Source organism: Paenibacillus sp. FSL W8-0919, assembly GCF_038003785.1.
Lineage (GTDB): Bacteria > Bacillota > Bacilli > Paenibacillales > Paenibacillaceae > Paenibacillus_AQ > Paenibacillus_AQ lactis.
In genome coordinates this window covers 6,022,794-6,138,136 of sequence record NZ_JBBOPV010000001.1, presented here as the reverse complement: position 1 = coordinate 6,138,136, position 115,343 = coordinate 6,022,794, and the positions used below count along the sequence as shown (strand labels likewise).

Sequence of the window (115,343 nt, the reverse complement as noted above, 5' to 3'; positions counted from 1 at the left end):
AAATGACAGCTTCGGCCGATGTGCTGCCTGAATTTTTGAAGGGCCAGACGAGCGAAATTCAGACCATTTATGCATTGTCCGCTCAGGTGAGCGACGTGCTGAAGCATATACCCTGCTATTGCGGGTGCGGGGAAAGTGCCGGGCATCAAAGCAATCTAAACTGCTTCATTGATGAAATTCGCGAAGACGGGAGCGTCGTATGGGATGATCACGGCACCCGTTGCGGTGTATGCCTTGACATTGCGGTGGAATCGGCAAAAATGAGCAGTGAGGGCAAGAGCTTAACGCATATTCGCCAGACGATCGACGATAAATATGGTACCGGCTATGCAAAACCGACCCCTACGCCGATGCCGCCAGCGGAGAGCTGATTGGCTGTCTGGTGTGCACCGTGCAAACTGAGATTTGTGTGTGTTCTAATGGTTTGTATAAGGAGATGCTGGGCTGATTGACGACTATAACCCTTGAAGCGCTGTTTCACGATCATACAGGATCGGAAGAGGCGCTTTTTTTATGCATGATTACGGGTCCCGTTCAGCTTGACAGATCCCTTAATGGATTGATGGAACGGTCCTTCTCGAAGGAAGGATACCCTGCATTGTTAACCGATCTTTCAACGTTCCGTGATCGAAGTCACAGCTTAATACTATATGTAGATTATAAATTAATATTCGTGCACTATATATAGTATTCAAAGTGATAGATGAATAAGGAGCTGAGACGTCACATGAAGGTGATCAAGCGTGATGGAAGCGGGGCGCCATTTGAGGCAGGCAGGATCGTGAATGCGGTGGACAAAGCTCTTGCAGCCGTTGAAGGCAACGCGCGGAAGGAGGCCTCCGTTCGGATCGCAGGATTCGTAGCCGAAGCGCTGCGGGGGAAGGAACGGATTACGGTTGAGGAGATTCAGGATCTGGTCATTCGGCATTTGCAGCAGGAGGGATTTCGGGAAGTGGCTGCGGCTTACCAGAAGTACCGGGAGTCCCGGGACTTGGAGCGGATTAGGCGGGGCGAGCTGTACAAAATCAGCAGCGACGTGCTCTTGTCGGCCAATCCCGATCTGCTGAGGGAGAATGCGAATTTGAACGGCGAATCGTTCAGTGGAAAAATGAGTCGGATCGGCTCGGAATACAGCAAGTGGATGGCAAGCCGCTTTGTGCTTCCCCCAGAGCTTGCGAATGCCGTACGGGAAGGATCCATTTACGTCCATGACCTGGATCAGTACGCGCTCGGCACGACCAACTGCATCTTCATCCCCTTTGACCGTCTGCTCGCCGGAGGCTTTAATACGGGTAACGGTTCGGTACGGCCGCCGAAAAGCATCATGACGGCGATGGCGCTCGTGGCGATCATTTTCCAATCCCAGCAGAACAGCCAGTACGGCGGCGTCTCCGCGAACAAAATCGATTGGGACCTCGCACCGTACGTTGGCCAAACGTTCCGGCGGCATTTCCGCAAGGGTGCGGCTTATCTCGGAGATGCCGAATCTTCACCAGGGACGGCCGATTGGAATGACGATGAGCTGTACATCGACAACCAGCAACTGAAGGAGAACGCTCGCCGAATTTACCGGTATGCCTATGAAGAAACGCTGAATGAGGTGAGGCAGGCCGCCGAATCGCTAATCCACAATTTGAACACGATGAGCAGCCGGGCCGGGGGGCAAATCCCGTTCACGTCGCTCAATTACGGCATGTGCACATCGACGGAAGGCCGCATGGTATCCCATGCGCTCCTGGATGCCACGATGAACGGACTCGGGCGGGGGGAGACGCCGATTTTTCCGCAGCATATTTTCCAGTGTAAGCGGGGAGTGAACCAGGCGGAGAGCGAGCCCAACTACGACCTGTTCCTGAAGGCGGTCGAATGCTCTAGCCGCAGGCTGTACCCGAATTTCGTCAATGTGGACGCTTCATTCAACCTGCCGTATTACAAGCCGGACGACCCGGATACCATCATTGCCACGATGGGATGCCGAACCCGGACGATCTCCGACCGCTTCGGGCGAAACCGATTGAGCGGCAAAGGCAATCTGTCCTTCAACACCGTCAATTTGGTCAAGTTGGGGATCGAGCATGGCATCGTCCTGCAGCAGCGGGGGAAGCCGGATCTCGAGGGCTTTTTGTCCAGGCTCGATGATTGCATAAGGATCGCTGTAGCCGGACTGGTTCACCGCTTCGGGATCCAAGCCGAACAGCCGGCGAAGGCGTCCGATTTCATGATGAGGGAGGGCGTATGGGAAGGCGGAGAGAAGCTCGCGCCGGAGGATAGCGTAAGGGAACTCATCAAGCACGGCACCTTGGCGGTGGGCTTCATCGGGCTGGCCGAATGCCTGAAGGCGCTGACCGGATGCCATCACGGCGAGGATGATGCGGCCTTTCAGCTCGGCCTCGAGATTGTCCGCCATATGCGGCGGCGATGCGATGAAGCCAGCGAAACCCATAACCTGAACATCACCTTGTTTGCCACGCCGGCTGAAGGCTTGTCCGGGAAATTTACAAGGCTGGACCGTAAGCAGTACGGCGTAATTGAGGGTGTTACCGACCGGGAGTATTACACGAATTCTTTTCACATTCCCGTCTATTACAGCATGCCCGCTTATCGAAAAATTCGCTTGGAGGCTCCGTTTCATGGGCTGTGCAACGCCGGAGCGATCTCGTACGTGGAGCTGGACGGCAGCGCAAGGCTGAACACGAAGGCATTCCAAGACATCGTCCGCTTTGCCTTGGAGGCCGATATCGGCTATTTCTCCGTGAACCATCCGATCGACCGCTGTCTAAGCTGCGGGCATGAGGGGGTAATCGGCAGCATTTGCCCGCAGTGCGGGATCTCCGAAGGGGAGGGGCGCTTCCAGCGGCTGCGGAGGGTGACGGGATATTTAACCGGCAGCTATACCGAGCGTTTCAACTCCGCGAAGCAGGCGGAAGTGAGAGACCGGGTGAAGCATCTGTGAACCTGATCGGCTATGTTCCGGAAAGCATTAGCGAAGGGGAGGGACTCCGGGCAGTGCTCTTCATCAGCGGCTGCCGGCATGCCTGTCCGGGCTGCTTCAATCCGGCGTCTTGGGATTTTGAGGCAGGGGTTCCTTTCACGGAGGAAGTGTCCGCGCGGATCCTTCGGGATATCGCCTCCAATCCTCTGATCGATGGATTGACTTTATGCGGAGGCGACCCGTTCTTTTCGCCGGAGGAGTGCACTGCCTTTGTCGAGAGTTTCCGTTCACACTGTCAGGACAAAACCGTATGGGCTTATACAGGCTTTACATTCGAGGCACTCATGCGGCACCCGAAGCGGCGCGAGCTGGCGCTGCTGTGCGATGTCATTATCGACGGACGGTTCGTGCTTGAGCTGAAGGATGTGTCGCTGCCTTTTCGCGGCAGCTCTAACCAGCGGCTCATCGATGTGGCGGAGACCGTGTGCAGAGGGGTAATCACGGAGTATGCGTTGTGAGCATGTTCATTGAAGTGGCTTTACAAGTCCCGGTGCGCAATCACTCCGCATGTGGATCATGCAACAAATGGGGATGAGTATCTTCACAAGTCCGGTTGTGTGGGATCACTCCGCGTGCGGATTATGCCTCCAAATGAGGCATGAATCGGCCTCACAAAGTCCCGGTGCGCAATCATCACTCCGCATGCGGATCATGCCTCCAAATGAGGCATGAAATGGCCTCACAAAGTCCCGGTGCGCAATCATCACTCCGCATGCGGATCATGCCTCCAATCTCTGTTGTCCACTAATTTTCTTGGAATTGTCTCCAATGTCGTAAAAATTAGCGGACAAAGGAGAGCGCTGACGCTTTTCCGGCATGATTCCGCCTGCTCCGTTGAAGTCTTTGTTCGTGGGTGTTGGAGCATGCCCTTTGGGTTTCATTGCAGCTTGGATACGCTGCTGTAGGCCGTCGAACAAGCCCCTTTTAGGGACTTGTTCGCTCCCAAGGGGCCCGAACCAGCGGAACAAGACCCTTTTAGGGACTTGTTCGCTCCCAAGGGGCTCAAACCGTCGTCACAAGCCCCTTTTAGGGACTTGTTCGCTCCCAAGGGGCCCGAACCTTCGTCACAAGACCCTTTTAGGGACTTGTTTGCTCCCAAGGGGCTCAAACCATCGTCACAAGACCCTTTTAGGGACTTGCTCGCTCCCAAGGGGCCCGAACCAGCGGAACAAGACCCTTTTAGGGACTTGTTCGCTCCCAAGGGGCCCGAACCAGCGGAACAAGACCCTTTTAGGGACTTGTTCGCTCCCAAGGGGCTCAAACCGTCGTCACAAGACCCTTTTAGGGACTTGTTCGCTCCCAAGTGGCTCAAACCGTCGTCACAAGACCCTTTTAGGGACTTGTTCGCTCCCAGGGGGCTCAAACCGTCGTCATAAGACCCTTTTAGGGACTTGTTTGCTCCCAAGGGGCTCAAACCGGCGTCACAAGACCCTTTCGGGGACTTGTTCGCTCCTGAGGGGCCCGAACCGTCGTCACAAGACCCTTTTGGGGACTTGTTCGCTCCTGAGGGGCCGGAACCGTCGTCACAAGCCCCTTTTAGGGACTTGCTTATCCCGGCGCCCCCCAAGTCGGTTGGGGCGGTGGTATATCCAACGACATTGTTTTTGGGGTTTACGGACGTCCGTCGGCGGATCCCTACATCACCTGCTAGGTTTCAACGTACGCACATTCTCCCCTCGATGCACTGCTTCCCGTACGAACATGGTTCCTCTAAGTACATACTCTTTATAAAGCACATACTCTCTGTAAGCACATGCTTCCCGTAAGCACATTTCTCTTGTGCACGGTTCGGGTCCGGGGATGTTTGATATGGCTACCGCACATAGAAATATGGTCGCAGGCCCTTAGAAATTTAGCTGCCGACTAAAGAAACGTGGCTGCCGCCCAAAGAATTACTTACTAAAGAACATGCCATAGAATCATCCTGCCCACATAGAAAAATGCCTGCCTACCATAGAATCTTCCTACTCACCTTAGAGACAGCTGGGCATTTCAGTCTCGTTCCGGCAGAAAAAATGCACCTCCGTTGTCACCACACCACTTTCCAGTGAGGTATGACAGAGGTGCATTTTTATGTTGCATTGAGGTCGAATTAGCCGACAATCAAATGCTTCCTAATTTAGCCTCCAGATTAATACGGGATTTTATCCGCGGATTCGATCGTTCCGCCGCCAAGGCACTCTTCGCCTTGATAGAACACGACGGCTTGTCCCGGCGTAATGGCTTTTTGCGGCTTTGCAAACGCCACATGCACCGTGCCGTCTTCACGCGGCGTAAGCGTCACTTCCTGGTCTGGCTGACGGTAACGGAATTTGGCGGTGCAGGTGAAGGCGGCTTTGGGCATAGCGTCCTCGCCTGCAATCCAGTTGACTCCCGAGGCGATCAATCCTGTTGAATACAAGCTTGGATGATCTCCTTGCACAACGTACAGAATATTGTTGTTCAGATCTTTGTCAGCCACGAACCAAGGTTCGCCCGAGCCGGATCCGCCAATGCCGAGACCTTGGCGCTGGCCGAGCGTATAGTACATGAGACCGTCATGACGGCCTTTCACCTCTCCGGTGACGATATCCACCATGTCGCCGGATTGGGCCGGCAAGTACTGGCTCAGGAATTCCTTGAAATTCCGTTCGCCGATAAAGCAAACGCCGGTGCTGTCTTTTTTCTTCGCGGTGTACAGACCGGCTTCCTCCGCGAGGCGGCGCACTTCCGGTTTAGGCAAATGCCCGATCGGGAACAGGGCTTTAGACAGCTGCTCCTGGTTGAGTGCATTCAGGAAATAGGTTTGGTCCTTGTTGCCATCGACACCACGGAGAAGATGGAATTGCCCGTTCTCCTCGGTGACGCGCGCGTAATGGCCGGTTGCCACATAATCGGCTCCGAGATCGAGGGCTTTGTTCAGGAACTCGCCGAATTTGATTTCACGGTTGCACATGACATCAGGGTTCGGCGTTCTTCCGGCTTTATATTCATCAAGAAAATAGGAGAATACTTTATCGAAGTACTCCTTCTCGAAATTGACGGTGTAGTAGGGAATGTCCAGCTGTTCGCATACCCGGCGCACGTCTTCCGCATCCGCTTCGGCGGTGCAGTAGCCGAATTCGTCGGTATCGTCCCAGTTTTTCATAAAGATGCCGATTACTTCATAGCCCTGCTGCTTGAGCAGCAGCGCCGTTACGGAGGAATCGACTCCCCCTGACATGCCGACAACGATCCGAGTGTTCTTATTATCTGTAGACATCGTTATCACCATTTTCATCTTAAATTGTGCCCATGACGTATTTTAACATACTTTCGCCAAGGTTCCCATGCTTGGATATGTCCACTCAGGGTGAACAAATTTTTACGATTTGATCCGGATTATTAGCCATTGGCATTCAGGATATGGTACCATAAGCTGAGGGTAATGATCGGAATACGGAGAAAACTCAGAATTAGCAGGAATCGAGCATACGTGTACCGTATTTATCGTGTTATCCGATTCCCCTAACAGCATGTTCAAGTATGGACATCATATACAAATATTCGAAAGAGGTGTCACCTTTGAAGATATCAACTAAAGGAAGGTACGGATTGACGATTATGATGGAGCTGGCCGCCAAATTCGGCGAAGGCCCGACCTCGCTCAAAAGCATAGCGGAGAAGAATCAGCTCTCGGAGCATTACCTGGAGCAGCTGATCGCGCCGCTTCGGAACGCAGGTCTGGTCAAGAGCATTCGCGGCGCATACGGCGGCTACATCCTGTCCCGCGAGCCGGCTTCGATTACGGCGGGGGACGTCATCCGCGTGCTCGAGGGGCCGATCTCACCGGTGGATTTTACGGAGGAAGACGATCCGGCGAAACGGGATTTGTGGCTTCGTATCCGCGACAGCATCGCCGAGGTACTGGATTCCACGACGCTTGATAACCTCATCAATTTCCAGGAACAGTCCGCTGCGGACAATTATATGTTCTATATTTAATTCAAAGGCTGAAGCATTAGCCGGCTAAGCCACATATAATCAAGGGGTATTGCGTCTCTCTGTGGTATCCCTTGATCTATAACATGATCCCACGTTTTCTACAGATCGCCTCCGCGTCAACTTGGAAGTTTGAACTCCTTTGTTATCTGATCTGATCGATCGCTCCATATGCCTTCCGAATGGGGTAATCTCATTCCATCTGTAGCTGTATCCGACATCTTCACCGTTTCATTGCTTTTTCGCTCCATGATTAGAACCCGCCTTCCCCGGACATGCTAGGTAGCTTTCTTATATGGCATGCGATGTGCCGGAGAAATCGAAATCACCAAAACTCGGTGAAGAAAAAAGATGAGTTAGCATAAGGGAACATCGGGACAAGCGGAACGAAATCCCAAGAACATAAGCTTGACAGCTCGTTGCTGAACAAAAAGGCTTTAAATGAAATAGAAGGGGTAACAATATGGGTTGGTCGGTGTCTAATGATGTAGGCAAGTGAACTTAGACTAAAAGGGGAGAAATTATGAGTAGAAGCTGGCAAGAGGATATGAATCTTTGCCATTCGGTTGATGAGGAAAGTAAATCTGCCGCGTTAAAATACTGGCTTGAGCAAGCAGCAGCAGAGAAACAAAGGGCGGATACGCTCAATAACGCAGTGAAAGAAGCCATCGACATTTGCGAAAGCATGACGGAGTCCGATGACCCCATGGAGATTCTTGAGCAAGCGTTGATTAAATTGCAATTAGTCGTGTCTCTTCCATTGAATAAGGGAAGCTTGAATACTATGAGCAGCTGGAGCTTTGGAGAAACGAGTTTTAAGAAAGAAAGTTTATAGAAAACAGTTTATAGAGAATAGGCTCCTTGGTCGTTATTCTTGATCCGTTGACTTCTGTTTTTGTATGCCTGGAAGGGGGGTATAATTACAACCTTTTTGTTGTTGTTTTGTTTCAGAAATTTTTCATGAGAAGTTGCAGAGCTGGGGCTCATCGTATATGCTATTATCGGGTTGTGATAAAAAGAACTTCCACGAGCCAAAGGGATGAACAGCCCTCCTGAGCTTATTTAGAATCCATGACAGAAGCCAATGAGGTTTTCATCGATAAGCTGCGGAGAGACCACATTTTTGCTGTAAAGCTTCCTTAAATGTTTTAGCATAAAAATCACATTCCGGCATTTGGGCGCGATCACGATGAAATGACGAATCGCCTAACCGCCTAATCTCCTTAATCGCCGGAAATGTGAATACTCGACTAATATCAAGGTGCGTGAATAAACATGAAAACCGTGTATTTGGATCATGCGGCCTCGACACCGATGCATCCGGCCGTCGCGGAAGCAATGATGGACATCATGACGAACTGGCACGGCAATGCTTCGAGCGTCCATGCATATGGACGGGAAGCGAAGAAGATTGTGAACGGGGCGCGGGATCGAATCGCGTCCCTTTTGGGATGCCAGTCGGATGAGCTGGTATTTACCTCCGGCGGCACCGAGAGCGATAACCTGGCTATCTTCGGCATCGTTGAGGCGGCTGGGGTAAGCGGCAAGCATGTCATTACCTCCGCGGTGGAGCATCATGCGGTGCTTCATGCCTGCCAAGAGCTGGAGAAGAGAGGCTGCGAGGTTACCTACATTCCGGTCGACCATACCGGTCGCGTCTCGGTAGAGGACATCGCCGGCGCCATCAAGGAGAACACCGTGCTTGTTACGATTATGTATGGGAATAACGAAGTAGGCACCATCCAGCCGATAGCCGAGATCGGCGAGCTATGCGCAAGCCGTGGCGTCGTATTTCATACGGACGCCGTCCAGGCGCTGGGATCTGCTCGAATATCCTGCCAAGACCTCCCCGTCGATATGTGGAGCTTCTCCGCTCACAAAATTAACGGCCCGCAAGGTGTCGGCGCTTTGGTGGTCAAACGGGGATTGAGCTTGTCACCGCGTCTATTTGGCGGGCTGCAGGAGAAGAAGCGCCGTGCCGGAACCGAGAATATGGCGGGAATTGCCGGATTTGCGGCGGCAGCGGAGCTCGCCGTTAACGGGATTGAGCAGCGGCTTGCGCATTATCGGCTGCTGCGGAACACGCTGCTCGAGGAGCTTCGCCGATTGATCGGCGAGGAGGCTTTTGCGATCAACGGAAACCAGGAGTACTATCTCCCGCATGTGCTGAATCTCAGCTTTCCTGATGTGAGCACCGAGACGATGCTGATGAATCTGGATATGGAAGGCATAGCGGCTGCAAGCGGCTCGGCCTGCACCTCGGGCTCGCTGGAAATCTCTCATGTGCTTCAGGCCATGAAGCTTCCCGACCCGATTTTGCGATCGGCGATTCGATTTAGTTTCGGTTTGGGTAATACTACTCAAGAAATGGAGTTCACGGCCCAAAAAATTGAAACCATCCTTAAACGGCTGCGTAAATAAATGTTGAGGGATTTCTCTTTTCGCTAATAAAGGGGGTATGCGTTCATCCATTTCATCCTTAGAAGCCGAGGGGCTGGCTGCATGCCATGCTGGATTGCCGGTTTCAAACAAGCGGAGGATGAGGAGGTATCCATCTAGCAATGAAGCTTCAGGAAATGATCGGACTGGCTGTATTCGACGTGGAAAACGGTAAAGAAATCGGAAAAATCCACGATTTTATACTAGATGATAACTGGCTGATAACCGGATTGGAACTTGAAGGCCGGGCTTTGTTCTCCACACATGTGAAAAGCGTTGCATGGGAAGACATCGTAGCCTATGGAGAAGATGCCGTCATGATCCGGAGCCAAGAGGCCGTACGGAAGGTAGGAACGGGCGAAATTGGCTTAACTTACCTTACAGGCAAGCGTAAATTGAAAGAAATGCAGGTCCTGACGGAGGACGGAGTTCTGCTCGGACGTGTTTCGGATGTTTATTTTGAGCAGGAACAGGGCAATACAATATTAGGATTGGAAATATCCGACGGTTTTGTATCGGATTTGATCGAAGGCCGCAAATGGCTGCCTTGCACAGCGGAAATGGCTGTCGGTGAACATGCCGTAATGGTCCCCCCGATGAGCGAACAGCGTCTGGAAAAAGCCATTAATTCTGTGAACGGATAGGGTGAAGTAGGATGAAATGTCCAAACTGTAGTTCCAAAGATATCGGAAAAATCGGCTCCCACCAGTTTTACTGCTGGGGATGCTTTATTGAATTGACGGTGAACGGGGAGAAGATGTCCGTATACCAGGTTGAAGAGGACGGCACGCTCAGCTCGCTGGATGATTTATTCTTCGGCGATGAGATGCAGCCGGAGTTCCCGCATTTGCACGCCTCTTCCTAAAGAGCGCGTACATATTCTCAGAGAATAGGGCCTTCCCGCCGGATCCATGGAGATCTTCCGCGAGGGAGGTCCTTTTTCTATGAACCAGAGGAACTGAATGTTAGATTAAATCCGGAAGCTTGGACATATACTACAGGGTAAGCTTTTGCCGTAAAGGAGAGTGCCCTGTGGAACAGCTGACCGAGAGCAAGTGGTTTCGCTTTTTAATATGGCTGCTGCTTGGACTGATTACCCTTTATTTTGTATGGCTTCTTAGGCCTTTATTTCTCGATGTCTATCGTTTTGTCAAAGCGGTGCTTGCTCCGTTTCTGATAGCCATGATCATATCCTATGTCCTGAATCCGATTGTATGCATGCTCTCCGACCGTAAGGTCCCGCGAAGCGCTGCGGTGCTCCTGATCTATGCGGTGTTCTTGGCCGCACTTGCCGTCATTCTCATCAATTTGATTCCGATGCTGATCCGGCAGCTGGAGGAATTAAACGAGCATCTGCCTGAGCTGACGATGAACGCGCAGTCGCTGATGACCAGTCTGGATAGCCGTCTGCTGCCGCCGGGCGTACGAACCGGGGTGAACAGCTGGTTTCTGACCATCGAATCGAGGCTGGCCGGAGGCATCTCGGACTTTATGGACAATATCGGCAATGCGATTAACATATTGTTCAATGTCATGATCGTGCCGTTCCTCATTTTTTACATATTAAAAGATTTCGAGGTGTTTCAGCGGACGACCGTTTCCTATCTGCCCCGAAGCCACCGCAAGTCGATCGTTATCCTGCTTAAGGACATTGATAATGCCCTTGGCAATTATGTCCGGGGGCAGTTTCTCGTTTGCCTCATTATCGGTATTCTCGCATACATCGGTTATATGATCGTAGGCATGCCGTACGCGCTGCTGCTTGCCAGCATCGTGGCCGTGTTCAACATCATTCCGTATTTGGGGCCTTTTCTGGGCGCCGCTCCGGCGCTTGTTATGGCTTCGACACTTTCATGGAAAATGGTGCTGATGGTCGCGCTCGTCAATATGGTGTGCCAGACGCTCGAAAGCAATGTGATCTCTCCGCAGGTGGTTGGGAAGAAGCTGCATATGCATCCGCTTCTTATCATATTCGCCCTGCTTGTCGGAGGCCAGATCGCGGGAACCGTAGGTCTCATCCTCGCCGTACCTGTCTTTGCGGTGCTCAAGGTCCTTTTGCAGCATGTTTTTGCTTATTATGTAAGGCGGAAATCGGGCTGAGATCCGAGCAGACGTTGACGATCGGTGGCGACGGATTGACAATATGCCGTTTCCGTGGATATACTTGAAATATTAAACGAATATTCGTCCAAATCGATGAGAAAATCCCAGTAAGCTTCGTGCACCTTGCCCAGAGAACAGGTTCCTTTCGGCGGATCGATGCGATCCAATACGAATGGCTGCGAGAACCTGGAAGCGTCCAAGCTGAAATGCTAATTTTTGAGTGTGAACAAAATTCACCGGGTGGCTGCCGTTATCCAGCTGCAACGAGGCGATCGTCGCATGTCTTTTCGGTTAACCAACCGGACGGATTCTTGCACGATAACCAGGGTGGTACCGCGAGAACATCGTCCCTGAACTATTTCAGGGGCGTTTTTGTGTTCGGGTTAATTTGGCCCGGGCGTTATATTATGACTGGAGGATGCTAATGATGAAAGCAAGTGAAATTCGATCCAAATGGCTGGCGTTTTTCGCCGAGAAAGGCCATCACATTGAGCCAAGCGCTTCGCTTGTTCCGCACAACGACCCGTCGCTGCTGTGGATTAATGCAGGCATGGCGCCGCTGAAGCCGTACTTTGACGGCCGGGTGATCCCGGACAATCCGAGAATCGCCAACTCGCAGAAATGCATTCGCACCAATGATATCGAGAATGTCGGCAAGACTCGCCGTCACCACACGTTCTTCGAAATGCTCGGAAACTTCTCCATCGGAGACTACTTCAAGGAAGAAGTCATTACCTGGGCATGGGAGTTTCTGACCGACAAGAAGTGGATCGGGTTCGATCCGGAGCGCCTGTCCGTCACGGTATACCCGGAGGATGAGGAAGCGTTCAAGCTGTGGAACGAGAAGATCGGCCTGCCCGAGAGCCGGATTATCAAGCTGCAGGACAACTTCTGGGATATCGGGGAAGGGCCATGCGGACCATGTACCGAGATTTTCTACGACCGCGGGGAAGAGTATGGGCACGGAGCGCCGGAAGAAGAGCTGTTCCCGGGCGGCGAGAACGAGCGCTGGCTTGAGGTATGGAACCTCGTATTCTCGCAGTTCAACCATAACAAGGACGGCAGCTACACGCCGCTTCCGAACAAGAACATCGATACGGGTGCAGGACTTGAGCGTTTTGCCTCCATTTTGCAAAATGTCGATTCCAACTTCGATACCGACCTGTTCCAGCCGATCATTCAAAAGACCGCTGAGCTTGCCGGTGTGAAATACAAGGAGAAGGCGGAATACGACGTGGCGCTCAAGGTCATTGCGGATCATATCCGCACCGTCGCCTTTGCCGTTGCCGACGGCGTGCTGCCTTCTAATGAAGGACGGGGCTATGTCATCCGCCGTTTGCTCCGCCGTGCGGTTCGATACGGGAAGGTGCTCGGTCTTGACAAGCCGTTCATGTTCACGTTGACCGGCACGGTCGGCGACATTATGGGCGCCTACTATCCGGAGGTTGTTGAGAAACAGGCGTTCATCGAGAAGGTAATCGCAACGGAAGAAGAGCAGTTCCACAAGACGCTCTCCGACGGGCTGGCGATTCTGGCAGAGATGAGCGCGGAAGCGAAGAAGCAAGGCCAATCGGTCATTAGCGGCGCCGATGCGTTCAAACTGTACGATACCTATGGTTTCCCGTTCGATTTGACGGAGGATTATGCGGCTGAGCACGGCCTGAGCGTCGATCGCGAAGGCTTCGACGAGGCGATGAAGGAGCAGCGCGAGCGTGCGCGCAAAGCCCGCCACGAAACGGAAAGCATGAAGGTTCAAGGCGGGGTTCTGTCCGATTATACGGTTAAAAGCGAATTTGTTGGATATAATGACACCGTTCGCGATGCGAAGGTGCTGGCCATCATTACGGATGATCAATTTGCCGATGGAATCGGCGAAGGACAGTCCGCCCAGGTCATTCTGGATGCAACGCCGTTCTACGCCGAAAGCGGCGGCCAGGTCAGCGACCAAGGCGTGCTTGAGGGCGATACGGTACGCGCAAAAGTAGAAGGCCTGTTCAAAGCCCCTCACGGACAGCATGTGCATTTTGTAACCGTGGAGGCAGGCGAACTGAAGGTAGGCGACGTCGTAGCCGCCAAGGTGGATGCCAGCCTTCGAAATGATATCGTGAAGAACCATACGGCAACCCACTTGCTGCATAAAGCGCTGAAAGAAGTGCTTGGCGAGCATGTCAACCAGGCGGGCTCCCTTGTCGAGCCGCAGCGGCTGCGCTTTGACTTCTCACATTTCGGCAGCATTACCCAGGAGGAGCTGGCCGAAATCGAGCGCCGCGTCAATGAGCAAGTGTGGAAGAGCATCCCGGTGGTCATCGACCTCAAGCCGATTGATGAAGCGAAGGCTATGGGAGCGATGGCGCTGTTCGGGGAAAAATACGGGGATATCGTCCGCGTCGTCCAAGTCGGCGATTACAGCATCGAGCTGTGCGGAGGATGTCATGTGGACAATACGTCCCGAATCGGCATCTTCAAGCTGCTCGGAGAGAGCGGCATCGGCTCCGGCGTGCGGCGGATCGAAGCTGTGACCGGGCGCCATGCCTATGAGTACCTGGAAGGACAGCTTGATCTTCTCAAGCAGGCATCAAGCCTCTTGAAGAGCAACATCTCTGACGTGCCGAAGCGAATCGAGGGATTGAACCAACAGCTTAAGGAGCTGGCCCGCGAGAATGAATCGCTGCAAGGCAAGCTGGGAGCGATTGAGGCCAGTCAGCTGACGGATAAAGTGAAGCAAGTGGGTGAAGTCCAGCTGCTGGCGGCTGAAGTTCAGGCAGGCGGCATGGACGGACTCCGCAGCATTGCGGATGAGCTGAAGGGCAAGCTGCCGAATGCGATCATCGTACTCGGCTCCAAAGCGGGCGAGAAAGTGAACTTCGTCGTAGCCGTGCCGCAGGATCTGGTGAAGAAGGGCTATCATTCAGGCAAGCTGGTGAAGGAAGTCGCTTCGGTCTGCGGAGGCGGAGGCGGTGGCCGTCCGGATATGGCCCAGGCTGGCGGCAAGGATGCATCCAAGATGGCCCAGGCTCTCCAGCGGGCAGAGGAGCTTGTCGCCCAAGGCGTTTAATGCTTTGTCCTTCGGTGGTGTACAGCGGGCGGGGACGCATTCGCTGTACACTATCCTGAATTTTTTGGAGTACCCTCTAAATATTTCGCTTTGGATTTCCGTAGAGACGACGGAGTATGGTATGATATAACAAGATCAAGCTGGTAAATTTTCGACGAGGCATGGTTTACATGTTCTTTGAAGAAGCGAGGTGTGTCACACATGGACTCCATGGATAAGACAGTCAAGTTCAATGTAAAAGGTGATGAGAAGGAGGTTTCCGCTCAGGACATTTTACTTTCGGTATACGACTCGTTGGTCGAGAAGGAGTACAATCCGATTAACCAGATCGTGGGATATCTTTTGTCCGGGGACCCTGCTTATATACCTCGGCACAACAATGCCAGAAGTTTGATCCGGAAGAAAGAGCGAGATGAATTGATTGAAGAACTGGTCCGGTTCTACTTAGCCAGTCACCGTTAGGAGTATAGGGAATGCATAGAATCATGGGATTAGATTACGGGGACCGCAGAATCGGGATAGCCCTAAGCGACGTATTCGGATGGACGGCCCAAGGGCTCGAGGTCGTCGAACGCCGCCGGGACGGGAGCGAGCTGAACCGAATCGCCGAGCTTGTAAAAGAGCATGAGGTTGGTGAGATCGTGGTCGGCCTTCCGAAAAATATGAACGGCACGATTGGTCCCCGGGGTGAAATCTGCATGGAATTCGCAGGCACGCTGCGGGATTCCCTAGACTTACCCGTTCACCTTTGGGATGAACGGCTATCAACAGTATCCGCTGAGAGGACATTGCTGGAAGCCGATGTCAGCCGAAAAAAGCGAAAACAGGTCGTGGACAAAATGGCCGCAAGTTTGATATTACAAAACTACTTGGATTCTAAAAGGTGAGGGTGATTACGAATGGCGAATGAGCATATTGGCATGGAAGAAGAACCGGAAATTATTTATATTCCCGATGACGAGGGCAATGAGGAAGAGTTTGAAGTCATCATGAAATTCGAGGTGGACGGCTCCGACGCCAGATACATGATGGTCGTGCCGCGTGAAGCAGCCGATGAGGAGACCGATGAAGTGTACGCCTTCCGCTATGAGGAAGACGGAGATGATCTCAAGCTGTTCATGATCGAGGATGACGAGGAATGGGCGATCGTCGAAGAAACCTTCAATACGCTCGTGGATGAGCTGAATGGGAGCGACGAGTAATGGCGGATTTTTCGGTTGAGAATATCGTGTGGACCCAGGTGCTCAAGGAAGCATTCGGTGAAAGCATCGAGCTTGAGGACGAGAAGGGTCAAGTCGAGGTCTATGATATTGCCGCCGAATTTGAAGTAGATGGCCAAGGCTATGCCATTCTGGTGCAGCCGGACCGGATGGACGAGGAGTACGAGGTGCTCCGGATCGTGACGGACGCAGACGGCAGCTTGCAGCTGGCGACCATTGACGACGATGAAGAGTGGGAAAATGTGTCGGAGCTGTATGATGAGCTGACGTTTCCGGAGGAAGACGAGGATTAAGGGCAGCTGAATCGTTACTTACGCGGATTCTCTCGATTTGATTTCAAATGAGTTTATGGAAGGGGCGGACCTGTCCGCCCCTTTTGGTGTGAAGGGATGAGTAGATTGAAGAAACTGGCTATAGCAGCACTGGCGTTGATCCTCATTGCCGGCGGGGCTGCATTCTATGTGTGGAACGGCCTTCAGCCTGTTCAGAGCTCGGATGCCCCGGTAGAATTTACGGTGGAGCCGGGCATGAGCACATCATCCATTGCCGATCTGCTGGAGGACAAGGGATTAATTAAGAACGCCCTACTACTTAAAGGTTATTTGAAGCTTACGAATGAAGGGAGCCGGTTAATGGCCGGCACCTACGAGGCAACGCCCGGCACTCCCTTTCAGGAGCTGCTGACGATGATGAATAACGGCGAAGTCAAGCCGGAGGAGATGGTCCGCTTTACAATACCGGAAGGCTTCACGGTCGCCCAAATGGCGGAGAAGATATCCGAGGAAAGCGGGATCGATGAGAAAGAAATTCTGGACCTCGCTGACCAATCCTCCGGATGGGACATTCCGGTGGCGGCCGAAATTCCTGAGGATCCGGAGCTGAAGCATCATTTGGAGGGCTATCTGTTCCCGGCAACGTACGAGCTCCCGAAGAAGGAATTATCGGCCAAAGGAATCGTGGAGACCATGCTGAAGGAGACCGAAAAGCGTCTTGAAGAAATCCCGAATTGGGAGGAGCAGCTGAAGGCTCGCGGCGTGACGTTCCATGAACTGATGACGATCGCTTCGCTGGTCGAGCGCGAGGTGGTCGTCGATCATGAGCGTCCGCTTGTGGCCGGCGTGATCTATAACCGCCTGGAGCAGGACATGAAGCTGGAGATTGACGCTACGGTGCAGTACTTGCTGGATAAACCGAAGGAGCGGCTGCTTTATGCCGATCTGGAGGTCAAGAGCCCTTATAATACGTATCGCCAGAAAGGTCTCCCTCCAGGGCCGATCGCAAGCCCGAGTCTGGAATCGATCAAGGCGGCGCTGAACCCGGAGAAGTCCGATTACCTGTTCTATGTCACGAAGAAGGACGGGACCCAGGAGCATTTGTTTGCGAAGACGTATAAGGAGCATTTGAAGAACATCGAGACGAGCAAGAAGATGGGACAACAGGAATAGGAGGAATCCTAAAATGAGTAACAAACCCGAATTACTGGCTGCAGCCGGTTCGACGGCTGAAGTGCGAGCTTACCTGGATGCAGGGGCGAACGCTGTCGTCGTAGGCGAGGATCGCTTCGGCATGAGGCTGCCGGGGAGCATGACCTTAGAGGAAATCCGTGAGGCTGCCGAGCTGACGCACAGCCGCGGCAGCAGCATTTATGTGTGCGTGAACAATCTAATGACCAATGAGCTGTCGAATGATCTGCCGGATTATATCCGGTCGCTGGGAGAGATCGGGATCGATGCTGTTGAATTTAACGACCCATCGGTGTTGACCGCAGTCAAGGAGCATGCTCCGAAGGTCAAGCTTCATTGGAACGCCGAAATGACGGCGACCAATTACTCCACAGCCAACTATTGGGGAAACAAAGGCGCTTCACGCGTCATCCTTGCGCGTGAACTGAATATGGATGAGGTAACCGAAATGAAGCCCCGCCTCGAGCTTGAGGCCCAGGTGCAGATTCATGGCATGACGAATATTTACCACTCCAAACGCCGTCTGGTCAAGAGCTACATGGCTCATCAGGGAAGACCGGTGGAGGAAGGGAACCTCGGCAAAGAGCGGGGGCTGTTCCTCATTGAAGCGGAGCGGCAGGACGAGAAGTATCCGATCTATGAGGATATGAACGGCACGCATATTATGAGTTCCGAAGATATATGTATTCTTGAGGACCTGCATCTGCTGATGGCAGCAGGGGTGGACAGCTTCAAGGTAGAGACTTTGCTGAAACCCCGACACTACAATGAGATTGTCCTCCGTACGTATCGCAAGGCAATCGATACGTACGCAGCCGATCCGTCAAGCTATGCGTTTCAGGAGGAATGGCTTGATGCGATTCGTGAGGTGCAGGATCCGGAGCGGGAATTGTCGTTTGGATTCTTCTATAAGGAACAAGTTTATTAAGGAGTGGACAGCATGGAAGCTATGGCACAGCCAAAATACAAAGGCAAACGCTATCGCCTGGACAAGCCGGAGCTGCTCGCCCCGGCCGGAAATTTGGAGAAACTGAAATTTGCGGTGCACTACGGTGCAGACGCTGTATATATTGGCGGACAGAAATACGGCCTTCGTTCCAATGCGGATAATTTCAGCTTTGAGGAAATGAAGGAAGGCGTAGAGTTTGCGGCCAAGTATGGTGCAAAAGTGTTCGTTGCAACGAACATCTATGCCCATAATGAAGATATTGAAGGAATCGAGGAATACTTGCGGAGCTTGCAGGATGCGGGTATTGCCGCCATTATCGCCGCCGATCCTGCGATCATAGAGGTGGCTAAGCGAGCTGCACCGAAGCTGGAGGTTCATCTGAGCACCCAGCAATCAACGCTCAACTGGCAGGCAGTGAAATTCTGGAAGGATGAAGGGCTCCCCCGCGTCGTTCTGGGCCGGGAGACGAGCCTTGAAGAGATCGCGACGATCAAGGAGCATGTCGATATCGAAATCGAGGCCTTTATCCATGGCGCGATGTGTTCCTCGTTCTCCGGCCGCTGCGTGCTCTCGAACCATTTCACCGATCGGGATTCGAATCGCGGAGGCTGCTGCCAGTCCTGCCGCTGGAAATACGATCTGTTCGAAGACGGAAGAGAGGATGCGGCAGGCTGGGTATCCGAAGAAGACCAGCTCATGCAGCAGGCCGCTCCTGCGCCTGCCCCGTTCAAGCCGGGAGTGACCCAGATTCCGCTGTTTCAGCCGCAGGACAATCCGTTTACGATGGGATCGAAGGATCTGTGCATGCTGGAGCATATTCCGGATCTCATTGAAGTGGGGATCGACAGCTTTAAGATCGAGGGCCGGATGAAGTCCATTCACTATGTAGCCACGGTCGTGAACGTCTATCGGCAGGCAATCGACTCCTACATGGCCGATCCGGAGAATTATGTATTGAAGCCGGAATGGATCGAGGAGATTAATAAGGCGGCCAACCGCCCGCTCAATACCGGATTTTTCTACGACACGCCGGATCATGAGGATCATATCTACGAGCCGGAAGAAAAGGCCGTCCCTTACGATTTCGCCGGATTGGTCATGGAGTATGACGAGGAGACCGGAATTGCCGTGATCCAGCAGCGGAATCATTTCAAGCCGGGCGACGAAATCGAGTTTTTCGGTCCGGACGGAACGTTCTTTAAACAGGCTGTTGGCCGGATCGAAGACCAGCACGGTCAAGAACTGGATGCAGCCCGCCATCCGCTGCAGCTGGTGCGGATGAAAGTGGATCAGCCGGTGCGCTTCTTTGACATGATGCGAAAACGCAAAAATTAGAATTTTATGGTTCTATGGAACTACACAAAAAAGAATCCAAGGTCGTTAGACGGACCTTGGATTCTTTTTTATTAAAAATAATTAGGAAAAACAGATTATTTTTTTGCGAAAAGCCAAAGGAAAACACCCCCAATTGACGAAATATAAAGTAACGAATACGTTACGCGGATCCTTTTGATAACGTATCCAAGATTTAATACTATGATTGTGGTAGGTGAACAGCAAAATGTCAGGAGTAGAACAGCATGAACAGAAGCCGAAGAAAGATAAGAAACCCGGAGGGAAGCAGAAGAACGGGGATAAGACCAAGAAGAGCCCTTCGGTTTCACAAGGAATACATAATGCCAAGTCGATGTTTTCTTCCATGGGGGCAGCCGTAGCGCGGATGCCGGTCAATCCATCGAAATCCGTCGGGATCCGGCTGTTTTTGATCTTTTTTGCCGCCATCGTCTTCTTCGTTATCGTATTAGGCTGGTTGTCCTATGACAAGGCGAGAAGCACGATTGAGAAGAATGCGGCGAATGCCAACCAGCAGACCATCATTCAGACCTCGGAGAAGATCGACATCATCCTGGAGAAGTATGAGAGCGCAGGCCGGTCGATATTCTACGATGTTGAACTGCAGAAGCTGCTTGATGAAGTATCGGGCACGAATCTGAGCGATTATGATCGATTTACGATGGAGCGGGAAATCCGGGACAAGCTTTCCAATCAGATCAATTCGGATTCTTCGATCCGGGCGATGTATTTGATTCCAGCCCAAGGGGAGCGGATTTTCTCGGCAGGACAATCCTCGAAGGCATCGCAGACCGTCTTTGAGCAGGCATGGTACAAGGAGCTTATCGAGGGGACCAAGAAGGTCGTATGGCTGCCGTCGGCGGAGGACAGCGGAGCGCCGTACTTTACGGTGGCACGGGCATTAAGCTCCATGAACAACCTGAACTCCAAATATGTCGTGATGTTCGAGCTGAATTCGTCCATCCTCGATCAGCAATTGGAGGGCATCGATCTCGGAGACAACGGGGAGCTTCAGCTCGTAAGCCCGGACGGGACGGTTGTATCGTCCGCGAAGCCTGATCAGGTTGCCGCTCCGACCGAGTGGACCTTTACGAAGGAGCTTTCTGAGGAGTCGAAGACGGACAGTCTGAGAACTCAGGATGCGAACGGAAGAGAAGTTCTTGCGGTTTACAATACGCTGGGCATCAATGATTGGAGATTGATTGGCGCCGTACAGACCGGCGAATTGACGAAGGATGCCAACAGCATCTTGATGATTACGCTGATTGTCGCTGTTGTTGACGTGATCGTGGCGATCCTGATCGGATTATGGATGGTGCGGATGATCGCCCGTCCGCTGGGCAAGCTCAACCTTCTGATGAAGGAAGGGGCGAAGGGCAACTTGAACGTCCGCACCGATCATAAGAGCCAGGATGAGATCGGTCAGCTGTCCGCGAGCTTCAACGATATGATGGAGCAGATTACTTCGCTCGTACAGCAGACGAACAACACGGCTCAGGATGTATTGAAGACCGCTGCGGAGCTTAGCGATGCTTCCAAGAAGACGGCTCTTTCCGCGAAGGAGATCGCCATCGCCACGGAAGAAATCGCGAACGGAGCCAGCAGCTTGGCTGTGGAAGCGGAACGGGGCAGCGATCTGACGAACAATATTTCGAAGCAGATGGAAATCGTCGTGAATGCCAATGAGGAGATGGGCAAATCGGCCCGTCATGTTGAAAGCGCGAGTGAGCTCGGCACGAAGCATTTAAGCGACTTGCTTGATAAGACTCATCAGACCGAGAATATGACACGCTCCATGATGCATAAGGTGGATGGGCTCAAGGAGACGACTTCTTCGGTAGCTAAAGTGTTGGATGTATTGCAGAATATTACGAAGCAGACTAATATCCTGTCGTTGAATGCTACGATTGAAGCTGCCAGAGCCGGTGCCGCCGGACGCGGATTCATGGTCGTAGCCGATGAAATCAGGCAGCTTGCGGACCAGTCCAGACAATCGATCGACATGGTAAGTCAGATCACGGACCGCATCATGGCTGAAATGAACGAGACGGTCCAAGTGCTGCTTGATGCCAATCCGCTGTTCAAGGGCCAGATCGATGCCGTCAAGGAAACGAACGATATCTTCGTATCGGTCCAGCAGCAAATGGTCGAGTTTATCGAACGGCTGGATTCGGTCACGTATTCCATTGACGAGCTGAATCAATCCCAAAGCGTGCTGTCGGAAGCGATGACGAATGTGAGCGCCGTGGCCGAGGAATCCTCTGCAACATCGGAGGAGGTTGCTTCCCTCTCTACGGAGCAGCAGAGCGTCAGCAATCAGCTGGTGAATCTATCCACCAAGCTTGAAAATGTATCCAATGAGCTTAAAGAGACGCTATCGCGTTTTAGGCTGTAATCCGAAAAAACAGGGGCCCGCAGGTCGAAGCGACCGGGGCTCCTGTTTTTTCGCTCGGTATCCCGCTCGGTATCCCGCTCGGTATCCCGCTCGGTATCCCGCTCGGTATCCCGCTCGGTATCCCGCTCCGTATCCCGCTCCGTATCCCGCTCGGTATCTCGCGTTTTCGATCCGTATCTCGCTCTGATTCGCTCCGAGCCGAAAGCAACCTATGCCCTTCTTCCGGCAGCAACCAAGGTTATGAAGCGATAGGACGGGCTTTAAGAAGAAAGCCATTAATTTAGGCGATTTGGTCAATACTAAGGGCTCACGCGAATCCTAAGTCTGTAAGCATGGTGGGTTGTTTCCCGATGCAAATGGAAATAATGGACATCAACGATTCGCGTGGAGGTAGAGAATTGATGAGGCTGGTCCGTAACCGAAGAATAAAATACGGATGGATCATATTGACCGTGCTCCTGATGATCGTGACGGTTCGCCTGGCATGGGTCCAGCTGGTGATGAAGCATCAGCGGGTGCCGGGGAGCCGGCATACGATGGTGGAAGCATCGCTTATTCAGCGCGAGCGAGGGATCGTGCTCGATTCCGGGCGAGGCCATTTTACCGACAGGCATGGACAAGCCCTGACAGGCGGACTCACATGGGCAGCCGTCTTGTTCCCTGTAACGGAGAAGGAGCTAAACGATTCAAAAACCCAGATCGATCGCCTTGCCAAGATCCTGCGAACGGATGCGAAGCATTTGAAGCAAGTGTGGGGGAAACAGAGGGAGCCCCAGCTGTGGCATGGAAAAAATGCTGCCATTCCGCTTACCTTGTCCAAGGATCAGATCCTGCAAATTCAGGAGCTCCATCTGCCCAAGGTCAAAATTCTTCCTTACGAGCAGCGATATGGAAACCGGCAGTCGGGCATGCAGTGGCTGGGATTCGTGTCGGGCCAGCGAAAAGAAAGCCTGTTTTATCAAGATGAACCGGAGATTACGGGGACCAGCGGATTGGAAAAAACCTTGGATGCGCTGATCCGGGGCGATGGTTCAACGATTGTGTATTATCCCGTTAATAGCGGCAATGAAGTCATACAGGATCTGAAACCGATGGTCAAGGCGCCCAGCAATCCCTATTATCCGCTGCGCGTCGTCACCACCGTGGACGCTAAGATCCAGCAAGGGATCGAGCAATTGACCGAGACCGCAGGCATGAAGGAGGGGGCCGTCGTTGTTTTGGACACCCGTAACGCGGATATCGTAGCGATGGTTTCGAGGCCTTTTTACAATCCGGAGTCGATTCAGCCTGAAGACGGGGCCTGGGAAAATCGCGGGATCAAGGCGAAGGCACCCGGATCCATCTTCAAGCTGGTCACGGCTGCGGCGGTTCTCGAGCACGGCTTGAGCACAGAGGACGAGGTGTTTCACTGTGATGGGGAGTACGGGAAGTTCGGGCTGTCCTGCTGGAAGGAAGGGGGACATGGGACGATCGGACTGCGCGAAGGCTTCGCGGAATCGTGCAATGTCGTCTTTGCTGCACTTTCAGAGCGGTTGACGGCGTCCCAAATGCAGTCGGCGGCAGCGGCCCTTGGCTTTGGTCAAACCGTCGGCTGGGAGGCCAGAGATTTTCTGGGGCTCCCCACCTTGCGGCCGCTGGATCTTGAACAGAAAGGGACCGTCTTCTCAGACAAGGCCGATGCGGGTGATGCCGGTGTGCGGGTACAAACGGGGATCGGACAGCGGGATGCGGCGGTTACGCCGCTCCAGGCTGCGAATGCGGTTGTGACGCTGCTTCACGGCGGGGTGAAGACGAGGCCCCGCATTCTGAAGCAGATCCATTATGCCAACGGACAGCTGCTTAAGGAGGCAAACCTGCTGGCAGAACGGCCGGCCAAGGGAGGGATTTCCCGAAGAACCTCATCCATTTTGCTGGAGTGGATGGAGGATGTTGTTCAGGATGGGACAGGCTCCTCCTTAAAAGACCGGAAATGGAAACTGGCAGGCAAATCGGGAACCGCCCAGGTAACGATAAAGGGCCGTCCCCGAAATAACCAGTGGTTTATCGGGTACGGCCCTGTGGAGCAACCTCGTTATGCGATCGCTGTGCTGGTCGAGAATCGGAGTCCGAACAGCCGCAATCAGGCAACCGACATCTTCGGTCAGGTTGCAGACTTGCTCGCTTCGTTGGAGTCCGGATCCAAATCGGGATCTGGATCGTCATCGGAATCGTGAACTGAATCGGGATCCGAATCGGAAGCGGGATCCGTTTCGGGCTTGTCCGGCGATGGAGTAAATTCCCATGGGGAGACATCGAATTCTTCGCTTGGCAGATGAATCCATTGCTGCAGATAACCTTGCGCAATCAGCTCTTTAATAAGAATGAGCAGAATCGGCGCCAGGATCAGTCCTGCGACCCCGAATATCGACAGGGAGATCATCATGAAGGACAGCATGAGAAATGCCGACGACACGCCGATGGAATTGCCCGTGATCTTCGGCTCCAGCAGCTGGCGGGAGATGACGACCACGGAAAGAAGAACGATCAAGCCGACCGCAAGCCCCGTGTTGCTGACGATGAACAAATAGATAATCCATGGAATAAGAATGACGGGAACGCCAAGCAGCGGCAACACGTCAAACACGGCGCAAATCAATGCGATGGACAAGGAATTCCCCGTTCCCAGAATGAGCAACCCGATATATACGATCACAAACGTGATGCTCACCAGCTTCAATTGTGCCTTCAAATAGGAACCGATCGCTTTGAAGACGTTATTCTTCAGGAACAGGAATGCGGTTTTGAAGGTTTTCGGGGTTTTATCTTTGGCAATTTTGCGCCAGCTCCCGATTTCCGTGCTCAAGAAGAAGGCGAGAATAATCGCGACCCCGAAATTAGCGATAAAAGCGGAGAACGAACCCATGAAGCCGACGATATAATGTAGGAACGATTGGGCCGCCTCGGTCGCGATGTTGGTGATGTCCTCAAAATATCCGTTCAAACGAAGCGTAAGATCCGGCGGCAGCGCCTCCAGCTTATTCTGCAGGAACAATACCGTTTCCGAGAAATGGCGCTGAAGGGTCCTCGTGTAGTCCGGCAGATTATCTTGAAGGTGCAGGAATTGGGATACAATGATTGCTCCCGCTCCGAACAAGATCCCGAGGATAATCAGCAGGAAGAGCAGAACCGATATCGCTGCGGCAAAGGGCTTTGGAAGGCCCCTTCGGTGAAGAAATCTGGAGAACGGTTCAATAATCAGAAATACCAGAAAGGACAGGAACACAGGGGCGGCGATCTGGTAAAGCTTACTGAATATGAACATAATCAGGTACACGGTGAGTACGATTAAACCAATATCGAATGCGGTTCTCCAATATTTTTTGTACAAGGGAAGCATAGTAGAGTATCGGCTCCTTTAAACTATAATAATTGATACCATTGTACACGATTTAAGAAAAAAAAGCCTATTTCTCAATGTGCTATGCTAAAATAATATAGGGGAGTTACTTAGAAATAGAAATAAAAAGCGGGGAGTTAGCATGCAGACACTACTGCTATGGTTGTTTTATCTTTCATCGTTTTATGCATTTATTCCCGGCATCCTGACCCGGATATTCGGTTTCCGCGTATTCCGCAGAGGCTCAGGCACGAATGAATTTGCCTTGACCTTTGACGACGGTCCAGATCCGTTATATACGCCAAGACTGCTTGATTTATTGAAGCGGTATGATATGAAGGCAACCTTCTTTGTTGTCGGTTCCCATGCCGAGAAGCATCCGGAGGTTGTCAGACGGATTCACCGAGAAGGCCATCTGATCGGGATCCACAATTATGTCCATAAGAGCAACTGGCTGATGAGACCGGTCACGGTCCGCAAGCAGGTGAAGCGGACGGATGATATCATTTACGAGATAACCGGTGAACGTTCGACCTATTATCGGCCGCCTTGGGGAATTGTGAATCTGTTCGATTTTGCCAAGAATACGGGATGTCGGATCATATTGTGGTCCTCCATGTTCAGTGACTGGCGCAGCAAAATCGGTGCCGACCGATTGACGGAGCGAATCCTGGCCAAGCTTCGCGGCGGGGAGGTCATGCTGCTGCACGATTGCGGCACAACCATGGGTGCCAATCCGGATGCGCCGGAGCAGATGCTCATCGCGCTGGAGCGGGTGCTGGAGGTCGCACAGCAGAAAGGAATGAGAAGTATCCGCGTGGACGAAATGATGGCCAAGGAAAGCAAGTCGAAGGTGAAGAAGGTGTCCCTCCTGAAGCGTATGCTCGTCTCTGTCTGGCTCTTGTGGGAAAAGGGATTTCACGCCCTGTTCTCGCTGGAAACCGTCACGCCTGACGATCCGATGCTTCATTTCCGCAAGCGTGCCTATACAGGCAAGCCGGTCGTGATGGAGGACGGCACCCGGTTGGATAAAGGAGATCAGGTGCTGGAGCTTCATTTTGATAATCGCAAGCTATACCAGATCGGCAGCCGCTCCCGTTCGGAGATGCAGCTGGCCATTCAGATGATCCGTGCGGTGCAGAAGGATTTGCCGACTCTGGCGAATATGGTGCTGGAACGGCCCGAATTTAAGGAAGTTCGCGGTCTGTACGGGGTCAGCATGATATCCCGCGGACCCGAGCAGTTCGGATTCCATGTGCTCGATCTTCCGTCCGGACTGTTTGCAAGCTCGACACGTCTGTACCTAAAGCTTCTGCTAAGCGTGATTCATCCGAAGGGCCAAGCAAGACTGAAGGAAGGAAGCCAGGTCATGGAGCCGAAAATGCTGATGATGCCTGTGGAGGTACTGATTGAGCGCTACGCGGAAAAGCGGACGCCTTCGGTTAAGCCGCCGACCGAAGAGCCTCATGAGCTGGCGCAAGAGCAGGTTGTGGACTTAACGATAGCGGGTGCCACTGCATCGAGAATGTAATGGTAACAGATTCATATCAGGGTACGAACCTATGCAATAATGACAGATTCATTTCAGAATTATTTTCGAAAAAATAAAGGGTTACTCCTACAGACCGCTATGATCTGAGGGAGTAACCCTTTTGTTGTATTAGATTTTCATGACGCCGCCGGAGCTTGCGTTCGTAACCAGCTTGGAGTAGCGGGCCAGATAACCTGTTTTCACTTTAGGCTGGAACTCGACCCATTTGCTGCGGCGCTCAGCCATTTCTTCTTCGCTTACGCCGAGCAGCTGAATCGTCCGGTTGTTCAGATCAAGCTCGATGATATCCCCGTCCTCGACGAATGCGATCGGGCCGCCCTCAGCCGCTTCCGGTGAAATATGGCCGATGCTGATGCCGCGGGATGCGCCGGAGAAGCGTCCGTCCGTAATCAGGCCGACCTTCGCTCCAAGGCCCATACCGGCGATTTGGGAGGTAGGCGCAAGCATTTCCGGCATGCCCGGTCCGCCCTTCGGACCCTCGTAGCGAATCACGACGACGTGGCCTTCCTTGACCTTCCCGTTCGCAATGCCTTCAAGTGCCTCTTCCTGCGAGTTAAAGCAGATGGCAGGACCCTTGTGGTAGCCGCCAACCGACGGGTCGACTGCGCCTACTTTAATGATCGAGCCTTCCGGAGCAAGGTTGCCGTACAGCACGGCCAGGCCGCCGCGTTCGGAATAAGGACGGTCGATCGGATGGATGACGTCGGTGTCCTGAATTTCGCATCCGGCCACGTTCTCGGCAAGCGTCTTGCCGGTTACCGTAATGCAGTCCCCGTGAAGCGCGCCCGGCTTCTTCAGCAGCTCATTCAGCACGGCGCTGACGCCGCCGGCCGTGTGCACGTCCTCGATGAAATAGTCCGAAGCCGGAGCCAGCTTGGAGATATGCGGCACGCGGTCAGCCACCTCGTTAATCCGCTCCAGCGGGTAATCCAGCCCAGCTTCATGCGCAAGGGCGAGTGTATGCAGAACGGTATTGGTCGAACCGCCCATAGCCATATCGAGCGCAAACGCATTGTCGATCGCTTCGATCGTTACGATGTCGCGCGGCTTCAAATCCATCTTCACGAGCTCCATCAGCTGCTTCGCCGATTGTCTTACGAACTCCTTGCGTTCCTCGGCAATGGCCAGAATCGTACCGTTCCCCGGGAGCGCCAGACCGAGAGCCTCGGCCAGACAGTTCATCGAGTTGGCGGTGAACATGCCGGAGCAGGAGCCGCAGGTAGGACAGCCGTACTGTTCGAGCTCGAGCAGCTCTTTATCGTCGATTTTGCCGACTTGGTGAGCGCCGACGCCTTCAAAGACGGAGGTCAGCGACAATCTGCGTCCCTTGCTGTCCACGCCAGCCTTCATCGGACCGCCGCTGACGAATACCGTCGGGATATTGACGCGCAGGGCGCCCATGAGCATTCCAGGCGTAATCTTGTCGCAGTTCGGGATGCAGACCATACCGTCAAACCAGTGTGCGGATACGACCGTTTCCAGGGAGTCCGCAATAATTTCGCGGCTTGGCAGGGAATAGCGCATTCCGATATGGCCCATTGCAATGCCGTCATCCACGCCGATCGTGTTGAATTCGAATGGAACACCGCCGGCTTCGCGGATGGCTTCCTTAACGATTTTGCCGAATTCCTGGAGATGCACGTGGCCTGGAACGATGTCGATATAAGAGTTGCACACCGCGATAAACGGTTTGCCGAAGTCTTCCTCTTTAACGCCTGCGGCACGCAGAAGGCTGCGGTGCGGCGCGCGGTCAAAGCCTTTTTTGATCATGTCTGAACGCATTTTTTTGGTTGTCATGATGTCTTGTTTCCCCCCAGATCTATTATGAATTGTTGCGCTTTAGCGCGGTCTTCCGGCAAAGCAGCCGGATACCTCTTAACACCGAAAATAGGTTTTAAATGAGTCTATCACAAAAAGGTAGGTTTTTCTACATGATATTAATAGGAAGCGATGGGGGGAGCGAGGGTCTGCGCGGCAAAAAAGAGCCTGCTCCCCAAATTGGGGAACAGGCCTCCCGGATTGCTTATTTATAGAGGTTGTTCAAATAGGTCGTTTCGTACTTATATTATTTTCGTCCGCCTTTGCGGCCGATTTCCTGATAAAACTCTCGGGAATGATTCCGGGAAGTAGCTTCGCCGCCCTTTTGCCCGATTTCCTGGTAAAACTCGCGGCTGTGGTTGCGTGACGTCGCCCGCCCGCCTTTTTTACCGATCTCCTGGTAAAATTCCCGGCTGTGATTTTTAGCCGTAGCTTCGCCGCCTAAACGGCCGGCTTCTTCTCTAGTCATCTTGCGGTTATTGTTCTGAGCCATCACCAATCCTCCTTATTTTGACATCATTGCTTTGCTGTATCTGTTACTTACCACGCCTCAATTGTCATGAATCACAATATTTGACTAAAGATTGGAAGTTTTTCGTTTGAACGGCACACTGGAAAATTCGGATGGATTTTAGCTTATATCCGCGTCCGATTCATGGTTTAATAATAGTAGAACTTGACGACCGGGGAGGGTCATCCATTGCCGAAACTGCAAATATCAGGAAAGGGACAATCGGTGCCTTGTGAAGGAATTCTGTTTGACAAAGACGGTACGCTGCTCCATTTCTTGACATTATGGGGAGGATGGGCGGAATATGTGCTGGACTCCATGGAGAAGCAGCTTGCGATGATGGGGGCCGGTTTTACTAGCCCCCGGGAGCAGGTGCTCGGGACGAAGCATGATGCGAAAGGGCAGATCTGCGGTTATGATGTTACCGGCCCGCTGGCCATGGGGACCGTGGAGGAAACGACGGGCATGCTCGCCTGGCAGCTATATGCCGCAGGCATGCCGTGGAACGAGGCGATTACTCAAGTCAAGCAAATGACGAAGAATGCCATGTATGAAATCCGCCGCCGCAAGCCGGCCTTTCCGATGACGGGTCTCGAGCAATTTTTGACGAAATGCACGCAGGCATCCGTGAAGCTGGCCGTCGTTACGTCGGACGACACCGCGGCCGCGATGGAGCATATCGAGTGGCTCGGCCTTAGCTCATTCTTTACGGCTATCATCGGCCGGGATCAGGTCCGAAACGGCAAACCTCATCCGGACATGGCGGAGATGGCGTGCAGGCTGCTCGGCATCAAGCCGGAGGAGGCGGTGGTCGTCGGAGACAGCAACGCGGATATGCAGATGGGCAAGCAGGCGGGGGCAGCCCTGGCGGTAGGCTTGTGCGACAATATCGAAGATGCGGCTCATTTGATAGATGCCGATGTTGTCATCTCCGATTATAATGAACTAGAGGTGTATAGATAGACGTGAGGATTTTGATAAAATCCAAAGAGCGGCTTTCAATCAGCAATTTATAGAGCGAATGGGTTTGGTTCGTCTCTAAATTGTACCGGGAGCGGCTTTAATCGAATTTAGCAAAATCCTGAAACGACAGCGATTATGGCTGTGTGGAGGTGTGAAGAGTGGAGAACAGGAAAAAGATCGAGCAGTTGGCAACATGGATTGAGGCAAGCGATTATATTGTTTTTTTCGGAGGGGCCGGCACGTCTACCGAGAGCGGAATACCTGATTTCCGTTCGGCAGCCGGTCTGTATCAGAGCGAGCATCAGTCTCCGTATCCGCCGGAGGTTATGCTCAGCCACTCATTTTTCATGAAGCACCCTGAGGTGTTTTATGATTTCTACCGGAGCAAAATGCTGCATCCCCATGCTCAGCCGAACGGCTGTCATCGCCTGCTGTCGAGACTTGCGCGCGAGGGCAAGCTGAAAGCAGTTATTACGCAAAATATCGATGGTCTCCATCAGAGCGCCGGCTGCACCGACGTGCTGGAGCTCCATGGCTCGGTGCATCGCAATTATTGCATGGAATGCTCCCGGTTTTTCAGCCTTCAGGACATTCTGGACATCAAGGAGACCGTTCCGCGCTGTCCGGACTGCGGCGGGGTGATCAGACCGGACGTTGTATTATATGAGGAAGAGCTTGACCAGAAGATCCTCATGCGCTCGATTCAGGAAATCTCGACGGCGGATCTGTTGATCATCGGTGGCACTTCATTGACCGTACATCCTGCAGCCGGCCTGGTTTCCTACTTTCAGGGAAGCAAAGTAGCCCTTCTGAATGCGGATCCTACGCCGTATGATCATCGGGCGGGACTCCTGATCGCGGATCGCATCGGCGAGGTCATGACGGAGGTTGACAAGCTGATCCATACCAAGCTGTAATCGTTTTCTTGTCAACGGGCGGCAAAACAGGATAAGATATTTCTTGCAACGGACGTAACCTTAATCGAGAGGCAGGGATATAAGTGACCTATGTGGCTAGCGAAGACCGCTATGAAGGCATGATCTATAACCGCTGCGGGCGATCCGGATTGAAGCTTCCGGCTATCTCGCTCGGCTTGTGGCATAATTTCGGCGGCATCGATACGTATGAGAACGGACGGAATATGATTACGCGCGCATTTGACCTTGGTATCACGCACTTTGACCTGGCGAACAATTACGGACCGCCTCCAGGCTCAGCGGAAGAAACGTTCGGAAAGATTCTATCCAGGGATCTGAAGGCGTACCGCGACGAGATCGTCATCTCTTCAAAGGCAGGCTATTATATGTGGCCGGGACCTTATGGCGATTGGGGCTCGCGCAAGTATCTGGTATCCAGTCTCGATCAGAGCCTCAAGCGGATGGGATTGGATTATGTTGATATTTTCTATCATCACCGGATGGATCCGGAGACGCCGCTCGAAGAGACGATGATGGCGCTCGATCACATTGTCCGGTCCGGGAAGGCCTTGTATATCGGAATATCCAACTATTCCCCTGAGAAGACGAGGGAAGCAATCGCGATTCTCAAGGATCTCGGCACGCCGCTGCTGATTCATCAGCCGAGCTATTCCATGCTGGACCGGTGGATAGAGAACGGCCTGCTGGATGTGCTCGAGGAGAACGGTGTGGGCAGCATTGCCTTTACGCCGCTCGCCCAGGGGCTTCTGACCAACAAATATTTGAATGGCGTTCCTGTCGATTCGCGCGCCGCCAGCGCGTCGGTCTTCTTGAACGAAAGCAACATCACGCCGGATGTTCTCCGCAAAATCCGGGCGCTGAACCAGATGGCGGCGGCACGCGGACAGAGCCTGGCTCAATTCGCGCTGGCCTGGGTGCTGCGGGGCGGAAGAGTAACCTCGGCCTTGATCGGTGCGAGCAAGGTGAGTCAGATCGAGGATAATGTAGCTGCCCTGAATCATCTGGAATTCTCCAAGGAGGAGCTCGACCGGATCGAAGCGATCCTGAAGACGGAGACCGAGGATAAGTCGTCCTAGACATCAGGCAGCAGCTTTTAATAGAGATGCTTTTTAAGAACAACGGTATAATCGATTGCTTTGGAAGAAGAGCGTCCCGGGTCAAGATGGTTGACCTTTCGGGATGCTTTTTTGCTAAAGCGGCAGGGACTATGGTTGATATTGAGCCGAGGTATCCTCGATATCCTTGCGGTAGCGGGACGGGGATTTCCCGACCCAGCGCTTGAACTGGCGCGAGAAATAGAGCGGATCCGTCAGGCCCACCGAAGCGGCGACCTGTTCAATGGACAGATCAGGACGCTCGCGCAGCAGCCGCTTGGACTGATCGATTCGCAGGCGGAGCAAATAGGTGATGGGGGTCATCCCGGTTTCTTTCTTGAAGATGCGCGATAGATATGCGCGATTATAACCGAGACTCGCACACATCTGCTCGATCGAGACGGGGTGCGCATACTGGGCAGTCATATAATTGATCATTTGCTTTACCGTGCGCTGAACCTGCGGTTCGCCCAGCAGAACCTGTGCCGGGCGCCCGCCGAGCCGCATGATTTCGGCCCAAATGAGGTAGAGGTAGCCGACGGCGGCCACGTGGGAGCTTTCCTCCTTCGTCTGGAAGCCGGCCTGTATGCGCGAGATGTACCCGGGAATACGGCTCTCGCTAGGCATGTGGAGGACCGGACGCTCAGGCAGCAGGCCGGTGGCTTCCACCTCTACGGCGGCGGCGTCTCCGTCAAAGGCAACCCAGCGGTACCGCCACGGATCGTTGTGGTCGGAGACGTAGCTGACAAGCTGCCCCGGGTGAATGAGAAAGCAGTCTCCGGGCCCGAGCGGGTATGTATCAGCCTCGGTACGAAAGGTTCCGCGGCCTGATTCAATGACATGAAGCAGGAAATGATCGTATATTTTGGGCCCGAGCGCATGCCTGGGGAGCGTCTGGCTTTCGCCGGCAAACCGCACTCTCAGCCTGGAGGCTTCCGGCTGGGCCGGGTTCGATGCAACAGAATAGGTTGTCGGTTTCAATAAAATGACCTTCCTTAACATAGAGTCGAGCTTGCTTGCTACAAGGGGTGGAGCTGATGTCATGCTGTCCGCAATCCAACCTTATTGTATCCTGCAAGGTCACATAAATCCATATGTAACTCACAAGACTTCATTACCGCCAGACGTCAATTTCGCTATACTTGAATCAGTAAATCTACCATATGTACAGGATGGAGTGATTGGCAGTGGACACAAATCAACTTATGGAAGCATTTAAGAATAAGCACGGTGAAAGCAAGCATCAGGCCCGGATATTCAACGCGCCGGGGCGCGTCAATCTGATCGGCGAGCACTTGGATTATAACGGCGGATACGTTCTTCCGGCGGCGCTGGAATTCGGCACCACCTTGATCATCCGTCCGCGCGACGATGACAAGCTGTCGCTGGCTTCAACGAATCTGGCTCACACAGCGGATATCCGCTTGCAGCATATCGGCACCAAGACGGAGGAATGGACGGATTATCCGGCGGGTGTCATCGTGGAGCTGAACAAGCTTGGCGTTACGCTCTCCAGCGGCTACGATCTGCTCTACCATGGCGATATTCCGAATGGTGCGGGTCTTTCCTCCTCAGCGTCGCTGGAGGTTGTGACCGCCTATGCCCTCCTGTCGATGGAAGGCAAGGAGACGGATACAGTGGAGATCGCGAAGCTGTCCCAGCGTGCCGAGAACCAGTTCGTCGGCGTCAACTCCGGCATCATGGACCAATTTGCCGTAGCCAACGGAAGAAAGGACCATGCGATTCTGCTCATGTGCGATACGCTGGAGTATGAGCTCGTTCCTTTCCAGACGGGGGCTTACAAGCTGGTCATTGCCAATACCAATAAGCGCCGCGGCCTCGTTGATTCCAAGTACAATGAACGCCGCAGCGAATGCGACAAGGCACTTGAAATTTTACAGAAGGAAATTCCGGCGCTGTCGTACCTGGCTCAGCTTAACCCGCAGCAATTCAAGGATGTTCGGGACTCCATCAAGGATGAAACGGTATCCAGACGGGCCCAGCATGTTGTTGAAGAGAACCAGCGCGTGCTCGACTCGGTGAAGGCTTTGAAGGATAACGATCTGGAAGCATTCGGACAATACATGAACCAATCGCATGACTCGCTTCGCTATCTATATGAAGTGACCGGGGATGAGCTCGATGCCCTGGTTGAGGAAGCGCAGCGGATACCGGGCACGCTTGGCTCCAGAATGACCGGCGCCGGATTCGGAGGATGTACGGTATCGCTTGTTCATGAGGATGCGGTGGAGCGCTTTATCGAAGAGGTTGGCCGAAAGTATGAGGCAAGAACCGGACTGAAAGCCGATTTCTACGTATGCGGCGTTGGTCACGGCGTTCATGAAATAAAGGAGGGCAACTAAAATGGCTATATTGGTAACCGGCGGAGCAGGGTATATTGGCTCGCATACCGTGGCAGAGCTGCTTGAGAAGGGTGAAGATGTGGTTGTCATCGACAGCCTGGAGACGGGACACCGCGAGGCGCTGCTTGGCGGAAAGCTGTATGAGGGGGATCTGCGCGATAAGGCGCTGCTGAAGCAGCTGTTTTCGGAAAATGAAATCGATGCCGTCATCCACTTCGCAGCAAACTCGCTCGTTGGCGAGAGTATGAAGGACCCTGTCAAGTACTATGACAACAACGTCTATGGAACACTGTGTCTGCTGGAAGCGATGAATGAAGCGAATGTCCGGAAGATCGTCTTCTCTTCAACAGCAGCGACATATGGCGAGCCTGAAAAGGTGCCGATTGAGGAAGCGGATCGGACGCAGCCGACGAATGTGTACGGCGAAACCAAGCTGATGATGGAGCGGATGATGGCCTGGTTCGATACGGTGCTTGGCATCAAATATGTCTCCCTTCGCTATTTCAATGCCGCCGGCTCGCATGAAAGCGGGAAGATCGGCGAGGATCACCGGCCGGAGAGCCATCTGATTCCGCTTGTGCTGCAGACGGCGCTGAAGCAGCGCCCGCATATTTCGGTGTTCGGCAGCGATTATGCTACACCGGACGGCACCTGCGTCCGGGATTATATCCATGTTAGCGACCTGGCGGATGCTCATCTGCGGGCGGTTGAATATTTGCGGCGCGGGGAGCCCAGCAATGTGTTCAACCTTGGCAACGGGCTGGGCTTCTCGGTGAACGAAGTGATCGAAACGTCGAGAAAGGTGACCGGAGCCGACATTCCGGTTGTGATGGAAGCCAGACGGGCCGGGGATCCGGCGGTGCTGGTGGCCTCTTCCGATAAGGCACGCGCTGTGCTCGGATGGAAGCCGGCGCGTACGACGCTTGAGGAAATCATTGAAAGCGCCTGGAGATGGCACAGCAGCCATCCGGATGGTTACGGGAATCGATAAATCCAAGGGGGAGATCAACGATGGATATGACAACTGCAAGCACTCCCGAAGCAAAGCAGGCCCTGTACGCGATCGAAATGCTGGTGAAATATGCCCTGCAGAAAGGCCTGATCCGCGAGGCGGATGTCGACTACAGCCGGAATCTCCTGCTGGAGGATTTCGGGTTCAGCGAGCCGTACCTTGAAGAGGTCAAGGATGAAGTCCCTGAAGGACCCCAGTCCCTGCTCGATACGCTGATCGATTACGGGGCCGCTCATGGCCTCATCCCGGAAAATACGGATACGTACCGGGATTTGCTGGATGCCAAAATTATGGGTCGGCTGATGGCAAGGCCTTCGGAAGTGGAGCAGGCCTTTCAAACCTTGAAGGAGGAGCAGGGGATTGAGGCGGCTACAAGCTGGTTTTATAACCTCAGCATCGACTCCAATTACATCCGCATGGACCGTGTGGCCAAGAACGAGTATTGGAAGCATCTGAGCGAATACGGGGATATCGAGATCACGATCAATCTGTCCAAGCCGGAAAAAAGCCCGAAGGAAATCGCGATGGCAAAGCTCCTTCCTCCGCCGGTCTATCCCAAATGCCAGCTATGCCGCGAAAATGTCGGGTATGCAGGCAGGGTAAACCACCCCGCCCGCCAAAACTTGCGCATCCTGCCGCTTGAGCTGAACGGGGAGCCGTGGTTCTTCCAATACTCGCCATACGTTTATTACAACGAACACTGCATCGTGTTTCATCGGGAGCATGTTCCGATGAAGCTGACGACGGAGACGCTGTCCCGCCTCTTGAGCTTCGTGGATATATACCCGCACTATTTCCTTGGCTCGAATGCGGATTTGCCGATTGTCGGCGGCTCCATTCTGACGCATGACCATTTCCAGGGGGGACGGCACAACTTCCCGATCCAGAATGCCCCCCGCGTACTCGGGTTCGTCCACTCGCAGTTCCCGGGTGTATCGGTCGACATCGTGAAATGGCCAATGTCCGTAATCCGGCTCGCCTCGAAGGACCGGCAGCGGCTGCTGGATTGCGCGTCCCAAATTTACGAAGCCTGGAAATCCTACAGTGACCCGGAAGCGGATATTCTGGCTTTTAGCGAGACGGATGGAGCGCGTGTCCGACATAACACGGTGACTCCGATCGCGAGAAGACATGCGGACGGCGGGTATGAAATGGATTTGGTGCTGCGCAACAACCGGACGAGTGCAGCGCATCCGGAGGGGATTTTTCATCCGCACCGCGAGATGCACCATATCAAAAAGGAAAATATCGGTTTGATCGAGGTGATGGGACTTGCCATCCTCCCGGGCCGGCTTAAGGTGGAGCTTGACTTGATCGCCGATATATTAGCCGGCAACGAAGAGCTTTACGCCGCCAGTCGGCAGCCGGATCACCCGCTTGCCGTTCACGGCGAATGGATTCAGAGCCTGCGGGAGCGTCTGCCGGCCGCGTCGGACAAAGCGGAAGCCGCGGAGTGGATACGCCGGGAGGTAGGTCAGAAGTTCACCACGATTCTGGAGCATGCAGGCGTTTATAAACAAACAGCGGAAGGGCAGCAAGCCTTCAAGCGCTTCTTGAGCAGCATGGGCTTTGTGACGGACCAGGGATAAATGCCGGAGCCGAAGGCAAAACATCCGGAGTAAAGCATGTGCGCAGCGTCTTAAGAGAGCTTCATCTCCGTTTTGGCACCAGCCTTGAAGGATGAGCCCCTATAGCGGCCGTTCCTATGCAAATCGCAGGCAGGTTTTCGAACCTCCTTTTGCATAGGGACGGCTTTTTTCATGGCCAAACGATAGGGTACGGATGGCGCCAAACCTTGCATGCAATTGCTTCTCTTGCGCTCGGTCAGGTGTCTGTTTGTTATGTCCTACGGGAATGGGGTAAAATGATAGAGCAGCAAAGACACATTAGCACAATCCCATTACACTTATTGGAGGTACGCAACATGAGACCTTTTGTATTTCATAATCCGACCCGGCTGATATTCGGGAAAGGCAAGCTGAGCGCCCTGAAGGAGGAAGTGTCGAAATACGGCAAGAACGTACTGCTCGTATACGGCGGCGGGAGCATCAAACGAAGCGGCCTGTATGATCAGGTCCTCTCCTTGCTAAAGGAAGCGGGAGCATCCGTAACAGAGCTGGCCGGCGTTGAGCCGAATCCGCGTCTGTCCACGGTCCATAAAGGCGTTTCGCTCTGCCGTGAGCACAGCATCGATCTGATCCTGGCCGTAGGCGGGGGGAGCGTCATTGACTGCTCCAAGGCGATTGCCGTCGGAGCCAAATACGACGGGGATATGTGGGATTTCGTCGAGCGCAAGGCTGCCCCGCAAGGAGCGCTTCCGCTTGGCACCGTACTGACCATGGCCGCAACGGGCTCCGAGATGAACGGGGGCTCGGTCATCACGAACGAAGCAACGAAGGAGAAGATGGGCTGGGGAAGCCCGTGGGCGTATCCCGCGTTCTCGATTTTGGATCCCGTACATACGTTCACGCTTCCTCGCGATCAGACGGTATACGGCATCGTTGACATTATGTCGCATGTTCTCGAGCATTATTTCCATCAGGATACCAATACCCCGGTTCAGGACGGCTTCTGCGAGACGATTTTGCGCACGATGATCGATACGGCGCCGAAGCTGGTCGAAGACCTGGAAAACTACGAGCTGCGCGAGACGGTGATGTACTGCGGCACGATGGCGCTCAACGGCATGATTAACATGGGGATGGCCGGCGACTGGGCAACCCATAATATCGAGCATGCGGTATCGGCTGTGTACGACATTCCGCACGGCGGCGGCCTGGCGATTTTGTTCCCGAACTGGATGAAGTATAATCTGCCAGCACAGCCCGCACGCTTCAAGTCGCTTGCGGTCAATGTGTTCGGGGTGGATTCTGCCGGCAAGACCGACGAAGAGGCCGGACTCGAAGGCATTGAGGCGCTCCGCCGTTTCTGGAGCTCGATTGGGGCTCCTAGTACGCTGGGAGACTACAACATAGACGACTCCGAAATTGAGGCCATGGCCGACAAGGCGATGCGCTTCGGTCCTTTCGGTAACTTCCGCAAGCTGCAGCGCGAGGATGTTGTCGAAATTTATAAAATGTCGCTGTAAGTTCAGCGGATTAGGAACAATGAAGCTAGAACATTAGTATTGGGGCTGCAAGCAGCCTTCCAAGAAGCTGTCCTTTACGTGGAAATATTCTACGGCTGGGCGGCTTTTTTTCATGTATAATGGGGTGATATGAAGAGATTTCCATACGATTACGGCAAATAATTGAAACTTTAGCAAACTTTTTGCCGTATTACTTGTTATACACAGTGAGGGATTCGAGAGGGGGCAATCATCATGGAAGCGTTATATTGGGGCTGTCTGATCGGAGGCATTCTGTTCGCCGTCGTCACCGTGCTGCTCGGAGATATTCTCAGCTCGGCGCTGGACGGTCTCCTGGACTTTTTGTCGGTTGATTTTTTTAATCCGGTTGTGATTGCAGGAGGAATCACCGTCTTCGGCGGAACCGGGATCATGCTGATGAAATATACGGACTTGGCGGCAGGAGCCCATATTACGCTGTCCATATTAGCGGCAATCGGGATCTCGATTATGGTCTACTTCGGCTATGTCAAGCCGATGGAGAACAGCGAGAATTCCACGGGCTTCTCCATAAAGGAGCTGGCAGGGCGAATTGGTGTCGTTACGGTACCGCTGCCGGCCGAAGGCTTTGGTGAAGTCATGATCAAGGTAGGCGCAGGCAATACGACGCATATCGCTTCAAGCTTTGACCGCAGCGTCCTGCCCGCCGGGATCCGGGTCGTGGTCATCGACGTCGTTGATGGTGTCCTCCGTGTGTCCGAACTGGAAGAACGAAAAGGAGATGAATGAGAACATGCCAGAGTATTTGGTTATTCCGTCGATTGTTGTAGGTGTCCTGATCGTGCTGGGCCTTGCATTCTGGGCTCGCTACAAGACGGTCAGCCCGGATGAGGCGATGATCGTGACAGGATCTTTCCTCGGCAGCAAAAATATTTCGGAGGACGAATCCGGCCGCAAGATCAAAATCGTTCGAGGCGGCGGAGCGTTTATTCTGCCGGTATTTCAGCGGTCCGAGTTCGTTTCGCTGTTATCCCATAAGCTTGACGTGATGACGCCGGAAGTGTACACAGAGCAGGGCGTTCCTGTCATGGCTGACGGGGTTGCGATCATCAAGGTCGGCAGCTCCATTGAGGACGTGGCTACAGCTGCCGAGCAATTCATGGGCAAGCCGATTGAGGCGCTGAAGGGCGAAGCGCAAGAGGTGCTGGAAGGTCATCTGCGCGCGATCCTCGGTTCAATGACGGTTGAGGAAGTATACCGGAATCGTGACAAGTTCGCCCAGGAGGTTCAAGGGGTCGCTGCGAGAGACTTGAAGAAGATGGGGCTGCAGATCGTTTCGTTCACGATCAAGGATGTGCGGGATAAGCACGGCTATCTGGAAGCGCTGGGTAAACCGCGGATCGCAACCGTAAAGCGGGATGCGGAGATCGCCGAAGCGGAAGCCGTTCGGGATGCCCGGATTCAGAAGGCCCGCGCCGAAGAAGAAGGACAGAAGGCCGAGCTTCTGCGCGACACCAATATCGCCGAAGCCGAGAAGGAGAAGGAACTGAAGGTCGCCTCCTTTAAGAAGGAGCAGGATACGGCCAAGGCGGAAGCCGACCAGGCCTACCATATCCAGGAAGCTCGGGCGAAGCAGACGATGGTTGAGGAGCAGATGAAGGTTGAGCTCGTCCGCAAAGAGCGGGAAATCGATCTGCAGGAAAAAGAAATCATGGTTCGTCAGAAGCAGTACGATGCCGAAGTGAAGAAGAAGGCGGACGCGGACCGCTATGCGGTAGAGCAGGCTGCGGAAGCGGAGAAGGCGCGCAAAATGCGGGAAGCGGATGCAATCCAATACTCGATCGAAACACAGGCAAAGGCTTCGGCCGAGCAAAAGCGTCTGGACGGTCTTGCCGTCGCCGATGCCGAGCGCGCGAAAGGTACTGCCGAAGCGGAGGTTATCCGGCTGCGCGGTATTGCCGAGGCGGATGCGAAGGAAAAGCTGGCCGAGGCGTTCCAGAAGTTCGGCGAGGCTGCGGTGCTCGATATTATCGTGAAGATGCTGCCTGAGCTTGCAGGTAAAATTGCCCAGCCGATCTCTTCGATCGATAAGCTGACGGTTGTCGACACAGGGAAAGGCGAAGGCGCCGCTCGGGTGAGCAATTATGTAACGGAGCTGATGTCAACCGCGCCTGAAATGCTCAAGAGCGTATCGGGAATCGATGTGGAGGCGTTGATCCAAGGGCTGACGAAGAAGCCGGCCGAGGTCCAGAAGCCGGCTGCCATTGAACCAGAGCTTGTACCGGTTGAAGCGAGTGCAGCGAAGGAAGAGTAGTGCCGGACGGCTTGCCATTTGAAACGAATGCAGCATAGACCGTAGAGCTGTCAGCTGTCGGTTGAAGCGAATGCAGCATAGACAGTCAGCTTGCCGGTTAGAGCGTATGAACATAGACCGTAGAGCCGGCAGCCTGCCGCTGGAATCGTTCGAGATATGAAGGATGATGGGTTCATCCAGCGGCAGCCTGCTGGCAAGCCAGTTCTCTTTTCCCTGAATTGAATGCCGCTTGAGCAGGACCGGAGAGCCGTGATTATGGAGGACATCGTATTCTTTTTTGCCGCAACCTCATATTTCTGTTAAGATATCCGAGTATACGCGTTTGATCAAAAGAGGTGCGAATGTGAGCAGCTTACAAGTGGCTAAAGTTTTAAATAATAACGTAATCATAGCGATACATCCCCAGCATGGAGAGGTTGTCGTCATCGGCAAGGGAATCGGCTTCGGTCAGAAGAACATGGACCGGATTCCGGTATCGGCCGTGGAGAAAATGTTCATTCTGACCAAGCCGGAGGAACAGGAGCAGTATAAGCAGCTGGTCCCGCATATCGATGAGAAGCTGATCGAGGCGATGAATGAGATTGTCACGCACGCCGAGAAAACGAGCGGTTCTTCCCTGAACGAGCATATTCACATTGCATTGACCGACCATATTGCTTTTGCAATCAAACGCCATGCCCAAGGACTGTATATTCATAATCCCTTTTTATATGAAACCCGTGAAATGTATCCGGAAGAATACAAAATGGCGGCGTATGCGGTTCGGACGATCCATGAGAAGCTTGGGGTCGATTTAGGGGAGGAAGAGATCGGATTCATTGCGCTGCATATTCACGGGGCGCTTACCAATCAGCATATATCGGAGGTTCGCAAGCATTCGGAGCTGATCGCCGATCTGGTACATACCGTGGAGCAGCAGCTCGATTATGTCATTCCGAAGGATTCGCTTGATTATTCCCGGCTGTTAACGCATCTTCGGTTCGCTTTGGAACGGGTCCGCAGAGGGGAAGCGGTTCAGGAGGCGAGTGCGCTTGACGGTCTGCTCAAACGGGAGTACCCTGAGATTTATTCCTTGGCCTGGAAGCTGACAAAGATCATGGAGCGGCGTCTGAAGAAGCCGGTTTACCCGGCCGAGGCCGGATATTTGACGATTCACCTTCAACGTCTGGTACAGCGAAAGCAGCAGGATGAGTAAAAGTGAAGATTTTATGAAGCCTTGGCAGTTGGTAGTTGCAACCGTGTACGAACGGTGATACAATACGAACAGTTCATAAGTAAAACAGCAAAATCGACGTGTAACTGATTCGATCAGGCATGAGGATTGCAGGAATTTGGTTGTTATTACCCATTTTCGGGTAATCTAATCCATAGGATTAGAGACCAACCGGTTCCCGTAATTGCTCATGCCTTTTTTTGTTGTTTTATGCTTGCAACACCATTTCACACATTTGTGACAACAACTAGATAGAGGGTGAGAATCGTCATGTTTAAACGGCTTTTCGGCGTTTTGCAAAGAGTCGGTAAAGCGCTGATGCTGCCCGTAGCCATCCTTCCGGCTGCCGGTCTGCTGCTCGGACTGGGCAATATGCTCGTCAATGAGGATTTCCTCAAGTATGCGCCTTGGCTTGATGCCGCCTGGGTACAAGCAGCTGCGACCATCATGATGAACGCAGGACAGATCGTGTTTACGAATCTGCCGCTGCTGTTCGCGGTAGGCGTAGCCGTCGGCTTGGCCGGAGGCGAAGGTGTAGCGGGTCTTGCTGCGATTATCGGGTATCTGGTCATGAACGTAACGATGGGAAGCGTCATTGGCGTAACCCCTTCCATGATCGGCACCAATTACGAGTATGCCAGTGTGTTAGGCATCCCGACATTAGCCACCGGGGTGTTCGGCGGAATTATCGTCGGCATACTTGCTGCCAGCATGTACCGAAGATTTTTCAATATGGAGCTTCCGTCCTATCTGGGCTTCTTCGCCGGGAAACGGTTTGTTCCGATTATGACGGCTGCGACTTCGCTATTGCTTGGTTTATTGATGGTCGTGATCTGGCCGCCGATCCAGTCTGCGCTTAACACCGCATCCCATTTCATGCTGGAACAAAATTTGACGCTGTCCGCATTCGTATTCGGCGTCGTGGAACGCGGATTGATTCCGTTCGGTCTGCACCACATCTTCTACTCCCCATTCTGGTTTGAATTCGGGGAATACTTTAATCAGGCAGGTCAAATGGTACGCGGTGATCAAAATATATTCATGGCCCAGCTGCGGGACGGCGTGGAATTTACGGCCGGTACGTTCATGACCGGTAAGTTCCCGTTCATGATGTTCGGTTTGCCCGCTGCCGCGCTGGCCATCTATCACGAGGCAAGACCGGAGCACAAGAAATATGTCGCCGGCATTATGGGCTCGGCTGCCCTGACCTCGTTCCTGACAGGAATCACGGAGCCGCTTGAGTTCTCCTTCCTGTTCGTGGCGCCGCTGCTGTTCGCAGTCCATGCGCTGTTCGCCGGACTGTCCTTCATGACGATGCATATTCTGGGCACGAAGATCGGCATGACCTTCTCCGGGGGGCTTATCGATTACATGATCTTCGGCGTCATCCCGAACCGGACACCGTGGTGGAATGTGCTGATCGTCGGCGCGATCCTGGCGGTCATCTACTATTTCGGCTTCCGGTTCGTGATCCGGAAATTTAATCTGAAGACGCCTGGCCGCGAAGATGCCGCGGCTGCGACAGACTCGGGCTCGAAAGCTTCGGGAAGCAGCAAGGACGAGCTGCCGTCCAATATTCTGACCGCACTCGGCGGACAGACGAATATCGCTCATCTGGATGCTTGCATTACCCGGCTTCGGGTGGAAGTCAAAGACAAGGGCAATGTCGATAAAGCCAGATTGAAGCAGCTCGGAGCATCCGGAGTGCTTGAGGTCGGCAACAATATCCAGGCGATCTTCGGAACCCGTTCCGATACGATAAAATCGCAGATCCAGGATATTATTTCCGGGAAAGCAGCTCCAACTGAAACAACCTCTGCCACGGCGGGTTCGCCTGGGGAGGACGCACCGGTTCAACCAGTCGTCTCGAATGAGCAGGCCGGTGATACGGATGCAGCGGAAGGGACGCTTGTCTCGGAGCAGATCGTGTCTCCGGTAGACGGCGAGCTGATGGATATATCCCATGTGCCGGATCCGGTCTTTTCGGAGCGCATGACAGGCGATGGATTCGCCGTTGTGCCACATAACGGAACCATCGCTTCGCCGGTCAACGGCAAAGTGTTTAACGTATTCCCGAGCAAGCATGCGGTCGGCGTCATGTCGGACGGCGGCAAGGAAGTTCTCGTCCATATCGGCGTAAATACGGTGAAGCTGAAGGGACAAGGATTTACCGTGCTTGTCGAGGAAGGCGATGCTGTAACCGCAGGACAGCCGATCATGCAGGTCGATCTGGAGTATGTGAAGGAGAATGCGAAATCCATCATTTCTCCGATCATCTTCTCGAATCTGCCGGAAGGCGCAGCGGTTAAGCTGAACAAAACCGGTGATGTAAAGAGCGGCGAAGAGGCCATCATCACGATCACCAAGGGGTAAACTTCTTTGAATGAGCAGGCTTATGCTATGCTAGAAATAACCTAAATTATAAAAACCGAAGAAAGTAGGATGATGAACATGCAACAAACTTTCAGAATTATCGACGAAGACGGAATCCATGCACGCCCTGCAACAGCGCTGGTTAACACAGCCAACAAATTCCAGGACACGAATTCTTTCGCGGAATCCAACGGCAAGAAAGTGACGTTGAAATCCATTCTTGGCGTGCTGTCCCTCGGTCTTGAGCAAGGTGATACGCTGACGCTGATTACTGAAGGCGGCAACGAGAGCGAAGCGCTTCAAGCGCTCCAGGAAGTCATGATCAACGAAGGGCTAGGGGAACTTCATGAATAATCTGAAAGGAATCGCGGCATCGGCTGGTATTGCGATTGCCCGGGCTTTCATCCTCGAGCATCCTGATTATTCGATCAGCCAAAAGCAGGTGACGGACGTAGATGCCGAGCTTGCGAAGCTCGATGCCGCTTTGGCTCAGTCCCAGACTGAGCTGGAAGCGATCAAGGCCCGGACGCTTCAGGAGCTTGGTGAGAAGAAGGCTGAGATTTTCGAATCTCACCTTCTCATTCTGAACGACCCGGAGCTGATCGATCCGGTTAAGGAGAAAATCAAGTCCGAATCGGTTAGTGCAGAATTTGCCTTAAACGAAACGGCAACTCAGTTCATCCAAATGTTCGAGAACATGAAGAGCGCTTATTTGCAGGAGCGGGCTGCCGACATGCGTGATGTTACGAAACGCATCCTGAAGCATTTGCTCGGGCTGAATTATGTCAGCCCTTCGGAAATCAGCGAGGAAGTGATTGTCGTTGCCGAGGATTTGACGCCTTCGGATACGGCGCAGCTGAACCGCAAGTACGTGAAGGGCTTTACGACGAACATCGGCGGCCGGACCTCGCATTCGGCCATCATGGCCCGGTCGCTTGAAATCCCGGCCGTTGTCGGAACGAAGAATGTGCTGTCCTCGGTTCAGAGCGGCGACCTCATGATCGTTGACGGCCTGGAAGGCGATGTCATCATCAATCCAACCGAAGCGATCGTTGCCCAATATCGCGCCAAGCAAGAGGCTTATGCGAAGCAGGTAGAGGAGTGGAAGAAGCTTCGCACCGAGCCGACCGTATCGAAGGACGGCGTGCATGTTGAGCTGGCAGCCAACATCGGTACGCCTAACGACGTGGCCGGCGTATTGGATAACGGTGGCGAAGCGGTCGGCCTGTACCGTACAGAGTTTCTGTATATGGGCAGAGACAAGCTGCCTTCCGAAGAAATTCAATATGTCGCGTACAAGTCGGTCCTGGAGAAAATGGAAGGCAAGCCGGTTGTCGTCCGTACGCTGGATATCGGCGGCGACAAGGAGCTCCCTTACCTTGATTTGCCGAAGGAAATGAATCCGTTCCTCGGTTTCCGTGCGGTTCGCCTGTGCCTTGACCGCCAGGATATATTCAGAACGCAGCTGCGGGCGCTGCTTCGCGCCAGCGTTCACGGCAACCTGCGCATCATGTTCCCGATGATTGCTACGCTCGGCGAATTCCGGGAAGCCAAAGCCGTTCTTGAAGAAGAGAAGGCGAAGCTGGAGGCGGAAGGAATCCAGGTTGCGAGCAATATCCAGCTGGGGATTATGGTCGAAATTCCGTCAACGGCGGTTCTGGCTGACCAATTTGCCAAGGAAGTGGATTTCTTCAGCATCGGCACCAATGATCTGATTCAATATACGATGGCGGCGGATCGTATGAACGAACGCGTATCCTATCTGTATCAGCCGTACAATCCGGCGATTCTTCGCCTGATTAAAATGGTCATTGACGCTGCCCACCGCGAAGGCCGCTGGGTCGGTATGTGCGGCGAAATGGCCGGCGATTCAACGGCGATTCCGATTTTGCTCGGACTGGGGCTGGATGAGTTCAGCATGAGCGCAACCTCGATCCTTCCGGCACGCAGCCAGATCAGCAAGCTGTCCCGCGCCGAGATGCAGACGCTTGCAGCGAAAGCGCTGGAGATGGGAACCGCGGAGGAAGTGGTCGAGCTGGTTCGTGCGATCGACGCTGCGAACGCGTAATTCATCAAAGCTATTCGTTTTGCGCCATTAACTGGGTCATAACTTGATATTCCCAAGGGAATCTTGAACATCTTTTTCCAAGTAAATGATGAATTGACGGCATCTGTCCACCCGGACAGATGCTATTTTTTATCTTGTGGCAGAATTAAAAGATGCTATTGCTGATCTCTCCGAATAAGTTTAACAGCTTCGATTGATGACCGAAATTTTCATTTTCATTTGGTTCCGGCTGCATTCTCGCAGAAAAAAGAAAGACACCAGGCAAATTTGCTTGTATAATAGCCTAAAAAATATGGGGATTTGGCATGAACCCAAACCAAATGAAGGCTTTTGACATATATTGATATATGAAAGCGTTTTACATTCAAATGCTGGAGGTCTGTCTCATGATTCAGGTGCCCATACTGGATGCGAATCTACTTTTAAAGCGACGGTGAGGATGAATATGGACATGATCAAGAGCTGCACGAGCGATCGACTGGGAGCGTTCTACAGCAAACAGGGAACTGCCTTTCAGGTTTGGGCCCCTGCTGCGAAGAGCGTTCGGCTGGCGCTGTATGAAAGTGCCGGCGATTACAATGATAATGGTCTTGTGACAAACCATGAGGGCGGAGAACGATATGTTATGGAACGCAGCCCGGATGGAACATGGAGTGTACATGTCCATGGGGATTTGCACGGGAAATTTTATATGTATGAGATCCGATCCGAAGACAGTAAGTTATGCTACGGGGTGGATCCATATGCAAGAGCTGTCTCGGCCAACGGCTGCCGCGGAGCGATCATCGATCCGGCCGTTACGAATCCGGAGGGCTGGGCGAATGATGTACGGCCGCCGCTGATTCAGCCGACCGATGCCGTGGTGTACGAGCTCCATGTACGCGATTTCTCGATTCATACCGATTCGGGGATGAAATATAGAGGGAAATTCAAGGCTTTCACCGAGCGGGGACTCAGGGACGAGGACGGCAATACGCTCGGGTTGGACCATCTGATTGAGCTTGGCGTCACGCATGTGCATCTGCTGCCGATCTTCGATTTTGCCACGGTCAATGAGCTTGACGGGTACGGCTCCGACTCGATCAGCAGCCAGTACAACTGGGGCTATGATCCGCTGCACTACAATGTCCCCGAAGGATCGTACGCAACCGACCCGGCGGACCCTGCCGTCCGGATCCGGGAGCTGAAGGAAATGATTCAGGCGCTGCATGCCTGCGGAATCCGTGTCGTCATGGACGTCGTATACAACCATACGTTTACGGTGGATGACGGGCCATTCGAGCGGTTTGCTCCGGGATATTTTTACCGCAGGGACTGCGGCGGAGCTTTATCCAACGGCTCCGGGGTCGGGAACGAGCTGGCAACGGAGAAGCCGATGGTGCGCAAATTCATCAAGGATTCGCTCAGGTATTGGGCAGAGGAATATCATATCGACGGATTTCGGTTCGATCTGATGGGGCTCATCGATACAACCACCATGAAGGAAGTGGTTCAGGAGCTTCGGGAGGAGGTTGATTCGTCGCTGCTGTTTTACGGCGAGCCGTGGACCGGAGAGCTTAGCCCGCTGGCGGAGCAGACCGTAAAGGGCACCCAAAGGGGCCAAGGCTTTGCGGTATTCAATGATCATTTCCGTTATGCCATCAAGGGCGATAATGACGGGCAAGGACGAGGTTTTGCTACCGGCGAGCCGTGGACGGAAGGGGCCATAGCGGAAGGAATGATGGGGTCCATCCACGATTTCGCACAGGACGCTAGCGAAACGATAAATTATGTCACGGTTCATGACAACTTGAATCTGTGGGATAAAATCCTGATAACATTGGGAATGGACCAGGAGGCGGGTCTGCTTCGGCTGCATGACGGCAAGCTACAGAACGGGGGCAGCCTCTGGGAGGCAACGGCAGCTTCCCGGCCTTACGCCGGCGTCCAAGCGGATCAGGTCATGTCATCGGATCCCGTCCGCCGCAGCCTGCTTGCCAACGGGATCGTGCTGCTCTCCCAAGGGATTCCGCTGCTCCACGCTGGTGATGAGCTGCTCCGGACGAAATTTGGCGACCACAACAGCTACCGGAGCGGTGATGCCATAAACGCCATCCGCTGGTCCAACAAGAAGCTGTTCAAACCGGTGTTCGACTATTATAAAGGCCTGATCCATCTTCGCCGTTCGCAGCCGGCCTTTCGGTTGTCGAAGCGCGAGGAGATTGAGCGTCGAATGCAGGTGCTGCACGCCAGCGACCGATTGGTTGCCTGTCGTATACAAGGCGGCTCCGGCAGCGGGGAATGGAGGCAAATCGTCGTCATTGCCAATGCAAATGAGCAGGATTTGAAGGTCGAACTGCCGCCTACCCCATACCGCTGGAACATCGTGGTCAACGAAGAACGAGCTGGCACCGAGCCGATCAAAACGACGGACCGGGCGTCCATCCGGGTACCAGGAGTATCCCTGATGGTGCTGTATGAAGACCGCAATGCGCTTAAGGACGGATTAGTAAAGATTGAGCTGGAATACGAACGCAAGGACGGCAAGTACGAGGGCTGGAACGCCTGGGTGTGGGGAACCGGCGTGCAGGACGGCAGCGTTCCGTTATCGCAAGGGGTGGACACCAAGGCCAGGGCGGTAATCTATGCGGCTGCGGGCGTTCGGCGAATCGGTTGCATCCTTCGGCTGCGCGAGTGGGAGAACCGGGAAGGCGATCAGGATTATTATATCGACATTCCGCCCGAACAGAAGACGGTCCGTTTCTCGATGCAAAGCGGCAGCGAGGGATGGTCCGTGACCCGGCGCAGCGGTGTTGCCAGTTAGGGAAGCTGCGAGTTATATGTGGCATCAAAGAAGGAGCCATCCTTATCAACGAAAGGATGGCTCCTATTTTATATTTCAAAAGGGGTAATGCTTATTACCCTGAGCGATTCGAAGTGAAACATTCTACGAAAAAATGATTAGCTAGCACAAAAAAAGGGTAATAATGAGATAGACTTTGTTTTCGATAAAGGAGGATTTTCACTCATGGCAAAAGGAAACAACGTTCAACTCACCGCACAAGTACGAAATGAATTTACAAGGGGTTCACGTCGAGCGCTTCGAGAGAGAGGCGGCGTTCCGGGTGTTGTATACGGCGGGGGCGACGAAAGCATTCCCGTAGCCGTTGATTTGAAGGAAACGGCCAAGCTGTTTCATACCGGACGCTCGGAAGTGTTCCATCTGGACATTCCAGGCTCTGGCCAGATTCCCGTATTGATTAAAGATATACAGAAGAGACGCGGAAACGTCGCTCATATTGATTTTCTTCGCATATCGATGAATAAGCCTGTACGTGTCAGCATTCCGGTCGAATACCATGGAACCGCACCCGGCACCAAAACGGGCGGCATCCTGCAAACGCAGGTAACAGAGCTTGAAGTCGAGGGACTGCCGGGCGAGCTGCCGTCAACGCTTGAAGCAGATGTATCCTCGCTCGAAATCGGCGATAAGCTCACCGTTGCCGACATTCAAGTGCCTAAGGGCATTACCCTGCATGCCTCGGACGAGGAAGTGCTTGCCACGGTTATCGTACCACGGGCCGTCGAGGCAGCCGAGACGGAGGAGCCTGCAGAGGCAGACGAAGCTGCGGCCGAAGAGAAGACAGAGGAATCCTAACGAGCGGATTATATAAAGGCGCCTGCATGAACTGGTATCAGCTCATGCAGGCGCCTCTTATTTTAGGCTTGCCGGCCATGGAAAGGGGCTGCAGGGGCGTGACCGGGAAGCTCATCCCCGGGCACGGTTACGGCTTGTCCTTGAGGTCATGAATGCCTTTGTAGCTTTGCGGGGTATCCCCAAAGTATTTGTTCCAGATCGTTAAGTAGGTTCCATCCTGCTGCATGGTAGCCAGTGCATTGTTAACCGCAGCGAGCAGATCGGGGTTCCCTTTCACGAATGCGGCGGATACTTCGAATACCTCCCTGGATGAAGCGGCCGCTTGCACCGGCAGGTCCGGGAGCTGCTGCTTTAGATTGGTGACGGACAGCTGATCGGTGATCACCGCATCGATGCTTCCCTTGACCAGCATGTCAGCGGCTTCCCGGATATACTTGGCAGGCACGATCTTCGCTCCGTGCTTCTGGGCAATGCCTTGATAGGCTCCCGTCGGGTTCAGGCCGACCCGTTTGCCCTTCATATCTGAAAAAGACCGAATCCCCTCTTCACCCGTGCGGACCAGTAACACAGGTACGGTTGACAGATAGGCGATGGAGAAATCGTACAATTCCCGCCGGTCGGGCCGGTCTTCGATTTGATTAAATACGGCATCGTATTTACCTTCGGTTAATCCGGGGAGAAGACGATCCCAGGACTCTTCAGTAAATTCAGCCCGGAGATCCATATGGCGTGCGACCTCTTCGGCAATCTCCACATCAAACCCCGTAAGTCTTCCGCCGGTACCGTGATAGCTGAATGGAGGATAGTCCCGCTCGGTTCCGATCCGCAAAGTGCCGCGTTCGACGGCATTGCCAAGCAGGTTTCCTGTGTTGACCCGGTACGGATTGACTCCCATATTCGGCGTCGGCACCCGGTCCTGGCTGTCGAATGTACAACCGGGAAGCAGCAACGTGCTTGCAAGGGAGAGCAGCAAGAGCAGGCTGACAGATCGTTTCGCACGTGTTCCGCGCATGATTGATATCATCCTTTCTATGTTCAAGGCCCTATGACGGCCAAACCGTAACGTTATCTTTTCCCAAAGGTTGACGGGGCTATTCGCGCTTTTTGATATAATGGGAGTTTAGAAGCCGCTGAAACGGGATCGTTGAAGCGGAAAGGATAAAGAGGATAGGTTAAAAAGGCAAAGCGTTCGATGAGTTCCCTTGCTTACGAAGGAATCCGAAATAATAAAAAGCCTTCAGGCTCACCGCGCTTTGCGGATCTGCCTGAAGGCTTCAAAGTCCATTTGCCTTAACGGTCATTAACGGGCCATCCAGCCGCCGTCAACGCACAGAATATGACCGTTCATATAATCGGAAGCGGACGAGGCCAGGAATACGGCAGGACCACCGATATCTTCCGGCTTGCCCCAGCGTCCTGCCGGAATCCGTTCCGTAATGGATGCCCGGCGCTCCTTGTCTTGGCGAATCGCTTCGGTGTTATCGGTTTCGATATAACCCGGCGCGATGCCGTTTACCTGAATGCCGCTGGCTGCCCACTCATTCGCCAAGGCTTTGGTCAAGCCGGCAACGCCATGCTTGCTGGCCGTATATCCCGGCACATTAATCCCGCCTTGATAGGACAGCATGGAGCAGATATTGATCATTTTGCCGCTTCCGCGCTCAATCATATGCCTTCCCGCAAGCTGGGACAGCATAAAGACGGTGTTCAAATTCAGATCAATCACGTCAAGCCAGTCCTGCACCGGATGATCTTTGGCTGGGGTGCGCCGGATGATGCCGGCGTTGTTAACGAGGATGTCAACGCGTCCATTCAGCTCCAGCGCCTGATTGAACGTATCCTCCAGTTTGCTGTGATCGCTTAAGTCAACCCGAATTTCCGAGGCCTTCCTGCCGAAGGACTTTACGGCTTCAATCGTTTCCGCGCTTGTATTCATGGATACCGCAACGATATCGGCTCCCGCTTCAGCGAGAGCGATGGCGATTCCCTGACCCAAGCCGCGCGCCGATCCGGTGACCAGCGCGGTTTTGCCTGTTAAATCAAACCTGTTCATGTGCAGTTGAATCCCCTTTCCCGGTCTAATATTCTCCACTCTAGCCCTCACAGCTTGGCATCTGCCAAGAAAGCGAATGCGAAGCGATGCTATGCGATGTGTGCTATTCCAATTTAATGCCTGCGGCGATGTAGCGGCTGTACGTTTCTTCCGGCAAGCCTTGATCAGTAATGATCCCGGAAAGCTCATGCAGCGTGGAAAATGTTCTGAGCGCCGTTTGGCCGAATTTGTGATGGTCAACAACCGCGTATACCTCGAGCGAGGTGTCGATCAGAGCCCGTTTGAAGGCGATCAGATCGCCGGTATAAATCGATAACCCGTGATCGATATGGACACCGGTCGCAGAGATGAACGCCTTCTGTATGTTCAGCTGCTTCACATACGCTACGCCTTCGGGGCCGGCAAGCATGTTGCGCACGCGATACCCGCCCGGTACGACGAGACGAACGCTGCTCTTTGAAGCCAGCTCGCTGATAATATAGACATCATTGGTAATGACCGTCAGGTCCTTATCGCCCAGCTTGCGGGCGATTTCCAGTGTCGTGCTGCCTCCATCGAGTGCGATGATGTCGCCAGCCTGGATATGAGCCAGAGCCTTGTCCGCAATCTCGGATTTCTCATCGGCATGCTTGGCAAGGGGCTCCCTCGACGGCAAAATGCCGAATTGATCGCTCTGTGCCAGCACGGCTCCACCGTGCACGCGCACGATCAGACCCTGCTCCTCCAGCCTGGTCAGATCCTCGCGGATCGTTTTTCCGCTGACCTCAAGCTGGCGGCTCAAATCGGCCACGGTAACTTCCTTGTAGGTCAGAAGGTATTCCATGATTTTTTCATATCGCCGCAGCGGGTTCATAAAGCCTCAACTCTTCCGTCATAAAAATGGATATAAATATATCCTCTCTATTTTAAATCCTTCATGGACACAGGGTCCATATCATCGTATCTCTTATTGTCTCCCGCCATTCCCCAAATAAAGGTATAGTTGCTTGTGCCGACACCGCTGTGAATCGACCAGCTTGGCGAGATTACCGCTTGCTCGTTGCGCATGACGATATGTCTTGTTTCGGAAGGCTCACCCATGAGATGAATGACGACCGCATCCTCCGGCAAATCGAAATACAAGTAAGCCTCCATGCGGCGCGGATGCGTATGGGCAGGCATCGTGTTCCACATATTGCCTTCCTTCAGCAAAGTCATGCCCATGACGAGCTGGGCGCTTTGAATGCCTTTCTGATGAATAAAACGGTAGATGACGCGGTCGTTGGAATTTTTAATATCGCCAAGCGCGCTGGAATCGGCTTCCTCAAGCGTCGCTTTGGCAGTAGGGAATGTCTGGTGAGCCGGAGCCGAATTCAAGTAGAACTTAGCAGGGTTCCCCGGATCGGCGCTGGTAAAAATGACCTCCTCGGCCCCCATGCCGACATACAGGCATTCCTTGTTATTCAAGGAATACTCGGTCCCGTCAACGGCAACGCTTCCGGCTCCTCCGATATTGATAATGCCGAGCTCGCGGCGCTCGAGGAAGAAGGAGACGCCCAGCTCCTTCATGTCTGTATCAAGCTTTACCGGCTTGTGAACCGGGGCGGCGCCGCCGATAATCAAGCGATCCTCATGCGTAAGAACAAGCTCCAATTCATCCGGCTTGAATAATACCGGAATGTGAAACTCCTTCCGCAGCCGTTCGGTATCGAACTGTTTTACTTCATTCGGATGTGAGGCATATCGTCTTTCCATTACTTCATCTCTCCTCGTGATCATAGTTTTTTTAAAAAAAGCATGACGTTCATATATGTTCAACTTACTCCATTTACGTTCATTTTACAAGACATAAAATAGAAAATGCACATGATCTGCGATTCAGCTAGCGGAAAAGCGGCTTGCGAAAATACGACAGGGAAGAGGAGAAGAAGTCTATTTGGAAAATAACCGTGTCGGTCCGATTGAAACGTGAAACGGCAGGGAACTACTAATATCGAGGATATTGCAAGCATCCAAAGAGCAACTCTCAATCCGCAAATTCAAAGAGCCAAAAGGTTTAGTTCGTCCTAGCACCCGGAAGCGCGGGAATGGAATGTGCAAAATCCTGATTATCAGGAAGACATTCTTAATTAAACATATGAGTACAAGGCCTTCGGACCGATCGGGGCAGAGGTGATTCAATCGATATGAAAAAGAGCATGGTAATTCTGGCCGTTATGCAGACGGTTATGCTGACCGTTAGCAGCTTGCGTCCGGCTGCGGCATCGCTGCAGGAGCCGCCGCCAACTCTGGCATCGGCGGATGTTCGGAGCGAATGGAGAGAAGAGCGAAGCGGTGACTGGGTCAACATTGCGCATCGTGGGGCTTCGGGATATGCTCCGGAGAACACGATGGCATCCTTTCAGAAGGCATTCGATATGGGGGCGGATATGCTGGAGCTGGACGTGCAGCTTAGTCGGGACGGACATGTAGTCGTCATCCATGACAGCAACGTGGAGCGGACCAGCAACAGCCAAGGCGAAGTGGGAGCATTAACCCTGCAGGAGCTGAAGTCGCTGGATGTCGGAGCCTGGTATCATTCGGATTTTTCGGGAGAGACGATTCCGACGCTGGAGGAAGTCATGGAGCGTTTCGGCGGGGAAATCGGATTGTTGATCGAGCTCAAGCTTCCTTCCCGGTATCCAGGAATTGAAGAGAAGGTTGCCGGTGTGTTGAAACGGAAGGCACCGGCAGGAAACCGTGTGCGGGATGCCTCGCGGATGATTATGGTCCAATCGGCAGACACGGATTCCCTCCGCCGCTTTCACGAGCTGATGCCGGATATACCGCTTGGCATCGTCGCCACGAGTTCGAAGGAGTTGTCGAAGGAGCGGCTGCAGGAATTCAGCAGCTATGCCGACTACATTAATGTTTCTGTAAAGCTTGTGTCCGGGTCATTAATTAGGAAAATTCATGAAGCCGGAATGAAGACCTTCGTCTGGACGATTCGGGATGTGCTGCAAATCCCCTTCCTGATGGAGAGCGGGGTGGATGGGATTATAACGGATTACCCGGATAGGGTGCCGGTATCCTATCTGAATCATCGGGCAAGAAGCTAAGGTTTATACTTCGAAAACTAGCAAAAACGCCGCATAATTATTAGGAATAATCGTAGTGCCTTGGCTGCTAAAATAGATTAGAGCGAATATCATGAAGGCTGAATCAGGCAATCGGAGTGAAATCTATGCCTGTTTCAGCCTATTTTTGTATAAATTCTGCTTGCTATTTATGATTAGCACGAGTAGAATGTGAGTAAATCAACTTGTACGTACAATTATGTGTTAATGAATCGTTTGTGATCATAGGTATGTACAAGTTAGCTAGACAGCACTCATAACAGGAGGCGTTAATCATGAAGTTGAAACCGCATACTTTTTGGTTCGTTACCGGCAGCCAGCATTTATACGGACCGGAAACGCTAGAACAGGTTGCAGAGCATTCCCGCATCGTGGCCGCCGATTTTGACAAGGATCCGGTATTCCCCTTCCCTATCGTGTTCAAGCCGATCGTAACGACACCGGATGAGATATACCAATTGATTCTCGAAGCTAACAATGATGAGACCTGTGCAGGGATCATGACCTGGATGCACACGTTCTCCCCTGCGAAAATGTGGATCGCCGGCTTGTCCCAATTGCAGAAGCCGCTGCTTCATTTCCATACCCAATTCAACCGCGATATTCCTTGGGAAACCATCGACATGGATTTCATGAATCTGAACCAGTCCGCGCACGGGGACCGTGAATACGGCCATATCGGAGCACGTCTCGGCATCGCCCGCAAGGTCGTTGTCGGCCACTGGGAGGACGGCGAGGTTCGCGGCGCGATCGCGGGCTGGATGCGAACGGCTGCCGCTTATGCCGAGAGCCGCAGACTGAAGGTTGCCCGCTTTGGCGATAACATGCGCCAGGTTGCCGTCACCGAGGGAGATAAGGTCGAAGCGCAAATTAAGCTTGGATGGTCCGTCAACGGCTATGGCATCGGCGATCTGGTTCATGCGATGAATCAAGTCGGCGACGATGAAGTGAAATCGCTGCTGAACGAATATGCGGAGCAGTACTCCATCACGAAGGAAGGACTATCTGACGGTCCGGTCCGCGATTCCATCGCTTATCAAGCCCGCATCGAGATCGGTTTGCGTCGCTTCCTCGAGGAGGGCGGATTTGGCGCATTCACGACGACATTCGAGGATTTGCACGGCATGGAGCAGCTTCCCGGCTTAGCCGTACAGAGACTGATGGAAGCAGGCTACGGATTCGGCGGCGAAGGCGACTGGAAGACGGCGGCGTTGACCCGAGTTCTGAAGGTCCTTGCCGGCAACAAGAGCACTTCCTTTATGGAGGACTACACCTATCATTTCGAGCCGGGTAACCATATGATTCTCGGATCGCACATGCTGGAGGTATGTCCAACGATCGCGCTCGATAAGCCATCGGTGGAGGTTCATCCGCTCGGCATCGGCGGAAAAGCCGACCCGGCACGTCTCGTATTCAACGGCCAGGACGGTCCTGCCGTGAATGCATCGCTCGTTGACCTCGGCCATCGCTTCCGTCTTCTGGTCAATGTGGTGGATGGCGTCAAAGTAGAGAAGCCGATGCCGAAGCTGCCTGTAGCCCGCGTATTGTGGAAGCCGCAGCCGTCGCTTCGGGAATCGGCAGAGGCTTGGATTTTGGCCGGCGGTGCGCATCATACGGTCCTTTCTTACGCGATTACGTCCGAGCAGCTGAGCGACTGGGCGGAGATGGCCGGTATTGAAGCGGTTCTCATTGACAAAGACACAAGCCTTGCCCGGTTCAAAAATGAGCTGCGCTGGAGCGAAGCTGCCTATCGTCTTCGCTGATCGGGGGTTCGGGTATCTGTCAGTAATGCCCTGGCCTGTGTTACAATAACGAGATAGCTCCGGGATGATCGATGGATAATGGATCGATCCCGGTATCATGAGTGCGTAAGGCTAGAGGTGAACGATGAATAACAGACGGATACCCAAATATATGGTATTGAAGAACGAGCTGCTGTCCTGGTTCGAATCGGGCAGGCTGGAGCCGGGGAAGCAGGTGCCCTCGGAGCATGAAATCGCCGATCAGTTCGGCGTCAGCCGGCAGACGGTCCGCCAAACCTTCGGCGAGCTGGAGAAGGAAGGCTGGCTTGAGCGAATTCAAGGCAAGGGGACGTTCGCGAAAAATCCCAAGCGGCACGGAAGCGAGCAGGTGAAGACGATCGGCATCGTCACAACCTACATCTCCGATTATATCTTCCCGCATATTGTCCGCGGGGCGGAAGCCGAGCTTCGCAGCAAAGGCTACCGGCTTCTGCTGGCAAGCACGGACAACAACAAGGAGAAGGAGATGGAGAGCCTGCAGCTGATGACGAGCCAGCCGCTCAGCGGGCTGATCATTGAGCCGACCAAGAGTGCGGAGGGCAACCCGAACCTCAGTTATTTTTTGTCACTGCAGGAGAAGGGAATTCCGTTTCTGATGATCAACGAGAAGTATCAGGAGCTCGAATGCCCGTGCCTGAAAGTGGATGATGAGGCCGGGGGCTATAAGGCTGCCCGTCACCTGATCGAGAAGGGCCATACCCGGATTGCAGGCTTCTTTAAAAGGGATGACCTCCAGGGCGTAAACCGGCTGAAGGGCTTTCTGCGTGCCCACCGGGAATTCGGCATTCCGGTATCGCCCGATCGGGTGATCACCTATACGACCGAGCAGCGGAATGTGTTCCCATATGAACAGGCGGTGCAGCTACTGAGTCTGCCGCATGACCAGCGCCCGACAGGGCTGGTATGCTACAACGACGAGTTAGCCGTTGCCCTGATCGAAGCTGCGGGACGATGCGGCCTGCATATCCCAAGCGATGTATCGGTAATCGGCTTTGACGATTCGGCGCTCGCCTTGGCAGCGGGAGCGAAATTGACGACATTGACGCATCCGAAGACCGAGATGGGCGTGATGGCAGCCAGTCAGCTGATCAGCATGATTGAGGATGCCGCCGTCATTGAGGATACGATCTTTCAGCCGCAGCTCGTGGAGAGAGAGTCCGTAATGAAACCGGCAGGACAGATACTGAATAGTTGAGCATAAAATGAACAAAGGTCCGAGAAATCGGACCGTTGCTCGCCAACTTGTACGTACAACTATATTTTTCAAATATAGAGAGGAGCGGTTTGTTCATGTTAGAGGATTTAAAACAGCAGGTGCTGGAAGCGAATCTGGCGCTGCCCAAGCACGGGCTCGTCACATTTACGTGGGGAAACGTAAGCGGTATTGACCGTGAGCAAGGGCTGGTTGTTATCAAGCCGAGCGGTGTTCCTTATGAGGAGTTAAAGGCGGAGGATATGGTCGTGCTGGACCTGCAAGGCCAAATTGTCGAAGGCCATTTGCGGCCATCTTCCGATACACCGACCCATTTGGTGCTCTATCGGCATTTTACGGAGATCGGAGGGATCGTGCATACCCATTCCCCGTGGGGAACGAGCTGGGCTCAGGCTGGACGCGCATTGCCTGCTTATGGAACGACCCATGCCGATTACTTTTACGGAGAGATTCCCGTAACCCGCCCGATGACCCGCAGCGAGATTGAGGGTGATTACGAGCTTGAGACCGGCAACGTGATCGTCGAGCGCTTCGCGGATTTGGACCCGAACCGCATACCGGGTGTGCTGGTTCATTCCCATGCGCCGTTCGTCTGGGGAAAGGATGCGGATAACGCGGTTCACAATGCGGTCGTGCTCGAAGAGTGTGCCAAAATTGCCGCCAGAATGCAGCAGATCAATCCGGATACGCCTCCGATGGATCAGGCTCTGCTGGATCGCCATTATTTGCGAAAGCATGGCGTCAATGCCTATTACGGACAAAAATAGCGTGAAACCGGCCCTTATCTTAACATCTTGAACTTTTGTTAAAGGAAATGACCAGGGAAGCAAAAGCAGCACATCTATATCATTTTGCTTTGAGGAGGAAATCAAGTGGGGAAAAAGTATACCATCGGTGTCGATTACGGTACCCAATCGGGCCGTGCGGTTCTGGTCGATCTGGCGAACGGGCATGAAATCGCCGATCATGTTACGCCTTACCGGCATCACGTCATTGACGAGGTATTGCCTGGCTCGGGGAAGAAGCTGGAGCATGACTGGGCGCTTCAGCATCCCGGAGATTATCTCGAGGTTCTGCGCGAATCGGTGCCGGCCGTCATTCGTCAGTCGGGAATCGATCCGGCGGACGTGATCGGGATCGGGATTGATTTTACGGCGTGCACGATGCTGCCGGTGGATGAACGGGGCGAGCCGCTTTGCTTCGATCCCGGACTTGCCGACGAGCCGCACAGCTGGGTGAAGCTTTGGAAGCATCATGCGGCTCAGCCGGAAGCCGACAAGATTAATCGGATCGCGGCGGAGCGAGGCGAAGCTTTTCTTCCTCGCTATGGGGGCAAAATTTCATCCGAATGGATGATTGCTAAAATATGGCAAATCCTTGATGAAGCACCAGCCATCTATGAACGCGCGGATATGTTCCTTGAAGCGACGGACTGGGTCATCTCCCAAATGACGGGCAACATCGTCCGCAACAGCTGTACAGCAGGCTATAAAGCGATCTGGCACAAGCAGGACGGGTATCCGAGCAAGGAATATTTTAAAGCGCTTGATCCAAGGCTCGAGCATTTAACGGATACGAAGCTGCGCGGCGACGTTATTCCGCTCGGAAGCAATGCAGGCGGACTGACGGAAGCGATGGCTGAAATGATGGGGCTTAAGCCGGGTATTGCCGTTGCGGTAGGCAACGTGGATGCCCATGCGGCCGTACCGGCTGTCGGCGTGGTCACGCCCGGAAAGCTGGTAATGGCGATGGGAACCTCGATCTGCCATATGCTGCTCGGAACGGAAGAGAAGCAGGTCGAAGGCATGTGCGGAGTTGTGGAGGATGGCATTATTCCGGGACTGTTCGGCTATGAGGCGGGACAATCAGCGGTCGGCGATATTTTCGAATGGTACGTGGAAGAAGCACTGCCTGCTTACGTTAAAGAGGCTGCTGCGCAGGAGGGCATCGGTGTCCATCAATGGCTGGAGCGGGAAGCCGCGGCCTACAAGCCGGGCCAGACCGGGCTGCTGGCACTCGATTGGTGGAACGGCAACCGCTCGGTGCTCGTGGATACGGATCTGACCGGGATGATTCTCGGAATGACCCTGCTGACGAAGCCGCAGGAAATCTACCGGGCTCTGCTTGAAGCAACGGCGTTCGGTACCCGTAAAATCGTAGATGCGTTCCATGATAACGGCGTAAATGTCGATGTACTGTATGCATGCGGAGGTTTGCCGCAGAAAAATCGTCTGCTGATGCAGATTTATGCGGATGTTACCAACCGCGAAATCATCGTGGCAGACTCCAAGCAAACACCGGCCCTCGGAGCCGCGATGTTTGCGGCCGTCGCGGCAGGCAAGGAGCAGGGCGGCTATGACACGATCATCGATGCCGCTAAATATATGGCGCGCGTGAAGGAAGAGACTTTCAAGCCGATCCCCGAGCATGTAGAAGTGTACGACTCTCTGTATCAGGAATACAGCAAGCTGCATGACTATTTCGGACGCGGCGAGAATGACGTGATGAAGAGATTGAAGCGGATCAAGCAATCCGCCGAATATCCAGTCGTAGTGTCTTAATCCATCATAACTTTACAATCCTTATAACATAACGGATGTAGATAAGTTGAATTTGCGAATATGATGCAGGCAAGGGAGTAAAAGATTTTCGAAAAAGTCGAAAGCTTTCTGAAGGAAAGCTACATCGGAAGCATACACTTGAGGTCGCACTTGGTTTCAGATTTCTACTGTGATAGGTTCTATACACTCAAGAAATCTGGAACCAACAGTGACTGAAACATCTTACGTACTCGCTCTGACATCCATTCATTTGTTCAACTGATTATAGACAAAAAGAGATATTGCAGATATACCGGAATGGAGAGGGGAGAAGCTGCAATGACGGATCATTTAAGCTATGCCAAGAGCCTGGTCAGCGAAATGAAGAATCGGAATCCCGGCTTTGACGGACTTTCGCATATGGTGCTTGAGGCGGGTGCCGTACTGCAAGTGTCCCGTTACGTTAAGGAAAACGGCCTCGGACCCTCCATCATTGTCGCTGATGCGAATACGTATGAGGCTTGCGGCAAAATTTTGGAGGAGCAGTTTGCGGCAGAGGGACTGGAGGCCAGGCTATGCCTCCTGAAGCCGGATAAACAGGGGGATGTGGTCGCGGACGAGCAGTCGATCATGCAGCTGTTCATTGAAGCGGAGCCGGCGCGCACGGGCAGCCTGATCGCAGCCGGTTCAGGCACGATTCATGACATTACCCGATTCGTGAGCCACCGGACCGGCAAGCCGTTCGTTTCCGTACCTACGGCCCCTTCCGTGGACGGATTCACTTCGCTCGGAGCCCCTGTCATTGTGCGCGGCGTAAAACAAACCTTCCCGGCTGCGGCTCCGATCGCCATCTTCGCGGATCTGGACATCCTTTCGAGCGCGCCGCAGCCGCTCGTTGCGGCGGGCTTTGGCGATATGCTCGGCAAATATACGTCGCTGTTCGATTGGAAATTTTCGGCGCTGGCCGGAGACGAGCCGTATAATGATCAAGTGGCCATGATTACAGAGCGCGCGCTTGAAGCCTGTGTCAGACATGTGGGGGCGATCGGCGAGCGGTCTGAAGAAGGGATCCGGATCTTAATGACGGCGCTGATCGAGTCCGGCATCGCCATGCTGCTGTTCGGACAGTCCCATCCGGCCTCAGGCGCAGAGCATCACTTGTCGCATTACTGGGAAATGGAATACTTGCGCCTCGGCCGTCGTGCGCTGCTGCATGGAGCCAAGGTGGGAGTCGCCTGCGGCGAGATATCCCAGCTGTATCATGATGCGGTCGACAAGGGAATCTTTCCAGGCGCAGAGCCGAAGGAATGGAGCGCGCTGCGGGATCGGGCACGGGAGTGGCTGGATCAGGTGCCGGCCAAAGAGGAAATTGCCCGTCTGTTGAAGCAGGCCGGAGGCCCATCCAGCATCAGCGAGCTCGGCGTTGACCAAGCTCTGCTGGAATCAAGTCTTCGGGAAGCCCACACACTGCGAAATCGCTGCACACTGTTAAGGATATTGAATGAAGCAAGGGCCCAGTAAAGATTCCGCATGAACAAAAATTTCACGCGGTTTCGCCTGAAAGCCGAAAATTTGAAATGTCCATAAAACCAAAAGAACTGTCCCCTATGTAGAAGGTCTACCGGGGACAGTTCTTTTGTTCATTCAATGAGATCCATCAATCGAAAAGTCTTCTCAGCATGGCCGTTCTGATTACATGTAGCATTGACCAGGCTTAGTAAACCCAGTAAATCAGATGCCGGAGAAGAGAAGATGTCACGCTCTTTAGCCCCATACCTGTTAGATCGTGCCGTAACCGATCCTCGAAATTGATCCACGCTCTATTCTTCCTTCACATCGTAGAGCACGCGCGCCAGCAGATCCTGGCTGTAATTGCCGAAGTGCTTGCCGTAAATCGTAAGTCCCCGCTTGTTGACGGAGCGCTCGTTTACCGCAATCCGGAACGTAATGTCGCTTTTGTAATTGAGCTGGATCTGGTCCAGGCTGACGTCCGAAATGCGGCAGCCATCAATGAAGCTGCCATCCTGATTGATCCGGATCAGCTTTAGCATGCCGTATTGATTCAGATGAGGAGGCCACCATTCCGGATTGAAGGTACCGCGGGTGTCTCCGAAATCGCCGGGGCTGGTCCAGCTGCCAAGCTCCACTCCGTTGATGTAGAAAAAAATGTCCGACGGATAATTGTCGCAATATCCCGGCGCTTCGGAGCCAAGCTCCAACGAGAACTGGATTTCGCGAAATGCCTGGTTAGGCTTTAAATAGTTCGGAATGCGGTACTCCAGAAATCCTTCTGTCAGCCAGATAATTTCAGCATCGATCCGCTGCGGATCGGCGAAGTAACGCGGGTCGTCGAAATCCCCGATGATGCTGTCCTTGGTAGCCAGACCGCAGGTAGGAATGGCCTGATAATCGCTGTAATGCCCGACCCGAATCTCGACCTCATACAAATTCTCGACATCCTTGCTGCGCAAATCCACCATCAGCTTATCCTTGTTCAGGTAGCAGATCTTCTGAATGCCGTGTTTGCCTCCGGTGGTGTGGATTTCAATCAGCCCGCTTTCCTCCAGCTTCTTGATGTGCATGGTGATGGCACCGTTGCTTAAGTTCAGCCGGTTCGCCAAATCGTTCAAATTGAGGCTTTGATTCTTGGCGAGCAGCTCAAGAATCTGGATGCGAATATCGGAGCTGAGCGCTTTGAAAATATCCAGCCCGCTCATTAAATCCTTAATATAGATCATGGTATTCAAAACCTTTCCAGTTAGGTGATAGGACCAATACATAGACTTCCCTTCTGTTTATTTCAAATAATTATAAATCAATATGTCGAGGAAATAAAGATGCCAGTTTTTCATGTCAAAACGGCTGCGGTCATTCAATAAAAAAGTCGAAAACAACCCATTTCTTAATATTTATCTAAATCAAAATCGCAGAAATTTCGAAGAAAATCCATGGAAATATGCGAAATAGCCATGAATCCGAATTTAATTCAAATAAATATAAATTATTTTATATTTTATTATTTACATCCAAATTGTCATATGCTATTTTATAACTGAAAACGGATTCATTCAAGATCATTTGAATTGTTTTATAATTTAATTAAATGGAAGGTGAACGATTTGACAGCTGAGAAGATGAAAGCACGCATGATCGTGGATAAATCATTTCGCATCGCCCAAGTCGATAACCGGATTTACGGATCCTTTATCGAGCATCTTGGCCGGGCCGTGTATGGGGGCATTTACGAACCCGGGCATGAGACAGCAGATGCAGGCGGGTTTCGGAACGATGTGAAAGCCTTGATCCAGGAGCTGAATGTTCCGATCATTCGTTATCCGGGCGGAAATTTTGTATCCGGCTATAACTGGGAGGATGGCGTTGGTCCGGTAGCCGAGCGTCCCAAACGGCTTGAGCTTGCCTGGAGAACTCTGGAGCCTAATGAGGTCGGCACGAACGAGTTTATTACCTGGGCCAAGGAGGCTGGCTCCGATGTGATGATGGCCGTTAACCTGGGCACACGGGGGATCGATGCCGCCAGAAATCTGCTGGAGTACACGAACCACCCGGGAGGCACCTACTGGAGCGATCTGCGCCGCAGTCACGGCTACGAGCAGCCGCACAAAATCAAGACCTGGTGTCTCGGCAACGAAATGGATGGTCCGTGGCAGATTGGTCATAAAACTTCCGCTGAATACGGCAGGCTGGCTGTCGAAACCGCGAGGGCCATGCGTCTTGTGGATCCGGATATCGAGCTGGTTGCTTGCGGAAGCTCCAGTTCCTCGATGCCGACGTTCCCTGAGTGGGAAGCCGTTACGCTCGACCATACGTATGAGGCCGTCGACTACATATCGCTGCATCAGTACTATGGCAACCGTGATAACGACACCGCCAACTATCTCGCGCTAACCCTTGATATGGATCATTTTATCCATACCGTGAAGTCCACCTGCGACTATATCAAAGCTAAGAAGCGCAGCAAGAAAACGATGTATCTCAGCTTTGACGAATGGAACGTCTGGTATCATTCCAATGATGCGGATCGAAAAATCGAGCCTTGGACTGTAGCTCCGCCCCAGCTGGAGGACGTCTACAACTTCGAGGACGCCCTGCTGGTCGGAAGCATGCTGATCACATTCCTGCGCCATGCGGACCGGCTCAAGATGGCATGTCTGGCACAGCTCGTGAACGTAATTGCGCCGATCATGACGGAAAACGGAGGACGCGCCTGGAAGCAGACGATCTTCTATCCGTATCTTCATGCTTCGAAATACGGCCGCGGCGTATCGCTGCTTCCGATCGTGGATTCGCCGGTATACGACTCCAAGGATTTCACGGACGTGCCGTATTTGGACAGCGCCGTCGTGCATAACGAAGAGGATGAGGAAATCACGATCTTTGCCGTCAACCGCCATCTTGAAGAAGCGCTGGAGCTGTCCTGCGACGTCCGCAGCTTCGAGGGCTACCGTCTTGTCGAGCATATCGTGCTGGAGCACGATGATCTGAAAGCGGTGAATACCGCCGCAGAAGAGAAGGTAAAGCCTCATAGCCGCGGTGAAGCCAAGCTTGATAGCGGAATTGTGACGGCAAGGCTTGCCAAGGCATCCTGGAATGTCATCCGTTTGAAAAAGGCCTAACAACATAAATACCAATAGAGCAGCTGCGCATCCACTGCGCGCTGCTCTCACTCCCAACTTTTATTCCACTGCACAAAGTGTAAGCGCTTCACTTCCGAGGCGAGAGTCTGAAGGATCAGATGTAATTCTGTTTAGAAGTGACGGTTGGTATCGAAGTGAATGAATATTTCGGGGAGGGTCTTGATGATGACAAAGAAATGGGCGATTGTAAGTCTCGTCATATCGATGGCGCTGTTTCTGTGGGGCTGCGGTAAGTCCGGCGGTACCGGCGGCGAAACCTCGGTTCTGGACGGAGGAGCCGGCGAGAACGCGACGGAGCTGTCCTATTGGACGTTCGTGGAGCTCCATGGACAGCATTTCGAGAAGATGCTTGGTAAATGGAATGCGGAGAATCCGGACAGGCAAATCAAGCTGAACGTTACCGTCATGCCGTATGACGATATGCATAACAAATTATCGATTGCCGTTCAGTCCGGCACCGGCGCGCCGGATATTGCCGATATCGAGCTTGGCAAGTTTCCGGACTTTCTGGCAGGCACGCCGCAGCTTGAACCGCTGAACGATGTTATTGATCCATACCGAGACACCCTCGTCCAGTCCCGAATCGACCTTTACAGCAAGGATGGCGTCAACTATGGCGCACCGACGCATGTCGGCGTTTCCGTAGCGTTTTACAACACCGAAATATTGAAGGAAGCCGGCGTGAATTACGAGGATATCGTCACCTGGGAAGATTTCAAGCAGGCGGGAATCCAAGTGTATGAAAAAACCGGAAAATATATGGGAACCGCCGATACGAGCGCTGCTTGGCAGGCTTCGATGTTACTTGCGCAGCAGGGTGCCGACCTGACCGATGAATCGGGCAATCCGATCGTAAATTCGGAGGAAATGGTGAAGGCGATGACGCTGCTGAAAGATTTGCAGGACAACAACGTCATCGCTACGATTGCCGGCGGGCAGCCGGATACGGAGGAGGCCTACGGCGAATTCAATGCCGGCAACTATGCGACGGCCTTTATGCCGCTGTGGCAGATGTCCAGATACACCAACTACATGCCTGACCTGTCGGGAAAAATTGCGATCGCTCCCATCCCTGTTATGGAGGAGGGCATGCCGAGGTCCGTCGGAGGCGGAGGAACCGGTACCGTCGTCACGAAGACCGCCAAGGACGTCAAGCTGGCGAAGGATTTCCTTGCTTTTGCCAAACTGTCGCTGGATGCCAACAAGGAAATTTGGAACACGCTCGGGTTCGATCCGGTCAATATGGATGTCTGGGAGATGAAGGATGTGACCCATAATCCCGAGAACCAGTTCGTGAAGTATTTCGTCAACAATCCGTTTGACGTGCTCAATGAACTCAAGGATGAAATCCGTCTGATTAAGTCAACCTCCGCATCGCCCACGATCAACAACGTCCTTTGCACAACGACCTTCAATGAAATATTCGAGGACGGGAAGGATATCGCCGAAGCTTTGAACGACGCGCAGAAGCAAATCGAGCAGGAATTGAAATAGCCTTGCCTTGATGGATATGCATTCAATCGAAAAAGGGCTGCCCCTATGACAGGGGCGGCTCTCTTCAAAAGGAGTAGGGTCCGATGATTAAAAAATTTCTATACTCCCAGAAGGTGGCTCCTTATGTTTTCGTCCTGCCGTTCATCCTCGTCTTTCTCGTGTTCTGGGTATACCCCCTCGGGAGCTCGCTCGGCATGAGCTTCCAGAAGATTCAGCTGGGCCAAGAGGCGTCATGGATCGGCCTTGACAACTACGAGAAGCTGGCGGGAGACGGCGTGTTTCTGAAGGCGGTGACGAACAGTGCGATCTATATGGTGCTTACGCTGCTTATCCTCATTCCGTTTCCGATGCTTTTTGCGGTGCTGATCAACAGCAAGCTGATGTGGGGAAGGGAGTTTTTCAAGTCGTCCTTCTTTTTCCCTGCGCTGACCTCCGTTGTCGTAGCCGGCACGATCTTCCGGTTGATGTTCGGCGAGATGGAAGGCTCGCTGATCAACAGCATATTAGGCTGGTTCGGCATCGACCCCGTCAAATTTTTGAAAGGTCAGGTGACCGGCTTTATCGCATTGCTGGCCTTGGCTACCTGGCGGTGGACCGGAGTCAATATGCTGTATTTTTTGTCGGGCTTGAAGAACATTCCGGATGAATATTACGAGGCGGCCTCGATCGACGGCGCGTCATCCTTTCAGAAATTCACGAAAATCACCATGCCATTGCTGAAGCCGACAACGATTTACGTGCTGACGATCAGCATTTATGCGGGCCTGGCCATGTTCATCGAGAGCATGATGCTGTGGAACGGCAACAATTCCCCTAAAAATATCGGCCTCACCATCGTCGGCTACTTGTACCGCCAAGGAATCGAGAAGAACAATCTGGGATATGCCGCCGCCGTCGGGATCGTGCTTCTTGCCATTACGATGATCATTAATCTGACGCAGCTCAAGCTGTCGGGCATGTTCAAGAAGGAGGATTGACCATGAGACGGGAAACGGTCATCAAGGTACTGCTCTTTCTTCTCTTCGCGGTTCTTTGCTTCCTGATTCTGGTGCCCTTTTATGCGGTGACGATTGCATCCTTCAAGCCTGGCGAGGATTTGATCCGTTATGGGCTGAATCTGAAATTCGATCTGTCTGTAATGAACTTCGATAATTTTGCCTATCTCTTTACCGGCGGCCATTCCTATTTTATGTGGTTTTTCAACTCGCTGCTGTTGACGGTGGTTCAGGTAGCGTTAACTTTGATTGTCAGCGCGACGGTTGCCTATGGATTTGCCGCATATGATTTCGTTGGGAAAAACCTGCTGTTCGTTTGCGTGCTTCTGATCATGATGGTGCCGTTTGAAATTTTGCTGCTCCCGCTGTACACGCTGACGTATAACATCGGCCTCATGAATTCTTATTCGGCGATCGTGCTGCCCGGCATCGCCAGTGCTGCCACCATTTTCTTCTTCAGGCAGTACTTGCGCGGCGTCCCGAAAGAGATCATTGCCGCAGGCCGAGTCGACGGCGCTTCGGAGTACGGCATCTATATGCGGCTTATTCTCCCCGTCATGAAGCCTTCCTTCGCAGCAATGGCGATCCTGAACGGGATGAACAGCTGGAATAACTTCCTGTGGCCGTTCATGGTGCTCAGCGATGCGAATAAATATACGCTGCCAATCGGCTTGAAGACGCTGCTGACCCCATATGGCAACAATTATGACCTGCTGATTGTAGGCTCCTTTTTTTCCATCATCCCGATTTTTATTCTGTTTATTGCTTTCCAAAAATACTTCATCGACGGCATGACGGCGGGGGCGGTGAAGGGCTAAAGGGAGAGAAAAGACGGGGTTAAGTGCACATGGCCGTTGTCCAATTCGGCATACGTAGAGGGCACCCTTGCATCTGATCCGTCAAATCCTTTATGATACAAGGAAACCGAGGCTTGCGCTTGCAGGTATGATGAATGAGGTGATGGAAGATGCATCCGGTGACCCGGACACTGCTTTGGATTGGCGGCGCCTTGATCGTCATCGGGCTGCTGTGGCCGGTAATCGGCCGCTTTATCGGGCGGCTGCCTGGCGATATCGTCGTGGATAAGCCGAATGTCAAAATTTATTTTCCGATCGTTACATGCCTGGTGATCAGCGTCGTTGGATCCTTGATCTTGTTTCTGATCCAGCAATTTCGCAAATAGGCGGACTTTCGGCACACACATTGAAAATATCCAAGAATAAGGATGGAAATGGATAAAAGATGATCCCTGTATCGTACAGGAATCATCTTTTTTAGTGCCTATTTGTATCGGTGAAGGTTGTAAATAGGTCTGTTCGCGTTCAGCAGCATACCAAAGAGGCTGCCCCGGGGTCTATGGACCTTTCGGACAGCCTCTTTGACTGGAAAGATGGAATCTCATCCATGCCGAATCGTAATTTCCGCACGGGGATCGAGGCCCCATACGATCGATTTAAATCGGGGCATCTCCAGTACGTGAACCCAATAAACAAGCTCTTCGGCTTGACGGGGAACAGGTAAGCGGTTCTCCTCCACATCTTCGCCTAAGACCGAGGTTCTCGGGTCATATCCCATCATGGCTTTGATGCCCTGCGCAATCTCCGCCGAGCTGGTGCATCGGATACGAATTTCCCGCTTCAAGGGAAGAGAGGACGTTGTTAGCCGCCCGGTTTCCAGCGCCAAGAGGCAGGCGACTGCGGAATACATCGCCCGCTCCCAGCCTAGAAGCATCCCCGCCAGCGTTAACACCAGGAGGTTAGCCAGGATCTGAATATAGGGCAGCTTCAGATGGGCAAGCAGATACGACAGCTGCTGGGGCAGTTTGGGCATCTGCAGCGTATCCAGCACGACACCGTATCGAAGGCCGATGCCGATGCCGAGTCCGAGGAAAATGCCGCCGATGCCGGCGCTGCCGATCTTGCTGTCGACCAGCGACGGAATGGGAAAGAACAGTATCGAACAGATGGAAAACGTCAGCAGGCCGGCCGTAGCGATCAGTGCCCGCTCCCGGTCAGGCTGACGGTAAACAAGCAGCAGCAGGGGCAAGTTCAGCGCAAACAGGAACATGCCGGTATGAAGCCCCGTCAGATGCGCCGCAAGCGCAGATATTCCCGATACGCCGCCTGCAATGATGCCGCTTGGCACAAGAAACAGATCCAGGCCGAAGGCGGCGATCAGCCCGCCGATGATTGCCATGGCCAGCCGCCTTCCCGTGCCCTCCTTTTTGATTGCGCCCTGCACTTTGTTCATGGCCCTGTTCGGGACTTGAACCATAGGAAGTAACCCCTCCTTTATCCGCTGGCACTTTCATCCTTTAGCTTCGGTTTAACCGGTTTCTTCTCCTTGTAGTCTTTAAATTTAAAAATCTTATTCAGGAAGTTATACACATGCTTGGATTCTTTAGTCAGCAATGGCCCGAGAATCGCCAGGATCAGCACGTATAATGCGGCGAATGGCTGTATAAAGGCCGCAAGACCGCCGGCTTTTCCCATATTGGCGAGAATAATCGAGAATTCTCCGCGGGATACGATGGTCAGGCCGATATTCGAGGATGCTTTGGTTGATAATCCTGCGCTGCGGCCTGCAAGCATGCCCGCGATGAAGTTGCCGAGCAGGGTGATGACAACGGCGATCAATGACAGCCATACGGCTCCGCCAAGCTCGGAAGGTACAATCGTTAAACCGAAACTAAAGAAGAATAACGCACCGAAGAAATCCCGGAACGGCAGAATTAAATGCTCAATCCGTTCGCGATGCTCAGTTTCCGCCAGGACAAGCCCGACGAGCAGCGCACCGATGGCTTCCGCCACGTGAATGGTCTCGGCAAAGCCTGCAAGCAGAAATAATGCTGCAAATATAACCAGGGCAAACAATTCATTCGACCTGATATTAAGGACCTTATTCAGCAGAGGAACGGCTTTTCTGCCGACAATGATGACGAGCAGCATAAAGCCAAGTGCAATGACGGCTGACAGCAGCACGCCTCCGAGCGAGGAAGAGCCGCTTAGAACAAGACCGGACAGAATCGAAATATAGACGGCGAGGAACACGTCCTCGAACATAATGATGCCAAGAATCATTTCCGTCTCGGGATTTGCGGTTCTTCTCAGGTCCACCAGTACCTTGGCGACGATTGCGCTGGAGGATATCGTGGTAATCCCTGCAACGATGAGCGTCTCGGCGACTGGAAAGCCGGAGAATATCCCGATCATGAGCCCGAGCGTGAAGTTGATGGCAATATAAATGCTGCCGCCGATTACGATCGATTTGCCGGATTTAATGAGACGGCCGACGGAAAATTCCAGGCCGAGGTAGAACAATAGAAACAGCACGCCGATTCGGCCCATGAATTCAATGAGCTCGGCGCTCTCGATAAAGCGAAAATCCAAGTTGCCCCAGTGAAACGCATGCGGTCCTACCGCCATCCCCACCAAAATATAGAAGGGGACGACGGAAAACCGGAGTTTAGCGGATAACAGCCCCGCAAGGGCAATCAGGGCGATCGCCAGTCCGACTTCTAAAACCATATGATCCATTCATCAACCACGTCCGTTCATCAAGATTTGCTTAAATAACCGCTGCTGCTGACGCTCACCCACGACAACAAGGGTTGAATCGGGGGTAATGATCACGTCAGGGCCGGGATTGATTTGTTTGCTGTTTTTATCGACTGCTGCAATGACCGTAGCACCGGAGTGTTGACGGACGCCAAGATCGCCGATCGATTTGCCTGCACCATAATAATGGGGCTCGATGCGGTACCACTCGATAATCAGCTCATCGAGCGCCATGTCAATCGTCTCCAGCGCCTTCGGTTTATAGGTAAGACCGCCTACGATGGCAGCAATTTGGCGGGCCTCGTCATCATCCAATGAAATCATGGAGATGCTTTCCTCCGGATCGTCATATTCGTAATGGTACATTTCGCGGCGGCCGTCATCGTGAATAATGATGACCAGCTTATCTCCTCCACGCGTATCAATGACGAATTTTTTACCGATTCCGGGTAAATCTGTTTCACGAACATGCATAGGCTAACATCCTCCTGAAAAAAACATTCCGATAATTTTTATACATTCATTTTGCTGTAGGAAATAAAAAACGACTAGATATGAACAATAGCAAGCTTTTATGCGCAGCATGAAATAAACCTAGGGATTGTTGAATTTTAAACAATAGGCTGATTTTGCTTTATAATTATGGGATTATGGCATGTTTAAAAGGAACGCGGTCCGTGTTAGACAGCGAATCGGGAAGGTTGGCTAACGTAAATCGATGTATACTTAATGGGGAATAGAACCATAAGTCTGAGCCGACGCGGTATAATCGGCCGATAAGGCAGACGGATTTTGGGAATACGCTGCATCAGGGCGGCCGATATCATTAAGAACACCGGCATGGAGCTGCCAGCGGCCTTAAGCTTGGAGAGAATTTGCGAATGTTTCAGAGCAGCGGCTTTAGGATGCATGCTATGCTTGTAGACATACTTCTCATCCACAGTTTCATCGGTGTAATACTCTTGAACGGGAATGTAGAGAGCAAATGCCGTAATCAGCACAAGAATAAGCATCCAAATCATTTTTGCCGACTTCAAGAAACGTTCCACGGGGATTCCCTCCTTTCGACCCAAACTTTCTATAAGTAATCATAACATAAAAATAATCGTTCTCAAAACGAGAACGATTATTTTTATTTCAACACTTTTACAGATCAATTGAAGTTTTGCCTGTATCTTTAATAATTGGAGGATATAGGATTGGGACTGGCGGAAAGTAAGGACGCGGCCTTATTTCTCACGGAGTTTATCGTAATGATTCGTTTCAGGCTCCAAGTCCAAATCTTCCTCGTTTTCGTTTTCGAGCACGCCCAGGACGAGATCGTCCAGTTTGTCTGTAGCTGCTTGATCCGGACGGTCCGGTTCCGGAATCGGGTCCACGCCGGGAAATTTTCCGTCGTATTCAGGTTTCTCTTTGCTCATATCGGCCTCATTCCTTTCCGGCAATATTTTGGCACAAAGGGATCGGTTATATGTAACGATAAACCGCAAACCGGAAGGTGAAACGAAACTCATGATTATAATTCTTTTATATGAATCTTCTATATAGAATTATGCTAGAATGTTGAGGAATATTATCCCAGGAGGTCATTAAATTGAAGAAAAAAATTGGGTATGCCACGATAGCATTGATTCTGTTGTCCAGCACGGTTGCTTCCGCACATCCTGGAAGAACGGACGCCAGCGGCGGTCATCATTGCTGGACGAATTGCGAGCGCTGGGGGTTGTCGTATGGCGAATACCACTATCATAACGGAGGAGGCAGCTCCGGCAGCAAGTCTTCTTCCTCGAAGTCGACAACGCGCGCTTCGTCCAAACCGCAACCGAAACCGAAACCAAAGGTTCCAACCTATGCAAAGTCGGATATTAAGGTATACGTTAACGGGAGTCTCGTGAAATTCGGAAGCCATCCGCTGATTTATAATAATACCAATTTGGTGCCGCTTCGTGAAATTGCCGAGGGAATGGGAGCCAAGGTTAACTGGAACAAGGAAGCCGGAGCGATTGGCGTCCAACGGGGAACCCATAAAGTGACTTTGACCATCGGAAGCCGGACCGTATTCTATAACGGCAAGTCGGAATCCATAGCGGTCGCTCCCAAAGTTATCGATGGAGTGACTTATGTTCCGCTTCAGGTATTTGCCAGAGGTCTTGGTTCCAATGTATCTTACAGTGCCCGCGACGGGATTGTAAAAATCACCTATTAACCGCATCTCCACTTGAGTTCCTGTAATTTGATGCTCATGAAACGGCATAGCGGAGATAAGCTATAATACAATGGATGGAATATTGGTGAAAGGAGGGGATCGTTCGCTTGAGTTTTTTCGATAAATTCAAGGCCGGCGTGTCCGATGCCGGAAACAAAGCGAAAATTTTAGTCGAAGTGAATAAATTAAAGCTGCAGAACAGCGGCAAGAAGAGCGATATCAATGAGCAGCTTCTTGAAATCGGCAAGGTCGTATACGGGGTTGCCGAAGCGGGACAGTGGCCCCCCGACCGGGAGAGCATCCAAAGCTATGTGGCCAAAATCCAGGAGCTGAAATTCGAAATCGAGCAAAATCAGCTGCAGATGGCGAATCTTACGGATGAAAAAGTATGCCGAAGCTGCGGGAACAACTCGCCTATTAACGCCAAGTTCTGTTCTCACTGCGGCAAGACTTTCGAGGTGATTCAAGTCGGCGAGGATCAGTCCGCCGATCATCTCCCGCTGCTGGAGCAGCCCGGGAGCGAGGACGAAAGAAAGTAAGGAAGCCCGCTCACTTTCGATGTTCTGTCGGAGAAGGGCCGGTCAGCTTCTAGAACGGCTTGTAAAAATAGCCAGGGTCCAAATATCAAGGCGGTCCTGGCTATTTGGCTTGTTTTCGGTTTTTTTTCAGGTTGGACGTTTTTAACAAGATCTGGATCTGCATGACGCTTAATGCTCAACGCACAACCCACAACGGATTTACGTAGTCGTTGATACCCTCGATTGCCGTTCCTGACGATACGACTTGCGTATCGAAAGGGACGGCTTTTTCATAGATCAGGCTAACCAATAAGCTTGGGTTGCCTGTTTTTTGTCCGACGATCATCCTTCTAAAGAAAAAACGAAAAAGACCACTGCAGAAAAAATAACGATCTTACTCACAAAAAAATCGTTATATAGTAGTATTAGTTTACGAGATGAAGGGAGTGACAAGAACCTATGCCGATTAACAAGGCTTGTAAGAATGGGATTCAACGCGGCAAGGATAACGATCCAAGGCTGTTTGCTGGTAATGTTCTGTGGCTTCCTGTACTAGCATTTCTGATCCTTCTCGTCACCGGCTGCATGGATACCGGCGGAGCTAAAGAGGAGCAGCCTTCGGGAAACCCGAAGGCGAAGACGATCAACATTGTCATTTCCAATCTTGGCATGACGTTTCCGGCCGGGATGGACGAGAACGACAACCGCTATTTGAATTACATCGAGCAGAACACCGGGCTGGATATCCAAGTCAATACCCCGCCAACGGAAGTGTACAACGAAAAGCTCGATGTCATTATGTCCTCCGGCAATCTGCCGGATATGCTCCATACCTATGAGCCGGTATGGTTTGACAACTATGTCAAGCAGGGGGCGTTCATGCCGCTGGATGAGCTGATCGACAAGTACGGTCCCCATCTCAAGGAGAAAATTCCGGCCGAGGTATGGGAACGGGTAAAATACGGCGGCAAAATCTATGCGATTCCGAGCCTGAACGAAGTGACAGGGGTAGAGCTGATGTACGCCAGAAAGGATTGGCTCGACCGTCTCGGCCTGGAGCCGCCCGAGACGCTGGACGAATATTACGAGGTGATCCGTGCCTTCGCCCAGGACGATCCCGACGGCAATGGCATTCAGGATACGATCGGACTCATCTTTACTTCTGATCTCGGCAGGTCCTCTCCCTTCTTCGGCGCGTTCGGGACACAGCTGAATGATACCTGGTTCGAGCGAGACGGACAGTTGGTGTACGGCAGCACGCTGCCAGAAACAAAGGAAGCGCTTGCATTTTTCGCCAAGCTGTACAGGGAGAACCTTCTGGACCGGGAGTTCCCCCTCAATCTGCAAAACAATTTGTTCGAAAAAATCGAAGACGGCCAGGTCGGTCTGTTCTCGGCGACATGGTACGATACCCGGGGACCGATCGCAGCCAATATGAAAAAGGATCCGAACGCGGAATGGATTCCGCTAGAATATCCGATCGGGCCGGGAGGTCAGAAAGGGGTATACGGCAAGGATATTATTCGCGGATATAACGTCATCCCGGCGGAATCAAAGCATGCGGCTGAAGTTATTCAGCTTCTGGATTTCATTGCTGAAAACTACAAAACGCTGAAGCTTGGCTTCGAGAACGAAATCTGGTGGTGGCAGGATGGCAAGATTGTGACCGATTTTGCCCTGCATGACGAGCATTTGTACAGGGGGATTTATCAATCGCTTGTAGATGTGCCTGACGAGCTGCTGTTCAAGGAACGGCTGGATTCGCTCGGCGATTTCAATCTCTATGACAATTTGCAGCGGATCACCCCGAATATTATGCCAAGTGCCTTCTACGGGGTACCTACGCCGGCCATGGGCAAATACAGCAAGAAGCTGGGCACGATGGAAGACGTGTTCACGAAGATCATCATGGGCTTGGAGCCGCTCGACGCATTCGACGAGTACGTGAAGCAGTGGAAAGAGCAAGGAGGAGATGAAATTACGAAGGAAGTGAACGAGTGGTATGCGAAACAAAAGTAACAGGCCCGGTCAAAGGAGGCGAATCGGATGATCGCGATGATTCGCTGGATCCGGGACCGGTTCTCGCAAAATATTCAAGCCCGGCTGACCGGTTATTTTTTGCTGATATTGCTTCCGCTTGTCATCATCAGCCTCTTTGCGATCGAACGGTCAAGGGACATTCTGTATGAGCAGGCGGTGGAACGGACCGAAATGGCGCTGTCTTCCGCGATGAATCATTTCGATTTGGCGCTGCAGAACGTGGAGGAAATTTCGACACTGATTGCCGCCGATCCGACAATGAATGAAATGCTGAACAAGAACAGCATGGACTTTTCGCCCCAGTCCATCGTCGATTTCTCCGACATTCTGAAGCAGCTGTCTTATTTGGTATCCGTGAACCGGTATGTATCCCATATCGCGGTATATCACCAAGCCTCCAACATGTTTATCAGCACGCATTACGGAGGGAAAAAGCTGGCGGGCGAGCGGCAGCAGGAATGGCTCGTGGAGGCGGCGAGACGCAATGGGACCGGGATTTCCTACGTCATGTCCGAGTTCCCGGTGACGGAGGGGGTCACCTTCGGCCAAATGACCAACTCCGACAGCGTCTCCCTCATCCGGGCGATGGATCTGTACAACGGCGAGCGCAAGTCGAATCTACTCGTCGTATCCTTCAATAAAAGCAAGCTGCTCAACATTATCAAAACGCTGCTGCCTTCCGAGAACAGCAGGATTTCTCTGCTGAATGAGCGAGGCGAAGTCGTGGTGGAGACCGGGAGAGCACGAAGCCGGGATATCGCCGAGAAGGACATGACCGTTACGATCGATTCCGAATATTCCAACTGGCGCCTCGCCTTGGTGCAGCCGAAGAGCGAGCTGTACAAGGAGACGGACCAGCTGCGGTTGTTCACCGTGGCGATCATCGGGCTGAGCATCCTGCTTGCGATCATCATCTCCTGGGTTGTTTACAGCGGCATCGCTTCCCCGGTGCTGAAGCTTTCGCGGGGGATGAAGCGCCTTAGCAGCGGAGAGCTCAATATTCATGTGGATACGAAACGGAAGGATGAGTTCGGATTTCTGATCCAGTCCTTCAACAAAATGGCGCTGGTTCAGAAGCATCTGATCGAGGATCACTACGAGCAGCAGCTGCGGTTAACGACAACCGAGCTCAAGTTTTTGCAGTCCCAGATCAACCCGCACTTTTTGTACAATACGCTCGACTCGATCTATTGGATGGCCAAAAACTATGACGCGGACGAAATCAGCGAGATGGTGATGAATCTGTCGAAGTTCTTCCGCCTGAGCCTCAACAAGGGCCGCGAGGTGTTCACCATGGAGGAAAGCAACGAGCATCTGCATTACTATTTGCGGATTCAGCAGCTTCGCTTCATGGATAATTTTACGGTCGAATACCGGATCTCCGAGGACAGCAAGCAGGTGCCGATCCTGAAGCTGCTGCTGCAGCCCCTGGTGGAGAATGCGATTATTCACGGCATGGAAGGCAAAACATCGGGAGGAAGCGTCGTCGTCTCCAGCTGGATTGAGAAGGGCCAGACCGTGATGATCCGGGTGGATGATAATGGTCCGGGGATCGAACCGGATCGTCTGCGTTACATCCAGCATGAGTTGGAGAAGATGGGCATGCGCAGCGTGCCCGCCTCCTCGCAGGATGAGGAGCATGTGAAGGATTTATTCGGTTTGCGCAACGTGCTGAGCCGGATGAAGCTGTATTACGGGAAGGAGGCGGAATTATCGATTGCGAGCGTACGAGGCGAGGGTACGAGCGCGACGATCGCCATTCCATTGGACCGCTGCAGGGATGACATGTTGGGGAGAGCAATGCCCGAAAAGGAGAGGACATAAGCAATGAATCTGATCATCGTAGAGGATGAGCCAAGGCTGCGCAACGCGCTGGCGCATAATATCCCTTGGGAGAAGCATGACATTGAAGTCGTTGGATTGGCCGCGAACGGGCTGGAGGCGCTTGAGCTGATCGGCAGGAAGAAGCCGGATATCATGCTGATCGATGTGCAAATGCCCGAGATGGATGGGCTGACGCTGCTCCGGGAGCTGAAGGAGCGGCGGGAGATTGGCAGCTTGACCAAGCTGATTATTTTGAGCGGACACGATAACTTCGAATTTGCTCAGCTTGCGCTGGAGTACGGGGTGTCCAAATATTTGCTGAAGCCTGCCGGCGAGGAGGAGATCTTGGAGGCGGTGCTGGAGGCAAGACGCTCCCTTCGCAGCGACCTGGAGCAGTGGCAGCGCAAGGCGGCCCTCGAGCAAAAATGGAAGGATAACCTCCCGCATCTGCAAAACCTGTTCTTCATTCAGTGGGTCGGCGGGAAATACACGAAAGAGGATGTCCTGAAACGGAGCCGGGAGCTCTACATTCCGCTGCGGGAGCAGGACCGGATCGCCGTTGCCGTCGTTGATCTCGATCCCCTTTCCGAAGAAGAGACCCGCTTTAAGCCGGGCGATATGGAGCTGCTGCAGTTCACGATGCTGTGCCTGGCCAAGGAGCTGCTTACGGATCCTTCCTGCTGGATCACCACCGATTCGAGCAATATGCTGCTGCTCGTGTTCGTCGTGGACGCGCAGCAGGACGTGAAGGACGCCATGCTGCGCATCAACGCGGAGGTATCGAGGCTTCTGTCCTCGACGAAGGAGGTGCTTAAGCTGACCGCAAGCGCCGGCATTAGCGCCGCCACCGGCGAGCTTGATGATATGGGGCTGCTATATGCGCAGGCCTGCCGGGCGCTGCAGGAGCGGGTGGTGTACGGCCATGACCTGGCCATCCCGTACCGGGAGCCGCGGCCGGACGACGGTCAGGGGCAGGGGGTCATCGTACAGCCGAACCTGGAGAAGTCGCTTGAAATCGCGCTGGACACGGCGGATGTGGAGAAGGCGATGGAGGCCCTGAAGGAATTGTGGGACGACCTATTTACAAAGCCGGAATCCTCCGACGACTTCCATGAAGCAGTCCTCTATATGAACAGCTTCTTTACCCGGCTCATCCAAAAGCAGGGCTGGACGGTCAAAAAGGTGGTGGGTGACGATATCGTCTTCTTCCAAAACGTCAAGCTGCTCAGTACCAAAATGCAAACCTGGTCGCTCCTGGAGCGAACCGTCAAGCATATCACCGCGTTCATGAGCGAGCAGCGAAAATCGACCAGCCACCAGGTCGTAAAGGACATCTTGAACCTGGTGGAGGCCGAGATGGATCAGGATATCACCCTGCATATGGTGGCTGACCGGCTGTATGTCAACTCTTCGTATTTGAGCCGCCTGTTTAAGCAGGAGATGGGCGTGGCCTTCTCGACCTATGTCCTCGAGCGCAAAATGGAGCGGGCCAAATCCCTGCTGCAGGAAGGGGCGAAGGTGTACGACTGCGCGCGTCTGGTCGGGTACCGGGATGTCAGTTATTTTACCAAGGTGTTTCGTAAGTATTGGGGGGTTAATCCGGGGGAATTCAAGGGGTAGGGCAATGTGGGGAGGATTGCTTTAATGCTTAAAGCGTCTGCTCCGCGTGCGTATCGCAGCTTAAAGTCCGCTCCGCGTACGTATGGCTGCTTAATCGCTGGATGTTGCATAGATGAAAAAGGTCCGCTCCGCGTACGTATCGTTCCTCCAATCGCTGTTGTGGCTGAATTTCTTGGAATTATTAGTGAGTGCGGGAGAAATTCAGCCCCAAAGGCGCCCGCTGCCGCTTTTCCGGAATCGATTCGTCCGCTCCGCTGGGCTGGTGCAATCGAGGTGGCCCTCCTCCCCACCTTGGTGGTGGGGGAGGGGAGAAGGCGTAGCGCAGCAGGGCCTGCTGCTGAACTTGTTAGTTGCTCCGCGTACGTATCGTTCCTCCAATCGCTGTTGTGGCTGAATTTCCTGGAATTATTAATGAGCGCGGGAGAAATTCAGCCCCAAAGGCGCCCGCTGCCGCTTTTCCGGAATCGATTCGTCCGCTCCGCTGGGCTGGTTCAATCGAGGTGGCCCTCCTCCCCACCTTGGTGGTGGGGGAGGGGAGAAGGCGTAGCGCAGCAGGGCCTGCTGCTGAACTTGTTAGTTGCTCCGCGTACGTATCGTTCCTCCAATCGCTGTTGTGGCTGAATTTCCTGGAATTATTAATGAGCGCGGGAGAAATTCAGCCCCAAAGGCGCCCGCTGCCGCTTTTCCGGAATCGATTCGTCCGCTCCGCTGGGCTGGTTCAATCGAGGTGGCCCTCCTCCCCACCTTGGTGGTGGGGGAGGGGAGAAGGCGTAGCGCAGCAGGGCCTGCTGCTGAACTTGTTAGTTGCTCCGCGTACGTATCGTTCCTCCAATCGCTGTTGTGGCTGAATTTCCTGGAATTATTAATGAGCGCGGGAGAAATTCAGCCCCAAAGGCGCCCGCTGCCGCTTTTCCGGAATCGATTCGTCCGCTCCGCTGGGCTGGTTCAATCGAGGTGGCCCTCCTCCCCACCTTGGTGGTGGGGGAGGGGAGAAGGCGTAGCGCAGCAGGGCCTGCTGCTGAACTTGTTAGTTGCTCCGCGTACGTATCGTTCCTCCAATCGCTGTTGTGGCTGAATTTCCTGGAATTATTAATGAGCGCGGGAGAAATTCAGCCCCAAAGGCGCCCGCTGCCGCTTTTCCGGAATCGATTCATCCGCTCCGCTGGGCTGTTGCAATCGAGGTGGCCCTCCTCCCCACCTTGGTGGTGGGGGAGGGGAGAAGGCGTAGCGCAGCAGGGCCTGCTGCTGAACTTGTTAGTTGCTCTGCGTACGTATCGTTCCTCCAATCGCTGTTGTGGCTGAATTTCCTGGAATTATTAATGAGCGCGGGAGAAATTCAGCCCCAAAGGCGCTGTTGCAATCGAGGTGGCCCTCCTCCCCACCTTGGTGGTGGGGGAGGGGAGAAGGCGTAGCGCAGCAGGGCCTGCTGCTGAACTTGTTAGTTGCTCCGCGTACGTATCGTTCCTCCAATCGCTGTTGTGGCTGAATTTCCTGGAACTATTAGTGAGCGCGGGAGAAATTCAGCCCCAAAGGCGCCCGCTGCCGCTTTTCCGGAATCGATTCGTCCGCTCCGATGGGCTGTTGCAATCGAGGAGGCCTTCCTCCCCACCTTGGTGGTGGGGAAGGGGGGAAGGCGTAGCGCAGCAGGGCCTGCTGCTGAACAATTAAACCGCTCGGGGCGTGATTTACCTGAGCGGTTTTTACGTGTGCATTGTGTTGGCAGGTAAAATAAAAAACCGGCAGGAGAAGTCCTTCACCGGTTCATTACACAATATGTTACGTCCAAGCCCATAAAAAGCCGTCCCGATCCCAAGCGATCCGACCGCCGTGCAGCTTGCGGAACGCTTTTTTCACGTCTTTCGATAAGGATGGGTTTCCGTTTTCGTTAACAAAAACGAACTGTTCCCCGAAGTGCTCCTTTACGTACGCGATCGCGTCCTCCTGGCGCAACGTTCCGGTGAATCGAATTTCTTTTACCATCCACTCGGCGACTTCCTGTGCTGTTGTTTCCAAGTGAAATCACCTCCGTTCAGTTACATATCATACCAAATAAATCACACCCAATGATAGTTTTTCTCTTTCATTCGCAGTAGTTCGAATAGGTAAGATTAAGGAGCATCCTTTTGTGAAAAACACTGAAGAAAATGTTGTACAAATTGTTAACCGTAATGGTTAAGCGCTCCCCTCCGATTGCTATGAGGGCTTAACCACTCCAACCAAGAGCCGCTCAAGGCGTAAAACCTGAGCGGCTCCCCCCCTCCCCCCAACCAGCAGGGGGGAGGGGATTCCACCAGCGAATCAACGACAGACATCCGTACAAGAAGAAAGCTTCAACGGAGCAGGCGGAATGGTGCTGTAGAAACGAAGTGTTCGCCTTTGTGCCCGGATTTCTCCCATTAGAAATATGAGTTCAAGAAATCCAGGCACAACAGCGATCGGAAGGGCCATCCGCAAGCGTAGTGCTGATTTACTCTCACTATCCGAAGGACCATCCACATGCGTAGTGATGAAGCACTACCCGAATATTCCCTACCTAAGAAGCCGCTCAGGACGTGAAACCTGAGTCGCTTTTCCCCTCCCCCAACCAGCAGGGGGAGGAGGGAATACCAGCGAATCAACCACAGGCATCCCCACAAGGACAAAGCTTCAACGGAGCAGGCGGAATGGTGCTGTAGAAACGAAGTGTTCGCCTTTGTGCCCGGATTTCTCCCATTAGAAATATGAGTTCAAGAAATCCAGGCACAACAGCGATCGGAAGCAGCATCCGCATGCGAAGTGTTGATTTACTCTCACTATCCGAAGGGCCATCCGCAAGCGAAGTGCTGATTTACTCTCACTATCCGAAGGGCCATCCGCAAGCGAAGTGCTGATTTACTCTCACTATCCGAAGGACCATCCACATGCGTAGTGATGAAGCACTACCCGAATCCCCACCTAAGAAGCTGCTCAGGGTGTGAACACCTGAGCGGCTCTCCCCCTCCCCCAACCAGCAGGGGGGAGAGGAATGCACCAGCGGTTCAACCATAGGCATCCCCACAAGGAGAGAGCTTCAACGGAGCAGGCGGAATGGTGCTGTAGAAACGAAGTGTTCGCCTTTGTGCCTGGATTTCTACATTGGAAATATGAGTTCAAGAAATCCAGGCACAACAGCGATCGGAAGCAGCATCCGCATGCGAAGTGTTGATTCCCCTCAGTAAGCAGCATCCGCATGCGAAGTGTTGATTCCCCTCAGTAAGCATCATCCGCATGAAAGTGATGCCTTTCCCTCGTCACATCCAATGACCTCACACGATCATTACACTCCCCCCTGCTGAACACAACATCAGATTACCATAAATAGTAATGATCCTCGCCTACTCAGTCCCTCCGCCCGGAATTACAATGTGAAATAACCAAGGAGATTGAAAGACACAGAAAGGGGGAGACGATGACATGAAACCCGCAATCGAACCAACGAAGACGCCGGACGGTTCCGCAGCGCCGCGCATCCAGTCCAAACAGAGAAGAGGGTACTGGGGCAAGCTGGGGACCGATATTTGGAAAGAGTGGGATCTTTATTTGCTGCTTGTGCCGGGCATTTTGTTCCTGCTGCTGTTCAAGTACACGCCGATGTACGGCATTACGATCGCATTTAAAGATTTCAACATATTCACAGGATTTGCCGACAGCCCGTGGGTGGGATGGAAGCACTTCGAGAAGCTGTTTACGTCGCCGGATTTTGCCCAGGTATTCAAAAATACGGTCATTATCAGCTTCCTGAAAATCGTCATCCTGTTCCCCCTCCCCATCATCATCGCCCTGATGCTGAATGAGCTGAGGAATATGATGTTTAAGCGCACGGTGCAGACCGTGATCTACCTTCCGCACTTTTTGTCCTGGGTTATCGTTGGCGGATTGTTCATCGATTTGCTCTCGACGAATGGCGGGATCGTAAATAAATTGCTGGTCAGCATGGGCATGGAGCCGATCGCCTTTTTCTTGGACAACAGCGTATTTCGGAGCGTGCTCATTACGTCGGCGGGCTGGAAGGAAACGGGCTGGAGCACGATCGTCTATCTGGCTGCCTTCACCATGATTGATCCGATGCTGTACGAAGCGGCCAAAATCGATGGAGCCGGAAGATGGAAGCAGCTGTGGCATATCACGCTGCCCGGCATCGCGCCGATCATTATCCTGATGTTCATCCTCCGCCTTGGCAACGTGCTGGAGGCCGGAACCGAGCAGATTCTCGTCATGTACAACCCGGTCGTGTATCAGGTATCCGATGTCATCGGAACCTACGTTTACCGGATGGGTCTCGGCAACCAGGATTACAGCTTCTCCACAGCGGTCGGGCTGTTTGAAGCGGTGATCTCCTTCACGCTCGTGATCGTCGGGAACGCGATGAGCCGAAAATACTTGCAGCGCGGGATTTGGTAAAGAAAGGGTGGCATGAAATGGATCATAAACAAGCACTGGAAGGAACCAACACCACCCGGGGCGTCATTAAGATGTCTCTGTCGGAAAAATGCTTCAACGTCTTCAACTACGTCTTTTTCATCGTGATGGGATTGACGACACTGCTGCCGTTCGTGAACCTGATCGCCAAATCGCTGAGCAGCGAAGGGGCCGTCATTTCAGGCAAGGTGGGCTTGCTGCCGGTCGGCGTTCAGTTTGAAACGTATAAATATGTGCTGCAGGATTCGTTGTTTTTGAACTCTCTGAAAAATTCGATCCTGCTGACCATCGTCGGAACGGCCTGCAGCCTGCTGCTGACGACGATTACGGCTTACCCGCTATCCAAATACCGGCTGCGCGGACGGAAATGGCTGCTCTTGATGTTCGTGTTCACGATGCTGTTCAGCGGCGGTCTCATTCCGACGTACCTCTTGATGCAGAACTTGAACCTGGTCAATACGTTCCCGGTCTTGTTCCTGCCAGCGATGGTGAATGTGTACAACATGTTGATTATCAAAAACTATTTCGAAGGGCTGCCGGACTCGCTGGAGGAATCGGCCAAACTGGACGGCGCGGGCAATATCCGGATATTGGTCTCCGTCATCCTGCCGCTGTCCCTGCCGGTTATGGCAACGATTGGATTGTTCTTCGCGGTCGCTTTCTGGAACGATTACTTCGCGGCGATGATTTATATCACCGATCCGGGACTGAAGCCGATGCAGCTGTATTTGAAGGAACTGTTGGTATCCTCCAGCGGGGATTTTCTGAAGGATAACGTGGATGCGGCGATAAATACGACCCCGCAGTCCATTCAAGCCTCTTCGATTCTGCTCGCGACGATTCCGATTTTGCTCGTATATCCTTTCCTGCAAAAGTACTTCGTGAAGGGTGTGCTGGTCGGTTCGGTAAAAGGGTGATTTCAGAAAAGAATGTCATCAAAAAAGAGTTACTCCGGGGAATGGATGATTGCTGCACGATGATCAGCGTCGACGCTCGGACGACAAGCCATGTCAGGAAAAGAACGCCTTCAGGAAGAGGCCGATTCCTAGGACCGTAAAGGTGGTGATGCTTCAACTTGCTCTGGTGCTGGACCTGTTGAGTACTCAATTACAAGGAGGGTTATCCATGATTAAGAAGAAAAAATCCGCTGTGCTTACCGCGATTCTCGGCTTTACGCTAGCATTGTCCGCCTGCGGTGGGGGAGGCGGTACGGGGACGAACACGCCATCGGCGACACCGTCCGATCCGCCGGCCACGACTCCTGCGGAGAACGGCGGCGATAAAGGAACTCAAGGGGGCGATAAGCCGGGACTGCGCATGATCATGCAGTACGGACTGTTTGACCCGAAGACCGAGTATGTAGCGAAATATATCGAGGAGCGAACCGGCTACAAGGTGGAGTATGAGCTGCTTCCGGCCGAGAACGCGGATGAGAAGCTGAACCTGCTCGTATCGAGCAAAGACAATTACGATCTGGTGAAGCTGAACGCTGCCCAGTTCTATAACCTGGCATCTGCCGGAGCATTGGAGCCGATTGACGAGCTGCTGGAGTCCCACGGCAATTACATTAAGCAATCGATCAAACCAGAGTCTTTTGGAAGCGCAACCATCGATGGGAAGATCTTTGGTATTCCTGAAACAGGCTCAGGGGTAAGCATTGGAGAGGAGCTCGTCGTGCGTCAGGATTGGCTGGATGAGCTGGGACTGTCCGTTCCGACCAACACCGATGAACTCTATACGGTACTAAAGACGATTAAAGAGAAGAAAAATGTTATTCCGCTCACGATGAGCAAAGACTCGATCTACGGCGATATCGCCACGACCTTCGGGATATTGACCGATTGGAAGGAAGTGGACGGCAAGCTGATGCACCGTGCCGAGCTTCCTGAAATGAAGGAATACATTACCTACATGAACAAATTGTATAAAGAAGGTCTGCTGGATACTGAAACGCCGATTAATACAGCTCAGAAATCGATCGAGAAGTTTTCCGGCGGCAATGCGGCGATGTATAAGCTTGCCTGGTGGAATGCCGGAACGACGATTGCCGCGCTGGAGAAAAACTTCCCAGAGGCGAAAACGACCATCATCCCTTACTTGAAAGGGAAGGACGGTAAAGCGGTTGTCGGCGCGAAAGCCAATACAACCTGGTATATCGCGATTCTGAAATCGTCGAAGAATAAAGAAGCTGCGATGGATTTCCTGAATGCCAAGCTGGAGCCGGAGACGTTCAAGGGCATCGCGATCGGCGAGGAAGGCGTGCACCATGAAGTGAAGGACGACAAATATTTCCCGATCCTGCCTAAATTCAATGACGAGCTGAACAATGCCAGCGCCTTCCTGACCGGGGTGGACGAAGAGAAATACCCAATCTATTGGCAGGCGCGCGTCCGCAAAGATCCGATCCTTCAAGCGCATTTCGAAACCTTCCAGAAAAACGCCGAGGGCTTGATCGTTGTGGATCCGATGTCGACGGCGCCGCCGATCGAGGCGGTATCGAAAAACCTGCTGAAGCTGACGACGCTGCTGGATGACAATGTGCTGCAATTCATTTCGGGAGCGAAGCCGATTGATTCCTATGATCAATTCCTCGCACAGTGGAGAGCGGAAGGCGGAGCCGATATGGTGGCCGCAGCCAATGAATGGTTTCAATCGACGAAGTAAATGATGGAGTGAAAAAGCAGTTGCATGCGCGGCTGCTTTTTCACAACTTTTAGAAAGGAGGTGTTGCTAAAAAAGTGGTGCTTGAACTAGCTGGAAATCCTAATATGCGATGAAAGGTGGTAACTGTTAATGAATCGTATGTTTCGGAGGAGGCTGTCTTTGCTGCTCGGCCTTTCGCTGATCTTCTCCTTGCTGGCTCCTGCGGCGATGCCGCTATACGCCGACACCGTACCGACCGATCAGGGAGGGAGCGGGGCGAATCCTGAGCCCGTCACGTTCGTGGCCGGAGATGGATCCGGAACCGAATTGGAGTTGACCGATATTAATGTCACCGGTGCTTCATTGGAAGGTAAAAGCGATTATTTGGCGCTGTATACCAGCGGCTCCGGGGTCACCAACGCGGTATATGACAAGGAAATCTGGGTGCCGACGCTGCATGTCGCCGTCGCTGTGGATGCAAACGGAACGGTACAGCAGGTCGTAGGTCCGGATAACGATCCTCCCACTGGATGGGACCCGGATATGCGTCTGCCGATACCCGAAGGCGGATATGTGGTCTTGACGGGGAAGACGGCAGACTGGGATACGTCCACGTACCAAAAAACGCTGTTCCAGCATTTCCGGGAAGGCGAGCAGGTGAAGCTCATGCGCGGGGAAACTGAGGTCAATGCCGGAGATTTCCTTCCGGATCAGCCAGGACCGGATCCAGATCCTTTGCCTCCGGAGCTGCATCTGATTACGGAGGACGGTATGCTCGTCGATATCCCTGTCGTGGAGGTTGCGGGCTTTGTGGCTAACCTGGCGGCAGATCAGGATGCCGTCGTAACCGTGGACGGCGAGGAAGCCGAGCTGTCGGCGGAAGGGATGTTCCGGATGAACGTGTATCTGGAGCCTGGGGCCAACCCGATCACCGTAAAGCTGATCATCAATGGGAATGAACTGGCTTCCACGACGATAAACGTTGTTTATGAGCCAGTCGAAAATCAAGATTATATCGAGGTCGAAGCGGCCCCGAAAGATATTACGATCGACATTGAGGGTCCGCGCAAGAAACTGGACTATATTGATAAAGATGTAACCGGCATCCCGAACATCGTAGCTTTGTTTACGAGGGATTTCGGCACGTCTATCACGGTTCCGCAGACGAATGTCGCGGTTCAGGTGGATGCCAACAACCGGGTGCTGCAGGTCATCAACCCTTCCATAAACGGCAAGCCGCCGGTGTGGACGGGGCCGACGGAGCTTGAAATTCCCGAAGGCGGCTACGTGCTGATGGCACAGGACAACAGCTACACCGGCAACAACATCAAGCGTTATTTGGCCGAAAATTTCAAGGTGGGAGACGTTATCAAGCTGCGCAAGAACGGCGAGGTCGTTCAGGTGCGGGATCTGATGAGCGGCAACGGCGCCATTGCCCGGCTTAAGCTCGATAACGCACAGATGTATACCGTGACGGAGGGCAGTACGGTCATATCGGGCAAGATCGAAAACATAGACGACATCAACGCGATCAAGCTGCTCGTGAACGGGACCGAGGTTCCTTTTGGTGCGGACGGCACGTTTACTTACAACTATTCGCTCACCGCCGGCATCAATTATATCGAGGTTATGGTGCAGAAGAACGGGATCGAGCAGGATAAGCAGGAGGTTGCGGTGTTCGCAAGACCGGGCTTTTCGTCTGAGAAAGAAGTCATTCTCTGGGTTGACCAGGCATCGAATGTGCGGAAATTCCAAAGCAGCGAGCAAGTCCGTGAATTCCTGGAGAGAGCCAAGGATACGGGCGTTACTTCCATCGCTTTGGACGTGAAGGGCGTGGAGGGCTTTGTATCGTACAAAAAGAACGACCTGACGGGAAGGCCTTACGTCAGCGAGATCAAGGCGCCGGAGAAGGCCGGAGCAAGCCCGGATCTCGATCTGCTGCAGGAATTCATCGATCACGGCCATGCGCTGGGCTTGAAGATCCATGCGGCGATTAACGTATTTGCTGAGGGCTCGATCGCCCATAACGAATATGCCGTGCTCAACAATCATCTGGACTGGGAGGAGCGCGTCTACTTCGCGGAGAACAACGGGGAGATCAAGCGTCTTCGGGAAAGCAACAAGCAGGGGCTCGTCGCTTTTGTCAATCCGGCCAATGACGAGGTTCGCGATTATCAGCTGAAGACGTTTGAGGAAATCATCAAAAACTATGACGTGGACGGCATCGTTCATGACCGCAGCCGTTACGATAATGAGGGGGCGGATTTCAGCGAGGAAACTCGCGTGAAATTCGAGCAGTTCCTCCAGGCCCAAAACAAGCAGTTGACCAATTGGCCGAACGATATTTTTTACTATGAGAACAATGTGCGGGTATATGGTCCGCTGATTCAAGAATGGTGGGAATTCCGCTCCGGGACGATTCAAAGCTTTTTCCGGGAGGTAAAAGAGCTGGCGGATTCCTATGAGGCTACCAAGGGCAAGACGATCCAGGTGTCCTCTTACGTCGGCTCCTGGTATGAGACCTATTACTTAAACGGCGTGAACTGGGGCAGCAAAAACTTCAGGTACCATCCAGCGCTCGGCATGCCGGACGAATCGGTGTATACGCCGGATTATTATGAGACGGGATACATTGAGTATTTGGATTTCCTCATGATCGGGGCTTATCAAACGACTAGTCAGGAGATTCAGAAGTACATTACGCTCGGTAACATCGTGACGAACGGGGAGATTCCGCTGTATGCAGGGATCGCAATGAACAACGTGCAGGCCCCGGCGGTGCAGCGGGAAGTGTTCCAAGCCGGATTGAAAAATACGAACGGCCTGATGCTGTTCGACGCCTCCCAGGTCAACTGGCCGATCGCCAAGGCAGCGCTTCAGGACCGGGAATGGGTGAAGGACTACCAGCTCGGGATGAGCTTGCCGAATAGCCCGGATACGTTCCTGGAAGGCAATTATTATAATGTCAACCGCATCGAAGGGAACATCAACGTCATGACGGAGGCCTTCGGCTACTCCACGGGCACCAACCGCTTTGGCGTCGAGGTCGTTGTCGATAACACCGGTCAGGTTACGAAAGTCGTAAACCGCAATCAGGCCATCAAATGGAGCTGGGGATCACCGGAGGAGAATAACAGCGTCATCCCTCAGGGCGGCTTCGTCATTTCCACGCTGGACCCGTCCGGCACGAGAACGCTGCGTCAGCTCGTGGCGAACGCCTACAATACGGGCGATCAGGTGCGTTCCGCGGTATTAAGCGGACTGATGGATGATGAGGGGAAAGAGACGCGGGACAGCCAGCTTCAGCTCGAGGGGCAGGTTGAAGTTCTTGGACCCGGCAAGGCTACCGTAAACGTAAACGGCGGCGAAGCGTCGGTGGCCACGAACGGAAAATTTACGGCTGCAGTTCCGCTGGCAACCGGCGTCAACTCGGTTACGGTCGACGTGTACGTTGACAACTATAAAACCAATAGCAAAACATTCGAGGTGATTCGGACGTCAACAGGAGACGGGGGCTCGAACCCTGGCAACCCTGGAAATCCGGGAGGCGGATCCGGTGGTGAGCCTCCGATCCCGCCTAAGCCGGAAGAGCCTCGCCTAAACATTAAGAAAGAGACGGGCGCGGATGGACGGACCGTGGTGACAGCCGATGCGAATGAGAAGCGGATGCTGGCGGATATCGAACAGCTGCGCAAGCAGCCAGCACCGTCTCGTGTGCTTGGATATGCATTCGACGAAGCGGCGGATTCCATCGTGCTGAACTTGCCGGCTAAAGGCATAAGCACAGCTGCAGCAGAGCTGCAAGGCGGCTCTATCACCGTGGAATCGGCCTTCGGCAAGCTGGAGCTTCCAATTCAGGTGCTGCGAGAGATGCTGCAGCAGGGGAATGCCGATACGCTTCAGATTCGGGTCGGCAGCGCCGCGAAAGCGGAAGAAGACGCGATCAGCAAAGCCTTGCGGCAGGGAGCTTCCAAGCTTGGTGCATCCCTTGAGCTATCCTTTGCCTGGAAACAGGGGGATACGCTGAAGCCGATCACAGCTTGGAAGGGTGCACCGGCCAAATTCACCAAGCCGCTGCCGGGAAGTGTCAACGCATCTTCTACATCGGTGCTGAGATGGGATGCGGCTGCCGGTAAATTGTATTTCGTACCGGCGATCATCCGGGCGGCTCAAGCAGAGTTCAGATTCCGGGAAGGCGGCATTTATACGGCGGCCGCATATGAAAAGACGTTTGCGGATGTGAAGGATCATTGGTCCAATGAGGACGTATCACTGCTTGCCTCCAAGCACGTCATTGAAGGGCTAAGCGAGAACCGGTTCGGTCCGAATGAGCAGGTAACGCGGGCCCAGTTTACGGCAATGCTCGTGCGGGCGCTCGGGCTGAAGGAGCAGGCGGGCGACGCCAGCTTCCGGGACGTCGGGGCGGACGCTTGGTATGCTTCAGCTGTAGCGACGGCCGTAGAGCATGGATTGATTGAAGGCTTCAGCAGCGGCGAGTTCAGACCGAATGACCGAATTACGAGGGAGCAGATGAGCGTGCTGCTCGTCCGCGCAATGAAGCTTGCCGGAACCGAACTGGAGGCCGTTGATCCGGGCTCGGTGCTGGAGGGCTTCAAGGACCGGGACAGCATTGCTGGCTGGTCCGAGGAGGCGGTGTCGGCCATCGTGCATTCGGGCATTATGAAAGGTCGCGGGTCCGAACGCTTTGCACCGGATGCCGAGTCTACCCGTGCCGAGGGCGCTGCCGTCTTGGCCAGAATGCTGGAAATGGCAGGTTATATGAACCGCTAATTTTCTTCAGGAGTCTGCGAAGGTGAACGAAAAGAAGGCTGCCTTCGCTAGCTTCTCCATAGTAAAGGTACGAAAGGCAAGCTGGAACAGTAGGACAGTGCAATAGTCCAAGTGGCAGTCTGCGGCAACCCCAGTGCTGATTTAATACGGAGGCGTTGGCTTAGATGCGGCAATTTCTTGAGCATCCCGCGACTGCATAGAATTAAAGGAAATTCTCCCCCAGAATTAGACCTGGGGGAGAATTTTTTGTGCCAAGGCATAACGAGCCAAGCATTAACGAGTGAATGCGAACGGACCAAAGCATAACGAGTCAATGCATAACGAGTCAACGCATATGAAACAACGGATACAAGCTAACGTATAACGAGCCAACGTATTAACGAGTCAATGCGAACGAATCAACGCGTAACCAGTCAAGTACATCATATAACCGCTATGTGTTGCCCTGCAGCCTTACATTCACAGCATGGCTACAGGTCGTAACGAGCTCGCTGGTACGCACCGTCGCATCATGATTCTCCGCTCCGTATTGGATCGCGTCATGAAACGGATCATCCCAAATGTGCAGCCTGCAGTCTCAGCGCTCTAACCCTGTGGACGCTCCTCCTTCGACGGCGAGGGTGATTTCGCCGAGCATGTGCTCAGCGAAGCGGACAAGCCCGGCACTTTCGATCACAGAAGCGTCGTTTGCACCAGCGTATTCGCGAAGCGCATGCTCCACGATGGGGCGGTACTCCGGGGGAAGCGTGTGCAAGCCCCATTTACCGCCTTCCTGTTTGGACGAGACGACGCCCTCTTGGAGGTAGTACAGCACCCGGCACAGATTGAGCGTATAGTACAGCGGAGATTTGTTAATTTCCTGTACGGCTTCGCTAACGTCATGAAGGAGGGCTTGTACAACATATGTCCGGTCGATCGGACTGAACATCTCGCGAACCGGCGTGCCGTACAAGGTGCGTCCCCGATGGTAAATAACCGTGTAATGAGCGGCCAGATCGGGGTCGCCGAATCCGCCGCAGAAGTAATTCTCGTCGGCGATATATTTCTCGCGGTGAAAGTCCGAGTAATGAAATTCAAATGGCGGCGGATAGACGAAGTTCCGGATGCTCGATGCAAGCACGGCGCTCAGCTCAAGCCCCCGCCCGCGCAGAAGATTGTCTTGAAAAGCGATGATTCGTTTGGCCAGCCGCTTCCATTGCTCCTTTGAACATGTTTGATGCACCACGAGCAGCAGGTCCACATCGCTTTTTGCCGGGTTGAAGCAGCCCATGGCCAAGGATCCATGCAAATAAACCCCGGCCAGATTGTCGCCCAGCTCATGGACAAATAATTCGACGGCTTGCTCCAATACGACTGTCATATCCATACGTGATCCCACCTTCGGGTATATAGTTGTATATTATTTTGTGGGATATCTCCCCGTCAATGGAATGAAAGCTTATAAGAATTCTGTGCGCCTTGAATAACTCGGGGCCCGGCAAGCAAGCTCCTCCGGCCGCCTCCGATCCGGCAAACGCTATTCGGAATTTTTTACAAACCATTATGGTGGTCATTAAGCTAACGGGTGGAAAAGTTCAACCAATCCTGAATATGTCGGGAACAATTACCCTTGAGATTTCGTTATAAAGGGTAAGAAGTCGAAGGGGGGAAGATGATGAGAGTCGTCATTGTCCTTTTTGTATTTGTACTAATATTTACAGGGTGTAGTTCAGATAAAACAAGTAAAATCATCACGGATTCCATAACCAAGCCAACGATTAATACAGTAACCAATCATGAGTTGGATTCCGGGCAGATCATCTATAATCATAACTATGACAACATGGATCGTGGGAATCATGATTTAGAAGGACAGGTTGTGATTGATTTGAAGTATTACAATGATCACTCGATTAGCCGTGGTGATATCGTATACTTCAGGAATCCTGAGACTAAAAAGAATCTTGGTGAGTACAGCATTTCCAGAGTTATCGGGCTGCCCGGCGAAAAAGTAAAGATTGAAAAAGGACAGATCTATATTAACGACAAATTGCTGGATGCTTTTTACGGAAGGGCACATCGACTGGGGGATGATCTCGAAAGTTTGAAAAAAGCTTTAGAGCGCCATGACATAGAAAGTCATATACGAAAAAACATTGAAAACAATGTGGAATATTTTCAACAAATGAGCATGGAGGAAATCGAAATCCCCGAAGACCATGTTTATCTTGTAGGAGATGATTGGTCCCGCAGTAATGATAGCAGATTGTTCGGGCCATTACCCACAGACAAAATTGAGGGGAAAGTGGCGGGGGTAGTCGGCAGCCCGTAAGCTAAAGAGAAACGTTAATCCATGAAAAAAGCGGCAGACTAAGACTCTACGTCGTATCTTAGTTTGCCGTTTTTTGTTTACGCTGAAAACTCCACATCAACTCAATTCGCATTCAAAGGACTAAACAACCAGTCGCCGGTTCATAACCGGCAACTGTCTATTCAGATCTGTGCAGCTTGGATTCCTGTATTTTCACTACAGAATACCTTATACCGGGCGCAGCGCCGGCCATTTCAGCTCGATTCCTTCACTCGTGAGCCTTTGCTGGAAGTCGGCCAGCGTTTCCTCGTTGTTGCGTATGTTCGTAGGGAGGATGCCGTGATCCAGGCAATAGCTGACGCAGTAGCCGGCGGCTTCGCCGATGTTCCATTCCACAGGATGAAGGCGGTAGCACCCGTTCGTGATGTGGGTGACGCCGATGTTCTTGCTGGCGGCCAGCACATTGGTTACCCGTTTCGGGATCAGGCTGCCGAGCGGAATTTGAAACGGTAAGGACGAGATGTCGATATACGGGCGATTGCCCGTGCTTGGATGAAGGTCAATCCGGTAGCAGCCGATGCCAATGGAATCATAGAACTCTTCCGCCGTTCCGCTTGGCCTGGAATCGGTGGCCACATGCTGCTCCAGGACGGTAAATTCGGCCTGAATGCGTCTGGATTCCCGGATATACGGATACATCGCCATGCCATCCTCCGTTCCGACAACATCCGGACGTAGACGCAACCCGGGATAGCCTTGACCTCCGTCCGGACGCGGTGCCTCCGTCTGAAGCCAGTACAGAAGGGACAGACTCAGCTGCTTTGCTTCGTTCAGATGGCGCGCAGCCTCTTCTTCGGGAACATCGATAATGGAACCAAGCCAGTAGTCATTCTGCGGCCAGTTGACAAGCGATACCGAGGTGTCGAAGGTTCCTTCCGCAAAGTGCCTCGGATCCAGGATCTGACGGTATTGATACAGCGGGAACTTGCCGTGGCCAGGAAATATTTCATAATCGACCGGCTCGTTCGTGGAGGGCTTTACTGCCGTCAGGCTGAGCAGGCGGTCCGGCCAGAAATCCGGCTTGTACTGGCGCCAGAAATCATACATTTGCGGTTTATCGATCGTGTGGTCTTCACCCTCCAAGTAATCCACGGCAAAGCAATAGGTGAAGCCTTGCATATCCTGCGGCAGCGGTTCTCCGCTCACCGCATGGGGCTCGCCGGTTTGCTCCACGGATTCGGCTCCGGTCACATACTCGATTCCGGCTAGCGGAAGCAGGTCCCCGAGCTCTGTTGCATCGATGAAATAAGGGGCTTGAAGGATGATGCGATCTCCGGTCTCAAGCAGCTTGACCGTTACGCTCTTCACCTGGTCGCCGTCAACCTCCGCCTGTTCGACTACCGATTTGTACAGAATCTTGATTTTGCCGCTGTGAACGTAAGGCGCCAGCATTTGTTGCAGCACGGCCAGGGCGGTCCGGGGCTCGTGGCACAGCCGGCTGACGATGCCGCTGCCCGGATTGAGATTCACCGTTGCCCTTGCCTTGGGGGTCATAGGGAAATGATCCCGGTAGTACTGCCGGACACCCTCACGAAACAGTCGATAGCTTCGGGTGCATCCGAATGACTCGATCCACGGATGTTCGTCCGGGGGGACGGCCTGGCTAGTCAGCTGCCCGCCGATCCAAGTTGTTTCCTCGGTCATGATGACGGTTTTTCCGGATTTGGCGGCGGCGAGGGCGGCGGCCGTTCCGCCTGTTCCGCCCCCGAGAATAACGATATCGGCCTGCATTTCTCGGTTCATGGCATAGATCTCCTTTGGTTGGATGGACATCGTCCAGCTTTTAAAGAATACTATTTTCATTGTAGAAGCACAGCCGGCTGAAAAGTACCGGACGGAGGTGACCTTTTTTGGTAATCTGATGTGTTTTTAGGAATAATCATTAGATTTGGGCTCCGCGGCACAGGGGTTCATTCGGGTGACAGGACGTGGGCTTATCCAGGGATTGTATGCGGAATGCACGAATCTCTACTATGATAAGGATATCGATAATTAGAATATCGATGATAACGATATCGAGATTTTCCCCCGAGAAAGCCATATACATATAGGGAAGGGAATAACGGTTTGCGACGGAGGGATACGGTGAGTGAATATGTCAGGGGAGGGCAAGAGCATGAGGATATTGCCGGAACAAGAGAAGCAGCGCTTGATTACGGTAGCGCTCAATGGAAGCGGGGATTATCGCAGCATTCAGGAAGCGGTGGACCATGCGCCGGGCGGAACGGCTGAGCTACGAACCGTCATCCATATCCGCGAGGGCGTATATAACGAGAAGCTCCATATTGAGAAGCCCTTTCTTCATCTCGTTGGGGAAAGTGCCGAAGGAACCATCATTGCATATGACGACTACGCCAGAAAAACGTTCCCCGACGGCAGCCCGTACCATACTTTTAACTCTTACACCGTTTTGTTTGGTGCGGACGATTTGACGGTCGAGAACCTGACGATAAGAAATGACGCCGGCCGGGGCGAGCTTGTCGGACAGGCGCTGGCCGCCTATGTGGACGGCGACCGCATCCGGTTCCGAAATTGCCGCTTTATCGGGCATCAGGATACGCTGTTCACTGGTCCGCTGCCGGATAAACCGCTGAAGCGGGGCAGCTTTGGAGGACCCCGGGACGGCTTGCATAAGGTAGCCGGACGCCAGTGGTACGACAGCTGTTATATCGAGGGGGATGTCGATTTTATCTTCGGTTCGGCGACAGCCGTGTTTACGGACTGCGAAATCTTCTCCCGCAACCGTCTGACCGCGGAAAACCTTCCTCATGTAGAGCGGCATCCGGAGATTAACGGCTGGATTACGGCCGCGTCCACGCCGGAAAGCAGCCCGTACGGCTATGTGTTTGTCCGCTGCAGGCTGACGGGCGATGCGCCCGAGGGCTCCGTGTATTTAGGCCGGCCATGGCGTAACCACGCAAAGGTGGCATGGATCGATTGCTGGATGGGAGCGCATATTCGAGCCGAAGGCTGGGACAACTGGGACAAGCCGGAGAGCGAAGCAACCGTGACCTATGTGGAATACCGTTGCGCCGGTCCCGGGGCAGATCGGCAGCACCGGGTATCCTGGTCCGGCACGCTGCCGGATGAACAAGCCGATCAATATTCGCTTGGCTGCATCTTCGAAGGGGAGGTTCCTTGGAGTCCGTTTTCAGGCTCGTAAGACCGGGATCGAAGGGAAGAAGCTGGAATAAAGAAGCAGGGATGGAGCAGCCCGAGGGCCGTTCCGTTCATCCCTCCAATCCTTTGTATTTGGCCCGGTATTGACCTGGTGTCATCCCTTCCAGCTTGCGGAAGGAGCGGATAAAATTCTGCGAATTATTGTAGCTGAGCTTCTCGGCGATGTCCTTGATCGGCATGTCTGTCTCCACCAGCCATTTCTTGGACATCTTGAACCGGTACTGCGACAGATATTCGCTAAACGACATATTCGTTTCTTTCTTGAACACGCTGCTTAAGTAAAAATTGTTGTAATGCAAGCGGGAGGCGCATTCCTCCAGCGTAATGTTGCGGTCGAATTCATTGCGGATGATCTCGATGATCTGCTCGGACAGATTTTGATACTGGGAATCTTGGCGGTCCCGGAACACCTTCACCATCGGGCGAATGACGCGGGTCTTGAACCAACCTTCGATTTCCGGACCGGTATACAGCGACAGCAGCTCCTCAACCAGGGAGCTGTTACCAAAGTCGGGCTGCTCCAGCACGATGCCGTTCTCCTGCATCACGATCATCAGGTCATTCAGCAGGCGGATCAATGAGATTTGGTACTCGTGCGGCGTGCGGTCCTTCTGAAATACCTCGGCGAGCCACTGCTTGAGGAGCTCAAGCGCACGCACCTCCTCCGCCAGCTTGATCGCGTCGATCAGCTCGTTCTCCACCTGCATCGGATAGAAGTAGACCCGGGTATGCTTGCCTGAATTCACGCTGAAATAAGGGATGATAACGCCGGTACCGAGCTTGATCCGGTGCTTTAAGGCTTCCATTCCTTCCTGGTAAGCGCGGGACGTCTTCATCAACGTCTTATACGGAAGGCTGATGCCGATGCTGACCTCCAGATCGAGGAAGCTGCGGGTCGTCCTCTGGATCTCCTCCGACAGCTTGTAGATATAATCGTTGAATTCCTCCAGCGGGATTCCGCCCCGCCCGATCAGCGTCACCTGGGTCTGGTCAATAATGACAGGCGGAAACCGAAACATCGATGGAATCATCTCTTCCATCATGTTATTGATGGCAAACAGGAGCAGATCCGAATCCTTGCGTTCGTACCGGGTATCGTCGAGCGTATCGATCTGGAGAGTGAAGACCGCGAGATGCTCCCACTGCGCCACCTGCTCCTGGAAGCCGAACAGCGCGATCTGCTCCTCTGCTTCAGGCGGGCTGATTCTGCCGAGAAACAGCTTGTGCAGAAAGAAGGTTCGCACCTGCCGGCTGTTCTGGCGCAGCTCGTTCCGAAGCTGGGTGTTCGAATTGAACATATCCCGGATATGCTCATCGATAATTTGCAGCTCGTTCTTTTTATTAGCCTGGAGATCGGGGAGGCGCTCGGCGATGCCCTGCAGGATGCGGCGGATCGGCGAGTATACTCTGCGGGTACCGAGCCACACCAGCAGAATGCTGAGCCCGATCATCAGCAGGCAAATATACAGCGTGAACCAGCCGATGGAGCGGGATTCCTTGGTCACCGCCGACATTTCGGTAAAAGAAGCGTACAGCCAGCCGTTGAAATCCGATTTCACATAGGTAACGGAGATCGGCTTGTTATCAATTCGGGTCTCGAATTGCCCGCTTTTGCTGTCGAAGCGATCAAGCTCATCCTTGTTATATCCGGTCTCGGTCAAGGATTGGCCGACCTTTCCCTGATCGGGATGCACGACGATTCGGTAGTTGTGATCAAGCACCATGACCTCTCTGGAAGGAGAGGGGCTGTCCATCATAGCGGCAAGACTGCAACTCGGGATTGTGGCTAGGGCGATTCCCCGGGCGGACGAGGTAGACATGGGCATTTTTTTGACAAGAGCAATCGTGTACGGGCAGGCATAGCTGAGGGTATCGCTTGAGCCGAGCGATTCGGTGTCCAGCATGACCCAGTTGGAGCTGCCCTGCATATCCATGAGAGACAGGAGCGTATCTTTGGAAGCGTATTCATTAAATTCGTACATTCCCCGGTTATTGATCAGCCAGTTCGTGGTCGTATTAGCGAGGATGACATCGGTGACTCTCGTCTCGGGTGATTGGAGGAGGCTGAGCTCTTCCTTTAGCTTGTTATACAGCTGAAAGTCGTAATAGGACAGGGGACGGTAAAGGGCACCCTGCAAAATATTGGAGTTGATGACGTAATTCAGGGTATAGTCCACGGTCCTCAGCACCTGTTCCAGATTGCTGTTCGTCTGATTCATGAGCTGGATATTGCTCGTATTGACATGATTCTGTACCGATCCGGACGATTTCATAAACGAGAAGAACCCAAGAGCCAGGAGCGGAATGATACTGATGATGCAGCCGAACAGGACCATTTTAGAATAAAGACTATTTTTTGGATGCAATAGGTACACTCTCCTGTTTAACAAAGTGTATAATCATTGTATGGGTTCTATGGATTGCGTTCAATAATCATTTCCTAGGGAATAATCCTTGCATTTGATGTTGGAAGCTTCACGTCTGAATACGACTGCATAAAAGAATCGGATTCGGTAATCTGTCTATAAGGAAGTCGGGAAACGGAGGTTGTCGTGCTGTGAGTATCCGTACCAAGCGTTATGTTTTGCTGCCTCTGATCATGCTGGCGCTGATGGCTGCCTGCGTCGGCATTTCAAGGGTTTGGACAAGCGGGTCGACCAATGCTTCGGAGAACCAGCGGCCCCAAATTTCGATTATGGCCAATCTGCATACGGCTGAAGTTCCATCGGATACGATCGAGAAGATCATCGAGGAGAAGACGGGGACGCAGCTGAGCATTCAATGGGTACCGGACGGCAGCTATGATGAAAAAGTGTATGCCTCGATTGCGACAGGGACATTGCCGAAGGTGCTGTATTTGAAGAATGCGGCCTCTTTGTCCTATTTTAAGGATGAGATCCGCAGCGGTTTGTTTTGGGAGATTGGGCCTTATCTGGACAGCTATCCGAATTTGAGCGCATTGAAGCCGGAGGTGCTCAAGAACACATCGATTGACGGCAAATTATACAGCCTCTATCAAGAACGCGCACTGTCAAGGCAGGGGATCATTTACCGGAAGGACTGGGCGGACCGACTGGGGCTCTCCGCGCCGGATTCACTGGAAAAGCTGTACGAGATGTTGAAAAGGTTTACATTTGACGACCCGGACGGCAACGGGCTCGATGATACGATCGGGCTCACGGACCGCAATGACCTGATTTACGGTGCATTCAAGACCATCAGCTCCTATTTTGGAACGCCGAACAATTGGGGCTGGTATCAGGATTCCCTGCAGCCTGAATTCCGTTTCCCGAAATATATGGAGACGATGAAGTTTTTCCGTAGGCTGCATAAAGAGGGGCTGATCAATCGCGATTTTCCGATAACGAGCAAGAAGGACCAACAGGAGCTCTTCATTACCGGTAAGGCGGGCGTGTATGTAGGGGCGATGAGCGACGTGCTGTCTCTGGAAGCGAAGCTGAAGGCCAATGAACCGGACGCGGTGCTGGATGTCCATAACCGGGTGCGGGGGCCGAACGGGTACGGTGTTTGGGCTACGCAGGGATACGGCACGGTTGTCCTGTTTCCCAAGTCCGCGATTCCGACCGAGACGGAATTGAAGGAAGTGCTGGCCTTCTACAATGAATTAATGAGCGCCGAGCTGGCCAATTACATGTATTGGGGAATCGAAGGCGAGCATTATACGGTTCAGGACGGTAAAGCCATGGCCGTGGATTCGTACAATCTAAGGGAAAAGGACGTAAAGCCGTATCAAGCGCTCATGATCGGGGGACCAAGCACCATCGACGGCATGCTTCAACCGGTAACCAGGAACGAGGCTAAAGACAAGGCGGAGCGCCTCATTCTCGACAATGAGAATTTCCTAATCAACGATCCGACCGTTCCGCTCGAATCCGCCCGATATAATGAGATCGGGGTTAGGCTGGAAGAGAACATGCGTGATGCGACCTATCAATTCATTCTTGGGATGATTGATGAGGCGGGGTATGAAGCGCAGGTCGAGCGCTGGCTGGAAGAGGGAGGGGCGCAGATCATCAAGGAGTTTAACGAATCGTACCGGAGCTCGACTCCGCTGTATAACTCGATTCCGCGATATAATCAGGAGAATTAGCGCTAGGGAGAGTAGATTCCCTGGCGTTTTTTTTGCGTTTTTCTAGTAGGAGCGTCCAGACATGATGTGCAAATGCTGAAGTAATCACTGCTTGCCTGTGAGCGCCTTGCATAGCCTTGCTCTTCGGGCATTCGCTCCGTCTCAATCGATGCAGGCGTTGACAGCATAATCATTAGATTTGATGACGATTCTGACGCACCGTCCCAGCCGTTCGAGCCGCACACCCAATCCCGGGATTATATGCGTACCCGCCATCCCTCCGTTAAGCTGTTCATGCCAGCCCAAATTGAAATTTTAAAAATGGAGGTCAGAATGATGAAAAAGAAAAAAGCCAGTACCATACTGGCAATTGTAACCGCTTTAGCGGTATTGGCAGGCTGCGGCGGCGGCTCAACAGCAACGGGCAGTCAGAACGGCGAAGCGCCTGCAGGCGGCGAACAAGCGAAGGGTCCGGTATCCATCTCCATCATGGCAAACCTCCACACGCCGGAAGTTCCTTCGGATAAGATTGAGAAAATCATTGAGGAAAAAACGAACACGAACCTGGAGATCCAGTGGGTGCCGGACGGAACGTATGACGAAAAAGTAAATGCTTCCCTGGCGACAGGAACGCTGCCTCAGGTTACCTATCTAAAGAATGCGGCTTCCCTCGTCAATATGCGGGATGCAATCCGGAACGGCCAATTCTGGGAAATCGGACCTCTGCTGGACCAATACCCGAATCTCAGCAGGCTGAAACCGGATGTCTTGAAGAATACGGCCGTGGACGGCAAAGTATACGCGCTGTACCGCGAGGTTCCGCTCTCCCGGCAGGGCATTATCTACCGCAAGGACTGGGCTGACAAGCTTGGGCTCGGGACACCAACGACGATCGACGAATTTTACAATATGCTGAAGCAGTTCAAGGAGAATGATCCGGACGGCAACGGCAAGGACGATACGATTCCGCTGACGGATCGGAACGACCTCATCTACGGCGCCTTCAAAACGATCAGCTCCTGGTTCGGAACGCCGAATAACTGGGGAGAGAAGGACGGCAAGCTCGCACCTGAATTCATGTTTCCGGAGTATATGGAAACGATGAAATTTTTCAAGAAGCTTCATCAGGAAGGATTGATCAATCAGGACTTCCCGGTGACGAGCAAAACGGACCAGCAGAATCTGCTGATTACCGGCAAGGCCGGGGTATACATCGGTGCGATGGGCGATGTATCCAGCCTGCATCCGAAAGTGGTGGAGGTTAACCCGAATGCCGAGCTGGATGTGCAGAACAAGATCGAGGGCGGTCCTAACGGCTTCGGCATCTGGTCCGTTCCGGGATACGGCTCCGTTATCCTCTTCCCGAAAACCGCGATTAAATCCGAAGAGGAGCTGAAAGACGTGCTTGCCTTCATGGATCAGCTGATGAGCACGGAGCTCGGAAACCTCATCTATTGGGGCATAGAGGGCGAGCATCATAAGATCGAAGACGGCAAGGTCGTTCCTTCTGAGGACACGAAGCTGACCGACCGTGAAGTCAAGCCTTACCAGGCGATGCAGGTCGGAGGACCGTTAACGGTTGAAGGCTTCCTGGAAGCGAAGCATATCCTCCCGGTCAAGGCGAAATCGGAGGAATTGATCGTTGAGAATAACGATTACTTGATCGAGGATCCGTCAGCTGCGCTGGATTCCAAAACGTTTAATGAGAAGGGCGTGCAGCTGCAGGAGATGATTAAAGACGGAACTTACCAATTCATGCTGGGTGATATTGATGAAGCGGGCTTCCAGGCCGTTATCGATAATTGGCTAAAGAGCGGCGGACAGCAAATTATCGACGAATATAACGCATCGTATGAAGCATCCAAATAACGAAACATGCCACCATCCCGGAAGCAGGGAGACTGCAGATGATGCAGTCTCCCGTTAAACCGGGGACAGAAAGGAAGTCGAAGTCATGAGCGAAACCGCCGTGCAGGCCGGAATGGGCAAAGGCGCCAAGACGAAGCCGGATTCCGGACGAATGAGAAGGATATGGAAGAACCGGGCGATCTATCTCATGATTGTTCCCGGATTTTTATACTTTTTGATCTTCAAGTATATTCCGATGTCGGGATTGATTATCGCATTTCAGGATTATCAGGCCTATCTCGGCGTGATGGACAGCCCGTGGGTCGGGCTCAAGCATTTCGAGCGGCTGTTTACCGAGCCGATGTTCTTTACGATTTTGCGCAATACGTTACTGCTGTTTTTTATGAACCTGCTGTTCTATTTCCCGGTGCCGATCATTCTTGCCCTCATGCTGAATGAAGTGCGGCGCGAGGTGTTTAAACGGTTTATCCAAACCTTGGTCTACATTCCCCATTTCATGTCCTGGGTCATTATCGTATCCATATCGTTCGTTATGCTGTCCATGGACCGCGGGATCATTAACGAGCTGCTGGTCATGGCCGGCTTCGACAAAATTAACTTCTTGATGAGCAGCGATTGGTTCAGGCCGATGTATATCGTCCAGGTGATATGGCGGGAGGCCGGATGGGGGACGATCATCTATCTGGCTGCCATGGCCGCGATCGATCCCGGATTGTACGAGGCTTCCCGGATAGACGGTGCCAGCCGTTTTCGGCAAATGTGGCATATTACGCTCCCTTCGATCCGCAGCGTGATCGTTGTCCTGCTGATCCTGAAAATCGGGGACGTACTGGAGCTTGGGTTCGAACATATCTATCTCCTCCTGAACTCGATGAATCGGGATGTGGCGGAGATATTCGATACGTATGTGTATACGGCCGGTCTTAAGCAGGGACAATTCAGCTTCAGCACGGCGGTCGGATTTTTCAAATCGCTGATCGGCCTGATCTTGGTCATGCTGGCGAATTGGCTGGCCAAAAAGGCCGGAGAAGAAGGAATCTACTAATACGAGAAAGGTTGATCGCTATGGTCCAAGATAAAACGATCTCGAGCCGTATCTTCGATTTCGTCAACTATACGCTGCTGCTGATCATCGGGCTGGTTACGATTTTGCCTTTCCTTCACGTCATCGCCGGTTCGTTCACGACGGTGACGGAGCTGGCGCAGAAGCAGTTCGTCCTTTTTCCAACCGTATGGTCGCTTGATGCCTACAAATATATTTTTTCAACCAATACGGTGTTCAAATCGCTTGGCGTTTCCGTGGGCGTCACATTCTTCGGCACGCTGTTCAGTATGCTGCTGACCTGCCTCATGGCTTACGGTTTATCCCGCAAGGATCTGGACGGCCGCAATTTCATCATGTTCATGGTGCTGTTCACGATGCTGTTCAGCGGCGGCATGATTCCGACGTTTCTGGTCGTTAAGGAGATGGGGTTGATCGATTCGTATGCCGCGCTGATCGTCCCGTCCGCCATCAATGCCTTTAACCTGATCATTATGCGAAATTTCTTTCAAAATTTGCCGGAGGGGCTGGAGGAATCCGCGAAGATTGACGGGGCGGGCGATTGGGGGATTCTGTTCCGGATCGTCATTCCTTTGTCGATGCCGGCCATTGCAACCATCTCGTTGTTTTATGCCGTTACGTATTGGAATACGTATATGCAGGCGATTTTGTATTTAAACGATGCGGCCAAATGGCCGGTGCAGGTCATCCTGCGGCAAATCGTCATCCTGGCCAGCGGCTTGGCCGCGGACACCTCCGGCATGGAGGACATCGTTCGTCCGCCGGAGCAAACGGTGAAGATGGCGGTCATCGTTGTGGCAACGCTGCCGATTTTATGCGTATATCCGTTCCTGCAGAAGCATTTTGCCAAAGGGGCGCTGCTTGGTTCCATCAAGGGATAAGAAGAGGTGTAGAAGCATGACGCATGCAGAAGCAGAATCACGCGGTGAGACGAATGGCCTTAACAGGCCGACTGGTTCGGAGCCGGGCGATGCATCCGGTCAGGGTGCCGTGCTCCTGGACTCTGTACCTCAAGATCCCGTTCACGAGGATGCCGTGCTCCAGGACTCGGATGCCGGGCTTTATGCTCCGATCATCGCGGGCAACTACGCCGACCCGTCGATCATCCGGGTCGGCGATGATTACTATATGACCCATTCATCATATAAGCTGACGCCGGGGCTCATCATCTGGCACTCGCGGGATCTGCGGAATTGGCGCCGCGTCGGTGCGGCCCTCACCCGGTATGCGGGGGATGTATGGGCGCCGGATTTCGTGATGCATAACGATAGATTCTATATCTATTATCCTGCAGGCGGAACCAATTGGGTCGTTACCGCCTCTAACCCGGCCGGGCCTTGGAGCGAGCCGGTAAGCCTCGGGATTCGAGGGATCGATCCCGGACATACGGTGGGACCTGACGGCAAAAGGTATTTGCACATGTCCGGCGGAGCGTTCGCGACATTGTCGGACGACGGGCTGTCGGTCATCGGCGAGGTCAAGCAAGTGTATGACGGCTGGAGGTATCCGCAGGATTGGGTGGTGGAGGCATACAGCCTGGAGGGGCCGAAGGTGACCTATCATAACGGCTATTATTACTTGACGGTAGCGGTTGGCGGAACGGCAGGACCGCCGACCAGCCACATGGCCGTTTCGTCGAGATCGAGAACGCCATGGGGACCATGGGAGCATTCCCCCTATAATCCGATTATCCGCACGTGGTCGAAGGAAGAGCCGTGGTGGTCCAAGGGGCACGCCTCTTTGATTGATACGCCGGACGGCGAATGGTGGATGGTCTATCATGCGTACAGGAACGGCTACCATACGCTGGGCCGCCAGACCCTGCTGGAGCGCGTCGAATGGTCCGCTGACGGCTGGTTTCGAGTGGCTGGCAGGGGCAGGGGCGTCAACTCGCCGCCGCAAGAGGTGCTTCTCGATTCGCTGAACGAGGCGGAGCTCGGGCTGCACTGGCAGTGCGAGGGTTGCGCGCCATCGTCCAGATTTCGCACCGGACCTAATGGCCTGACGGCAGAAGGAACGGCTGAGGGAGCGGAACGGTCGCCGCTCTTCTTCATGCCGGGACATGAGCGGTATACGGCTCAGGTGGAAATTGCCGTGGAAGGGGATGCCGAGGGCCGGCTGCTGCTATATTACAACGAATCGGCCTGTCTGGGCATCGGGATCAGCGCCAAGGGGGTTCGGCATTTCCGGTCGTTCAAGAGCTATGCGGTCATCCCGACCGGAGGAGGACGTGCATTTCTGCGCATCGTCAATGACGAGCATATCGTGTCTTTCTACTTTAGCTCTGATGGTGCGGAATGGTTCCGATACGACAAGACGGTAGAAGTGTCGGGCATGCATCATAATACGCTCGGCGGCTTCCAAAGCCTGCGCATCGGGCTGGATGTCGCCGGGGCCGGCAAGGCAATCTTTCGAAACTTTTCGTATGAAGCAGAAGCATGGACAGCCGGACAATGAGGGGAGGAGGTGGCGGCATGCAGCGGTTACAGGACATTTTAGAGAGCGGGGACGGGCTCTTCGAAGGCTTCTTCGAATGGCTTGAGGGACAATATGATCCCGAGTCGGGCGGCTTCTATTATGCTCGGAGCTCCCGGAACTCGCCCCGGCTCACCCCGGATATCGAATCGACGGCTCAAGCGCTGGGCATTATCGAGCGCTGCGGCCTTGCAGCGGGACTGACAGAGGAAGTGAAGGGGCGCATGATCCGCTTCTTTCAGTCGAAGCAGGATCCCGTTACGGGCTATTTCTATGATGCGAATCCGGATATGAGACGAGATGAGGTTATGGTGGGACGTGCACTCGGCTACAGCGCCGGTTCCCTCCGGAAGCTCGGGGCAGCCCCGTTATATCCGCTGCCGGGAGCCGGGGGCTCCGAAGAGGCGGCACCGGATTATTGCCGCAGCCCTGCGGCATATCACGATTGGCTGCGCTCAATCAGTCTGGTGAACAGCTGGCGCGGATGCGACAGGCTGTGCAACTCGGCGCCGTACCTGCTGCAAATGCCTATGGAGAAGCGGGAGACGTATCTCCAAGTGGCGTTATCCTATTTTGCCGAAATTCAGGATCCGGACACAGGCTTATGGGGCGAAGGCGCCCCCTATGTCCGCATATCCGGTACGTTTAAGCTGCTGACGTTTTATAACCGGTTTGGGATCCCGCTGCCGCGCGTCCCGGAAATTTACCGCTCGCTTCTGCAAATCCTGAGAACCGAGAGGGCGGAGGATATGTGCTATATCCGGAATCCGATCAGTCTTCTGTCATCGATGAACATGGATATTGCTGAGGATGAAATGGTCGAAATCGCGGAAATTACGCTGTGGAATATGGCGAGGCTCAAGCGTGCGGACGGTGGCTTCTCTCGAGAGCTGCATCGCTCGCCGCCGGCGCCGAACGTCGCCCAGGTCAAGCCGGGGGAGAGCTATCCGGACATGCCGCCTCCGGTCCCCCTCGGCCGGGGAGAGGTCGAGGGAGACATGAATGCGGGAACGCAGGCCATCCTGATCCGCTACACGCTTCGGGAGCTAAGCGGGCTTCCTGCCTCTCCGCTTCAGGTAGCGATATTCAGTCCCCGACTCCGTCAAATTGCCGCGGATGAATAGGACTCTGCAGCAGGGGAGCGCTCGGCGAGACAGCGAAAGAAGACGTCTTTCGAGCGAAGCGGGCGTTACTCTATTCAATCACGGCATTTATCAATTCGGCAATGCCCTTGCCGCGATTCTCGTCAACCTGTATTTGTGGCGGCTCACGAATGATCTATGGGTAAACGGCATGTTTAATCTGATTACGCTCGCTGCCGCCCCGGTAGCTTCCGTATTTATTGGCAAGCTGGCCAAGCTGAAAGATCGGCTGCTGGCATACCGGCTCGGAATCGGCTTGACGGCCTTGTTCTATCTTGGTATTCTGATCGCCGGCGAACGGATGGCGGATTATTATGTCGGGTTTGCCCTTCTGAAAGGCATATCGACTGCGTTTTACTGGCTGGGCCATTTTACGCTGATCAATGATGTAACCGATCATGACAACCGCCACCGCTACCTCGGGGTCAACCTGACCATTACCAACCTGTCCATGCTCGCTGGTCCTGCCGCAGCCGGCGCGCTGGTGGAATGGTCCGGGGGAATGCAGGGGTACACCTACGTGTATTTGCTTGCATTCGCTATGTTTGTCTATGCATCGGTAAACAGCCTTAGAATGAAGAAGCAAGCGACCCATCATAAAGCCTATTACCTCAAATACGCCTTCAGGATGATGCGCAAATATCCGGCTTTCGGCCGGTCACTGGCGGGCTGGTTTCTGTTCGGCCTTCCGCAGGGCATTCTTGGCTATATTCCGGCGATTCTGCTGTTTCAAGCCGTTCCTAGAGAATCCTTCGTCAACTATTTGAACGTGGCTTTTCTGGGGGTGACGATGCTGTCCGGTCTGGTGCTCGCCAGATGGGGCAGGGCCGAGTGGAACGATTTATACCTGGCCGCAGCTGCGATCGGGTTCATCGCAGGCGTCATCCCCTTGTTCTTGGGCGTGCAGCTGTGGACGGTCATCTTATTCATGGCGGTGTTCTCGCTCGTAAAGCCGCTGCAAAACAACGCCTATACCTCGCATTATTACAAGCTAAGCGGAGAGCTCCCGCTGAAGGAGCATTTTAAGGTGGAGTCGGTGGTGCTGCGTGAAATATTCACCAACGCCGGACGCGGAACCGGAGTCGCCATATACATGCTGATTCCCGGTTCCCTGACGGACAGCCCGATTGCCTGGATGCTGATGGCTATCGCGCTGCTGCAGCTTCTCATCGGCTGGCTTGCGTCGCCGGTATTTCCAGCGATGCGGATCACCCTATCCGGCCAGCGCAATCGAGATCTGTGACGGGCAAGGCGATGGATGTTGAAGTGTTCGGTTTTCAGAGGGGGATTGGGGGTGCAGCGGCTGCGGGGCAGTGAGGGGATATAAGGGCAGGAGACTGGCAAGAGGAGAGGCCTTAGGAGCGGACGTTCGAGATGGGATCCGATCCGTAAAAATTGGTTTTCTTCATAGGAATTCAGGCTTTCCCCGCCGAAGTAGGTACGATGCTGCATGCAGTGAAATGAGCGGTCCGAAACGGCGAGCGTTCGACAACAGGAAGACGTGATGGCGGATAAATGTTGTGCAGTCTAGTGTTGTTTATGGTGACAAGGCTGCTCATCTCCTCAGCGCATTGAAATTGTATCCATCACGACCCGAAAGGAGGAATGATCCATGGCAGTCATCGGCAGCTGGGAGCAGGCCGAGCCCGGCGTGAAACGGAAAGTGTTTCAGCCCGGGAAGGAGCTGATGATGATGGAGGTTCATTTTGAGAAGGGAGCCGAAGGAGCCCTGCACAGCCATCCGCATGAGCAGATGAGCTATTGTCTGGAAGGACGGATGGAATTTCGCATCGGCGGGGAGTCTTTCATCATCAGTCAGGGAGAGACCATCGTTATTCCAGGCGGCGTCGAGCATGGCGTTATCGCGCTGGAGCCGTCGGCGCTGCTAGACACGTTCACCCCGCTGCGAACCGATCTTCTCGGGAAATCAACAGCTCCTCGGGTGTGAAGTCGGTCCAAGCATTGCATGCATGCAGTTAAACGATTTGCATAACAAACATGGAAGGCTGAAAGGGGACATCCATCATGAAGCTGTGGGAAGAGGAAACACCGGGTTACGAGTCGGCAGAGGAACGGTTTGAACCTTATATGAAGCCATACTTGCTGGAAAGGAATAATCCTGGAGGAGCCGTGATTGTCCTGCCGGGCGGAGGCTATCAGGGACGGGCCGATCATGAAGGGGAGCCTGTCGCTTTGTGGCTGAATTCGATCGGCTTATCCGCTTTTGTCGTTCAATACCGGGTTGCTCCATACCGGCATCCATATCCCCTGCTCGATGCACAGCGGGCGATCCGGCTGGTGAGGCACCATGCCCAGGAGTGGAGCATCGACCCGGAACGGATTGGAATTTTGGGGTTTTCTGCCGGAGGGCATCTGGCGGCTTGGGCGAGCAATGACCACGATTCCGGAGATCCGGAGGCCCTGGATCCCGTTGAGCGGCAGAGCAGCCGTCCAAATGCGTCCATCCTGTGCTACCCGGTTATTTCGTTTAACGAGTTTAGCCATGAGGGCTCCGTACATAACCTGCTGGGCGAGCATCCGTCCGAAGCGATGAGACGAACCCTGTCCATGCAGCACGCAGTGAAGCCGGGAACACCCCCTGCATTTCTGTGGCATACGTCGGATGACGGTGCGGTCCCGGTGGAGAACAGCCTGTTGTATGCCGGGGCCCTAAGCAAGCATCAAATTCCGTTTGAGCTGCACGTTTTCCCTCACGGTCGCCATGGCCTCGGATTAGCCGAGGAGGAGCCGGATGCTTCGCGCTGGACGGAGCTGTGCGAGGGTTGGCTGCGCAGCATCGGATTCATGGCGCAAGCGGCGATTACGGGAAGGTAAGGCGGCTAAAGGCTTATTTGCTAGGCTTGTCTTCTTAGCCAGAGGCCGGACTTTTATCCAACAAAAAGCTCACCCGATTGCTTGGCTCGGGTGAGCTTTTGAATGTATGCCCAGCATGGGCGTCATCTTTTGGGGGAATGTCCCGAGCGGGGGCTGGCGAGCGCCCGCCATTACCGTTAGCCAAGGGCAAGGGTGTCCATCGCGAGGTGGTGCGGCCCCGTATGTACATATGGTGTGAGAGGACGGGGGGGAGCCAACCCTCTTACTCGATTCTTCAATAAGGAAGAGCAATTCATAACTCAGATGCCGGACTGTAATTGAGAATGGTTATCACCCCGACTATAATAGGATAAAACATTGTTACCGTCAGAAGGGGGGCCCTCAGCATGGAAGAAACGCAATATTCGCTGTTTGGAGTACGCTATATTAAGCTTGGTCATACCGAAGAAGCTGCCGGCGGATTCATGGAAGCACATACCATGCTATTGGTAAGTAAAGGTTCCGGTGATTTGTATTTGAATGGAGTCAGGCATCGATTGAAAGCGAAGGCGATCTGTTATTGTCCGCCGGGGACGATTGCCGACATACGCCGGACGCCAAACTCGTCGGTTCCGCTCGAGCTTTATGAATTGCAATACGATGTATGGGAGTCCAAGGAGCAGACAACAAGCCGTATCATATACAGTAAGCGAATCTCTGCACTGATGGACACCGGTAAGCTTCCCGTCGCCGCTACTCACGAGGCTCTTGTCCTTGCTCAAGAACTATACCAATTCAAGCAAAGTCCCGGACTCAGCGGGAGACTAGCTGCCAACCTTCGCAAAGATGCGGTATTTAAACAACTGATGGGCACACTGCTGCAGTCAACCGACGATGAGGAGCGCGAGCAGGATTGGCTGGAGCGCATGAAACTTGCGGTGGATTATGTGGAGAAACATTTCGCCGAGATGATTACGCGTAACGACATGGCAAAGAGGGTAGGACTAACGCCGGAACACTTCTCCGTATCGTTCAAAAGAGCAACAGGATCCGGTTTCACGGAGTACCTGACACGGCTCCGCCTGGAGAAAGCCAGGGAGGAATTACTTAACGGCGAAGATCGTAATCTCGATCGAATCGCGAGGGAAATCGGCTATCAGGACGGCTTATATTTAAGCCGGAAATTCAAGCAATATTTCGGTTACTCTCCTCGCGATTATATTCAGCGTCCGAAACGTATCGTGGCCCTGCAATATGTGGGCCATTTGCTGGCGCTTGGACTTACGCCCGCAGGAACTTCGACCAATCTGCTGCGTGCCCGCCCCTATGCCGGAAGGCTGGGGGATGTAGCTGACGTCGGAGATGCTCGATCGCTCCAGAGGATATCATCGTTGCAGCCCGATCTGATCGTCACATCCGGACCGAACAGCGAGCCCTTATCACAGCTGGCTCCAACTATTTTACTTCCTTGGGGGCGGGAAGATACCTTGGACGAACTGCTTCGATTAGGCAGAGCACTCAATCGCGAACGCGAAGCGAAGAGCTGGATTGATGGATTTAGAGAGAAGGAAGAACTAGCTGCTGCTCAGGTAGCCAAAATGATCGGTTCACATGTTACGGCAGCCGTGTTTGAGTTTTGGGCGGATCGGATATGGGCGGTTAATATGGCGTACGGCAGAGGACTGCGCAATTTATACCGGACGTTTTCGTTTCGGCCACCGGGGCCGCTCGCAGAACATGTATTAGGTGAGGGGGTCGGCTTGGAGCTAACGCCGGACATGCTGGCAGCGTATGCCGCCGATTATATGTTCGTAACCATCTGGGAGAGTGGAGGCGGTACAGGCTATGCGGAACGAGTCATGAACAGCAAAGAATGGAGAAGATTGCCTGCCGTTCGAAACGGGAGGGTGTTCTTTCTCGATTTGGAGCTGTTTAAATATAATGATCCGCTTGCTTTGGAGCAGCAATTGACAATACTCACGGAACTTCTAACAAATGTCCATAGAACCGCTTACGGAACGCAATAGACTCGTGCAATCCTTGCCTTTATCATGATAATAATGATAATCATTATCAATAAGGTGGAGGGTTTAAAGATGCGGTTGCTTAAAGGATTGATGTTGTCTCTGGTCGGAAGTATGGTCATTGTGCTGGGAGCCTGCGGAAGCACGCAGCAGCAAAGCGAAATTGTCGAAGCCAATGGCGACCCTCAAGCAGCGGAAACACGTAAATATGAAACGGTCATGGGCGAGATCGAGATTCCGAAGGATCCGAAGCGAATTGTCGCGACGCAATATCTCGGCCATCTGCTAACCTTGGGAGTTAAGCCTGTAGGCGCAGGTACGGCCAGCCTGAATCAGTATTTTTTGCAGGATCTGACCGACGGAATCGAGGATATCGGTGACGATAAAGCGGCACTTGAGAAAATCGTATCCCTTGATCCCGATCTCATCATTAGACCTTCCGATAAAAACTATGAGGAGTTCGCTAAAATCGCACCAACGATTGTAATTCCCTGGGGAGCTAAAGATATATATGCCGAGCTGCGTGAATTCGGAGAAATCCTCGGGAAATCGGAGGAAGCGGAGGAAGCCATTCGGCGTTATGAGGAGAAGCTTGAAGAGGCTAGGGCGAAGCTTACCGGCGTTGTGAAGGAAGGAGAAACGGTTGGCGTCTATGAGATTTGGGCGAAAAATTTTTGGGTCGTAGGTGAGAGCTTTGGGCGAGGTACCCGCAACCTCTATTCGGGGCTTGGCTATCAGCCGCCGGAAGCCGTGAAAGAGCATATCGTCAACGGAGGAGCCGGCCGGGACATTTCCCTGGAAGCACTGCCGGAAATGGCCGCGGATTATATGTTCGTGACGGTTTACGATGCGGACGGAGGAGGAGAACGTGCCAAGGAGATTATGGAGAGTGCCATTTGGAAGTCACTTCCGGCTTACAAAAACAATCGCATTTTTACATTGGATATCAATCAGTTCTCGGCAGGCGATCTCATCTCGCTGGAGAAGCAATTGGAGATTCAGACGAATCTGCTGCTTGGCAATGGGAAGTAATGCATAGCGGCAAAGTGTCAATTGGATATTCATGGGACTATCGGAAATGTCCCGAAACATGAAGAACGCCCTTCCGACTTCCTGCTTGGAAGCGAAAGGGCTGAAAAGCTTGCTTTCTCTTTAGTTGGAGGTTAGTTAACCTTATGCAACCGACGTATGCGGATCCCCATGATAGGCAGTGAGGATGGGGGTGCCGTCTCCTCCTATTTGATCATAAGGAGACGGCGGCCATTTGCCTGCTGCCTGCGGCTACGGCCTCCATGCTCGGTCGGCTTGGACTAGCCGGCCTTCCGATTATGAGCGTCCTCGAATCTCTTGACGGAGGAAGAGGACGTAGGACAGGGCGAAGCAGATCAAGGTAAGCGCCGTGAGCCCCGTAATTTGCGGCCATACGAGCAGCAAGCTTTGCCCGAATGGCAAGGGGCTCGCGATGGCTCCGATCACCTGCTCGTTCGTCAGCGGTCCGAGATTTCGGACCGACGGGACAAGCAGCGTGGTGGTCGCTTCATTGAATAGGGTGTAAGGCGAGATGCGGTTCAGCCACATCATCAGATTTTGGTAGTTGAGCACGTCCTGAACCGTGGTCGTAGGGGCGCTCGGCGCGATTCCCTTTGCGATCAGCTGCAGGATCATATCGTAGAAAAAGCTGAAGAACAGCCATACCGCAATACAGGACAGCGCCGATGTCGCCGGCTGGCGGAAGCGGACCGAGAACATAATGGACAGGTTCAGCCAGAAGCCGACATAGAAGATCGTCACAAGCAAAAAGCTGATGATTCGCAGAAATTCCTCGAAGGTCGGCGGAATGCCGATGATCAGGGTTCCCAGCGCCATGGTCAGGAACCCGAGGGTCAGGAACATGATGCTGATGACGATCAGGGATGCGACGAATTTAGCGTTCAGCAGGTCGTCACGGTGAATCGGCTGAGCCATGATCCGGCTGAGCGTGCCTTTGTTCCGCTCGCTGTTTACCGCATCAAAGCCCATGCCGATTCCGAGCAGCGGCCCAAGAAACCCGACAAAGCCGATGAACGTCGGCAGGGTTCCGTCGGAGATGGTAAACAGCTTCAGCAGGACGAATTCCTGCACGCCGTCCTCCGAACCGAGGGCATCCCGGATGCTGTTCAACGCCGTATATAGAGAGGCTACGCAGGTAAGAGCAATAATGCCCAGAAGCAGAATAAAGCGCCAGCTTCGGATATGGTCGGATACCTCCTTGCGTACAAGGACGCCGAAGGCACCGGGTATGGAGCGGGATCTGCGTCCGCCGTGCGCCGCGCCTTCGCCGGAGGCGCGCACCGGCTTTCTCAGCATGTCTCGGCGGCTATGAAGCCATGCCTTCGCTTTGCTGGCGTAGCCGTTCAGTTTAGCCGCTGCGTTTGGCGTCGTCTCCTTTGCCATGAGGCTCACCTCCTGCAAAATAACGATGGTAAATTTCATCAAGACCGTATTCCTGGCGGTGCAAAGCAAACAGGCGCGCACCGGAACCGACTATGGCGCCCGCAATGTCGGGACTGCAGTCAGAATCGCACCGGATCTGCAGCCTGCAGCGGCCATCCGCGGACAGGGCGCCCTGTTGACCCGCAGCCCCTT

General features: G+C 53.2%; 89 protein-coding genes (2 of these 89 cut by a window edge). 68 read left to right on the top strand and 21 right to left on the bottom strand.

The window, feature by feature from the left end:
* From NST44_RS27810 to nrdG, 3 genes are all read left to right on the top strand, one after another.
* Positions 1–371 carry the 3' portion of a PCYCGC motif-containing (lipo)protein gene (locus NST44_RS27810; protein ID WP_007133190.1) on the top strand. The gene continues 166 nt to the left of window position 1, outside the view, so only the last 371 of its 537 coding nucleotides appear in the window; the start codon falls outside the window, past its left edge; the stop codon is at positions 369–371.
* A gap of 356 nt (positions 372–727) precedes the next feature.
* On the top strand, positions 728–2,953 hold the full coding sequence (locus NST44_RS27805; RefSeq protein WP_210095741.1) for an anaerobic ribonucleoside triphosphate reductase: 2,226 nt from the start codon (positions 728–730) through the stop codon (positions 2,951–2,953).
* Positions 2,950–3,450, top strand: coding sequence for an anaerobic ribonucleoside-triphosphate reductase activating protein (gene nrdG, locus NST44_RS27800; protein WP_007133193.1), 501 nt, complete (start codon positions 2,950–2,952; stop codon positions 3,448–3,450). Before NST44_RS27805 ends, nrdG begins: the two co-directional genes overlap by 4 nt.
* Positions 3,451–5,123: 1,673 nt before the next feature.
* On the opposite strand, the gene mnmA is transcribed toward nrdG, so the two are convergent.
* Positions 5,124–6,233, bottom strand: a complete 1,110-nt coding sequence (mnmA, locus tag NST44_RS27795) for a tRNA 2-thiouridine(34) synthase MnmA (protein WP_210095591.1) — start codon at positions 6,231–6,233, stop codon at positions 5,124–5,126.
* 302 nt (positions 6,234–6,535) lie between these two features.
* Between mnmA and cymR the strand changes: the two genes are divergently transcribed.
* The 16 genes from cymR to NST44_RS27715 all read left to right on the top strand — a co-directional run bounded on the left by cymR (position 6,536) and on the right by NST44_RS27715 (position 24,142).
* The gene (cymR, locus tag NST44_RS27790) at positions 6,536–6,955 is read left to right on the top strand and encodes a cysteine metabolism transcriptional regulator CymR (protein WP_007129249.1); all 420 of its coding nucleotides are present in this window, start codon (positions 6,536–6,538) and stop codon (positions 6,953–6,955) included.
* Between the two features lie 520 nt (positions 6,956–7,475).
* A complete protein-coding gene (locus NST44_RS27785) occupies positions 7,476–7,787 on the top strand; it encodes a hypothetical protein (RefSeq protein ID WP_213614317.1) in 312 nt (103 codons plus the stop codon).
* A gap of 440 nt (positions 7,788–8,227) precedes the next feature.
* On the top strand, positions 8,228–9,373 hold the full coding sequence (locus NST44_RS27780) for a cysteine desulfurase family protein (RefSeq protein ID WP_213614315.1): 1,146 nt from the start codon (positions 8,228–8,230) through the stop codon (positions 9,371–9,373).
* A gap of 140 nt (positions 9,374–9,513) precedes the next feature.
* The gene (locus NST44_RS27775; RefSeq protein ID WP_007129252.1) at positions 9,514–10,035 is read left to right on the top strand and encodes a PRC-barrel domain-containing protein; all 522 of its coding nucleotides are present in this window, start codon (positions 9,514–9,516) and stop codon (positions 10,033–10,035) included.
* Between the two features lie 11 nt (positions 10,036–10,046).
* Positions 10,047–10,256, top strand: a complete 210-nt coding sequence (locus NST44_RS27770; RefSeq protein ID WP_007129253.1) for a hypothetical protein — start codon at positions 10,047–10,049, stop codon at positions 10,254–10,256.
* Between the two features lie 167 nt (positions 10,257–10,423).
* On the top strand, positions 10,424–11,491 hold the full coding sequence (locus tag NST44_RS27765; RefSeq protein WP_007129254.1) for an AI-2E family transporter: 1,068 nt from the start codon (positions 10,424–10,426) through the stop codon (positions 11,489–11,491).
* A gap of 430 nt (positions 11,492–11,921) precedes the next feature.
* A complete protein-coding gene (gene alaS, locus NST44_RS27760) occupies positions 11,922–14,549 on the top strand; it encodes an alanine--tRNA ligase (protein ID WP_210095613.1) in 2,628 nt (875 codons plus the stop codon).
* A gap of 201 nt (positions 14,550–14,750) precedes the next feature.
* Complete coding sequence (locus NST44_RS27755; RefSeq protein ID WP_007129256.1) at positions 14,751–15,011, top strand: IreB family regulatory phosphoprotein; 261 nt, start codon at positions 14,751–14,753, stop codon at positions 15,009–15,011.
* Between the two features lie 11 nt (positions 15,012–15,022).
* Positions 15,023–15,436, top strand: coding sequence for a Holliday junction resolvase RuvX (gene ruvX / locus NST44_RS27750; RefSeq protein ID WP_007129257.1), 414 nt, complete (start codon positions 15,023–15,025; stop codon positions 15,434–15,436).
* 12 nt (positions 15,437–15,448) lie between these two features.
* Complete coding sequence (locus tag NST44_RS27745) at positions 15,449–15,751, top strand: DUF1292 domain-containing protein (RefSeq protein WP_007129258.1); 303 nt, start codon at positions 15,449–15,451, stop codon at positions 15,749–15,751.
* Positions 15,751–16,062: a DUF1292 domain-containing protein gene (locus NST44_RS27740; RefSeq protein ID WP_007129259.1), complete on the top strand. Its 312-nt coding sequence runs from the start codon at positions 15,751–15,753 to the stop codon at positions 16,060–16,062. The genes NST44_RS27745 and NST44_RS27740 overlap by 1 nt, the downstream gene beginning before the upstream one ends.
* A 105-nt stretch (positions 16,063–16,167) precedes the next feature.
* A complete protein-coding gene (gene mltG / locus NST44_RS27735; protein WP_007129260.1) occupies positions 16,168–17,214 on the top strand; it encodes an endolytic transglycosylase MltG in 1,047 nt (348 codons plus the stop codon).
* 13 nt (positions 17,215–17,227) lie between these two features.
* Complete coding sequence (locus NST44_RS27730) at positions 17,228–18,160, top strand: peptidase U32 family protein (protein ID WP_210095593.1); 933 nt, start codon at positions 17,228–17,230, stop codon at positions 18,158–18,160.
* A gap of 12 nt (positions 18,161–18,172) precedes the next feature.
* A complete protein-coding gene (locus NST44_RS27725) occupies positions 18,173–19,516 on the top strand; it encodes a peptidase U32 family protein (protein ID WP_007129262.1) in 1,344 nt (447 codons plus the stop codon).
* Positions 19,517–19,742: 226 nt separating this feature from the next.
* On the top strand, positions 19,743–21,929 hold the full coding sequence (locus NST44_RS27720; protein ID WP_007129263.1) for a methyl-accepting chemotaxis protein: 2,187 nt from the start codon (positions 19,743–19,745) through the stop codon (positions 21,927–21,929).
* A 401-nt stretch (positions 21,930–22,330) separates the two neighbouring features.
* Positions 22,331–24,142 (top strand): peptidoglycan D,D-transpeptidase FtsI family protein, encoded by a 1,812-nt coding sequence (locus NST44_RS27715; protein ID WP_210095594.1) that lies wholly within the window; start codon positions 22,331–22,333, stop codon positions 24,140–24,142.
* Here NST44_RS27715 and NST44_RS27710 read toward each other — a convergent pair.
* Positions 24,070–25,305 (bottom strand): AI-2E family transporter, encoded by a 1,236-nt coding sequence (locus NST44_RS27710; RefSeq protein WP_340901163.1) that lies wholly within the window; start codon positions 25,303–25,305, stop codon positions 24,070–24,072. The two genes, NST44_RS27715 and NST44_RS27710, sit on opposite strands and share 73 nt — an antisense overlap.
* 142 nt (positions 25,306–25,447) lie before the next feature.
* On the opposite strand from NST44_RS27710, the gene NST44_RS27705 reads away from it, so the two are divergent.
* Positions 25,448–26,836, top strand: a complete 1,389-nt coding sequence (locus tag NST44_RS27705; protein ID WP_028405009.1) for a polysaccharide deacetylase family protein — start codon at positions 25,448–25,450, stop codon at positions 26,834–26,836.
* Between the two features lie 129 nt (positions 26,837–26,965).
* Here NST44_RS27705 and ilvD read toward each other — a convergent pair whose 3' ends face one another.
* Both ilvD and NST44_RS27695 read right to left on the bottom strand, forming a co-directional pair.
* On the bottom strand, positions 26,966–28,654 hold the full coding sequence (ilvD, locus tag NST44_RS27700) for a dihydroxy-acid dehydratase (RefSeq protein WP_007129267.1): 1,689 nt from the start codon (positions 28,652–28,654) through the stop codon (positions 26,966–26,968).
* Between the two features lie 268 nt (positions 28,655–28,922).
* On the bottom strand, positions 28,923–29,168 hold the full coding sequence (locus NST44_RS27695; RefSeq protein ID WP_007129268.1) for a KGG domain-containing protein: 246 nt from the start codon (positions 29,166–29,168) through the stop codon (positions 28,923–28,925).
* Positions 29,169–29,375: 207 nt separating this feature from the next.
* Here NST44_RS27695 and NST44_RS27690 point away from each other — a divergent pair, with 207 nt between their 5' ends.
* The 3 genes from NST44_RS27690 to mgrA all read left to right on the top strand — a co-directional run bounded on the left by NST44_RS27690 (position 29,376) and on the right by mgrA (position 32,163).
* Positions 29,376–30,149 carry an HAD family hydrolase gene (locus NST44_RS27690; protein ID WP_007129269.1) on the top strand — a complete coding sequence of 258 codons (774 nt, stop codon included), beginning with the start codon at positions 29,376–29,378 and terminating at the stop codon, positions 30,147–30,149.
* A gap of 158 nt (positions 30,150–30,307) precedes the next feature.
* Positions 30,308–31,066, top strand: a complete 759-nt coding sequence (locus tag NST44_RS27685; RefSeq protein WP_210095596.1) for an NAD-dependent protein deacylase — start codon at positions 30,308–30,310, stop codon at positions 31,064–31,066.
* A gap of 83 nt (positions 31,067–31,149) precedes the next feature.
* Positions 31,150–32,163: an L-glyceraldehyde 3-phosphate reductase gene (gene mgrA / locus NST44_RS27680; RefSeq protein ID WP_007129271.1), complete on the top strand. Its 1,014-nt coding sequence runs from the start codon at positions 31,150–31,152 to the stop codon at positions 32,161–32,163.
* Between the two features lie 129 nt (positions 32,164–32,292).
* Here mgrA and NST44_RS27675 read toward each other — a convergent pair whose 3' ends face one another.
* On the bottom strand, positions 32,293–33,183 hold the full coding sequence (locus NST44_RS27675) for an AraC family transcriptional regulator (RefSeq protein WP_210095598.1): 891 nt from the start codon (positions 33,181–33,183) through the stop codon (positions 32,293–32,295).
* A gap of 185 nt (positions 33,184–33,368) precedes the next feature.
* Here NST44_RS27675 and NST44_RS27670 point away from each other — a divergent pair, with 185 nt between their 5' ends.
* From NST44_RS27670 to NST44_RS27615, 12 genes are all read left to right on the top strand, one after another.
* Positions 33,369–34,544 carry a galactokinase gene (locus tag NST44_RS27670; RefSeq protein WP_144870985.1) on the top strand — a complete coding sequence of 392 codons (1,176 nt, stop codon included), beginning with the start codon at positions 33,369–33,371 and terminating at the stop codon, positions 34,542–34,544.
* A gap of 1 nt (position 34,545) precedes the next feature.
* A complete protein-coding gene (gene galE / locus NST44_RS27665; protein WP_144870983.1) occupies positions 34,546–35,535 on the top strand; it encodes a UDP-glucose 4-epimerase GalE in 990 nt (329 codons plus the stop codon).
* Positions 35,536–35,555: 20 nt separating this feature from the next.
* The gene (locus tag NST44_RS27660) at positions 35,556–37,145 is read left to right on the top strand and encodes a UDP-glucose--hexose-1-phosphate uridylyltransferase (RefSeq protein WP_213614309.1); all 1,590 of its coding nucleotides are present in this window, start codon (positions 35,556–35,558) and stop codon (positions 37,143–37,145) included.
* Positions 37,146–37,480: 335 nt separating this feature from the next.
* A complete protein-coding gene (locus NST44_RS27655; RefSeq protein ID WP_007129276.1) occupies positions 37,481–38,644 on the top strand; it encodes an iron-containing alcohol dehydrogenase in 1,164 nt (387 codons plus the stop codon).
* A gap of 234 nt (positions 38,645–38,878) precedes the next feature.
* Positions 38,879–39,412, top strand: a complete 534-nt coding sequence (locus NST44_RS27650) for a hypothetical protein (protein WP_007129277.1) — start codon at positions 38,879–38,881, stop codon at positions 39,410–39,412.
* 4 nt (positions 39,413–39,416) lie between these two features.
* Positions 39,417–40,937, top strand: a complete 1,521-nt coding sequence (locus NST44_RS27645) for a flotillin family protein (protein ID WP_007129278.1) — start codon at positions 39,417–39,419, stop codon at positions 40,935–40,937.
* A 343-nt stretch (positions 40,938–41,280) separates the two neighbouring features.
* Complete coding sequence (gene glcT / locus NST44_RS27640; protein WP_213614307.1) at positions 41,281–42,132, top strand: glucose PTS transporter transcription antiterminator GlcT; 852 nt, start codon at positions 41,281–41,283, stop codon at positions 42,130–42,132.
* 288 nt (positions 42,133–42,420) lie between these two features.
* A complete protein-coding gene (gene ptsG / locus NST44_RS27635) occupies positions 42,421–44,523 on the top strand; it encodes a glucose-specific PTS transporter subunit IIBC (protein WP_340901161.1) in 2,103 nt (700 codons plus the stop codon).
* 78 nt (positions 44,524–44,601) lie between these two features.
* Positions 44,602–44,877: an HPr family phosphocarrier protein gene (locus NST44_RS27630; protein ID WP_007129281.1), complete on the top strand. Its 276-nt coding sequence runs from the start codon at positions 44,602–44,604 to the stop codon at positions 44,875–44,877.
* Positions 44,870–46,591: a phosphoenolpyruvate--protein phosphotransferase gene (gene ptsP / locus NST44_RS27625; RefSeq protein WP_213614305.1), complete on the top strand. Its 1,722-nt coding sequence runs from the start codon at positions 44,870–44,872 to the stop codon at positions 46,589–46,591. Before NST44_RS27630 ends, ptsP begins: the two co-directional genes overlap by 8 nt.
* 445 nt (positions 46,592–47,036) lie before the next feature.
* Positions 47,037–49,394, top strand: a complete 2,358-nt coding sequence (gene pulA / locus NST44_RS27620) for a type I pullulanase (protein ID WP_445670721.1) — start codon at positions 47,037–47,039, stop codon at positions 49,392–49,394.
* Between the two features lie 204 nt (positions 49,395–49,598).
* Positions 49,599–50,228, top strand: coding sequence for a 50S ribosomal protein L25 (locus NST44_RS27615; protein WP_007129284.1), 630 nt, complete (start codon positions 49,599–49,601; stop codon positions 50,226–50,228).
* Positions 50,229–50,355: 127 nt separating this feature from the next.
* On the opposite strand, the gene NST44_RS27610 is transcribed toward NST44_RS27615, so the two are convergent.
* The 4 genes from NST44_RS27610 to kduI form a co-directional block, all read right to left on the bottom strand.
* The gene (locus NST44_RS27610; protein WP_340901158.1) at positions 50,356–51,240 is read right to left on the bottom strand and encodes a transporter substrate-binding domain-containing protein; all 885 of its coding nucleotides are present in this window, start codon (positions 51,238–51,240) and stop codon (positions 50,356–50,358) included.
* 288 nt (positions 51,241–51,528) lie between these two features.
* Entirely contained in the window at positions 51,529–52,281 is a 753-nt protein-coding gene (gene kduD, locus NST44_RS27605) for a 2-dehydro-3-deoxy-D-gluconate 5-dehydrogenase KduD (protein ID WP_028405022.1), read from the bottom strand.
* A gap of 103 nt (positions 52,282–52,384) precedes the next feature.
* Positions 52,385–53,134: a DeoR/GlpR family DNA-binding transcription regulator gene (locus tag NST44_RS27600; protein WP_340901157.1), complete on the bottom strand. Its 750-nt coding sequence runs from the start codon at positions 53,132–53,134 to the stop codon at positions 52,385–52,387.
* Between the two features lie 47 nt (positions 53,135–53,181).
* Positions 53,182–54,015 carry a 5-dehydro-4-deoxy-D-glucuronate isomerase gene (gene kduI / locus NST44_RS27595; protein WP_007129288.1) on the bottom strand — a complete coding sequence of 278 codons (834 nt, stop codon included), beginning with the start codon at positions 54,013–54,015 and terminating at the stop codon, positions 53,182–53,184.
* 431 nt (positions 54,016–54,446) lie between these two features.
* On the opposite strand from kduI, the gene NST44_RS27590 reads away from it, so the two are divergent.
* The 6 genes from NST44_RS27590 to NST44_RS27565 all read left to right on the top strand — a co-directional run bounded on the left by NST44_RS27590 (position 54,447) and on the right by NST44_RS27565 (position 62,452).
* Positions 54,447–55,358, top strand: coding sequence for a glycerophosphodiester phosphodiesterase (locus NST44_RS27590; protein ID WP_340901156.1), 912 nt, complete (start codon positions 54,447–54,449; stop codon positions 55,356–55,358).
* A gap of 293 nt (positions 55,359–55,651) precedes the next feature.
* Positions 55,652–57,139, top strand: a complete 1,488-nt coding sequence (gene araA, locus NST44_RS27585) for an L-arabinose isomerase (protein WP_340901154.1) — start codon at positions 55,652–55,654, stop codon at positions 57,137–57,139.
* A 124-nt stretch (positions 57,140–57,263) separates the two neighbouring features.
* Complete coding sequence (locus NST44_RS27580) at positions 57,264–58,373, top strand: GntR family transcriptional regulator (protein ID WP_007129291.1); 1,110 nt, start codon at positions 57,264–57,266, stop codon at positions 58,371–58,373.
* Between the two features lie 95 nt (positions 58,374–58,468).
* On the top strand, positions 58,469–59,158 hold the full coding sequence (gene araD, locus NST44_RS27575) for an L-ribulose-5-phosphate 4-epimerase (protein WP_028405028.1): 690 nt from the start codon (positions 58,469–58,471) through the stop codon (positions 59,156–59,158).
* Positions 59,159–59,263: 105 nt separating this feature from the next.
* A complete protein-coding gene (locus tag NST44_RS27570; protein ID WP_210095606.1) occupies positions 59,264–60,952 on the top strand; it encodes a ribulokinase in 1,689 nt (562 codons plus the stop codon).
* A 318-nt stretch (positions 60,953–61,270) separates the two neighbouring features.
* Positions 61,271–62,452: a sn-glycerol-1-phosphate dehydrogenase gene (locus tag NST44_RS27565; protein WP_340901153.1), complete on the top strand. Its 1,182-nt coding sequence runs from the start codon at positions 61,271–61,273 to the stop codon at positions 62,450–62,452.
* 299 nt (positions 62,453–62,751) lie between these two features.
* Here the strand turns inward: NST44_RS27565 and NST44_RS27560 are convergent, their stop codons facing one another.
* Positions 62,752–63,669 (bottom strand): ArsR/SmtB family transcription factor, encoded by a 918-nt coding sequence (locus NST44_RS27560; RefSeq protein WP_028405031.1) that lies wholly within the window; start codon positions 63,667–63,669, stop codon positions 62,752–62,754.
* A 396-nt stretch (positions 63,670–64,065) separates the two neighbouring features.
* On the opposite strand from NST44_RS27560, the gene arfA reads away from it, so the two are divergent.
* The 5 genes from arfA (at position 64,066) to NST44_RS27535 (ending at position 69,258) form a co-directional block, all read left to right on the top strand.
* Positions 64,066–65,565, top strand: coding sequence for an arabinosylfuranosidase ArfA (arfA, locus tag NST44_RS27555; RefSeq protein WP_210095614.1), 1,500 nt, complete (start codon positions 64,066–64,068; stop codon positions 65,563–65,565).
* Between the two features lie 186 nt (positions 65,566–65,751).
* Complete coding sequence (locus NST44_RS27550) at positions 65,752–67,080, top strand: ABC transporter substrate-binding protein (protein WP_340901464.1); 1,329 nt, start codon at positions 65,752–65,754, stop codon at positions 67,078–67,080.
* Positions 67,081–67,163: 83 nt separating this feature from the next.
* Complete coding sequence (locus NST44_RS27545; protein ID WP_007129298.1) at positions 67,164–68,057, top strand: carbohydrate ABC transporter permease; 894 nt, start codon at positions 67,164–67,166, stop codon at positions 68,055–68,057.
* Between the two features lie 2 nt (positions 68,058–68,059).
* Positions 68,060–68,893, top strand: a complete 834-nt coding sequence (locus tag NST44_RS27540) for a carbohydrate ABC transporter permease (RefSeq protein ID WP_340901152.1) — start codon at positions 68,060–68,062, stop codon at positions 68,891–68,893.
* A gap of 149 nt (positions 68,894–69,042) precedes the next feature.
* Entirely contained in the window at positions 69,043–69,258 is a 216-nt protein-coding gene (locus NST44_RS27535; protein ID WP_028405035.1) for a DUF2905 domain-containing protein, read from the top strand.
* Between the two features lie 215 nt (positions 69,259–69,473).
* Here NST44_RS27535 and NST44_RS27530 read toward each other — a convergent pair whose 3' ends face one another.
* From NST44_RS27530 to NST44_RS27510, 5 genes are all read right to left on the bottom strand, one after another.
* The gene (locus NST44_RS27530) at positions 69,474–70,349 is read right to left on the bottom strand and encodes a YitT family protein (RefSeq protein ID WP_213614289.1); all 876 of its coding nucleotides are present in this window, start codon (positions 70,347–70,349) and stop codon (positions 69,474–69,476) included.
* Between the two features lie 17 nt (positions 70,350–70,366).
* Positions 70,367–71,611 (bottom strand): cation:proton antiporter, encoded by a 1,245-nt coding sequence (locus tag NST44_RS27525; RefSeq protein ID WP_007129302.1) that lies wholly within the window; start codon positions 71,609–71,611, stop codon positions 70,367–70,369.
* A 3-nt stretch (positions 71,612–71,614) separates the two neighbouring features.
* A complete protein-coding gene (locus tag NST44_RS27520; protein ID WP_007129303.1) occupies positions 71,615–72,106 on the bottom strand; it encodes a cation:proton antiporter regulatory subunit in 492 nt (163 codons plus the stop codon).
* Between the two features lie 206 nt (positions 72,107–72,312).
* Positions 72,313–72,681, bottom strand: a complete 369-nt coding sequence (locus tag NST44_RS27515; protein ID WP_007129304.1) for a hypothetical protein — start codon at positions 72,679–72,681, stop codon at positions 72,313–72,315.
* Between the two features lie 180 nt (positions 72,682–72,861).
* Positions 72,862–73,053 carry a hypothetical protein gene (locus NST44_RS27510; RefSeq protein WP_210095609.1) on the bottom strand — a complete coding sequence of 64 codons (192 nt, stop codon included), beginning with the start codon at positions 73,051–73,053 and terminating at the stop codon, positions 72,862–72,864.
* A gap of 173 nt (positions 73,054–73,226) precedes the next feature.
* Here NST44_RS27510 and NST44_RS27505 point away from each other — a divergent pair, with 173 nt between their 5' ends.
* From NST44_RS27505 to NST44_RS27485, 5 genes are all read left to right on the top strand, one after another.
* Positions 73,227–73,838 carry a copper amine oxidase N-terminal domain-containing protein gene (locus NST44_RS27505; protein ID WP_213614287.1) on the top strand — a complete coding sequence of 204 codons (612 nt, stop codon included), beginning with the start codon at positions 73,227–73,229 and terminating at the stop codon, positions 73,836–73,838.
* Between the two features lie 107 nt (positions 73,839–73,945).
* Positions 73,946–74,377, top strand: coding sequence for a zinc ribbon domain-containing protein (locus NST44_RS27500; protein WP_213614285.1), 432 nt, complete (start codon positions 73,946–73,948; stop codon positions 74,375–74,377).
* 438 nt (positions 74,378–74,815) lie between these two features.
* Positions 74,816–76,375 carry an extracellular solute-binding protein gene (locus tag NST44_RS27495; RefSeq protein ID WP_251537876.1) on the top strand — a complete coding sequence of 520 codons (1,560 nt, stop codon included), beginning with the start codon at positions 74,816–74,818 and terminating at the stop codon, positions 76,373–76,375.
* Positions 76,376–76,402: 27 nt separating this feature from the next.
* Complete coding sequence (locus tag NST44_RS27490) at positions 76,403–78,220, top strand: sensor histidine kinase (protein ID WP_251537875.1); 1,818 nt, start codon at positions 76,403–76,405, stop codon at positions 78,218–78,220.
* 3 nt (positions 78,221–78,223) lie between these two features.
* Positions 78,224–79,840, top strand: a complete 1,617-nt coding sequence (locus NST44_RS27485) for a response regulator transcription factor (protein ID WP_028407088.1) — start codon at positions 78,224–78,226, stop codon at positions 79,838–79,840.
* A 1,776-nt stretch (positions 79,841–81,616) separates the two neighbouring features.
* Here NST44_RS27485 and NST44_RS27480 read toward each other — a convergent pair.
* Positions 81,617–81,853, bottom strand: a complete 237-nt coding sequence (locus NST44_RS27480; protein WP_007129311.1) for a DUF6953 family protein — start codon at positions 81,851–81,853, stop codon at positions 81,617–81,619.
* Between the two features lie 1,419 nt (positions 81,854–83,272).
* On the opposite strand from NST44_RS27480, the gene NST44_RS27475 reads away from it, so the two are divergent.
* The 4 genes from NST44_RS27475 to NST44_RS27460 all read left to right on the top strand — a co-directional run bounded on the left by NST44_RS27475 (position 83,273) and on the right by NST44_RS27460 (position 91,711).
* Entirely contained in the window at positions 83,273–84,259 is a 987-nt protein-coding gene (locus NST44_RS27475) for an ABC transporter permease (protein WP_077564828.1), read from the top strand.
* Positions 84,260–84,276: 17 nt separating this feature from the next.
* Positions 84,277–85,194, top strand: coding sequence for a carbohydrate ABC transporter permease (locus NST44_RS27470; RefSeq protein WP_007129313.1), 918 nt, complete (start codon positions 84,277–84,279; stop codon positions 85,192–85,194).
* 208 nt (positions 85,195–85,402) lie between these two features.
* The gene (locus tag NST44_RS27465; protein WP_251537003.1) at positions 85,403–86,941 is read left to right on the top strand and encodes an extracellular solute-binding protein; all 1,539 of its coding nucleotides are present in this window, start codon (positions 85,403–85,405) and stop codon (positions 86,939–86,941) included.
* 129 nt (positions 86,942–87,070) lie between these two features.
* Positions 87,071–91,711, top strand: coding sequence for an S-layer homology domain-containing protein (locus tag NST44_RS27460; RefSeq protein WP_213614281.1), 4,641 nt, complete (start codon positions 87,071–87,073; stop codon positions 91,709–91,711).
* Between the two features lie 577 nt (positions 91,712–92,288).
* On the opposite strand, the gene NST44_RS27455 is transcribed toward NST44_RS27460, so the two are convergent.
* Positions 92,289–93,077 carry an aminoglycoside adenylyltransferase domain-containing protein gene (locus tag NST44_RS27455; protein ID WP_340901138.1) on the bottom strand — a complete coding sequence of 263 codons (789 nt, stop codon included), beginning with the start codon at positions 93,075–93,077 and terminating at the stop codon, positions 92,289–92,291.
* Between the two features lie 288 nt (positions 93,078–93,365).
* Here NST44_RS27455 and lepB point away from each other — a divergent pair, with 288 nt between their 5' ends.
* On the top strand, positions 93,366–94,022 hold the full coding sequence (gene lepB, locus NST44_RS27450) for a signal peptidase I (protein ID WP_340901137.1): 657 nt from the start codon (positions 93,366–93,368) through the stop codon (positions 94,020–94,022).
* A gap of 207 nt (positions 94,023–94,229) precedes the next feature.
* Here the strand turns inward: lepB and NST44_RS27445 are convergent, their stop codons facing one another.
* Positions 94,230–95,804, bottom strand: coding sequence for an FAD-dependent oxidoreductase (locus NST44_RS27445; protein ID WP_340901136.1), 1,575 nt, complete (start codon positions 95,802–95,804; stop codon positions 94,230–94,232).
* 373 nt (positions 95,805–96,177) lie between these two features.
* Between NST44_RS27445 and NST44_RS27440 the strand changes: the two genes are divergently transcribed.
* On the top strand, positions 96,178–97,224 hold the full coding sequence (locus NST44_RS27440) for a pectinesterase family protein (protein ID WP_340901135.1): 1,047 nt from the start codon (positions 96,178–96,180) through the stop codon (positions 97,222–97,224).
* Positions 97,225–97,291: 67 nt separating this feature from the next.
* Here the strand turns inward: NST44_RS27440 and NST44_RS27435 are convergent, their stop codons facing one another.
* Positions 97,292–99,607: an AraC family transcriptional regulator gene (locus tag NST44_RS27435; RefSeq protein ID WP_340901134.1), complete on the bottom strand. Its 2,316-nt coding sequence runs from the start codon at positions 99,605–99,607 to the stop codon at positions 97,292–97,294.
* Between the two features lie 233 nt (positions 99,608–99,840).
* Between NST44_RS27435 and NST44_RS27430 the strand changes: the two genes are divergently transcribed.
* The 11 genes from NST44_RS27430 to NST44_RS27380 all read left to right on the top strand — a co-directional run bounded on the left by NST44_RS27430 (position 99,841) and on the right by NST44_RS27380 (position 113,750).
* Entirely contained in the window at positions 99,841–101,352 is a 1,512-nt protein-coding gene (locus NST44_RS27430; RefSeq protein ID WP_340901463.1) for an extracellular solute-binding protein, read from the top strand.
* Between the two features lie 315 nt (positions 101,353–101,667).
* Positions 101,668–103,200, top strand: a complete 1,533-nt coding sequence (locus tag NST44_RS27425; RefSeq protein WP_340901462.1) for an extracellular solute-binding protein — start codon at positions 101,668–101,670, stop codon at positions 103,198–103,200.
* Positions 103,201–103,285: 85 nt separating this feature from the next.
* On the top strand, positions 103,286–104,245 hold the full coding sequence (locus NST44_RS27420) for an ABC transporter permease (protein WP_007129323.1): 960 nt from the start codon (positions 103,286–103,288) through the stop codon (positions 104,243–104,245).
* Between the two features lie 20 nt (positions 104,246–104,265).
* Positions 104,266–105,144 (top strand): carbohydrate ABC transporter permease, encoded by an 879-nt coding sequence (locus tag NST44_RS27415; protein WP_007129324.1) that lies wholly within the window; start codon positions 104,266–104,268, stop codon positions 105,142–105,144.
* A gap of 16 nt (positions 105,145–105,160) precedes the next feature.
* Positions 105,161–106,720: a family 43 glycosylhydrolase gene (locus NST44_RS27410; RefSeq protein ID WP_340901133.1), complete on the top strand. Its 1,560-nt coding sequence runs from the start codon at positions 105,161–105,163 to the stop codon at positions 106,718–106,720.
* Between the two features lie 17 nt (positions 106,721–106,737).
* Positions 106,738–107,862 carry a hypothetical protein gene (locus tag NST44_RS27405; RefSeq protein WP_213614269.1) on the top strand — a complete coding sequence of 375 codons (1,125 nt, stop codon included), beginning with the start codon at positions 106,738–106,740 and terminating at the stop codon, positions 107,860–107,862.
* The gene (locus tag NST44_RS27400; protein WP_340901130.1) at positions 107,855–109,123 is read left to right on the top strand and encodes an MFS transporter; all 1,269 of its coding nucleotides are present in this window, start codon (positions 107,855–107,857) and stop codon (positions 109,121–109,123) included. Before NST44_RS27405 ends, NST44_RS27400 begins: the two co-directional genes overlap by 8 nt.
* Positions 109,124–109,492: 369 nt before the next feature.
* Positions 109,493–109,828 carry a cupin domain-containing protein gene (locus NST44_RS27395; protein WP_210095232.1) on the top strand — a complete coding sequence of 112 codons (336 nt, stop codon included), beginning with the start codon at positions 109,493–109,495 and terminating at the stop codon, positions 109,826–109,828.
* 77 nt (positions 109,829–109,905) lie between these two features.
* Positions 109,906–110,715 (top strand): alpha/beta hydrolase, encoded by an 810-nt coding sequence (locus NST44_RS27390; RefSeq protein WP_251536990.1) that lies wholly within the window; start codon positions 109,906–109,908, stop codon positions 110,713–110,715.
* Positions 110,716–111,101: 386 nt separating this feature from the next.
* The gene (locus NST44_RS27385; RefSeq protein ID WP_210095234.1) at positions 111,102–112,721 is read left to right on the top strand and encodes a helix-turn-helix domain-containing protein; all 1,620 of its coding nucleotides are present in this window, start codon (positions 111,102–111,104) and stop codon (positions 112,719–112,721) included.
* 69 nt (positions 112,722–112,790) lie between these two features.
* A complete protein-coding gene (locus NST44_RS27380) occupies positions 112,791–113,750 on the top strand; it encodes an ABC transporter substrate-binding protein (RefSeq protein WP_210095235.1) in 960 nt (319 codons plus the stop codon).
* Between the two features lie 294 nt (positions 113,751–114,044).
* Here the strand turns inward: NST44_RS27380 and NST44_RS27375 are convergent, their stop codons facing one another.
* Positions 114,045–115,151 (bottom strand): ABC transporter permease, encoded by a 1,107-nt coding sequence (locus NST44_RS27375; protein WP_007129332.1) that lies wholly within the window; start codon positions 115,149–115,151, stop codon positions 114,045–114,047.
* A protein-coding gene (locus NST44_RS27370; RefSeq protein ID WP_007129333.1) for an ABC transporter ATP-binding protein crosses the window boundary here: on the bottom strand, positions 115,117–115,343 show its 3' end. 799 nt of this gene lie beyond the right edge of the window; 227 of the gene's 1,026 nt are visible here — the last part of the coding sequence; its start codon lies beyond the right edge, outside the window; the stop codon is at positions 115,117–115,119. The genes NST44_RS27375 and NST44_RS27370 overlap by 35 nt, the downstream gene beginning before the upstream one ends.

Excerpts from the sequence above, each read along its gene's own strand:
- NST44_RS27805 (WP_210095741.1), top strand. The coding sequence starts at position 728 with ATGAAGGTGATCAAGCGTGATGGAAGCGGGGCGCCATTTGAGGCAGGC.
- mnmA (WP_210095591.1), bottom strand. The coding sequence starts at position 6,233 with ATGTCTACAGATAATAAGAACACTCGGATCGTTGTCGGCATGTCAGGG.
- NST44_RS27785 (WP_213614317.1), top strand. The coding sequence starts at position 7,476 with ATGAGTAGAAGCTGGCAAGAGGATATGAATCTTTGCCATTCGGTTGAT.
- NST44_RS27780 (WP_213614315.1), top strand. The coding sequence starts at position 8,228 with ATGAAAACCGTGTATTTGGATCATGCGGCCTCGACACCGATGCATCCG.
- NST44_RS27775 (WP_007129252.1), top strand. The coding sequence starts at position 9,514 with ATGAAGCTTCAGGAAATGATCGGACTGGCTGTATTCGACGTGGAAAAC.
- NST44_RS27770 (WP_007129253.1), top strand. The coding sequence starts at position 10,047 with ATGAAATGTCCAAACTGTAGTTCCAAAGATATCGGAAAAATCGGCTCC.
- alaS (WP_210095613.1), top strand. The coding sequence starts at position 11,922 with ATGAAAGCAAGTGAAATTCGATCCAAATGGCTGGCGTTTTTCGCCGAG.
- NST44_RS27755 (WP_007129256.1), top strand. The coding sequence starts at position 14,751 with ATGGACTCCATGGATAAGACAGTCAAGTTCAATGTAAAAGGTGATGAG.
- ruvX (WP_007129257.1), top strand. The coding sequence starts at position 15,023 with ATGCATAGAATCATGGGATTAGATTACGGGGACCGCAGAATCGGGATA.
- NST44_RS27745 (WP_007129258.1), top strand. The coding sequence starts at position 15,449 with ATGGCGAATGAGCATATTGGCATGGAAGAAGAACCGGAAATTATTTAT.
- NST44_RS27740 (WP_007129259.1), top strand. The coding sequence starts at position 15,751 with ATGGCGGATTTTTCGGTTGAGAATATCGTGTGGACCCAGGTGCTCAAG.
- NST44_RS27730 (WP_210095593.1), top strand. The coding sequence starts at position 17,228 with ATGAGTAACAAACCCGAATTACTGGCTGCAGCCGGTTCGACGGCTGAA.
- NST44_RS27725 (WP_007129262.1), top strand. The coding sequence starts at position 18,173 with ATGGAAGCTATGGCACAGCCAAAATACAAAGGCAAACGCTATCGCCTG.
- NST44_RS27720 (WP_007129263.1), top strand. The coding sequence starts at position 19,743 with ATGTCAGGAGTAGAACAGCATGAACAGAAGCCGAAGAAAGATAAGAAA.
- NST44_RS27715 (WP_210095594.1), top strand. The coding sequence starts at position 22,331 with ATGAGGCTGGTCCGTAACCGAAGAATAAAATACGGATGGATCATATTG.
- NST44_RS27710 (WP_340901163.1), bottom strand. The coding sequence starts at position 25,305 with ATGCTTCCCTTGTACAAAAAATATTGGAGAACCGCATTCGATATTGGT.
- NST44_RS27705 (WP_028405009.1), top strand. The coding sequence starts at position 25,448 with ATGCAGACACTACTGCTATGGTTGTTTTATCTTTCATCGTTTTATGCA.
- ilvD (WP_007129267.1), bottom strand. The coding sequence starts at position 28,654 with ATGACAACCAAAAAAATGCGTTCAGACATGATCAAAAAAGGCTTTGAC.
- NST44_RS27695 (WP_007129268.1), bottom strand. The coding sequence starts at position 29,168 with ATGGCTCAGAACAATAACCGCAAGATGACTAGAGAAGAAGCCGGCCGT.
- NST44_RS27675 (WP_210095598.1), bottom strand. The coding sequence starts at position 33,183 with ATGTTAAGGAAGGTCATTTTATTGAAACCGACAACCTATTCTGTTGCA.
- galE (WP_144870983.1), top strand. The coding sequence starts at position 34,546 with ATGGCTATATTGGTAACCGGCGGAGCAGGGTATATTGGCTCGCATACC.
- NST44_RS27660 (WP_213614309.1), top strand. The coding sequence starts at position 35,556 with ATGGATATGACAACTGCAAGCACTCCCGAAGCAAAGCAGGCCCTGTAC.
- NST44_RS27655 (WP_007129276.1), top strand. The coding sequence starts at position 37,481 with ATGAGACCTTTTGTATTTCATAATCCGACCCGGCTGATATTCGGGAAA.
- NST44_RS27650 (WP_007129277.1), top strand. The coding sequence starts at position 38,879 with ATGGAAGCGTTATATTGGGGCTGTCTGATCGGAGGCATTCTGTTCGCC.
- NST44_RS27645 (WP_007129278.1), top strand. The coding sequence starts at position 39,417 with ATGCCAGAGTATTTGGTTATTCCGTCGATTGTTGTAGGTGTCCTGATC.
- ptsG (WP_340901161.1), top strand. The coding sequence starts at position 42,421 with ATGTTTAAACGGCTTTTCGGCGTTTTGCAAAGAGTCGGTAAAGCGCTG.
- NST44_RS27630 (WP_007129281.1), top strand. The coding sequence starts at position 44,602 with ATGCAACAAACTTTCAGAATTATCGACGAAGACGGAATCCATGCACGC.
- ptsP (WP_213614305.1), top strand. The coding sequence starts at position 44,870 with ATGAATAATCTGAAAGGAATCGCGGCATCGGCTGGTATTGCGATTGCC.
- pulA (WP_445670721.1), top strand. The coding sequence starts at position 47,037 with ATGGACATGATCAAGAGCTGCACGAGCGATCGACTGGGAGCGTTCTAC.
- NST44_RS27615 (WP_007129284.1), top strand. The coding sequence starts at position 49,599 with ATGGCAAAAGGAAACAACGTTCAACTCACCGCACAAGTACGAAATGAA.
- NST44_RS27610 (WP_340901158.1), bottom strand. The coding sequence starts at position 51,240 with ATGCGCGGAACACGTGCGAAACGATCTGTCAGCCTGCTCTTGCTGCTC.
- kduD (WP_028405022.1), bottom strand. The coding sequence starts at position 52,281 with ATGAACAGGTTTGATTTAACAGGCAAAACCGCGCTGGTCACCGGATCG.
- NST44_RS27600 (WP_340901157.1), bottom strand. The coding sequence starts at position 53,134 with ATGAACCCGCTGCGGCGATATGAAAAAATCATGGAATACCTTCTGACC.
- kduI (WP_007129288.1), bottom strand. The coding sequence starts at position 54,015 with ATGGAAAGACGATATGCCTCACATCCGAATGAAGTAAAACAGTTCGAT.
- NST44_RS27590 (WP_340901156.1), top strand. The coding sequence starts at position 54,447 with ATGAAAAAGAGCATGGTAATTCTGGCCGTTATGCAGACGGTTATGCTG.
- araA (WP_340901154.1), top strand. The coding sequence starts at position 55,652 with ATGAAGTTGAAACCGCATACTTTTTGGTTCGTTACCGGCAGCCAGCAT.
- NST44_RS27580 (WP_007129291.1), top strand. The coding sequence starts at position 57,264 with ATGAATAACAGACGGATACCCAAATATATGGTATTGAAGAACGAGCTG.
- araD (WP_028405028.1), top strand. The coding sequence starts at position 58,469 with ATGTTAGAGGATTTAAAACAGCAGGTGCTGGAAGCGAATCTGGCGCTG.
- NST44_RS27565 (WP_340901153.1), top strand. The coding sequence starts at position 61,271 with ATGACGGATCATTTAAGCTATGCCAAGAGCCTGGTCAGCGAAATGAAG.
- NST44_RS27560 (WP_028405031.1), bottom strand. The coding sequence starts at position 63,669 with ATGATCTATATTAAGGATTTAATGAGCGGGCTGGATATTTTCAAAGCG.
- arfA (WP_210095614.1), top strand. The coding sequence starts at position 64,066 with ATGAAAGCACGCATGATCGTGGATAAATCATTTCGCATCGCCCAAGTC.
- NST44_RS27550 (WP_340901464.1), top strand. The coding sequence starts at position 65,752 with ATGACAAAGAAATGGGCGATTGTAAGTCTCGTCATATCGATGGCGCTG.
- NST44_RS27545 (WP_007129298.1), top strand. The coding sequence starts at position 67,164 with ATGATTAAAAAATTTCTATACTCCCAGAAGGTGGCTCCTTATGTTTTC.
- NST44_RS27540 (WP_340901152.1), top strand. The coding sequence starts at position 68,060 with ATGAGACGGGAAACGGTCATCAAGGTACTGCTCTTTCTTCTCTTCGCG.
- NST44_RS27535 (WP_028405035.1), top strand. The coding sequence starts at position 69,043 with ATGCATCCGGTGACCCGGACACTGCTTTGGATTGGCGGCGCCTTGATC.
- NST44_RS27530 (WP_213614289.1), bottom strand. The coding sequence starts at position 70,349 with ATGGTTCAAGTCCCGAACAGGGCCATGAACAAAGTGCAGGGCGCAATC.
- NST44_RS27525 (WP_007129302.1), bottom strand. The coding sequence starts at position 71,611 with ATGGATCATATGGTTTTAGAAGTCGGACTGGCGATCGCCCTGATTGCC.
- NST44_RS27520 (WP_007129303.1), bottom strand. The coding sequence starts at position 72,106 with ATGCATGTTCGTGAAACAGATTTACCCGGAATCGGTAAAAAATTCGTC.
- NST44_RS27510 (WP_210095609.1), bottom strand. The coding sequence starts at position 73,053 with ATGAGCAAAGAGAAACCTGAATACGACGGAAAATTTCCCGGCGTGGAC.
- NST44_RS27495 (WP_251537876.1), top strand. The coding sequence starts at position 74,816 with ATGCCGATTAACAAGGCTTGTAAGAATGGGATTCAACGCGGCAAGGAT.
- NST44_RS27490 (WP_251537875.1), top strand. The coding sequence starts at position 76,403 with ATGATCGCGATGATTCGCTGGATCCGGGACCGGTTCTCGCAAAATATT.
- NST44_RS27485 (WP_028407088.1), top strand. The coding sequence starts at position 78,224 with ATGAATCTGATCATCGTAGAGGATGAGCCAAGGCTGCGCAACGCGCTG.
- NST44_RS27475 (WP_077564828.1), top strand. The coding sequence starts at position 83,273 with ATGAAACCCGCAATCGAACCAACGAAGACGCCGGACGGTTCCGCAGCG.
- NST44_RS27470 (WP_007129313.1), top strand. The coding sequence starts at position 84,277 with ATGGATCATAAACAAGCACTGGAAGGAACCAACACCACCCGGGGCGTC.
- NST44_RS27465 (WP_251537003.1), top strand. The coding sequence starts at position 85,403 with ATGATTAAGAAGAAAAAATCCGCTGTGCTTACCGCGATTCTCGGCTTT.
- NST44_RS27460 (WP_213614281.1), top strand. The coding sequence starts at position 87,071 with ATGAATCGTATGTTTCGGAGGAGGCTGTCTTTGCTGCTCGGCCTTTCG.
- NST44_RS27455 (WP_340901138.1), bottom strand. The coding sequence starts at position 93,077 with ATGGATATGACAGTCGTATTGGAGCAAGCCGTCGAATTATTTGTCCAT.
- lepB (WP_340901137.1), top strand. The coding sequence starts at position 93,366 with ATGAGAGTCGTCATTGTCCTTTTTGTATTTGTACTAATATTTACAGGG.
- NST44_RS27445 (WP_340901136.1), bottom strand. The coding sequence starts at position 95,804 with ATGAACCGAGAAATGCAGGCCGATATCGTTATTCTCGGGGGCGGAACA.
- NST44_RS27440 (WP_340901135.1), top strand. The coding sequence starts at position 96,178 with ATGAGGATATTGCCGGAACAAGAGAAGCAGCGCTTGATTACGGTAGCG.
- NST44_RS27430 (WP_340901463.1), top strand. The coding sequence starts at position 99,841 with ATGCTGGCGCTGATGGCTGCCTGCGTCGGCATTTCAAGGGTTTGGACA.
- NST44_RS27425 (WP_340901462.1), top strand. The coding sequence starts at position 101,668 with ATGAAAAAGAAAAAAGCCAGTACCATACTGGCAATTGTAACCGCTTTA.
- NST44_RS27420 (WP_007129323.1), top strand. The coding sequence starts at position 103,286 with ATGAGCGAAACCGCCGTGCAGGCCGGAATGGGCAAAGGCGCCAAGACG.
- NST44_RS27415 (WP_007129324.1), top strand. The coding sequence starts at position 104,266 with ATGGTCCAAGATAAAACGATCTCGAGCCGTATCTTCGATTTCGTCAAC.
- NST44_RS27410 (WP_340901133.1), top strand. The coding sequence starts at position 105,161 with ATGACGCATGCAGAAGCAGAATCACGCGGTGAGACGAATGGCCTTAAC.
- NST44_RS27405 (WP_213614269.1), top strand. The coding sequence starts at position 106,738 with ATGCAGCGGTTACAGGACATTTTAGAGAGCGGGGACGGGCTCTTCGAA.
- NST44_RS27400 (WP_340901130.1), top strand. The coding sequence starts at position 107,855 with ATGAATAGGACTCTGCAGCAGGGGAGCGCTCGGCGAGACAGCGAAAGA.
- NST44_RS27395 (WP_210095232.1), top strand. The coding sequence starts at position 109,493 with ATGGCAGTCATCGGCAGCTGGGAGCAGGCCGAGCCCGGCGTGAAACGG.
- NST44_RS27390 (WP_251536990.1), top strand. The coding sequence starts at position 109,906 with ATGAAGCTGTGGGAAGAGGAAACACCGGGTTACGAGTCGGCAGAGGAA.
- NST44_RS27385 (WP_210095234.1), top strand. The coding sequence starts at position 111,102 with ATGGAAGAAACGCAATATTCGCTGTTTGGAGTACGCTATATTAAGCTT.
- NST44_RS27380 (WP_210095235.1), top strand. The coding sequence starts at position 112,791 with ATGCGGTTGCTTAAAGGATTGATGTTGTCTCTGGTCGGAAGTATGGTC.
- NST44_RS27375 (WP_007129332.1), bottom strand. The coding sequence starts at position 115,151 with ATGGCAAAGGAGACGACGCCAAACGCAGCGGCTAAACTGAACGGCTAC.